This is a genomic window from Prochlorococcus marinus XMU1408 (assembly GCF_003208055.1).
In the GTDB taxonomy this organism is placed as follows: Bacteria; Cyanobacteriota; Cyanobacteriia; order PCC-6307; family Cyanobiaceae; genus Prochlorococcus_B; species Prochlorococcus_B marinus_A.
On sequence record NZ_QJUE01000005.1, the window covers coordinates 1 to 115,343 of the forward strand.

Genomic DNA, 115,343 nt, shown 5'->3' on the forward strand with positions numbered 1-115,343 from the left:
TTTTATGGATTACCTTTAAACATAGAGAGAATAACTTTGGACCTTCTGTAATATTCTTGGCTTGGTCTGAAGTTAAAGGATTCTGATCAATACCTGATGCCTTAATTAATGAATGTAATTTGATTTGTGGACAAAAAGAAATGTCTATACCTTGATTTCGGAGATAAGGAATATATCTCATATATTGAAGAGTATCGCCTAATCCTTGTTCACTAATAACTAAAAGTTTAACTCCCTCTATAAATTCTCTAACATTTAGTTTTTCTAGTTTTGGAGTGAAGTAAAGCAATGGTGGATTCTTTTTTTTATGTCTAAATTCATAGTGTTCCAAACCTATTTGATAATCTCCTCTTGTTAGTTCCATTAATGAAAGATTGAACAAAGCCTCTGCAAAATTAGGCCTCAGATCTAAGGCCTTTAGTGTCGATATTTCCGCTTCCTCCCATTGTCCGAGATCTCTTAAAATATTCCCTAAATTGGAATAAGCCTCTGCAAAATCAGGTTTAAGTTCAATTGACTTTCTAAAAGATATTTCGGCTTCTTTTAACTTACCTAGATCTTTTAATATACTTCCTAAATTTAAATGAACTTCAGAAATACCAGGTTTAAGTTCAATAGCTTTTCGCTGGGACATTTCTGCGTCTTTTAATTGACCAAGATCTTTTAAAGTATTTCCTAAGTTTGAATGAGCTATTGCAGAGTCTGGCTTAAGTTCAATAGCTTTACGATGATATACTTCGGCTCTTTTTAGTTGTCCTATATTTTGTAAGATGACTCCATAATTAGTAAATACTCTTGGATCAGTAAAGCCCTGATCAATTACATATTTATAATGTTTAATTGCTTCTGGTATGTTTCCTTGTGAATGAAACTTAAATGCTTGATTAATTAATTCTTCTTTAGAGTTTAAAGAAGAATTATTTGTAGATATAGAAATATTTTCTTTAGGGTATGGGACTGGATATGTCTTGACCTTAGTTAGTTGCTTCTTGATATTCTCTTTTTTATCAGCTTCCTTCATCTTTTTCATTACTACTTTTTACTAAAATTTATTTTACTATTAACTGAATTAATAGTAAAATAAATTAATTATTTACAAATATAATCTTCATTTTTTGCTTAGACCCTAATAAATAGTCTTTAAAAAACCAAATACGGCTGATTCAGGATTCAAATAAATATTTATCTAATAAAATATTAAGGCATTTAGGAGAAAGGTGAATTTCATCACACATATATAAACTATTATTCTCGCCACTTCTATTAACAGTTAATCCATAAACATCTATAAAAGAAGATCCTCGAGATAGAACTTCCTTTTTAAGAATAGAATTATATATTTTTACCAACTCTATTCTTTTCATATCTAAATCATCATTAATATTGTTTTTTAAACTTGGAGCAGGTACACCAAAATAATATCTTTTCGAGCAGATTGGAGCAAGGGAGTTTTCCATATAATTCAAATATCCATTAATAGTTGTCTTACATACTTCTAACATATCTTTATTATATTTAATAGAAAAAGGAAGAATGCCTTCTTCTTTTCTACAATCAATCTCACCAAAAGAAATTAGTAATTCATTACTATACATGTGATTCTTAATTTGTTCAGTAAAAGAAGCCTTCCAAATATTATTATCTTTATTACAAAAATGCCAAGCCTTTGCACCTCTTATATATATAGGTATTAATCTTCTTTTTTCTGATTTTAGTTTCCCAACCTGATGAGAAAAAGACATACAATGACTATCTCCTATATGCGCTAAAGTCGAATAATTAGATGATTCAAAATTTTCTTTCAGCTCTAACCCTAATTTAATAATAAAATTATCTTTATTAAAAGGATTATCCTTATTATATATTGCCTTAGTAGAATTAATAATTTGATCAAATAGGTCAAAACTTCCAGCTATAATTGAATTAATATATAATTGTCCTAAAACGATTAGCTTATCATCTGTATTAGTATTTTTAAGCTTTAAAATATATTTTAATCTATTAGATGAATTTTGATAATCTCCTTTCTCTTGAAATAAATAAGCCAAGTGTAAATGAGCTTCTACGAAATCAGGCTTAAGTTCAATTGCTTTTCTGATGGATTCTTCTGCTTCTTGTAATTTACCAAGAGCTCTCAATATATTTCCTAGATTATAATGAGCACCAACAAAATCAGGTCTAAGTTCAATTGCATTACGCGTTGTGATTTCTGCTTCTTTGAATTTTCCAAGACTTTTCAAGATATCTCCATAATTAGAAAATACTCTTGGATCTTTATATCCTTGACTTATAAAATTTTTATAAGATTTTATAGCTTCAGAAATGTTTCCTTGCGAGTGAAATATAAATGCCTGATTAAGGATTTTTTCTTTATAAGATTTAGAGGAAATGTTGTTAGTTATAACTTCTTTAATTTCTCCTGAAGCTAATGGAACTGTAAATATTTTTAGCTCACTAATATTAATTTCAAGGTACTCACTATTTTCAGATTCCTGCATCTCTCTCTTATCCGAAGTATAAAAAATTTATTTTATCCCTTTAACTACGAAAAATTCTTTCTTCAATTACTATTTTATTAGCACGAAACAGTTTTACATTTTTAGGATCTTATCAATTGAGACTATGAGAAAAGTTACAAAATAAAAGCTCAGAGAGTGAATTCAGAACAAGGAGCTTATATGAATGTTAAAAAGCCTAGCTATAACCTTTTATAGACTTAAATAAAACTCATTAACATGAGTATTAAAAATCGATAAAAAGTGAGAGTCACAGCTTGATCTCTAATAGAGCACAAGAATAAAGTTCGAAGCTGGAAAAAGTCTAAATTAAGTAAAGATAGATGAAAGCTTATAACTTTCTATCTAAGCTAGATTAGATATTTGATTGTATAACCTTGTGAAGAGTTCAATCGATCTAACACGATTATAAAAAGTCGTTAGAGAAATAGTAGAACATTTCTCTTTTATTTTTTTATTTATTTTTATCACTGTACTTGATCCCTATGAAAAGCATTTTAGGCTTTAAAATTTTAGACTCATGGCAATCCATTTTTTCAACTTATTTATTTATTGTCTTACAACATATATTATCTTCTAAGTTTGGGATAACTAATAAAGAATTAATTGCAGGTGGCTTATTTAATATTATTATTAATTTATCCATATTAATTTTGATTTTCAATTCTTTCTACCAAAAAGAAAAGCGTTTTATATATCTATGGCTAACAGCTATGATACCATTATTAATTATTCTACCTATCTCTATACATATAATATTTTCCGAAATAAAGCACGTGATTTCATTGATTATTTAAAGAAAAGCTATTTAAATTCAATATAAAAGTCAACTAAACAAGATATCGGAAAATATTACATGGATTAAAAATTGATATAAGATTCTGACTCTAACGGATTAGACTATAATTATCGATTAAAATTTTTTCACAAATTAATTTTATGGGATATGAAACTTACTTTTATTTACTTTTGACATCTATCCTAGGGTTATCTATAGGTAGTTTTTTAAATGTAGTAATTAGTAGAATCCCAAATAAAAAATCTATAGCTTTTCCAAGAAGTCATTGTCCTTCTTGCAAGAAAAATTTGATGGTTTTTGATTTAATTCCTGTTATAAGTTGGCTTATATTAAAAGGAAAATGTAGATATTGTGGGCAGCCCATAAGCTATAGATACTCGATTGTTGAAACCTTAACTTCAATCTTTTTCTTGATTATTGCAGTAGATTCTAATTACATAAATAATAATAATAATTCAATATTAATTACAATAATCTCAGGCTGGGTTTTAATTTCTTATCTTTTATCTCTTACCTTTATCGATATTGAGCATATGATACTTCCCAACGTTTTAACAATTACTGGTTCTTTTTTAGGAATTATTTTTACCTCCGCTATTCATAAAAATTCATTATTAATTATTGAGAATATAAAAGCTTATTTAGTTGGTCTAATTTGTTTCTCTTTGTTAGCATATTTCATCAAAATCATTATTGGAAAGCCTGCGCTAGGAATGGGGGATGTGAAATTATTCGCAATGAGTGGAGCATGGCTAGGCTTTTCTGGATTAGAGATTAGTATCGTATTGTCCTTCCTTTTGGCAGGAACATTTTCATTAATTGGCCTAATTTTTAAATCAATAAAAAGAGGTCAATATATTCCTTTTGGCCCTTTTATATGTCTCTCAATCTTTTTAGTATGGCTATTGGGGGATCCATTCTGGTACCACTATCTAAATAATATTTTCTGGTGGAGAATAATATGATTTTCTAATATTATCTTTGTCTGTTGTTAATAGACTTTTAGTTGTGTTAAATTAGTAAGGTAAAAAAGATTAATCTTTCATAAATTGTTCCATAACAAAAATTACAAAGGATTTTGTTTGAGTTTGAGTCTTATTGCAATCACTGGATGCAGCATTAAGTCAAATAAAACTTCAGAGATAATTAAAGCTCCAACTTTTCCAAAAGACTTTTCGGATATTCCTTCAATGATTGAAGAGTCAGGTCTAAAAGAGCTTAAAAGCTCTAATACGTTTATAAAATCTATTCCTACTGGAAGGAACGATCCATTTCTTCCTCCTAGTCGCCAGTCTGTAAAACCTAGAATTCCAAAATCATTTAAGTTTCTTGGCTTCATCTCTACAGGAAAAAGTATAAGTGCTTTTGTATCATTTAATAATGAATCGGGAACAATTAAAAAAGGAGATATTGGAGGAAAAACAACTAAATTGCTACCTAATGGCTGGTTAGTTAGTGACTTAAATAAGAGTAGTCAATTATTAAAGCTTAGTTTTAAAAACTCAGAATCAATATTAAAACTAATGCCAGAAAGGAACTACGATATAAAAATCATAAGATAATAAATTTTTACTTGTCTAAATCTATAGAAATAGTTAATGTAGTTTTTATATCCTTATAGAAAGATTTAATTCATGCTTACTTTTCAATCATTTCTTTCAAGCCCAAAAATAAGAAAGACTCTTAGCCTTAAGCCTGGAGACGAAGGTTTTTCATTGATTGAGCTTGTTGTTGTTGTTGCCGTTTTGGCGGTTTTATCAGCTATTGCAATACCAAGCTTTACTTCAATGACTACTAAAGCTCGTAATGCGGCAGCAAAATCTACAATTGCAACAATAGCCAAAGAATGTGCGGTGAGATATGCGAATGCCGAGGAAGACCCTACATTTGCAGCAGTTACATTAAATGGTTACGACAGCGTCTTGTGGGGTACTTCAGATACTGATTGTTCAGAGGAAGAGGACCTTGTGGCGGAATCGTCAGACGAGTCAAAATATGCAACTTATACTTGGACCCCTGGGGTTGACGGTGGAAAGACTTGCGACATGACGGACGGGCTCGATGATGAAGTTTATGAATTAGCTGGTTGCATTGACGGTGTTTGGTAAATAAAAGCTAGCACTAAAATTTTCTTTAAGATTTTGAAAAACCATCGTAAGGAAAGCCTCGTTCTCATGAATTATGAGGGAGGCTATACTTTGGTTGAACTCTCAGTAGTTGTAGCAGTTTTAGGAATCCTGGGTGGTTTAACAATATCAAATGTTAATAAGTGGATGAAACATTCTCATATCGATGAAGCGATAACAGTATTAAACAATTCACTAGTTGATTGTCTCCAAGAATCTAGAACTGGGAAAGACCCTAATACTATTAGTCCATCTGATAACGTTATAGACAATCAACGTTTAGAGCCTATTAATTATGAAATAAAAGAGTCTAATAATACCTGCGCAAATTTTTTAATAACACCAAAGAATAGTGAAGATAAAGTTAGATTTGAAATGGGATATCAAATAACTATAGATGGAAATGCAACTAAAATCGCAACCTTACCAGATACACAATCAGCTCAATCAAGATGTTATCGATGGGGAGGTAAAAACTGCGGTGCAACTGAAGAACAATTACAAGCACTTGCTGATGCTGCTCAATTAGCAGAGGACAGAAAAAATTGCAAAGATGAATTTAATACCTGGCTTAGGGATACACCTCCAAATGGAGGAAGTGGTTTAAGTCCTTTTAATCGTTGGGACATAAATACAGATCCACCAAGTTGCTCAAAAGAAACATATGCTTTTGAAGGTGAAATTGTTTCTAATCAGAAAGCCGTAGATGAAGCTCAAGAAAGAAAGCTTGGGAAAATATGTAACAATAAAATAATGAGTCAAAAGGAATTAAAAACTACTGGGATCAAAAATTTTGAGGAATGTGGAACTCAAACTTTCTATTTTTGTGAGGGTTCACAAAAGCAATCTGAAGAAGGAATGAATGTATGTCTTGCTGAAAAAGATCTTCTTGCCAAAAGAAACGAAGAACTAGTTTGTGAAAAAAATCGAGAAGAGGCAAGATTAGGAGGTTATATTGGTTACTACCCTCCCGTTGAGGGACCAGACAGTTGTGGTAATGAATATTGGATGTGCGACACAATTCAATTTTCTGAGGAAAGTGCCTTTAACAAATCGCCTTGTGCTGATGTAAAAGAGTCGACATGTGGGAAAACAAAAACCCCTGAAGAGTGTTTAAGCGAGTGTAATCCAGGTCACAAAAGTTTTATTAAAATGTTTTGTGGATATGGCTTCGAAGGCATGAAACCAATGCACAAAGTTTGTAGGGATTTTAATTCATGCATGTGCAGGGAAGACTAATGAAAAATACTTATAATAAAACTCAAATAAGATCACTAATTGATGATTTTTTTTCTCTTCAATGGTGCAGAGAAAATGTAGTAATACCATTAAAAACTGAGCCTAGTTTACCCCCTGAAAATAAAAAAATAACCATTGCAGTAGCAAATTTTTCTTATTTAGGTACCATTGGCAATTGGATTAAAGAAAGAGTTAAAGGAAGAGGATATAGTTGCATTTTTATTGAACTATCTCAGGCTGAAATTGAAAAGCTTTTAGATGAAGCATCTGCAGAAAGAAAAGTTAATATTGAAGGTATTGAGGATTATGAATTCTCTGATGATGAAATAATTTCATCACTACTTGATGCATCTGAGGAGCAGGCAGGAAGTAATTTAGTTGGTTTTGATTTTGATGATAGTGAAGAAGAAAGCTTTATTGAAGAAGAATTAGACTTATCTATTGAAATGCTTGGAAATAAAATTCAAAAAGCAGCTGCGACCTTATTAATAACCTCTTGTCAAAGGAATGCATCTGATATTCATATTGAACCACATGACAAACAAATAAAAATTCGATTAAGGAGAGATGGAGTTTTGGAAAATTTTGTAATTATGCCCAAAAATGCAGGACGTAAATTAACAGCTTGCCTAAAAAATATGGCAAAGATGGATATTGCAGAAAAAAGAGCTTCTCAGGATGGAAAAATAAGAAGAACTTTCGAAGGGAGCTCTTTAGAATTTAGATGTTCGACAGCCCCAGGGAAATTTGGAGAAAAAATGGTTTTGAGATATCTAAATACTGATAATGGAATCCTAGATTTAGACGCCTTAATGCAGAATCAAGAAGTTAGAAATAAATTTAGAAATATCATTAATCAAGCGAATGGTATTGTTATAGTTTCTGGTCCAACTGGTTCTGGTAAATCAACAACTTTAGCTGCTGCTTTAAGAGAAAAAGATAATGGAGAATTAAATATAGTTACTGCTGAAGACCCAATTGAATATGACCTTGGAGGAGATATTCAACAATTCCCTGTCATGAGGGCTAAAGGTCAAACTTTCGCAAATCTTTTGAGGACATTTCTTCGTCAAGACCCAGATGTCATATTAATCGGAGAGACAAGAGATCCTGAAACAGCAGTATCTTCTATGGATGCAGCTGAAACGGGTCACTTAGTTTTCACAACATTACATGCTAATAGTGCGTCAACTTCTCTTACGAGGTTATTAGATATGGATGTTCCCCCATATAAACTTACAGCGTCTTTAAGAGGAATTCTTGCTCAAAGACTTTTAAGAAAAGTTTGCCCTGGGTGTAGTGTTGAGAGGCCGCTTAATGAAGTTGAAGCACAATTTACAGGCTTACCAAAAGGATTAGCTATTAGAGAAGCTACAGCTTTAACAGGAGAGCAGAAAGAGAAGAGGAAAAGAGAGGGCATCCTCTGCTCAAGATGCAATGGAACTGGATATAAAGGGAGAATTGGCACTTATGAATTATTAAAAATCACAAGGCCCATTAGTAATGCTATTAAAAAACAACTTTCAACTCAAGAAATAGAGGAAATAGCAATTTCTGAAGGAATGTTATCTTTAAAACAATATGCCGCTAACTTAATTAAGCAGCAACTTACTACTGTTTCTGAATTAAAAAAGATTTGCAATGAAGATTCTCTTTAATTAATTTACACTATTTTTTATAATGTCTATCTCAACTAAAATTGTAGAATATGCAATCAAATTTAATTCCTCAGATATACATTTAGAGGAAGGATCTAAAATCGCATTAAGAGTTAATTCTGATATTAAATTAATTGATAAAGTTCTTCAAAAAGAGGATATGGATCAATTATTAAATGAATTATTAGGAGAGGTAAAACTAAAAGAATACTACAAATCAGGAGACCTAGATACATCTATTGGTTTAAATGGACTATCAAGAATTAGGATAAATGCTTATATGGCTAGAGAAAAAAGGTGCCTAACTTTAAGAATACTTCCAGATAATCTTCCAGATTGGAAAGACTTAGGTTTACCAAGTGAGTTTATTAAGCTAACAAAAAAGGACAGAGGATTAGTACTTTGTACAGGTCCTACTGGATCTGGCAAATCAACAACATTAGCTGCCTTTATTAATTGTATATTAGAAACACAAAATAAACATATTTTGACTATTGAAGACCCAATCGAATTTGAGTTTAACAGTACAAAAAATTCAATTATTCATCAAAGAGAAGTAAAAAGGGATACTCATAGCTTCAGTAGCGCATTGAAAGGTGCCTTGAGAGAAGATCCTGATATTATTTATATAGGAGAGATGAGAGATTTAGAAACAATCCAATTAGCTATAACAGCTGCCGAAACAGGACATTTAGTATTAGGTACATTACACACATCTTCAGCATCTAAAACAGTAGAGAGGATAGTAGACGTTTTCCCTGCAGATCAACAAGAACAAGCAAGATTACAAGTATCAACTTCATTAGTTGGAATTATGTCTCAAACACTATGTAAAAATATCAAAGGGACAAGATCTTTAGCATATGAATTGCTAATAAATACTTCTGCTATATCAAACCTTATAAGAGAGAGAAAAGTAAGTCAAATATATTCTCAGTTACAAACTGGTAGTAATGATGGAATGAATACCCTTGAACAATGTTTGCAGGAATTAATTAATAATCAGGAGATTACTTTTGAGGAAGGATTAAGTAAATCATCAAATCCTAAAGCTTTATCTGAAAATAATTAATTATGCCTTCTTATGGAAATAGCAGTTCTAGTTCAAAGCAACTGTCAAAATATCCACAAAAGAATAATACTAGAAGTATTTTAAATTCCTCTTCAAGAAATCTGAAAGTTCCGCAGAAAGATTTACTTATATTTTTCAGACAATTAGCTGTTATTTTACAAAGTGGTGTTCCTCTTGCGCAGGGAATTATTCTACTATCAGAAAACACCAAAAATAAAAACTTTGCAACTATTCAATCCAAAATTGCATCAAGATTAAGCTCTGGTGAGGAACTTTCAATTTGTTTAAGTAAATATCCAAAAATATTCCCTGATATAACTATAGGTCTTATTGAGGCTGGAGAGGCGGGAGGTATTCTTGACAAAGTTCTAGATAGAATAGCTACATTAATTGAAGAGCGAGCGAAAATAAAAAGTCAAATACAGGGAGCGTTAATTTATCCAGTAATAATATTAACTTTAGCAATAACAGTTAGTTTAGCATTATTAATATTTATTGTGCCTAAATTCGAACAAATGTTTAACAGTATGGATGCTGAATTGCCTAGTTTAACAAAGTTCATGTTAAATTTATCTGAATTAGTTACATCATCTTCTTTTTTAATCTTATCACCAATAATCATAGGAGTCTTTTTATTTTTATTTTCTAATTACTACAAAACAAAATCAGGTAAATTTAATCTTGACAGTTTGATCTTAAAAATTCCATTATTTGGATCATTAATACTGCGTTCAGAAGTCGCCTCAATGTGCGATACGATGACAACACTTTTGGATTCAGGAATACCTTTAGTTGAAGTTTTAGAAAAATGTATCGCAGCAAGTTCTAATGATAGAATCAAAAAATCTCTTTTAATTGCGATTAAAAGTGTCAGAGAAGGTCAAGAATTAGCGATTTCACTTAATACATATCAGGTTTTTCCAAAACTAGTAATTTCTATGATAAAAATTGGGGAAGAAACAGGTAGATTAAGCTTTATGTCTCAAAATCTTGCAACATTTTATAAAAGAGAAGTTGAAACATCTGTATCTTCATTAACAAAAGCGATGGAGCCATTAATTATTATAGTTGTTGCAGGAATAGTAGGAACGATTGTTATTGCCTTATACTTACCTATGTTCAAGGTTATTCAAGTAATGCAATAATATAATTAAATATTTGGCATTTCAAAATCAACCTCGTTTTTATTCTCATTATTATTAGTTTGTAAATCATCTACTGTATTGACTTTTTTTATTAATTGATCTTCATTATCTTCAAAATAATTTAAATCTGAAACCTCGTTCTCAACTACAATTTTGTCTTCTTTATTAGTTTTGATATTTTCTTCTATTAGTTCATTTCTTTTAATATTATCTATTGACTTTACTTCATTTTCTTCTTCTAAATTAAAATTTAGTTCTTTAGTTTCATCTTCCACTTTATCTTCTTTATTAGTTTTGATATTTTCTTCTATTAATTGATTTCTTTTAATATTATCTATTGGCTTTACTTCATTTTCTTCTTCTAAATTAAAATTTAGTTCTTTAGTTTCATCTTCCACTTTATCTTCTTTATTAGTTTTGATATTTTCTTCTATTAATTCATTTCTTTTAATATTATCTATTGGCTTTACTTCATTTTCTTCTTCTAAATTAAGATTTACTTCCTTAGTTAAATCATTAATTTTGTCTAATTTATTTCTACTAGAAATCGGCTCTTCAATAATTAAATTTTTATTGTCTTTAATTAAAGAATCTGAATCTATTATTTCTATTTCTGGCTGACTAGATTGAAATTCAAGATATGCTTTATTATTTTTGATAAATTCCGAATCAAGTGATTCTTTTTTATTATTTTTTTCTTTATTAGTTTGTGGTTGATCTGAGATTAATGGATTCAATCCAATTCCTATGATTCTACCTAAATCCTGAGAAATGATTGGTTTAGATGTCTCAATTTCTTCGACTAGTTCATTATTAATTGGTCTTAAAATAGAAGTCTTAATTTCTAAAGTTGATTGAAATAGCTTTGCGATATTTGGATAACTACTATTTCTACCAGAGAGTAGAACTTCTAAAATCTTAAAGTTGGGATTAGTCATATTAAGTTTAGATAAAATGTGTTTAATCTCTTTAATTAAGGTTTTTATATCAAGTTCACTTATCGGTAAATATTCATCACTATTAATTATATTCTGTTCAATAGAAATTCCACTATCTATATTATTTTCTTGAGGATTGGGGAAAGCTCTTATTGCTGCTACTGTGTTAACTTGGACAAGTCCGAATTTATTGTAAAGATAAAAATGACTACACTCGTTACATAATTCTATTATTAAGATCATTTGATTAGATTGCAATTTATTAATTGATGAACATGCCAAATTCTCTAAAGCTGAGAAGCTAAGGCCTAAAAAACTTAATTCTAAATCTGCTTTATTTAGGGTTTCTATTATATTATCTATTAATTTTTGAGGGATACTACTTAAAAAATATGATTGAACATTAGCTTTATTAGTTGAATTAAAATCATTAATTGGAATTAAATCATAATCTGTCTGATTTAAAGGTATTGGAAACTGAAATCCAGATTTTGAATTAACAACAAAATCTCTTGCTTGATCTGAATTCAAATTAGAAGGTAGATGTATTACCTTACAAAATGCAGCCTGAGGGGGAAGAACAATTCCTATTCTATGAGCCCATATATTCTCCTCATCTATTATTTCCTTAATAAAGGAGGACATCAAATCAGTATCTACAGGTGTACCACGTTCTATAGCATCAACACCAATATTAATGGAATTTAATTTGTTCACATAAATTTGATCATTTTTAATTCTTAACTCTCCGTATATCAATGAATCTTCATTAAACTCAAGTAAAAGATATCTTTTGGAAATATTTCTTCTAACATCCGTTAAATATTTTTTAATATTAGATATATCTAATCCTAGTATTTTATTGTTTGAAGAAGGTGTTTGTACCATGAAAAACTAACAGAATGGATTAGGCCGACAAAATAATCTTCTAACTGGTAAATGGTTAATAGAGATATCAGTTGGTAATGCTAGTAAGAAGTATAGACCTGGTTGAGCATTTAGAGAACTACCATTTGATTGCCGAACCAAATCAGATAAAGAACTTTCATTAAGAGATGTTCCTTTAAGACAAATTGCATATCCAGCATTCGAAGGCTGCCAATCATCTCCTTTTATTATGTTACTTGGAACAGGTAAGCTCCATTCAATATTTGGAGAATAACTACACCCTTTTGGTAAGTTACTAGATTTAAAGTTAAGAATATCGTTGATATCATCAAGACTAATTCCTGGTTGAGAGAGAAACTCTGTATATTTATCTAATGTTAAATATAATTTATGGTGATCTATTATTACATCTCTAGAGTTATTATTACTATCTGAAATGTTCGTGGAACTAGTAAACCGAGCAGCTATTTCAACAAATCCACTAAATATAGTAAAAAGGAAGGATAACAACAAAGTTGTAATTAATACTTCTACTAAAGAAACACCTTGATTAGAACTAATCTCCTTGAATAAAATAGAATATAATCTATTCATAATTTATTGTTCAATTTTTTGAGGAAGATTATCAATATCGTTTTTTATAAGACTCAAGTTTTCTGCATTATTTAATCCTGCGCCATTAATTATTTCCATCTCACTATTAGTTAGTGGATATTTTACTGCTTTCCTAAATGACTTCTCTATCGCCTCAATAGAGAAAAGGAAAGATGAGACTGTTATAACCATGATCATGGTACCAATAATAGCTTCGACCATAAATGTTAATCAACTAATTCAAATCTACAAATTGGATCCATATCAATTATACAGGAATAATAAGAATATTCATCAATATTAGAATTATCATAAGAAATTATTACTCTATGAAAGTTATTTACAAGACTGCAACTATTAATGAACTTTGAGTGTGTACTATAAGATTTAATACCAGGATTATAGCTGCTAATATCAGTGTAGTCGGGGCTATTTAGAATAGATGAGTATTTACCATTCTCATTTAACATACTATAACTAATATCCAAACATATATCATCTTGCAGATTAATTTCTAGATCATCTAAATCTGAACTTGAATTAAAATCTTTTAATGATTCAATTAGACTTAAAAAAACTTTATCATTATTTTTTTTTGTATTGATATCCTGTGGATTTAAAATATTAGTATTACTCATAAATCTTTGCTTAGAAATCGCTAAAGACATTTCAAATATACCTAATGTGGCTGTATACATTGCAAATCCTAATCCTACATAAAAAAATAACATCTCTATACGAAATTATAAGTTATAAAATAAATATACTCCATATTATTTTTGTGCATAAGTTGATAGATCGAATGATAATTTAAGTAATTCATTTTCATTAGATAAATTATTATTTTTTTGTGAACCTATAGATTTAATATTGATATTCTCAGTTAAAACTATAGGTTGCAAAAACTCTACTTCCTTTAAAAAAACTAAAATATTATTATATTTACCAGTTAAAGATATCTTAAAAGTATGCTTTTCTAATGAAGGCAATAAAAGTACATCTTTATTTTTACTAAGATTTGAATTTGTTTTCTTTTTAACTTTTTTCTTCTTTGATTTTTTTGACTTAGTTGATTTAGTATTTATTTTATTTTGAGTATACCTTACAATTGGGATCGGTTCAATCTCTTCTATGCTAAGATTGTTAACTAAAGATAGTTTATTTATTTCAGAGAGTACTGTTTTCAGGTGATTAGGATCAGAGATTATATTAATTAATCGATCTTGTTGTTTCTTAGCCATATTTCTAATATCTAATATTTTATTAATATATTTTTTATAAATTGGAATATATGAAATTTTTTCTTCTAGTATCTTAATTTCTAAATTAGTATCTTTTAATCGATACATTAACGGAGTAAAAATTGAGAGGATTAAAATAATACTTGTAAAAATACCTGTGAAAATAGGAATAATGAAAACAGAATTTTCTGGTGTTAAGTATTTATTTTTTGTACGATTAGAAGATAAATTAGTCATTTTATAAGGCCCTCATCCTTAAGTAATTGAGTTCTTCTTACCAAACCAAATGAACCCAGCCTATTAAATTTCTCTAAGATAATCTTTGATGAGGGATAGTTGAACTTAGCAACCATATTAAAATTTAAGATATCTTCTAATTGATTTGTTTTATTATCTTTTTGTTTCCCACCCCATGCTTTTGTAAGAAAAACTGAATTACTATTAAAAAGTAATGAATTAGATAATTTAATTTGAAGTGCATTTATAGAATCCAGGGCATTTGGTTGTGTAGATATTCCAGTTAATTCAAATTTATCTTTAGTTGAATTAATATATTTTAACTGTATAGTTTTAGGTAAGATATTCTTGATTTCAGTCATTAATATTGATCCTGACTTCATTCCTATTATTCCTTGAGAGATATTTTTGTTAGTATTATAAATTGTTTTTGTTTGCTGCAAAATATCGCTATAAGTTTTTTTTAAATCATTATATTCTTTAACATCAACTAAAAGCACTTTCTTATATGCATGTCTCTTAAATGTATGTATTGAGAACAAACCACAAGAAATAAAACTTAGTCCTGCAATTACTAAGCCTAAAAAATATCCTTTCCTACGATTATTTTTAATAGACTTATATGTAAATTTTTTGACATTATTTACCTTCCTTCGCTCCTTAAGAATATCCAATTTTTGATGAGAATAATTAATCAAAACTTATTTTCCCTCTATTAATTCTTTTGTTTCTCTTACTTTTGGCAAATATCCCACACCTGAAGTATTAATTTGTGAATCATTAACAATTTGCGGCGTAACCATAATCACAAGTTCGCTTTTTCTTGAGCTATTACTCTTTGATCTAAAAGCCCTGCCAATTATTGGAATATCTCCTAACAATGGAATCTTCGAAGTAACCTCTCCTTCAATATCAGACAAAACACCTGTTAGTATTAATGTCTGAGAGTCACGTACTCTCAACATACCAGTGTCTAATCTCCTGACACTAAGAACATTTACAGGTCCACAGTTAGGAATATTAATTATCTCCGAAATTGCAGTTAATTTTGGACTTAGAGAAAATGTTACATAACCATTATCGTCAATTTTGTTAACTCTTGCACCAAAAGTAATACCTGATGTTGAAAAATTTGCTTGACAGGTAACAGCACCATTATCTGATTGATTAACCTGGAAACCAGTAATAACATCAGTACCTAATGTGACGAATGACTCATTAGCGTAGGGCCTTCCAATGCTTGCTTGGCCTCCTCCTCCTGATTGGGCAACAACTGCTTGTCCACCAACAATTTTTTCAGGATTTTCACTAAGTATTAATGTTGGATTAGCTAAAACTTTAGTAGAAGAATCTTGAATTTTTGCCATTAAAAAACTATATAATTCATTCGGTTTATAAGAATTACCTGGATTTGGAGTTTTCGATGTTGTAAGCGAATTTTCTGTAGATGAATTGGTAGTTGTTGTATCACTTGATGTATCTGAATCTGTCTTATTGGAAGAGACTCCATTAGTAACTGTTTTAACAATAGATGGTAATGTCCCACTTATTGCTGGAGGTATAAAATTTCCAAAGGCACTAAATAACTTACCTTGCTCGTTAACTATAAATGTACTTCCGGTTCTAAATGCAAAGTCATTATTTAATGCCTCGTTCTTAGATAATTCAACATCAAGTATTTTGACAGAAAGTGCTACCTGCCTTTGCCGTAAATCAAGTTGTTTTAGATATTTTTCAGCAATTAGTATCAATTCCGGAGAACCTACTAATGTCAATGTCTGAAGTCTTGAATCTGTTGTTCCAGTTAAACCTTTTAAAGGTCCAGTTGTTGCGGAATAGCTGTCAATAAGAGTAGTAGTATTAGGGCTATTTGATGTAGTACCACTATTAGTAACGGAATCAGAGGATGTCGCTGAAGCAATAATAACTTTACTTATTTTGGCTCCTAAACTTGCCAAAAAATCTGCAGCTGATGATGCAGAGGCTTGATTCATTCTATAAACCTTTGATAACTGTGGACCAAAGGTTTTACCCAAAACATTTTCACCTACAATTATCAAATCATCCGTTAATTTAGCCTGCAAGCCTGAAGCTAATAGAATACTGTTAAAAGCGATAGAATAATTCTCGTCAACAAAAGATAAAGTAACTTTTGGCCCTTGATCAAGGTTATTTATAGATTTAGAATTAAAGGAATTTTTACCACTCTCATTTTGGCTGTTATCATTAGCTAATATAAAACCATAACCTGCCATTTTCGCTAACTTTAAAAGTGCATCTTTAGCCGGCATATTATTAAGTGTTAAAGATATATTAGGTCCATTTAAATTTATAAAACCTCTGTTTTGCAAAACGACACTTCCTGTAGCAATATTACCGAGAGGAGGCGCTATGGCTTTCTTTACTGAATTATTTCCTGATTTAGTATTAGATACATATGACAGTGGTGAGTCAACCAAAAGTTTACTTTCTTTCCTTAACTTAGTAGCCTTAATTTCAATTTTAGGATCTTTCTTATCTCCAATAGTTGGCTTACTAAGTTTATATCTTCTATTCTTATAAATTTTAAATGTATATGACTTATTATTAATTTTTTCAACTTCAAGTTTAGATATATATTTTCTAGGCTTATTTAAATTAGATAAATTAATTAGATAGTTATCATTAAAAGAAATAAATATTTTCCATCCGTTTTTGAATTTACTAATTTTATAATTACTAATTTTTCCTTTATCTAAAAAATCAATATTAAAGCTTGATCCTACTTCTTCTATAGCAATTTCAAACATACCTTCTTTCTTTAACTCTTTAAGAGGTGATATATTATTATTAAGATCAGGACTAATGAGATTTAATCTTTTATTTTCTTTGAGGTATTCATTGGCATTTTTAGTGCTAATTGCACCTTGATCATGTAATTCTTTAATTAATTTTTCTTCAGAAATCAAAGTAGTAGCTGATTTCTGATTCTGATTGGATATTTTGGCCTCAAACAATGAATGTTTATTCATATTTGCTAGCCCTGCCATGGGAGTTGCAAATAATAGGGTTAGCAAAATTAATTTAATTTCAGCTCTTTTGTTCATATAATATCTAGATTGACTATACTTTAACCACTTTCTGCTTCAATGCAATTATGAGGTAAAAGGGCTGATCCAATCCGAGCTAAAACAGCAAAATAGTATTTCAATAATTTTGTTTCTGGTTAGACAGTAACCATTAAGCAGATAACTAAAGACATATCCCGATAAAAAGTCGCTGAATTATCCAAAAGAGCTATAAATATTCAAGAAGAGCTAGTTGAAAAAGGAAATGCACACATCTATGAAAAATATGCAGGTCATTCTAAGTGGATCGAGAAATGAGATATGAAATTACATAATTCTGTTATTGACCTGGGAGTAGGTGCTGCGACTGCTAATTGTTTATCTCTTTTAAAAGTGAATAAGGAGCTTATTTTTGGATCTACTACTTTAGTTGCAGTTTTCATCCAAAAGAACTCTTATTATTTCTCTATTAATAGTGATAAAAAAATCTTCTTCTAGGCTAGGTAGTCAAGATTAACACAAAACAGTAGTTATATATAAACCATGGAATAATCAACTCCTCGCTATCATTAAATCATTGGCTAGAATTTGAAAAGTAAAAAGTTTAAATGATTATAAGACGTACTCATACAAGATTTTTAGGCTCAACTGCATTAAGAAAGGCTTCGTTCAATGGTTCTAAAGAGCTTTGGGTCCAATCAGAGAGAGCGCTTCTCATTCCACAGGATCCATTTCTATAGGCATCTGTCATTTCCTTACCTGATAATTCATGATCACCCGAAAGTAAGTTAAATACTAATTCGGGTTGACTATCATAATTCTCAAGACATCTAGACAATTCTGCAAAGGCAGCTTTCAAAGTTAGCTTCTTCTCTTTCCGGTAAAACTCAAACAATTCTTTAGCAACCTCACCATAGATCTTAGCTCCACTATCAGAGAAAATAGTTTTAGGAGTATTGTCCTGTACTGCCCTCTCTAAAGAGATATTCTTTATTAACTTAATCTCTTTTTCTACTCTCAAAAGTCTTTGTTCAAGAATTTCTTCCGACCCTTTATTAGGTGATTGCTCCAGCAGCTCAGTTACAAAACCTGATAGTGTTTTACCATTCTTGATAGCCTCAGTCTTCAACTCAATCAAAAGCTCTGGGTCGATCTGAATGTTTAACTGAGACCTTTTTTTATCCATTAATATTTTTTTATCTATTATATCTATTTTTCTATAAAAATAAAGATCCTTGAAAAGGACTGGCTCGTTTTTTCATTCAGTTAGATCCAAGGGAAGAAAATCTAATTCACAACAAAATTTCTTAGAATTGGTTACACTTTAATTTCTGTTGCAATACAAATGTATGCAACTGGTTATCAAGGGGGAAACTTTTTCAAACAATCTCATTTAACTGATAACCAAATTTAATATATTCCATTAAAATAGTAAATGATACATATATTAGGTATAGAATAACACAATAAAATTATATAACCTTTTTTATAATATGAAAGGCCTTAAATTTATAAAATATATAAAAATAAATAAGTATTTTTTTATTCTAATAAGCTTATATCTAATTTTCTCAGTTAGCACATATTCAATCTGGCAGTCTAAAAACTATAATAATGTGACAGGGGATGAGCCGCATTATTTAGTAATAGCCAATGGGATTTCTAAGTATCATTCTTTTGAACAAACTAAACCATATCAAGAAGAATTTATTACCCGAGAAATATATGCACCTGGTTTGAATTCTGCTAATAAAAACTCAATTCCACAACCAGATAATACACATGCAGTAATGGGGCCTAATGGTTTATTTAATGTACACAATATTGGTCTCCCATTGCTATTAGCAATTCCTTTTAAAATTTCTGGAGTTCAAGGCTGCAAGGCTTTTATGATATTGAATGGTGGATTTATTATTTTTTCTATTTGGAATATTCTATCTTTACTTTGTCCTAATGAAAATATTAGATTTTTAGCAACAATACCTTTAGCGATTTCAAACCCATTAATTTTCGCCTCAAATCAAATTTATCCTGAATTACCAGCAGCCTCTATTTCATTAATTGGTATATATTGGATTGTTTTAGAAAGAAAGAAAGATCTATCAAAAATAAATATTGATTGGTTTACTTTTATTAGTATTTCCTTTTTACCTTGGCTTCATATTAAGTATTTGACGACATTAATAATACTTTTAACTTTTATGGTATTTATTCTTATCAGATACAATAAAAATAAAAAAAGATTATTATATTTATCTATTCCTACAATTCTTTCCTTTCTACTTTTATTTTGGTATAATCATTATGCATTTGGCAATATCACAGGTCCATACAATCAATGGACTAAGTATGGTAATAATATTGAGTTCTCATGGAAGGCTATAACTGTTTTCTTTGGATTATTATTTGATCAAGAACAAGGTATTTTCTTACAAAATCCGATAAATCTTTTAGGTTTGATTTCTATTGGATTATTATATAAAAAAAATAAGATAATTTGTTTAACAATTGCATTAGTTTCCTTATCATCGATCTTTATAAATAGTATTCATCCGGCTTGGTATGGAGGATATTCTCTTATTGGAAGATTTGGGTGGACTGGAGGAATTATTTTTATGCTTTATGCTGGATATTTTCTAATATGGATTGGCCTAATAAATAAGAAATTACTAATACTTATAAGTAGTATATCTATAGCTATAGCAATACATATTTATAAGCTATTTACAATTGACTCTTTACATCTTTATAATTTAGAAAACAATCCTAATTCAAGTCGTTTATATAGCTATCTTGGTAATCAGCTTCCTTCTTGGATGGAAGCTGATAAAGTGATTTTTCATACGCCAAACTTAATTTTTTTACTCCTCTCTATTTTACTTTTATATAGTGGCTTTATTATTAATAATATCATTGATAAAGAATTAGAATCTGAAAAGATCTCTATTAATAAAAGATAAATAAATAAATAAATTAGAGCTCAGAACATAGTACCAGAATTTTCTTCGTGAAGTTGAACCCTTGAAATCAAAAGCTCTTTTCCATGCCTCGGTAAAAGAAGTTAGCAGTATCAATTCAAGCTAATGTTATTAAAACGTGCTTAAGCAAATTTCTCAACATATGTCTTTCCAGATTTTAACTATCTAGTTCTATGGATAAAACATTAAAAATTAAAGATGAATTTATATAAAGCTATCTCCTCAGGATTATCAAATAATTCTGTTTCTATTATCTAAACCTATATGGAGATGGTTTTTCTCTAGAGATACAACCACTAACACAATTGATGTTTATTGGAGCATGAAAACGTGAGTCATCACCTTCTATTTCTACTGAACCACTAATTTTTATTGTTTGATCATATGCACTTACTGTCATTGGTAGTGTTCCAATGCTTAAAGCAAGAGCAAAAATTGATGCTGGGGTAGCAAGTCTTAGAAGGGTTTCCCTATCCATTAAAAAAGAAGAACTATTATTTTTATAATAGTTAGAAATAAAAATCATTAACAAAACAATTGGAATGATGCAACTCTTGCTCAAACGACTGGATCAGGAGCAGGACTTGCGGAAATTCCTATCCCTTCATGTAATTAATATAGTTTTTAAAGCACCAATCAATACTTTAAAGAATCCAACTGTTCGATCAATTTTATTGAAATATAAACAAAGCTTGACCAAGCTCTCTGTTTAAGAAGTTTAAATATGGGTTCTAAAAACACTTCTCAAGAGTAATCATTTTTTAGAAATTGTGTTGTGGGAATTAGAGATGGTGTTTTGGCAATGGAAATCAATATATCAACATGTCTCAAGATGTTGTGAGAAGTATTTTTAGTCAAAGATTTAGATATTTACTAAATAAATTTAATTTCTAAATTTTGTCAAATAAGTTTTTTTAAAATTACATTTATTAATTTTTCAGAAGAAGATCTCCAAGAAAAGTTATTATGAATTATTTCAGCATTTAGCAAAGCTTGCTCCTTAACAAGCTTCCAATTATCAACAATTAGTATCATTTTACTTGCTAAATCCTTGATATCCGGTTTTGCCCATTTAACAATAATATCTTCTTTGTATTTATTGTACTTAAGGAACAATTTATCCTCTATTAATTCTTTTTTAAATTTAAGGTCAGAGTATAATTGATTGCAGTACTTTAAGTATTCTGTTTGTCCACTATAGTTAGTAGCGATATAAGGGATGCCACAAGAAATTGCCTCAATAAGTGGAAGTCCCCAACCTTCGCCCTTACTTGGAAATAAAAAACAATTAGCAGATCTATAAAATTGTGCCATCAATTCAACTTTAAGATAACTCCCGGCGGGTTCACTCTTTACTATTTCTATTTGGTGTCTGCGATCAGATTTTATCAACTCAGAAGCTTGTTCAAGTGCATTAGATAAAAACAGGTTATCTAGCTTTAATAGCAATCTATAATTTGAATCTTTTGAAAAACTTAATTCAAATGCTTCGATAATTTCCTTATAACTTTTTCGAGCTTCATATTTTCCAACTGCCACAAAAATAAATGGATCTCCTTCTTTCATTGGTAATTTTGAGTTCCATGAATGAAATATTATTGGGTCTACACCGAGGGGGACAACTTCTACTTTTTCTTGTGCTATTTCCGAACATAAAATTTCAGCGCCCCATTTTGAAGGAGTAAGAACTAAGTCATATTCATTTAAAATCTCTTTAACTCCTAAAGGTAAAACTTCTGTCTCAAACATAGTATATATAACTTTATAGCCAGGGAGCTCAATTTCTAATAATTGTCTATCTAAACCATGTGTTAGATGTATATTGATAAAATTAAATTTATTTCTATTTAAATTAAGCTGCTCACATGTTTTGCTAAATTTAACATTATCCCTGGGATCAGAAACAATGACTTGAAAAAGATTATTAGGTAATATTAATTCTAATTCCTTTTTGAAGTTTAATGCACAGACCCCATAACCAATTCTTGGATCAGGGCTGCAAATAAAATGAATAATTAATTTCATATTTCAATTAGATATTGAAAATCTTAAGCTCAGAAATATTGGCTAAATCTTACCTTATTGACTAGAAAAATTAACTAACAAATCGAAGCGAAGCATTTCTCAGTCTCATCTGCCTCAAAAACAGGGCTAGACTTAGCTATAAATGTCTAAAAATTCATTCAAATGTCAGAAAAAGTTAAAACAGTCCCAATGAGACATGGAGGAAATAAGTACTTTTTTAGGTACATAATGAGTTTATGAATAAGCAAACCAAATACCCAAGTTTATTTGACCAGGCTTTAGCCATAGCGATCGACGAAGGTAAGATTGAATCCTCAAAAGAGGCTGCTCCTTTTCAAAGTGGAATTGTGGGAGAGAATTATCTTCTGTTTTCTAAACAACGAAAACTTATAAAAAGTATCCCACTAGAAAAACTCAAAAGGAATACTCGTATCGTCCGTAATACGAATAAGGCTCAGGGGTGTTTTGCAAATTCTTTAGTTGTAACAGCTATCCTTGCTTTCCTCTCAATGCTTGCCCTTCCTAAATTCGAAGGCATATCTGAAAAAGCAAAATCGGCAGCCGCTAGGAATACAATTGCAACCATGGCAAAATCATGTGCTGTAAAGATAGCTGATGCGGGAACAGGCACTATCATTGTTCCTGAAATTCAAGGCTATAAATCAAAGAAAAAGAATATTGCCGGCTTCTATTTAGGAAATAATAGAAAAATATCAGGTACAAGTATTGTCTGTCCGACGACAGGAGAAATAAAACTTATATCCGAGAACGAGTGGAAGCATCCCTCATACTCTTATAACTTTGAAACAGGTAAAAAAACATGTATTGCTGACTCTGGATCATATGCTGAGCAGTGGGGTTGCTTGAATGGCGAATGGTGATAGATATAAACCCACGATACTTATTTTTCGCGCCAATCCTTATTGAATACAGTCTCACTCGTCTCAAAATCATAGTCAATATATCCCAAGAACACCTAAATATTAGAATAAAAGTTAGAATTTGTTCTAACATGATATTTGAGAACCATTGGTATAACAAGCCTACTATACGTTGAATAAAAACTCCATCACGTCCAGTTATACCAGTTGATTACAAGCAAAAATCAGAGTTAGACATAAACACGAAAAAGTTAGACAAAGTTAGACAGCCAGACGAGCCATCTTGATATTCCAATAAGTCTTTGAACTGAACTATCATTAAAATTCTTTCGGAAAGAATGGTTACGCGAACCCTCGCCCTCTGGATTTAGTGACATCACCCACCGTTAAGAAGTGAGTTTTATCACTGCCAACGTCATAAAGAGTGTAATTAGCTCCTGCTCCAATTCCTATCACTGCACGTTTAGGAAGAGTATGTTCCTGGTTTCGTTTTCCATTTAAATCTTTTACTTTTGAGTCAACTACAGCATCAGTCAACTCAAGATGAAATTGCTGTTTACTTCTAGCTGTGAATAATCTATTCACATTAAGGCGGGTAATTCGATCAAGAAGAGTAAGTGGAGGTGTTTGCATTGTCAGAATGTCTCCTACATCTTTTGAGCTTCCGTGAATCAAACCACAATCAAGTTCTACAAATCCAAATTGTAGTGATGATATCCATCCCAAATAATATGGATCTACAGCATTCATAAGAGCATTGACAGCATCGTCTCCTTTATTGAGTCGTAACGCATCTGCCTTTCTCTCCCCACGGTAACCTGATTCTGCCAATAATTGTTCCTCCCACCAGCCATAGATACAGTGAGGTTTCAAATCACCACGATGAGGATTTACTAATCTATTTAAAAGTGCATCACAATTCTTATCTGGTCCTACAACGTCTCCCAAAACAAAAAGAGTTATATCTCCGCGAGTATTTTTTAAATCTTTTTGAATCAATTCATAAGTCTCAAGATCACCCATAAGACCACTTAAAAGTGCCCAACGTTCAATCATCGTTCGCACACATGGCTAGCATCTTCAGCCAGTTCAGCAAATTCAAAACCGTTGCTCAAACGCCATGCAAACACATGGGGTAGACCAGCCTCAATAATTGCCTCACATGTTCGATCAATGTCGTAAGCAACTTCTCTAATCTCAATATCATTCTTTATATCGTCATGAATAACATAGGTAGCATTTACTCCTCCATGACGAGGTTCTCCGACAGATCCAGCATTTACAATTCTTCTAAAAGGTAAAGTCATTTTTGTATCTTCTCTTTCACGATCGGAAGCATTTTTAATATTTACGCGAATTGATCCATTCCCTAATTCACGTACATATGGGAGATGAGTATGACCGCAAAACAAAGTATCGGCTCCACTCATCTCAACTCGTTCTAATGCTGCGAATGCATCCATATCTGGAAGCAGATACTCATGCTGACTGTTGGGACTTCCATGTACGAATAACGATCTACCTCTTCTAATCGAGGTTGGGAGACTAGCTAGAAATTCTTTGTTTTCATCAGTCAACTTCTCCGTTGTCCATTGATGAGCCATATGTCCTCGCCTTTCTGCAAGCTGAGATGGATAGCTGCAATCACAAGCATCAAGACCATCAATTATGTCTTCATCCCAGCAACCCTGACAGGTTTCTATCTTCCTATCTCTAATAAGCTCAACAACTTCATTTGGCTGAGGACCATAGCCAACAAGATCGCCAAGACATGTAATGGTCTCAATTCCTTGCCGATCAATATCAGCTAGCACAGCTTCCACTGCTGAAAGATTGGCATGTAAACAAGAAATTACTGCGTGATTCATATCGTCAAGTTGAATAACTTGGCTGCATTTGTGTATCTCTAAGAGGGGCTTGATGAAGCTCCAAAACTGAATCATTCAAGAGACAAAGCTGAATAGTTGATTCAATTCCTACGGGGTCAAGATTTTTCCCTTGAACAACAAGTTCAGATATTGTTGTAGGTCTACCACTAGGAGGTGAGACAGTATTAAGAGGTAAAAATTGCGAACCTTTTTGGCTAACAATCCAGTTAAAGAACATAGATCTACCATCGGGGATATTCATCAAGGCTTTAGCTCTATAAACATCTCCATAAGCACCATTTACCAGCTCGAACCAAAAGGTATTAAGACTAGGTGGATCCCAAACATTCCGATGAAGCTTGAACCTGCATGATTCAATTTGATTGAAATTTAATGTGTCATTAATGGGTAATTCCCTATCACGTCCAAAATGAAGGTATTTATCTGGTTCGAGGTTTAAAGTTGCAAGTTGTTTGATTACGCGCGGATCAATTCCAGCCAAACCAAGCTCTTTAGGAATTCGAAACTGAGGAAGCTCAATCAATATAAAAGAATCATCTTGATGCGAAATAGAGTCTGCACTGGACCTTGATAAATCTATTAATTGAGGAATTTGATCTTTAAGAAAGGCATAGTCAATATCTGTAGAAGCTACTTGCTGTAGATCAATATCTCCGTAACCAGATAGACGCAAAAAGCCACAACGACCTTTGCGTGACTTGAGATTATTAAGAATCCAATTCGTTTTACCACAGCCTGGCGATCCTGAAATCAGCCACGTATTGCTGCCCATACAGCACACAAATCAATGTATAGAAATATACACTGGACATGAAAACGATAATCATTATTGTTTTGCTACCTAGATATTTAATTATTGAGACTCCCTGTCTCAAAAAAAAACTTTCCCGTCTCAAAAAGTTATAAAAAAAAAGGTTAGACAAGCGTTTTGTCTAATCCTTGAGAATCCTTGGTATAACTAAACTTCTAGACGTTGGATAAAAACCCCATAACGTCCAGTCATACCAATTGATTACAAGCTTTCATTTGCCGATGACATAGCTGTGGAGATATTCATGAAGACCAAGTAGACTGGTTGCGCTTAGACCTACACGATCTATATTATATATATAATTTATTAAAAATAGACTATATATATAGGCATGGAAGAAGTTTCGCCTAAAGGTAATCAAATAGATATTCCTTGCACTGAGACAATCACTATTCCAATACCGATTGCTCAGAAAGAAATAAAAACGTATCTGTCTACCAAAACAGCCAAAAAACTGTCTAAAGAGCAATTAATCACCCAAACTTATAAAGACCTTTTAGAAGGAAATATTACTGTTACTGATGCAGAAAAGTATTATCAAGATTTGATTAGTGAAGGTTTAAATGATCATAGGATTTTTTTTTATTATGGAAGCGTTTTACAGATACTTGGCAAATTAAAAGAAGCAGAAATTTCATACCTCAAAGCAATTGAACTAAATCCTACTTTCGCTAATACTCATGCAAATCTGGGAGTAATATTTAAAACACAAGGCAAATTAGAACAAGCAGAAATTTCATGCCTCAAAGCAATTGAACTGAATCCTACTTTCGCCAATGCTTATGTAAATCTAGGAAATATATTTAGAGAAGTTAAAAAGCATGAAGAAGCAATAAAATCATACCTCAAAGCAATTGAACTGAATCCTACTTTTGCAGAAGCACATTCCAATCTAGGAGTATTATTAATTGATCTAGATAAATTAGAAAAAGCAGAATTATCTTTTAGAAAAGCGATAGAACACAAACCTGATTTAGCAGATGCGCATTATAATCTGGGAGTCATATTGAGGAAACTTGAAAAATCAAAAGAAGCAAAATTATCTTTTCAAAAGACCATAGATTTAAAGCCTAATTTCTCTGCTGCACATTACAATCTAGGGATTTTATATAATTTAGAAGGTAAATATAAAGATGCCTCATATAGTTTTCGTTTAGCTTTAGCTGATGACTTTATGCCGAATCACATTCGTTATCATTTGGCAAATGCTTTAGAAAATGAAGCAAAATATTTATCTTCTCAAGCCTTTGAAAAAAGTGATATTAGAGCCATACATGAATTAGAAAATCAAAAACTTTCCAAGTATAAAAAGAAAAATATTATAATAAATGAGGGTTTAATTCTGAAACTAAATAAAATCTCAAAATCTATTAATTGTCTTTATGGATTTAATGGATTTGGCTCGCATGCTATTAATTCAGGACCTTGTGGTATATTTGCTTGTTTATTTTTTTTACAATGGAATTCAAGATTTATTAATGAAGTAAAGATCGGATTTAAGATATTAAAAACTTCAAATCAATGTGATCATATTTTTATTTTACTACCAAATAATCAGTTATTCGATGGTGGATTAGGAGTACATAGATCTAATATTTATAAAGTAAAAGATACTAAATTAATTATTATGAAAAAATATAATCTAAACCTTTTAGATAAATATTCATATGGACTAATTAGGGAGTATGGGCACTCATGTCCTAACTTTTCAATCAGCAAAACAACTGAGACAATAGCTAAACACCTAGATGAAGTTTATTATGGATAATTATATATTTAATAGATCTAATGGCATTGCTTGAAAATGGCTGATCTAAAAATATCAAAAAAATTCAATTTCATAGACCCCGTATATGAAATCTCTGGTTTAACAGATAGTTATTTAAATAACGAAATGATCAATTTAATTAGTAAATTTAAAATAGAAAGCTATATTAATGACGAGTTTGGAAAGTCGTTTAGTCTTGCTTTGCCAGTGAGTTAAAAAGTTAATTCTTGATAGCCATCAGCCTTAGATAGGATTTCCATAGCAGGTTGGAGCATCTCTTTATAGTTTTTCCATCCACCTATAGATTTTGAATTAATAGGTGATCGTGCTTGAACACTACTTGCCGTGGAAATTGAGCGTTGATTGAGATGAGGTGATAGATATGACTCGTTCCATTCCCAACCCAACCAAGAGATCAAAGATTTAATTTCTTTATGAGGATTAGTGACTAATAAATCATAATTCAAATCATATATTTTCGAACGAAATCTATTCTTATATTCTATCATTACTTCCTCTTGATCTAAATAAACTTTTGCACAATCAACCAATGAAGAAGAATATTCATTACCTGCAAAATGTGCACGGTAAATAGAGAGAATATTATCTAGAGGATTACGAAAACAGTGAATTATTTTAGGATTAATTATCCCCTTGCTAATAATCCCAGCATATTGATAGTTGTATAACCATTTATTGGTTGTGATATTACATTTAGCATTATATTTATTTGTTTTAGTTCTATATAATTCATAGAAATTTAATCCTTGATCAATTCTTTTACTCTCTTCAAATGATTCTTCAAGGATGTTAATTTCGCCCAAATCTTTAACATTATTGTTCATACTAAGAATTGATTCAAGAAGTGTTGATCCACTTCTTGGCATCCCTACAATAAAAATACTTATGCAAGAGTTTAAATTATCATTTTGATTTATTTCAATCTTTTCACTTTCAATGAGTAATTCCTTGGATTTATTTATTAAAATCTTAGAGTTAGATGGCTCAATATTTAATTTTAAATTATTAGCTAATATAAGATTCTTGGAGCTTAATTTGTAATTTATTTCCATATGATGAATATTTGATCTTGCAAAGTAGATATCAATTTTATTTCTTTCTGATTGATTATTTAATATATTTTTAGAGAAAAGGTTATGTTGCCATTTTTTATCATTTTTAGAAGATCTAAGTAGTGAATGAATATAGTAAGCTTTTGCGTAATTAGGATTTATGTCAATAGCTTTTCGAATATATAATTCTGCCTCCTTTAAGTTACCAATATCTCTCATGATAGTTGCCATATTTGAGTAAGCCGGAGCGAAATCAGGATTTAATTCAATTGCCTTACGACTAGATAATTCTGCCTCTTTTAAATTACCTAGCTCTATCAATATTGTCGCCAGATTAGAATGAGCCTCTGCAAGTTTTGGATTAAGATTGATTGCAATTTTAATATATTTTTCTGCATCTTTTAATTCACTATTTTCTTGTAAAATTTTACTCAAATTCAAATATAATGTTGGTTCTTTAGGCTCAAATTCAATAGCTTTTTTAATTGATACTTTTGCATCTTTTATATTACCAATTTCCAGATAAGTTGCAGAAAGATTTGAAAGAGCTTCTGTAAAGTCTGGTTTAAGTTTAATTGAATTTTGAAAAGATGATATTGCTTCTTTTCCTTTACTATTATTTCTTAATGTTATTCCTAAATTATAATGCATTTTATAGTCATCAGGTTTAATATTGATAACTTCTTTAATAAATACTTCTGCTTCTTTAAATCTTTGAATATCTATTAATAAATTAGAAAGATTATAATATGGTGTTGGATTTTCTGGATACAATTCAATTGATTTTTTCCATAGTTTTATCGCTTCTTCAAATCTACCAGCTTCTTTGCATATCAAACCATAATTAGATAGGACTCTAGGATCATTAGACTCTTGTTTTAAGCATAATTTATATTGTCTTTCGGCATTTAAAAAGTCGCCTTCAGAATGATATTTTAGTGCTTTTTTAATTAACTGCTCATTAGAAGATTTAGTAATCTTATTAATTTCTTTTTGAAGACTCGAACTATTTCCTTTCTTTCTATTAGTTTGTTTATTCCCAAAACCTTTCATGTCTTGTGATTTTAATAAAATTAAAGTTGTAATTTACCAGAAAAATAGAGACTTCTTAATTATCTACAAATAGTTCTAAAGGTTTGCATGAGGTCCTTTGAATTAACGCTTTACCCCGTCAATTCAGTTCTACACCGTCCTAAAACACTTTTTAAAGGTTATGTTCCTTCTTTTCTCTTATTAAATTCGGTCTCGTTCGATATCCAAAAGTTAGATCAAAGTTAGAATAGGAGCCTATCGAGAACGCTGAGAACCCTTGGTATGACTGACCTGCTATACGTTGAATAAAAACTCCATCACGTCCAGTTATACCAGTTGATTACAAGCAAAAATCAGAGTTAGACATAAACACGAAAAAGTTAGACAAAGTTAGACAGACAGACGAGCCTATAAAACTCATACATAAAACTAGATAATCTAGTGTTATCTAGAAATATTCAATCAGACTAGTAATAGGAAAATAGCTTGATTAAAAAATAGAATGTATGCCAAACAGGAAATCAGATCATTAATTGATAATCATCTCTCTCTTCAATGGTGCAGAGAAAATGTTGTTATACCTCTTAGGATTGAAAATAAAAATCCTCCTGAAGAATCAATTTTGATCATTGCCGTTGGGAATATTTCTTATTTAGGAACCATTGGAAAATTCATACAAGAACGAGTAAAGACAACAGGATTAAATTGTTATTTCACTGAAATGCTGCCAGAGAAGATTGAAGAAATCCTTGAATCCTTGGAAGTTAAAGAGGTTGAAAATGAATAAGAAAAAAAATTCTATCTTTTCTAAATTCAAATTCAAATGGTGGAGCTGGGAACTTGACTCAGTAAAAATTATTCCAACATTATTGATTATTTTTGCATTTCTTCCCGTGCTTCCTTACGAGAAGAAGGACGGAAAATTAATTTCTGTGTTTGGCGTTGAAGCTTCAGTGAATAATTTCTATGAGATTGGTTGGAGAAAAGTATCTGCCATTGAAGCAGAGGGAGGATTTGAAGGTTTAAAAGGCGAAGCGTTTTATGGACTGGCTAAGCATTTAGAAACACCAATCCCAAATACAATCAAACACAAAGAGTATTTAATAAAAAAAGGAATTCCTATTGAGAAAGCTAATTGCATAATCATCAGGGATTTCCTTCTTTATAATTACTATTGGGATAATGAAATGAGAATTCTTCTAAATACATATCCACCTTCACCTGTTCCAATTATTTGGTTAACAAGAATACCTGTTAAGTATTTGCTTGAATTAATATCAACAACTTCAACTAGATTTGAGGACTTTAATAACTTAATTAAAAAATGCTCTAAGTTTAAAAATATTGCCCCACCCGTTGGATACTTAGAGGGCGATTTTAGCTATAAAAGGAAATAGATCGTCTCAGATCGCTATCCATACAAAGAAAATCCATACCATCAAGCTAAAGATAAACTAAAAGTTAGAACAAAGTTAGAATAGAGGTAGTTCTAACCTTTGAGAGCCCCTGCTATGACTGGACTGCTATACGTTGAATAAAAACTCCATAACATCTCCCTCATTCACTACATACTCTTTCCCCTCACTTCGTAGCCAACCTTTATTTCGGGCCTCAGATAAAGATCCAGCCTCTAAAAGCTTTTTATATGAAATCGTTTGAGCTCGAATAAATCCCTTCTCAAAATCCGTATGGATCACCCCAGCCGCCTGAGGAGCTGTCATCCCATCACAAATAGTCCAAGCTTTCGTTTCTTTTTCTCCTGTCGTGAAATATGTGCTTAACCCAAGTAATCTATATGTAGCTTTAATAAGACTAATTAGACCCCCCTCTTCAACACCTAGTCCTTTTAGATAATCATCTCTTTCTTCCTCACCTAACTCAATTAACTCTGCTTCAACTTGGGCTGAAATTTTTACACATTCAGAACTTTCTTTAGATGCAAGGTTATTTACCTCTTCTGAGAAATTGTTACCCTTAGACAGTTCATCTTCTCCTAAATTAGTTGCATAAATAATTGGTTTTTCAGTTAATAATCCTAATGGTTTAATTAATTTTTTTTCTTCATCAGTTAATGACAAACTCCTAACAGCATTTTCATTTTCCAAGGCTAAACTTATCTTTTCTAATACATCATTCTCTAACTTTGCTTCTTTATTAGTGCTTAATTGTTTCTTTAATCTTGTTCTTCGCTTTTCTATCTGATTCAAGTCAGACAAAGCTAATTCTAAATTTATTATCTCTATATCTCTTGAAGGATCAACTGATCCCGATACATGTACGACATCATCATCTTTGAAACATCTAATCACATGAACTATTGCATCTACCTCTCTTATATTTGCTAAGAATTTGTTTCCAAGTCCCTCTCCCTTACTTGCTCCTTTTACAAGACCAGCAATATCAACAAACTCAATTCTAGTTGGAATAATTTGCTTGCTATTACTAAGTTCACCAAGTAAATTCAACCGTTGGTCAGGAACTGAAACAGAGCCTACATTGGGTTCAATCGTGCAAAAAGGAAAGTTCGCTGCTTGAGCCTGTGCATTTGCAACAAGAGCATTGAACAAAGTCGATTTGCCCACATTAGGTAGTCCGACAATTCCGGCTTTTAACATTTAAATGGATCTTGCAAGGACCCCAGTTGATGAATTTGACCAAATTAGACCCAATAGTGCCCATTAACAGCGAAAATATAGTTATAAATCTCCAAAGGAAAGTTTTTTGACCTTTAAAAAAAAATTAAACCTTTAAAAAAACACCTAAGAAATTGATTTTCGCAAAATGATTTGGAAAAATTTAAAAAAGAAAAAAGTTTTAGGCTTCGTCGCTCTTTCAGTTTTAACTATTGGTGGGATCTCTTTTAAACTTTCAAAAGAGGATGATTCAAACAAAGACTTAACTGCATTTACAGTTTCGGCTGAGAATGGAAGCTTGCCCGGTTTAATCACAGCAAGCGGTGAATTAAAAGCAAATAAAAGTGTAAATGTAAGCCCAAAAAGACAAGGAATACTTGATGAGATTTTTGTAGAGGAAGGAGACCAAGTTATGAAAGGAGATTTAATTGCAAAAATGGATTTTGGAGACTTGGAATTTAGAATTGACGAACTTAGAGCTAATTATGAGACTCAGAAAGCTAGCTACCTAAGAAGAAAGATACTTTTTAATGAAGGAGCTATCAGTGCAGAAGAATATGAAGAATATAAAAATAGGTTTTTAAGAAGTGAAGCTAAATTTAAACAAATAGAAATCGAAGAGAATGAAACCAACATAAGGGCACCATTCAGAGGAGTGGTAACAAGCAGATACGCCGTTCCTGGTGCATTTGTAACTCCAACCACTTCAGCCTCTTCATCTCGAGAAGGAGGAGCAACAAGCTCGTCAATAGTTAAGCTTTCTCAAGGTCTAGAAATAGTGGCGAAAGTTCCTGAAAGTGATATTGGAAGAATAAAAACTGGTCAAGAAGCAACAATTAGAGTAGATGCTTTTCCTGATAAACGTTTTGAAGCATTTGTTTCCAAAGTCTCTCCAAGTGCAATCAAAAACAACAACGTAACTTCATTTGAAGTTACGTTGTTGTTAAGCAATAGGCCTGAAGATTTACGCTTAGGAATGACTTCTGATATCAACTTTGAAACAGGAGCAACCAAAATTAGTACGCTTATTCCAACAGTAGCAATTGTCACGGAAGGCGGAGAAGCTGGGGTGCTGATAGTTGGAAAAAACAATCAACCAACATTTAAAAAAGTTGAGTTAGGAACAAGTAGTGGTAGCAAAACTGCCATAATATCAGGATTAAAACCAGGAGAAAAAGTTTTTATTGATCTTCCTCCTTGGGCTAAAAAAACAAAAAGTTAATAAATGAGACTCACTATGAATATTTCATGAAAGAAATAAAAAAACCAACTTTATTATTAATAGATGGCCACTCATTAGCTTTTAGAAGTTTTTATGCTTTTAGCAAAGGGGGGGAAGGAGGCCTTACCACAAAAGATGGTTTTCCTACGAGTGTTACCTATGGTTTTCTAAAAAGCCTTCTAGATAATTGCAAATCTCTCAAACCAAAAGGGATAACAATTGCTTTTGATACCGCTGAGCCAACATTTCGCCACAAAGAAGATCCAAACTACAAAGCGAATCGAGATGTCGCACCAGATATATTTTTTCAAGATTTAGACAAGCTTGAAGAGATTCTCAAAGAAAACCTTAATCTCTCAATCTGCAAAGCTCCAGGCTATGAGGCGGATGATGTCTTAGGAACACTCGCCAACAATGCCGCTGAAAAAGGATGGAGTGTCAGAATTCTTTCTGGAGATAGAGACTTATTCCAATTAGTGGATGATGCAAGAGACATAGCAGTCTTGTACATGGGAGGTGGTCCCTACGCAAAAAGCGGAAATCCTAAACTTATTAAGGAAGAAGGCGTAAGGGAGAAACTTGGAGTCAATCCAAACAAGGTTATTGACCTGAAAGCTTTAACTGGTGATAGCTCAGATAATATTCCAGGAGTAAAAGGAGTTGGTCCAAAAACGGCTATAAATCTTTTAAACGAAAACAATGATCTTGATGGAGTCTATAAATCACTCCAAGAGCTAGAGAAAGAAGGAGAAAAAGCTAAACGAGGCGCCATAAAAGGAGCCGTAAGATTAAAGCTAAAAGCAGACAAAGATAATGCATATCTCTCAAGAAAACTTGCAGAAATATTAATTAAAATTCCTATAAGTCCAAAAATAGAACATAAATTAGAAGGTATTAACGAATCAAAACTAACTGAAAGCCTTGAAAAACTTGAGTTATATAGTTTATTAAAACAAGTTTCAACTTTTAAAGCTCTATTTTCTAAAGAAGGATTATCAGAGCAAGGCCATAATCACTCATTAAAAGAAAGTAAGATCGTTAATAATAAGAGTAAGAATATTGAACTAAATAGGCTTAATGAAACAAAAGAGATTCCTCTCATAGAGCCCAAGATTATAGACAATCTGGAAGAACTTAATAATTTTGTTGCACAAATAATGAAACATACTGATACGACAAAGCCAATAGCCATTGATACCGAAACAACCAATTTGAATCCTTTTAAAGCTGAACTTGTTGGCTTAGGATTTTGTTTTGGTGAATCATTAAAAGATATAGTTTATATACCAATAGGACATCAAAACAAAGAAGATAATTTAATAGAAATTAATCAAGTAAATCAATTAAAGATTGAAGACGTTATCTATGCACTTAAGGATTGGTTCTCTAGCAATGAAAATCCTAAAACCCTACAGAATGCTAAATACGACAGACTAATTTTGCTAAGACATGGAATTATATTAAATGGCGTCGTAATTGATACTTTGCTTGCAGATTATATATGTGATGCAACTCTTAAACATAGTTTAGATGAAATTGCTTATAGAGAATTTGGATTTAAGCCCAAAAGTTTTTCTGATGTTGTCAAAAAAGGTGAAGACTTCTCTTATGTGGACATTAAGTCTGCAAGCATGTACTGCGGGATGGACGTTTATTTAACAAGAAAATTAGCAATTATTTATATTAATAGATTAAAAGAAACAAGTACAAAATTAATAAACTTACTCAAAGAAGTTGAACAACCACTTGAGCAGGTTTTAGCGGAAATTGAATCCACAGGCATCATTATTGATACACCTTATTTAAAAGATTTATCTTTAGAATTAACAAAAACATTAAATACTATCGAGCAAGAAGTTTATAAGGTTGCAGGAAGTGAGTTTAACCTTTCATCACCTAAACAATTAGGTGAATTACTTTTTGAGAAACTTGATTTAGATAGGAAAAAATCAAGAAAAACAAAAACAGGATGGAGTACAGATGCAGGTGTATTGGAAAAGCTGGAATCAGACCATACGATAGTAAAAATGATCATTGAACATCGCACTATAAGCAAGTTACTTAATACTTATGTAGATGCTTTGCCTCAGCTTATTGAAAAAGAAACGGGAAGAGTACATACAGATTTCAATCAAGCCGTAACAGCTACTGGAAGATTAAGTAGTAGCAATCCAAATCTCCAAAACATCCCTGTCAGAACTGAATTTAGTAGACGAATAAGAAAAGCTTTTCTTCCGCAAAAAGATTGGAAACTTTTAAGCGCAGACTATTCACAAATTGAACTTCGTATACTTACACATCTTTCAGGTGAAGAAGTACTAAAAAATGCTTATTTAAAAAATGAAGATGTCCACTCTTTAACAGCAAAACTTTTATTTGAAAAAGATGCCATTGACGCCGATGAAAGAAGAATAGGAAAAACAATAAATTTTGGGGTTATTTATGGTATGGGGGCTCAAAGGTTTGCAAGATCAACGGGCGTTTCATTAATAGAAGCAAAATATTTTTTAAGTAAATTCAAAGAACGTTATCCAGCCGTTTTTAAATTTTTAGAATATCAAGAAAGACTTGCCCTAAGCCAAGGGTTTGTTGAAACATTGCTAGGGAGAAGACGATATTTTCATTTCAATAAAAATGGGCTTGGAAGACTTCTGGGAACTCCACCAAATGAAATTGATTTAACTACGGCCAGAAGAGCAGGTATGGAAGCACAACAATTAAGAGCCGCAGCAAACGCACCTATTCAAGGCACAAGTGCAGACATCATTAAGCTAGCAATGATTCAATTACATTCAGCTTTAAGAAAGACTGGGTTGGCAGCGAAAATTCTACTTCAAGTGCATGATGAACTCGTGCTAGAAGTTGATCCTAAAGATTTGGAGGAAACAAAACTTCTTGTCCAAAACACTATGGAAAATGCTATAAAACTTAGTGTTCCTCTTATCGTTGAAACTGGCGTTGGAGTAAATTGGATGGAGGCAAAATAGTTGCTGATAAATTCAATAATTTCTCACATTTTTATCTAAGAAATTGTCCCTAAAATTCACAAACACCTTATCCAAAAAGAAAGAGGATTTTATTTCTATAAATCCTAATCAAGTTAAAATATATTGTTGTGGTGTAACTGTTTATGATCTTTGTCATCTTGGTCATGCAAGAAGTTATCTTAATTGGGATGTATTAAGACGGTTTTTAATTTGGAAAGGATTTGAAGTTAAATTTGTACAAAACTTCACTGATATTGATGACAAAATTATTAATCGGGCAAATAAAGAAGGATGTTCTACTGATGAATTAAGTGAAAGAAATATTGATGAATTTCACAAAGATATGGATACTCTTTGCATTCTTAGACCAAGTAGTATGCCAAGAGCAACAAAATGCCTCCATCAAATTATTAATTTCATACAAGAATTAGAACAAAAAAAAGTAGCTTACTCATCAAATGGTGATGTTTATTTTTCAGTAGATAAACATAAAAATTATGGGAAACTTAGTGGAAGAGAAGTTGAGAATCAAATAGATAATGCAGCAGGGAGATTAAAAACAAATCAAAAAGAAAGTAAAAAGAACTCGCTTGATTTTGCTCTCTGGAAAAAGTCCAAATCAGGTGAGGTTAGCTACTCTTCGCCTTGGGGCAATGGCAGACCAGGTTGGCATATTGAGTGTTCAGCAATGGTTAAACAAGAATTAGGAGAAAGTATTGATATTCACCTTGGTGGATCAGACTTGATATTTCCTCATCATGAGAATGAAATAGCTCAATCTGAAACCTGTAATGGGAAAGAGTTAGCAAAATACTGGCTTCACAATGGAATGGTTAATGTGAGGGGTGAAAAAATGAGTAAATCGCTAGGGAATTTTACAACCATTAGGTCTTTATTAGATGAAGGTATTTCACCTATGACTTTGAGATTTTTTGTCTTACAAACTAATTACCGGAAGCCCCTAGATTTTACTGAAGAAGCGCTAAAAGCTTCTTCAAAAGGCTGGGAAAGATTAAATAATTGCCTGTCTTTTGGTTATATTTATAAAATTAAAGATCAAGCTAAAAACGAAATCAACCTAGGTAAACCGATAAAAAGATCTGCCAACAGTAAACTTGATAAATACTCATGTAAATTATTATCAGACTTTGAAAACTATATGGATGACGATCTAAATACATCTGGAGCTTTATCTATACTTTTTGAATTGTCTCAACCTATTAAAAAGTGCCTAATTTTATTAAGAGGGAAAGATATCAATGAAGTTGACGAAGATATTTTAAATCAAGTTTTTAATAAATGGGAACTACTCACTGAGTTAGCAGGAGTTCTGGGCTTAAAAGTAAATTTAAATCAAGAAAAACCAAAAAACAATACTGAACCTGACACTAATAAAATTGAAGAGCTTATCAAGAATAGATCTATAGCAAAAGCTAATAAAGACTTTTTACTCGCTGATAAAATAAGAGCTGATTTAAAAAATATTGGAATTGATTTAATTGATAAACCTAAAGGGGTTACAGAATGGAAACAACATTCAGATTAAGCAAATGTTTCTAATGTAGATAAGACTGTTAAATAAAGTCCGATAGCAATAACTGGTGGAGACACCCAGCGCAGCATAAACTTTAGATACCTTCTAACTCTTAAATTAGCATTAGAATTTGCAAGATCCTCATCATAACGATTTGGAACAATCCAACCCAAAAGAATTGAAATCAGAAGACCACCTAATATCAAGAGTGTATTACAGATAGCATCGGACTTGCCTAAAAAGTCTGTAGAAATAGCAGACGGTATTCCAATCAAGAAGATCAATAATGTTGAAGTCCAAACGGCCTTCTTCCTACTCCAATTCAGCCTGTCCATTAAAGAAGATACTGGTACCTCCATTAATGAAATAGACGAAGTAATAGCAGCTATAAAAGCCAATCCGAAGAAAACAGCAGCAATCAACCTCCCAAACACTCCAAGATTTGCAAATCCAGTTGGAAGAGCAATAAATAAAGTCCCAACAGTTGATTCACTGATAACATCTTTCAAACCAAAACTCATAACGACTGGGAATGTAATCAGCCCGGCAAGTAAACCAACAGCAGTATCCAAAGTTGCAACTCTCAAAGCTTCTTTAGGAAGATGATTTTTACGGTTTAGATATGAAGAATAGGCAACCATAATTCCAATACCCAAACTTAAAGAAAAGAAAGCTTGTTTAAATGCATTACTTATTGTGTTTTTATCAAAAAGTTGAGAAGAATCCCATTTAAGTAAAAATGATGTATATCCTTCCCATGCCCCAGATAAAGTTGCAGCCCAAATAGCTAATAACAAAAGGAGTCCAAATAAAAATGGCATTGCCCATTTTGTTAGTTTTTCAATACCTCCACGAACGCCTGCAACAACAACAAAAGCAGTTAACAATAAGCTGATTATTTGACCTATAAATACACTATTACCACTACTAATTTTACCAAAAAATTCCCCCGCCTCAGTCATATCTGAGGGTAGGCCTATAAATAAGGAATGGAAGAAAGTATCAATTGTCCATCCCATTATCACTGCGTAATAAGAAAGAATTCCACAAGAAGCTATTGCAAATAACCAACCTAGAGGCTTCCAATTCTCTCCAGCAGCTTTGATTGGAGCAAGAAAAGGACTACTTGCAGTGCTTCTCCCCAAGACCATCTCTGCAACCAAGACAGGCAGGCAAACAACTAAAACAACCAATACATAAAGGATAAGAAAAGCAAGTCCCCCGCCTTGAGATGACCTATAAGCAAAGCCCCAAAGATTTCCAAGACCTACAGCACTACCAGCTGCGGCGAGCGCGAATCCCAGCCCTGATCTCCATTGTTCCCTTTCTTGCATAATAAATCTCTATTAAAATCCAGAAGAAACTGGTAAATATATAACTGGGTTATACCTTTAAATGGGAGACTGGTCATACTTGACTTCACAATGTGAAAGCCATAAGCGTTTTAGGCTCAACAGGATCTATTGGAACTCAAACCCTTCAAATTGCAGAAGAGTTTCCTGATCAATTCAAAATTGTTGCACTAACAGCAGGAAAGAATCTTGATTTAGTAATCAAACAAATTGAAACTCATCAACCTGAAGTCGTTTCTCTAGCCGATGAGTCTCTTTTGCCAGAACTGTCTAGGCGAATAAATATTCTCAATGAAGAGTCAAAAATATTCAAGAAGCCCTTATTGATGGCGGGAGCTGAAGGACTTAATACTGCAGCAGCTTGGGGAAGTGCAGATCTTGTTGTAACTGGAATAGTTGGCTGTGCTGGCCTACTACCAACACTTGCGGCCATTGAAGCGGGGAAGGATCTAGCTCTAGCAAATAAAGAAACTTTGATTGCAGCAGGACCAGTTGTCATTCCTGCTTTAAAAAAAAGTGGAAGTAGGCTCTTGCCTGCGGATTCTGAACACTCAGCGATATTTCAATGCCTCCAAGGAACGCCATGGGCTGAAAATGCAAGACTCTCAACTGGAGTGCCTACTCCAGGATTTAAATCCATACAATTAACTGCATCAGGAGGAGCATTTAGAGATTGGAAAGCAGAAGATTTAGTGAAAGCAACTGTCGCTGATGCGACTAGCCATCCTAATTGGAGCATGGGAAAGAAAATAACTGTAGATTCTGCAACCCTTATGAATAAGGGACTCGAAGTCATTGAAGCTCATTATCTTTTTGGTCTTTCATATGACCAAATCGAAATCATTATCCATCCACAAAGCATCATTCACTCGATGGTTGAATTGGATGATTCATCAGTTTTAGCTCAATTGGGATGGCCAGACATGAAGCTCCCTATTTTGTATTGTTTAAGTTGGCCTGGTCGGCTTAAAACACCATGGCCAAGATTAAAGCTTACTGAAATAGGCAATTTAACTTTTAAAGAACCAGATACTAAAAAATATCCATGTATGGAACTTGCTTACAGCGCAGGAAAATTAGGGGGAACAATGCCAGCAGTGCTTAATGCCGCTAATGAAAAAGCAGTAGAACTATTTCTAGAAGAAAGGTTTAAATTTATCGATATTCCAAAAGTAATAGAGGCGATTTGCGACAAACATAAATGCGACCTCAATCTAAATCCAAGCCTCAGTGAAATTCTTGAAATTGACAGCTGGGCCAGAGAAGAAGTCTTAGATTATTCAGAAAAAAATATTACAAAAATACAGTTTTAGATTAGATAGTCTTCAAAGATAACAACCATTTAGAAACAACTTGATCCCCCCAACAACCCTTAACCCCATGAAATCCATTGTGTCCTCCTTTCTCAGTAAAAATAAATTGATTAGCCATTTGATTATTAGAAAATTTCATTTTTTCCATTAGTTTTTCAGCAGCTAAAAAAGGGACCCAAGGATCATCTTTGGATTGAATAAATAATGTTTTAGGAAGAGATTTTTTATTTTCTATAAGAGAAAAGAAAGGAGATGCTTTTGCATAATATTCTCCAACATCTTTATATCCCCACCTTGGAGCAGTTATAAAATTATCAAAAGATCTAATATCATTTATTTTTCTTTCTTTATCCTTTCTATTTATTAACAATGCATTCTTTTCTCTTTCTTCTACCCCAAAAGGATCTTCTAAAGTTTGCCTAATTAAACGATTTAACAACCATTTTTGATAAATAAAATTTCTTGGTCTTTCAATAGAAGAACTACATTCATTCAAATCCAAAGGACTACTTATACATACCAATCCATCTAATAAAGACTCATCACACATGCAAGCATTTAAAAGAATAGTTCCACCCAAAGAGATCCCAGCTCCAAAGACAGGAATATTTTTTGAAGATTGATAGTCTTCAGTTAATTGATATGAAATCTCTCTGGCACGCCTTAATACAGGAATCAAATCACTATTACATTCAGCAGCATAGGTACCATCAACAAAATCCCTACAAGGATCTGAGCCTCTCAGATTAAGCTTCAAAACAGCGAAATTTGATTGCACCAAAGCACTTGCCATTCTGGTCAGACCTCTTCTACGAGTAGAACCACCAAGGCCATGAAGAAGTAGAACTAAACCATTAATGCTCGATACACTTGATGGCTTATCCAAGTAGGCAACCAAGAAACCTCCTCCTGCCTTTCTAGTTTTGAGAGGTGGGACCTTTATACGAATTTCAGATGAATAGGCATCAGGCAATTCATCTGAGGCAAAGGTATCTCTTAGTGTCTGTAGGTCAGGACCAATCCATGGAAGACGCTCTTTAAAAGGGCTTATTCCTAAATCTGAAAGTAAATCTTCTTTTTTTAAATTACCCTTTACTCCCAACTCCAAGCTCCTTTAATTCCAGTAAAAGATCTCCAAGAACCTTTTTTGCATCTCCAAAGACCATGGAGGTATTTTGCAAATCAAAAAGGTCATTTTTTATTCCTGAATATCCAGCACTCATTCCTCTCTTAACAACAAATACAGTTCTAGCTTCTTGAACATCTAAAACTGGCATCCCATACAAAGGTGAAGTCTGATCATTCTTGGCCTGTGGGTTAACCACATCATTCGCTCCTAAAACTAATACAACATCGGTCGCGGGAAATTCAGGATTGATTACATCCATTTCTTTTAATTGCTCATAAGGAACGTCTGCTTCGGCTAAAAGAACGTTCATATGGCCAGGCATTCTTCCTGCAACAGGATGAATAGCATATGTGACTTCAATGTCGGCGTTTTCTAAAACTCTTGTGACCTCTCTTAGTGTGTGCTGAGCCTGGGCTACAGCAAGACCATAACCAGGAACAATTACGACTCTCTCTGCCGCCTCAAGAGTAAGTGCACATTCTTCTGGGCTACAACTAGTTATATTTGTATATTCTCCCCCTCCACTTCCTGAAGAAACAGAACTAGCTCCAAGTGCACCCCCAAATAATACAGAAACTAAAGATCTGTTCATGCCATCGCACATCACTTGAGTAAGTATTAATCCAGCAGCTCCAACCATTGCACCCGCGACAATCAAAAGTTGACTACCAACAACAAATCCTGCCGCTGCTGCTGCAACTCCTGAGTAGCTATTTAGCAAGGATATAACAACAGGCATGTCGGCCCCTCCAATAGGAAGAGTCACTCCAATACCCAGCAAAGATGAAGCAATTACGATAAGAAAAAGACCATTTTGTCCATCGATTGAAAGATAGATTCCACCTATCAAAGCAATAACAGCACAAAGAATATTGAAGAAATGCCTAGCTTTGCTTTGGGTCCAAGAAGGTGTAGACAGCCAACCTTGAAGCTTGGCCATTGCAATAATTGATCCAGAGAATGTAATTGCTCCAACAAAGAGTGAAACGACTATTGAGAAATTTCTAATAAGTTCACCTACTACACCATCTGAGCCATCTGTAGATGGGAACAAAGCCACACCAAGTGCCACCAATAGCGATGACATCCCTCCACAACCGTTAAACAAAGCTACTATCTCAGGCATCGCAGTCATTGGAACCCTTTTAGCAGTTATGGCACCTAAAAGGCCTCCGATTAAAGTTCCACAAACTATCCAAATCCAAGAGTTAATAGAAATGCCTATGGTTCCTTGAGAGTTAAGCAATACTCCAAAAGCAGCCAATATCATTGCAATGGCGGCAAGCCTATTCGCCTCTCTTGCTGATCTAACTTTTGAAAGGCCTTTGATACCTAAAGCAAGCAATAAAACTGCCAGGAGATCAATAGCAAATTTAACGGGAGCAATAAAAGTCATAAGAGATAATCCTATTTACGAGTTTTTTTACGACTAAACATTGCAAGCATCCTGTCTGTAACAAGGAAGCCACCAATCACATTAAACAAAGCAAATCCAAGAGATATTGATCCAATTATTAGTAAAGGTAAATTGTCTCCGGATTTTATTATTAAAGTTAAAGCTGCAAGCATCGTGATGCCTGAAATTGCATTAGCCCCACTCATTAGTGGAGTGTGCAAAGTTGGAGGGACTTTTCCTATAAGCTCTAATCCCAAAAGGCTTCCGAGGAGAAGCACCCAAAGAGCTTCACTAAAAAAACTCATGACCTAATTCCTCCATTCTCAATAATCTCTGATTTGAGTATTACTCCATCCTTACTAATCAAAGAACCAGCAATAAGCTCATCATCGTTATCAATTAAAAACTTACCCTCTTTAAACATTGGCTGAAGAAGAGACAATAAATTTCTCGAATATAAAGAACTTGCATGATTAGGTATTGAGCAAGGGAGATTAGAAGCACCCACAATCTTAACCCCTTTTCTAACAATAGTTTCTCCTGGTTTTGAACATGCACAATTACCACCACTAAGTACAGCAAGATCAACTACTACCGAACCAGGACGCATATCATCCAACATATTTTCATCAATAAGTTTGGGGGCTTTTTTACCAGGCACCTGAGCTGTACAAATTGCCACGTCAGCTTCAGATAATTGAATTGCCAATTCTTTTCTTTGAGCACTAAGAAATTCATCAGAAACTTGTTTTGCATATCCGCCTGACTCTGATGGAGTTTCATCAATCATTGGAAGCTCAATAAATCTTGCTCCCAATGATTCAACTTGCTCCTTTACTGCCTCTCGAATATCACTCACATAAACCACAGCACCTAGTCTTTTTGCAGTTGCAATAGCTTGAAGTCCTGCCACCCCAGCACCTAAAACAACAACTTTTGAAGGCTGAATAGTACCAGCAGCAGTCATTAACATTGGGAAATATCGATCAAGAGCACTAGCAGCTAAAAGTACAGATTTATATCCAGCTATATTTGCTTGCGAAGATAATGCATCTGATGATTGAGCTCTGCTAATTCTCGGAAGCAACTCCAAAGATATTGCAGAAATTTTTTTGGATTTTAATGTTTCGGCTAATTTTTTATTCCCATAAGGGTCCAATAAGCCCACAAGGAAAGAGCCAGATTTTAGATGTGAAAGGAATTTTTCTTCAGGAGGTTGAACGCAGAGAACAATATCAACTAATTTTTTTACCTCATTATTTTCCTTTTCAACCAATTCAGCGCCAGCCTCTAGATACGAATTATCTAAAAACCCTGCAGCCTCTCCTGCACCTTTTTCAAAAAATACTTTACAACCTAAGTCCAAAAACTTTTTAACGGTCTCTGGAGTAGCTGAAACGCGTGTTTCTCCTAAAGCTGATTCGAAGGGAATTAAGAAACTAAGCAAAGTAAAAAAATTTATCCTCCTTAAGATTAGAAGAGGAAACGTTTGAATACCACCATTTTTAGTTAAGAAAGGTTTTCCTAATAGTTTTTCTTGGCTATGAAATAAATGAGAAAATGTTATCGATCAAGAAAAAATGAGCCTTACTGCGATCGAATGTCCCGACGGCGTATGCCATAGTCATCACGGCGGGCACGCTGTTCCAAGAACAGCCATGCAAAAAAATCTTCAAAGCCATGGTAAAGAGTGGTGCGAACGTCTAGCAGAACGAATCTATGAAATGTCTGTAGACACCTTTTCACAGACAGTTATGCCGAGTTTGCATTCGTCTGGATGGCAAAGAAAGCATCTTGACTGGGAATTCAAACTCGCAAATAAACAGTCAGAGCCTGATGAAGCGCTAGTAGAGGGAATTATCAATGCTACTGAAAGCTTTTTGAGAAGCAGTGAAGTTCATCGCCTATTCATACAAGAACTTGTGCAAGGAACATTTGCTGAAGCGAAAGATGACAAACTGCCATCAAAAGCTGTCAGAAAAGTAATAGAGAATGAAATAATAGTAATGATAGAAAGCAAAAAAGAGGAGTTAACAAACAAGATTGCAAAAGCGTTAGAAGATGAGGCTAATGGTGATTTCGAATTAGCCAAAAATGCAGCAGTAGAAGGTATAAATGATGTTGAAAAACTATTAATAAACCATACAGAAGCAGTGTAATAAAACTAAGTGAGTAAATATTTAATTTCTACCTCTAATTAGCACTAAATATCAGTCAATCGCTTGTAGAGCAAATCAAAATCATAATTGTTCCTAAATATTAAGGAAAGCTAAAATCTTAAGCGATAATTTCGTTTTCCAGACAAAACGCTAATTTGTACCAAAAAACACAAGTTAATAGCCCATTGGCATGTCATGGTGTGCTCGTTGGGGATTAATTATGAATGCTTCTTTCAACAAGAGAATCAGTATCGCAAGCTGTTGGGCTGCAAGCAGAATAGCTTTACTTGATAACGTAGAAAGATATGAAGATAGTTATGCTATTAGTCAGGAATTCTGCGAGTGGATTACTTGTATAAATACTTACCCAGAGGGTATTAAAGCCTCAACTCTTAAAGTTCCAGATTTTCAGAAACAAATATTTGATGCTGATGAACTTTTAGAACTTTGATTTTAAATTTTGATTTTAAATAAATTTGAGATTTAAAAATAATCCAATTTCTTTTGGTTTAGATACAATTTCAAGTTTTTTTCTTATATGGTATAAGTCTGTTTAATATTGCATTGTATGGAAGCCGAGAAACAAGAATTAAAAGTTGAAAATCTAGTAATTATAGGTTCAGGACCTGCTGGATATACTGCCGCTATTTATGCGGCAAGGGCTAATCTAGAACCATTGCTTATAACTGGTTTTGAAAAAGGAGGCATACCTGGCGGTCAATTAATGACAACTACATTTGTTGAGAATTTCCCAGGTTTCCCAAATGGAGTTCAGGGACCAGATCTGATGGATTTAATAAAAGCTCAAGCTGTCAGATGGGGCACAAAGCTTGTTGAAGAAGATGCCATATCAATTGATCTTAAAAAAAGACCATTTACCATAAATACAAAAACTCAAGAAATTAAATCAAATTCTGTCATTATTTCAACTGGAGCAAGTGCCAATCGACTAGGGCTTGAAAACGAGAAATTTTTCTGGAGCAAAGGTATTAGTGCCTGTGCAATTTGTGATGGAGCAACCCCTCAATTCAGAGATGAAGAACTTGCCGTGGTTGGAGGAGGAGACTCTGCTTGCGAAGAGGCTGAATATCTAACTAAATACGGGAGTCATGTTCATTTGTTAGTAAGATCAAACAAATTAAAGGCATCTGCCGCTATGGCAGATCGAGTAAAAGCAAACTCAAACATTACTATTCATTGGGGGACAGAAATCTTAGATGTTCTAGGGAATGAATGGCTTGAAAAATTAAAGGTTAAAAGAATAAAAACTAATCAGGAAGATCTGATTGTTGCTAAAGGTCTTTTTTATGCAATTGGACATACACCAAACACATCATTGTTCATTAATCAGTTAGAAACAGACTCAAAAGGTTACTTACTAACACAACCAGGTAGACCTGAAACTTCTATAGAAGGTGTTTACGCGGCAGGAGACGTAGCCGATTCAGAGTGGCGCCAAGGTGTTACAGCGGCTGGGAGCGGCTGCAAAGCTGCTCTAGCTGCAGAGAGATGGCTAGCACTTAACAATTTAGCAACCCTTATAAAAAGAGATAAGATAGAACCATCAAAAACTGAAACATCAAATACTTTAGAAATTAGTAACGAAGAAAATTTTGACTCTGAAAAGATCTGGCAAAAAGGAAGTTATGCATTAAGGAAGTTATACCATGAAACAGAAAAACCTCTTTTCGTAATATATACGTCCAGCAGCTGTGGCCCTTGTCACTTACTTAAGCCTCAACTTCATAGAGTTCTTAACGAATCAAAAGGTAAAGCTGTAGGAGTTGAAATTGATATTGAAGATGAGCAAGACATTGCCAAGCAAGCAGAAATCAGTGGTACACCAACAGTCCACCTTTTTAAAAATAAAGAATTAAAAAACAAATGGAGAGGAGTTAAGGCAAGAAGCGAATATAAATCTGCATTAGATGAATTAATTAGTTGTTAATTATTTATTTCATCGTTTTCTTGGACCTCCTGGCCTATTACCACCTTGTCTTCCTCCTCCAGGACCTACGTTTCTTTCTCTATATGTAATGCGACCACGTGTTAGATCATAAGGACTGATTTCAACAAGAACTTTGTCTCCTGCAAGTAATTTTATTCGAAACTTTGTTAATTTTCCTGCTGCCCTACATAAGCATTGATGTCCGGCTGGCTGTTCTAGAGTTACAAGATAGAATCCATTTCCTTGTTCTTTCTCAATAACGCCGGATGTTTCAATCATGTGTTTTTTAGTACCACTAATTAACTAAAGCAATTGTATTCTAAAAAGTCTTAAATTATCCAATAAATGTATATTTAACTAAAAATGTCTTGTAACTCTCTAGCAGTTTGAAATTGTCCATAATAATAATTTGCAGAAGCTCTTAAATCTGAATCAGCTAAACCATCAAAAGCTTCAAATCCAATACTTTTCCATAGTTCATTACCACATAATTTATCCAGTTCAGAAGTTGCTTCTTTAGATAGATTTTCTAATCTTCTATTAAGGTTCTTAATTTGACTAATAGACATCGCAAAAAAGTAGTCTCCCTTAATAGTACATATTAACTATTGTTTTGCAAAGGGTCAGATTGGGAATTTCTTTTTCTCTTCAATATCTAGATCAACTCCTATGTCTTTAAGTCTTTTCAAAATAACTCCGTAATATTCTTTTATGTAACCTTCCATTGTTGTTGAATCAGTTTGACTTAAGCCAAAAGCACTATAAGTATCTTCCATAGGTGCATCCAATTTCCCTCCACTTCCACTTACTTCAGAAAAAGCAAGCCTCTCGGCAACATTAAGTGTTGGCTCGAAAAATGATACAACTGATTGAGCAATAGAGATTACTGTGGGGGAAACTTTTAACACCCTCGCTCTTTTCTCGCTGAACTGTTCACATAGATTGACCAATTCTTTGGCACTCCATGCTTTAGGACCAACTATTGGAAATCTTCCTTTTATAGTTTGAGGCCTATCTAAAGCTGCAACAGCGAATCGAGCAATATCCTGTGTATTCATATAAGCAATATCAGTAGGATTTCCACTTATCCAAACTGGTTCGTTATTTAGGATTGGAATTGCAAATTGCCCAATTACACCTTGCATAAAAGCAACACCTTGTAAAATGGTGTAGTCCAAAGAGGAATTAACCAATAACTCTTCGGTGCAATATTTAATGTCCATTAAAGGAATATCCCTATATTTTTCAGCTCCTAACAAGGATAAAAAAACTACCCTTTTAACATTCTTTTCTTGACAAGCATTATATAAATTTAATTTTCCATCCCAATCTATTTCATAAACACTACGTGGATCATCAGGTCGACTTGTGGCTGCATCAATAACAGCATCCACTCCATCAAGTGCATATTCAATATCTTCTTTATTAATTAAATTGCCACGAGTTAGTTCACATCCCCACTCTTGAAGGAATGAAGCAGATTTTGGTTTCCTAACCATGCAGCGGACTTTATGCCCAGCATCAATGGCATTTTTGGCTATTTGGCGACCTAGCGTTCCTGTGCCACCAATCACCAGAACTTGCATAATTGAATTCATTACAAGAGTCGAGCCTAAATGGGCAAACTATGGATTGTGGAAATTAATCACCTTGAAGTTTCAAAAGAAGAACTCCTCCTAAGAGTCCAACGGGGATCAAAACCCAAAAGACTGCAGCGATTCCAAAAATTTCTGATGCCATTCAGACAATTTAACTCATCTTCTATTAAAACCTAAAGCCCTGACATTCAGATAACAATCAAAACTGATAAGTGGATTTGTAAAATAAACTTAAAATTAATACAAATAAAGTTCAAAATCTAAATCGGAAATTGTTTTGGATGAAATTCAATCAGATATTAAGACTGAAAGCCATTTCAAAGGAACTCCTGATTGGGGTGAATCTAAGAATTGGTTATACAAAGAGCTTAGAGTTCACTTCAAAGTAATAGGCAATCCATCTGACCCTCCTATTGTTCTAATACATGGTTTTGGAGTTAGCAGCGAACATTGGAGAAATAATGCAGAAGTATTCGCCAATAAAGGTTTTAGGGTTTATGGAATAGATTTAATAGGTTTTGGTAGATCAGAGCAAAATCTTCAAGGAGCAATCAACTCTTTAGATAATCAATTTTGGGCCAATCAAGTAACATCTTTTCTTGATGAAATAGTAGACATTAAAAAAAACGGTAAAGTTATTTTGATTGGAAATTCTTTGGGAGCTTTAACAGCAATAACAATTCTTTCGCAAAGACCAGAATTAATAAAAACAGTAATTGCAGCACCTCTCCCAGAACCGGTTTTTATTAATCCAATTAAACCGTCATTTCCAATATGGCTGAAAAAAATTAAAAATTTTATAATCAAACTTTTTTTTCATTTGTTTCCACTAAAGCCCTTAATAAATTTAATATCAAGGACGAAATTGATTACATTCGCTCTACAAAGCGCCTACTGTCGCTCAATTACTAATGATAATGAATTGAAAAGAATAGTTACTGTTCCTGCAAGAAGAACAAATGCGTCCAAAGCTCTTAGATCGATGTGTATTGGAATGAGTAATAGGACATACTCTGCATTAGGACCATCGATTATTGCTAAGATTCAAAATCTACAAAATCGTCCACCAATTTTATTGATTTGGGGCAAAAAAGATAAATTGATACCTATATTTTTGGCAAAAAAACTAATAAAGCTCCATCCTTGGCTTAAATTAACTGTCATTAATGATGCAGGTCATTGTCTCCACGATGAAGTACCAAGGCATTTCAATCAAATTGTTCTGAAATGGCTGGAGAACTTAAAATTTTCTAAGCAACCAATATGAAGCACACACTTTCAGTCTTAGTTGAAGATGAATCTGGAGCATTAAGCAGAATTGCAGGACTTTTTGCAAGAAGAGGATTCAATATTGATAGTTTGGCGGTAGGGCCAGCAGAAGCTAAAGGGATTTCCAGATTAACAATGGTTGTTCAGGGTGACCAATCAACACTTCAACAAATGACTAAACAACTGAATAAATTAATAAATGTTTTAGAGGTTCTTGATTTAACAACTTTACCCGCTGTAGAAAGAGAATTAATGCTCTTAAAAGTCTCAGCATCTTCTGAAAGCAGAGGGAAAATATTAGACCTTGTTCAAGTTTTTAGAGCAAAAGTTGTAGACGTTTCGGATAACGCACTGACACTTGAAGTTGTTGGAGATCCTGGAAAATTGGTTGCTCTAGAAAACCTATTAAAACCTTACGGTATTTTAGAAATTGCTAGAACTGGTAAAGTTGCTCTTAAAAGAGCCTCAGGGGTTAATACTGAAATGCTAAAAGCAAAAAAATAATGCTTTTTTAATTATAGTTTTTTTGCTTCGACTATAAAATCTTCTTCTTGTAATAAATCAAGAACACTCATACCACTAATAACTTTTCCAAATACAGCAAATCTTCCATCAAGTTCTGGTAAAGACTTTAGTGATATGTAAAACTGTGAACTAGCAGAATTCACATTTTCAGATCTCGCCATTGATAGATAATATCTTTTGTGCTTTAGTTCTATGTTATTTTTTTGACTAGAAACTTCTATTTCTTTTCCATAGGTTGGCAAATTATTTGATTTTAATTTTATTTCCAAAGGAATATATCTTATTTTCCCTGTATTACTATCTATAAACTTATTTTCACCTGTTACTAAACTATTATCCCCACCTCTAATTATAAAAGGGAAGGGTTTTCTAATAACTCTGTTAAATATTGTTTTATTATATGCACCTTTCTCAACAAAATCAATGAAGTTGCCAACAGTTATTGGGGCTAATTTCCCATAAAGTTCTAGTTTGATATTCCCTTTATTTGTAATCAGCAAAACATATTCAGTAGAAGATAAACAAGGCTTATTTGTGGAAGAGCAAATATTTATGTCTACATTTTTCTTCAAAGAAGAACAGCCAAATATAAGTATTGAATTAACACATAAGAATATATTAAATGATTGAAATAATTTATTCCTTAAAGTTGAATTATTTAATATCTTTTTAATTATTTTTTTCTCTTTAAGCTCCTTCAAGGTTAACCTCTAAAAATCTAGCAATTTCAGCACCCTCATTTTCTAACTCCAATAAGGGTTTAGGAGATCCAACTCTAGAAATAGGCAAGTCCTTCCTACCCTTAATTCGCAAAGAAACCCTTCTTCTTGGATTAAAACCTTCTCTTACTTCTAATTTCACAGCTTTAATTTCATTAATAGGAATCTCAATTTCTATATTTTTCAATAATCCTCTTCTTGATAAAGATAAAACCCCTTTATTTTTGTCGAATCGGTTTACGCCAGAACCATAATCAATACTTATTAATCTCCAAAAGTAAATGGCTAATAAGAATGCTGCTACACCATATAGACCCATAACCAAGCCTTGAGGGACAAAAATTAAAGTTGATGGATTACCCAGCGGTAAAAAATCTGTACCGAAATAACTTGAAAAAGAAGCCAACAAAAATCCAACCCCCCCAATACTCAGCATAGAAGCAACTAAATAGTTCGAAATCTTACGCGAACCTTTAATTTCCTGTTCTAGAACCAGATCAGATAACTGTTTTTCTGATTGACTTAAATTTGATTCAGTTGACATAAGCTCGTAAAATCGGGAACCACATACCTTTCAAAACATTATAGAGACTAAGTTTTTTACATTTACTATCTAGCAATAAAAAAAATTTATTTTATCTCATTTCAATACAAGGGATTTCATCAAGTTAAAGATTTACCCACAAACCCCGTCATCGTTGTTAAAGTCTCCGACGTATACAAAAGCTCAGCAACGCTCCTCCCATGACGATCGCTGTTGGAAGCGCAACAGAACGAGGATGGTTTGACGCCCTCGATGACTGGTTAAAGCGCGACCGATTCGTATTTGTTGGTTGGTCTGGTTTACTTCTCTTCCCTACTGCTTTCCTAGCTATAGGTGGATGGTTCACAGGTACAACCTTCGTTTCTTCCTGGTACACCCATGGTGTAGCCAGTTCTTACCTTGAGGGATGTAATTTCCTCACTGCTGCTGTTAGCACTCCTGGCGATGCCATGGGTCACAGTCTTCTTTTCCTTTGGGGACCAGAAGCTCAGGGCGATTTAACACGTTGGTTCCAACTTGGTGGCCTATGGAATTTCGTTGCTCTTCACGGTGCATTCAGTCTTATCGGCTTTATGCTTCGTCAGTTCGAAATTGCAAGACTAGTTGGTATCCGTCCTTATAACGCACTAGCTTTCTCAGCAGTTATTGCAGTATTTACTGCTTGCTTCCTTATTTATCCCTTAGGTCAGCACAGTTGGTTCTTCGCTCCTTCTTTTGGAGTTGCAGCAATATTCCGTTTCATTCTCTTTATTCAAGGATTCCACAACATTACTCTTAATCCATTTCATATGATGGGAGTAGCTGGGATTCTAGGGGGAGCTCTACTTTGTGCTATTCATGGCGCAACAGTTCAGAACACTCTTTACGAAGACTCAAGTGTTTACTCCGACGGTAAAAATCAGAGTACAACTTTTAGAGGTTTCGACCCTGTTCAAGAAGAAGAGACTTACTCATTCATTACTGCAAACCGTTTCTGGAGTCAGATATTCGGTATTGCATTCTCTAATAAGCGTTTCCTTCACTTTTTGATGCTCTTCGTACCAGTAACAGGTATGTGGGCTGCATCAATAGGAATTGTTGGATTAGCTCTAAACCTTCGTGCTTACGACTTCGTTAGCCAAGAAATCAGAGCTGCTGAAGATCCTGAATTCGAAACTTTCTACACCAAAAACATCCTTCTTAATGAAGGTATGCGTGCATGGATGTCTTCTGTAGACCAACCACACGAAAACTTTGTATTCCCTGAGGAGGTACTCCCACGTGGAAACGCCCTTTAATAGCTTACTTAAAGCCCCTAATCAAAGTCTTGAAGAGACTGGTTACGCCTGGTATGTAGGAAATGCAAGGCTAATCAATCTTTCAGGAAGATTATTAGGTGCTCACATTGCACACGCAGGACTAATGGTGTTCTGGGCAGGCGCAATGATGCTTTTCGAAGTAAGTCACTTCACCATGGATAAACCCATGTGGGAGCAAGGCTTAATTTGTATGCCTCATGTAGCCATGTTTGGATACGGCATTGGTCCAGGCGGAGAAGTTACAGATGTTTGGCCATTCTTCATCGCAGGTGTTATTCACCTTGTTGCATCTGGAATCCTAGGCTTTGGAGGGGTTTTCCACTCTTTAGCTGGCCCAGAGAAACTTGAAGAAGCTTTCCCATTTTTCTCTACTGACTGGAGAGACAAAAATCAAATGACCAATATTCTTGGTTTCCATTTGATTGTATTGGGTATTGGATCTCTTCTATTTTCACTTAACTGGATGTACTTAGGTGGTGCATACGACACTTGGGCTCCTGGCGGAGGAGAAGTTAGGCTGATCAACCCAACTCTCGATCCAAGAGTTATTTTTGGATATCTAGTTTCAACCCCTTGGGGTGGTCAGGGTTGGATCGTTGGTGTCAACTCAATGGAAGATATTGTCGGAGGACATGTTTACCTAGCTGTTATAGAAATAATTGGTGGTATATTCCATGTCCTTACTGGACCTTATGGATGGGCAAGAAGAGCCTTTATCTGGAATGGTGAAGGTCTTCTTAGTTATGCACTTGGTGGAATCTGTGTAGCAAGTTTCATTGCTTCTTGTTTCATCTGGTTCAATAACACTGCATATCCATCTGAGTTTTATGGTCCAACAAACGCTGAAGCCTCTCAGGCTCAGAGTTTCACATTCCTAGTTCGTGACCAACGAATTGGTGCAAATGTAGGATCAACTATGGGACCAACTGGATTAGGTAAGTACTTGATGCGCTCTCCAACAGGTGAAATCATCTTTGGTGGAGAAACCATGCGTTTTTGGGATTTCCGAGGTCCATGGTTAGAACCTCTTAGAGGTCCTAATGGATTAAGTCTCGACAAAATTCAAAATGATATTCAGCCTTGGCAAGTTCGTCGTGCTGCTGAATACATGACTCATGCTCCTAACGCTTCTATCAACTCAGTTGGTGGAATCATTACTGAGCCAAATGCTGTTAACTTTGTTAACTTGCGTCAGTGGCTTGCTGGTGCTCAGTTCTTCCTTGGTTGGTTTACTTTTGTAGGTCATCTTTGGCATGCTGGTCGCGCTAGAGCCGCTGCAGCTGGATTTGAAAAAGGTATCAGTCGTTCACAAGAGCCTGCTCTTTCAATGCCTGATCTAGATTAGATCCGTCTTATATAAAAAGAGCCCTCTACTATGAGGGCTTTTTTTTATGCCATTAAATATATATTCTTTTTTAAATAGTTAATTAGTTATCTATAAGTAAATCAGATAAACCCAATTTTTCAGAATTAATTTTCAACCAAGGCAAACTCAGCCCAATAACATTACTAAAACATCCATCTATTTTTTTTATAAATTTTCCACCAATACCTTCGATAGCAAAGCCTCCAGCACAATTGTATGGTTCAGGAATTGAAGCATACTTTGTTATCTCAGTATTCGATAAAGACATAAATTCAATTTTTGTGGTTACAACCCCATCAAAGGATTTATTTAGTGAGCTGCTTCTAATATCAATTTCTAAATTATCTATTGATATTAAATAATGACCTGTATGCAAAAATCCGAAATTACCAGACATTCTTTGCCATCTTGATATCAATTGCTCTTTATTTTTTGGCTTACCGAAAATTTCCCCCTCAAACTCAAACAAAGAATCACAAGCTATTAAAGCTTGGAAAGCATTTAGGGGTTGATTTCCTTTTTTCAACTTTTTCAAGGCACTATCACCTTTACCCTTAGCTATTAATTTGACCTTTATGCATGGATCTGATTCCTGAACCTTTGTCTCATCAAAATCACTTACAATGACTTTATGCGTCAAAGCTATTTGATTAAGTAGCTTTTGACGTCCTTTGGATGCAGAGGCAAGCACAAACATACAAAACTAAATTTTTTTAATATTTAAGATCAATATTGATTCTAAGTATTAAAAATAAATCTATTTAATTCAATGTTGCTGATTGACCAAAAAATCTTTAGAAGAGCAAAGCAAGGGATAAGAAATTGTTCCTTCAACTTATTCTTTTTCCAAACTCTTTTAGAGGATAGCCTCAGTGCTGAGAATGTTTTTCAGAAGAAGTCTAAATATCTGAATGAAGAATTTATGTTTATAAGTAGTTCCTTATTTATAGAAAATGAATTTCTTAAATTAATCAAAATAGGCGTTTTGCGAAGAGAAGTTGACGGTCAAGGACTTACTGCAAAAGTTCGTATTACACCAATAGGAAGACAAGTTCTAGAGAGTAGTTCAGATTTATTCAAACAAAAAACAACATTTATAAAGAAATTAATTACATGCATAAAATTCAAACTATTACCAAGATGAACTTAGATTTCAAACATACTCCCTTAATGATTTTAGGAACCTCAAGTGGGGCAGGCAAAACACTTATAGCTACTGCTATTTGTAGATATTTAAAAAGAAAAGGAGAAAAGCCAATACCCTTTAAAGGACAAAATATGAGCAACAATGCATGGGTTGATTCACAGGGAAGAGAGATGGCATATTCTCAAGCTCTTCAAGCTTGGTCTGCAGGACTAGAGCCTAGTGCAGAAATGAATCCTGTACTTCTTAAACCAAAGGGAGATTGTACAAGTGAAGTAATTCATCTTGGTAAAAGTGTAGGGACTACTCAAGCTATAAATTATTACGAAGATTGGTTTAATTCAGGATGGGAAGCCATTAAAAAAGGCTTGACAGAATTATTAAATAATAAAGATGGAAGGCTTATTCTTGAAGGAGCTGGAAGTCCAGTGGAGGTAAATTTACAACATAAAGATTTAACAAATTTAAAGTTAGCAAAATTCTTAAGAGCAAACTGTATTTTAGTAGCTGATATTGAAAGAGGCGGAGTTTTTGCTCAAATAATTGGCACTATTGCATTAATGAAACCTGAAGAGAAAAGTTTGATTAAAGGAATAATTATTAATCGGTTCAGAGGCGATAAAGCATTATTTGAAACAGGCGTTACATGGATAGAAAAGGAAACAGGTATTCCTGTTTTAGGCATATTACCTTGGCTAAAAGAGATCTTTCCACCAGAAGATTCGCTAGATCTACTGGAAAGACAACAAATCAATCAAAGTGCAGAAATAGAAATAGCAATAATAAAACTACCTAGAATTAGTAATTTCTCTGATCTAGATCCTTTATTTAGCGAGTCAACTATTCAAATGAGATGGGTAGAGCCCGGTCAAAATCTAGGAACACCAGATGTATTAATAATTCCAGGAAGCAAGCAAACGATAAAAGATTTAGAGAGTCTGAAAAAAACTGGTCTTAGCAATCAAATAAAAGATTATGCCAACAACGGAGGAAATATTTTTGGGATTTGCGGAGGTTTACAAATGCTAGGGAAATCATTGGAGGATCCAAATAGGCAAGAAAGTAATAATAATTTGAATTCATTTTCGTATATCGGCATGAATCTTCTTTCAATAAAAACAACTTTTGGAAATATTAAGCACACAGCCCAAAGGGAAGAGATAGCTTCATGGCCAAAGACAAAAAGTATTGAGGGGTTTGAGATGCATTATGGGGAAAGTCATTTAATAGATAGTAAAAATCCCAAAATTATTTCTATATTTAAAAACAATTCATTAGGATGGGTTCTTGAAAAAAAAGATAAAAGTTTTATAGGAGGAACGTATTTACATGGAATTTTTGAGAATGAGGAATGGAGGCGAGAATGGATAAATAAAGTAAGAGAAAAAAAAGGATTAGAAAAATTGAATCTTAAGGGAGTAAATAATAACGATAAGAGAGAAAAATTATTAGATTTACTATCAGATTCTTTCGAAGAAAATATAAATATAGATGCATTAATTAAAATATGAAAAAAGTAAATATACACTGGCCAAACAAGAAATCAAGCAACTGTTTCCCTGGAGTCGAATGGTTAAAAGCTGCATATGATGCCCATATCGAAATACCTACTGGATGCCTAGGAGGGAGCTGCGGAGCATGTGAAATAGAAGTAAATGGAGAAGTAATACGAGCATGTATCTCTACTGTTCCAGATAAAAAAGAACTTACAGTTGAATTCTTTAGCGATCCATATTGGTAAAAATAATTAGGAGATTTATCTAATTGATTTCATAATCAATAATATTTCTCTGCCCTTCTTATAGCTCTAATAGCTGCTTTAAAGTCTCCAGCTTTATACTTTAATTCACTCAATGATTCTAATTTCTTTATAACCTCTTCTTTCTTTTTATCACTAATTACTTTTTTATAATCAGAAATTAAATCATATTTATTTTTTTCAATTCTAGAAACTTTAATCAATATCCTATATTTAAGCTCTAGGTCTTTCTCAAGAAAAGTACCTAACAAAATATTTTTATAATCTATTTTGTTACTATTTAGTTCTTTGTGTTTATATATTTCAAATAATCTAATTTTTTTTGCTTTCCTTTTATCTTCAATCGCTCCTTCAAAATCTCCATTTTTATATCTCGAATTACTTCTACCACTTAATGATACATCTTTAGATCTAAAATCAATGACCTCTATGCCATCTTCAAGAGAAATTGTTTTTGAAAAATCAGCTATAGCTGAAATATTATCTCCTAATTTATCATTCAAAAAACCACAACTTAGATAGGCCAAAGCAATATCAGCAGGATTTACCAAGATATTAATATTCTTTTTAATAAAATTAATAGCACCATCGTAATCATCTAAATTAATTAAGTTAATTGCTTCATTATAAAAAAATGAAGACTCATCAAAGCTTTTCATATTATTTTTCCTCCTCTTCATTGTAAGCATGATGAATGAATTGATTTAAAGGCATTCAAAAAAATATTTAACAGGACTTAACAACTAAGAGAGAAAGAATAGAGAATGGAAAACTCAATGAAGATGTAAAAGCTAATAATAACTAAGTTTTTGATGTATAGCTTTTACCACTTAAATACCCCTCGAAACAAATATATGATTATTTTTCATATGGAGAAAAGCTAAATTTTTGGCCACCGATGCTTGCCTCATACATTAAACCTCCTTTTGAAAGTGTAAACACTACAACACCATCGCTGTAAGCGGCTTCAGCAGAAGCCCCCTCATTAAGAAGAGCAGCGCTAGCTGCTGCACCAAATTCAAAATTGCCCTGAGTAAACCTATCTGTATCTTTTTGATTTTGAAAAAAAATAATTTGACTAAAAGCTTGTCCACCAAGTTGAAAACCCACTGAAAGTTGTGTCATTGTTGTTGATCCTATAGCTTTACAATTTTGAAAAACTTCGCCTCCACCCCGTGCACCTCCCACTCCCATACCGCCCTTTACAACATCTGGGAAGACTGCATATGCATTTGAGTTGTTAAAAAAGTTTTTAAGATATTCCTTCTCTTTAAATATTTCTAGTGAAATCTTAGATTTTCTACTTGCACCTACTTCAGAAATACATTCACTAATTTTTGAATTATCTACTTTTATATTTGTATTTCTTATTTTATCTAGTGTTTCATTTTCTCTAATTTCTTTTGCGGATCGTCTCTGACCTAAGCCTAGACCTGAAACAGTCTCAATATTTCTTATGAATTTCTTTGCAGGTTTATCATTAATGAACTGAATATTAAGTGATTTTTTTTTACCATCTTGATCATAACCATTTAGATTAAAAGTATATTTATCTTTCTCACCTAAGAAGCCAAGCATTCTAGGTTGAGTTTCAACAACCAATGGCCAACTAGTCATTCTTGAAGACTTTATTGAGCCATAAGGAGTACTAATTAAACCCTCCTTTACCTTCACAATGCATTCTCTTGAATTACAAATAGCTTCATATTCATCAGCTTTAGCTGGAATGTCAACAAAACCATTAACAATAGAAATTATTAAAGCTAATAAGAACTTCAAATTAATTAACTTTTCTCTTTCTAACATGATCTATTGGAATAGATTAAATAAATAAAATTCAATCAAAATCTATCTTAATTCTGTTACTTCAGACAAAGCTGCTTTAATTGGTAAAACATATTGTTTTTGATCAAAGTCAAGTATTGCAACTTTTCTATCACCAAATTCATCATTATAAATAATAGTAAAAACATGTTGATGTTCAACCTTTTTAAATAATAAGCCAATAATGCCTATCCTTGATGCTAGATCAACATCCATTTTTCTCAAGCTTGAATCTGAATAATTCCAATGTTTAATATCTCTAAAACGAATCTTATTAGATCTTCCAGTTCGAGGGAAGTTTAACTTCATAAATTTCCTATAAAAACTTACATTGCAAGGATATTTTGTATTTATATCTGACAAGCATTGAAGATCTAAGAACTCTTCTGCTGATTTAGCTTGTGGAATCAATATACCTAGAGATGCAATTAGACTAATAAAAAGAATTCTTAGATTCATGGTATTAATTAAGTAATTTTGAAAGATTTGAATAAAATGCAAATTAAATCATTTTATCTTCTAAAAATTCAACAATTTTATCGATAGTATCGTAAAAGGCAATTTTAGTTTGATTAGTGTTAGAGCCACCTCCAAAGGCTGCTCCTCCAGTAATTCCATCTAATACATTTGCACGCTCTTTACTTACTTGAACGCTTCTTCCAGAGAATGTTTTTATAGCAATTATTGGATTATCTAATTCTTCTCTTGTACTAATTATTGATATTTTTATGTCAACTTCTGCATTACTATTTGTAGTAGTATTCATTCTTGAAACGCCAAGAGCCACCCCTAGGGCATTACCACTACTTTTAGAATCTTTTGTATTAGAAGCTTTCAAAATCACTGGCCTTACAACATAACAGGCGCCTAAATTCCTTGCAGTATCAATCAACTCATTTAAATTGTTGTCATTAACTAAAGACTGACCTCCTCCTCCTTGCATCATCTGCATTTGTTGCATTTGCTGGGCATAAGGTGAAGAGTTATCTGCTCCCTGTCCTAAAACCCTTTTCAATTCTTTAGAGACCTTGAACCAAGCAACAGTTTTGATACCTTCATTAAGAAAAGCCTGATTCATTATTTCAGTTGCGAATGGTGCTAAAGCTGCCCCACCGCCGCCGCCCATCATCATGGGGTTAGAGAATCCACCACCACCGCCACCAGCTGCTGAAACTGGCATCAAGACAACCTTTCTTTTTGTATGGGTCCTAATACCTCTCAAGGTTTCATTTTCTTCATTTTGATATTCCTCTACTTTTCCTATTTGCTCAGAAGCGTCATCTCTACATGGATCCGTGACCTTTTTACTAGTATCACCTCCTCCACCTGAACAAGCAGTACTTATAAGAATAAATCCAGCAATTGCTAATTTTGATAGCACTTTTTTCATCTAATTTTTTCTTAATTAATGGTTTGAGACATTAGCATATCTATATATCTTATAGATTAACTAGAAATATTTCTTGCTCAAATTTTAAACTCAAATCAATAAAGGTTGTCTGGATTGCGTAATTCTTCTCCAGCGATATTTCTTAAAAGCTCAGGCAATTCTTTGGCCATTTCACCAGCTGCTTTCATGTTCTTAAATCTAATAAATGCAGTTTTCTTTCTTCCTCTATCATTTTCAAATGAAACTCCATAATCCACAGTCCCCGATTTCTTTTTAACTAGAAAGCCCAATAATCCAATAGGTCCAAGAAGTAATGTTGTTACAGTCCCAACAACTAAATTAGAAGACTTCGATAAATCCTCATAAACATTAAGATCTAAAAAATTGCTTTCATCCACATAAAGATAGTCAGTAGGGAGGTTCCCCTCTATATGAGTATTAGAAATTGTTATCCTGCAAGGTTGATAGTTTGTATAAAAAGAACATACTGCGGCATGAGTACCTGCATAACTAGAATGAAGTAAGCTAGTAACACCAATTCCTGATGATAAAAAAAGAGATGCTATCTTATTAATTTTCATCTTCATTTAATAAATGTATACTAAAGCTATTTAGTATAGCATCTTAATTGAAATCGTTATTAATCCCCCTAAGAATCAAATACTAAATATTAAATAGGATTATTCATTTTCTTTAATATCCTTTATATATTTTTTTACTAATTCATCGGATAATCTTAGATTATATGTCTTGCCTATACATTCTGCCTTGGAATAAATATCTCTATATTCAGAAAGTTCAGAATATGTTCTTTTTGCCCATTTCTTTTTATGTGTAGGGAGAAATTCTATCATTTCCTTCCAGTCTTTATTACTAATAATAGATCCTCCTTCAGCTTTTATTTGATTTAAATCTTCTTGGGAAATTGAAATTTCCCAGCATTTTTCAAGCAAAGGATTTCGATATACATCCAATCTTGTATCTACATTACCAATTCCACGAAATTCAGTTGTTACATTTAACTTATGTGTGGTGCTTGCGTGACATCCACCAAGTATTGGAATGACACCAAATATAATAATCGTTGATTTAAGTAAAAAATAACCTCCAAGCCTAGATATAGAAGAAAACAAGTAATTCATATTAAACAATAATTTATCAATATTGATTTATTTTATTATAAAAAAATCAATACTTTTTTTTATTCTCACAATTAGCAATAATGATAATAAGTTATCGTACTTCTTAGTACTAAAAGAATACCAAGAGGGTATCCGCAGACTTAATACTTAAAGGATAGTCCTAAACACCTATGAATAGGACTTTACGGATATATCGCGAAAAATCACAAAAACATTTAATTCTTTTTACTTACTAACCCTTGAAAACATCATGAATAGAACCAGTCCAACCATTAATGCGACATTACTTTTGGTATATAATATTATGCATCAAAAGAAGTTTAATACAACAAAATAGACCTTCGGTAAAAGAAAGGAATCAACTTTTATTTGTAATTAATTGATCATGAAAACACCTTTATCTAAAGGTGTCATGGATAGGTATTTTTTGACTATTCAACAGGTCTCGACCTCGATCGGATTATCACGTTCAACAATTAATAGAGAAAAACCAAAAGGTGCCTTTCCACCAAGATAAAAAATCTCACAACGCAGAGTTGGATACTAGAAAGATTAAGTTGTTATGTGGATGGAAGGTAATTGGTCTAAGGGAGTTAAATTGTCATGACTCTCTCCAACGCAAAGATCAAAACAAGAAAACCATCAGAGAAAAGGCAACTAATTCCGATGGATGGAAAAGATCTTTATTTAATAGTCGAAAAATATCCTCTTAATTCAAAAAGATTTGAGGGGAGAATGAACTTCCCTAGAACAAGTTATTGGAAAACAAAAGACTGAAAGTATTAGTCATACAAAAAAGTAACCAAACAATTAGTTGGGATGAGGTTACTAAATTAATGAAATCCATGATGGATATGAACCTTTTATTTCTAATAAAATTACAAATGCAAGTTACTCCTTAAGAGATATTCATTCCAATTGCGAAGGGTATCAACTTTATGCAAATTGGTTGGTTGATTTAAAATAAATAGTAAGTATAATTTAATACCTAAAATTATTGAAATAGAGCAAGTAAACAAAACTCATAAATTGTTTAATCATATTGAAAACTATTCTTCTAATACTACAAAATACTTTTCAGCGGATGAAGTTGTGGATGGGAGAAGAGACTTACTGCACATAGTTGGAAAAAAGTTCCATCAAATTGCACTTTCATCGCAATTTATGAGTGAAGTCACTTTTGATTTCGAAAGTACAGATATTTCTTCTTCAAGCGAAACTGAGAACCATGTTTTTATTCAGGTCTGGCTCGTTAAAAATAAGGAGAGGGTGGATGTCCATTTAGCAGGACATGTCAGGATATGGAACTACAAATGAGATCGTTTTTGCATTTTTCCATGGGACACTTTCACTTTTTTAATTAAGAGCATTTTTAAACCGCTCTATCTAAAAAGCATCGGTCACTCAAACAAAAACAGGTCTAAAGTTCATAATCTATTTATTAACTGCTTTAGATATATCTTCAGCGACCCGAAAGATAAGAGAAGTGCCTTCTATTAAAACTCTTGTTATCACAATGAGAAGTAAACAACTAAAGAAGTAACCAATATTTGAAGCAATTACATCAGCACCACGAAATAAACTACCTAATGCAAACGAAATAAACCCTAAACTAGCGCCTGAAAATATACCTTGAAAGATTGCATAAAGTAGAGACAATATTGATAAAGAGGCATACGAAGATAAATTATAATCATTAAAAATAATACTCCTCAAGGATTTATCATTGATTTCCTTTCTAGATTTGCTTCTTCTTATCCATGCTGTAACTAAACCAATCAATGAAAATATAGAGATATAATAGGGATTTGTATTAAGAGTAAAATCATATCCCTCTCTTAAAACAAACTGAAATAGAAAAAGTAATAAGATAATACCTAGATAAATTTTTTCTCTAGAAGTTAATTTCTCAAGTCTATTCTTTGCAATAGTCTTTACTCGCGTAAGATTTGACATGATAAAATTTTAAACATAGTAAATATAGTTTGCATAGTCTAAGTTTTGGTAAAACTTAATAAAATATTATTTATCCAGGTAAACTGCATCTTAAAATCTTGCCAAATCAAGCAATAAACTAGGGAAGAAATGAAAGAAGTGTTATTGCTAAAAGAAAACTTCTATTATTCTCATCTAATAAAATCTGTTGGATTTAAATATATTTTATTCCTAGAAACTAATTCTAGTGCATGAAATTTCATCGAGTTTTGTGGCATCATCTTTTAACTAGTTAGTTAGTTAATTTTTCGTTAAAGTCGCTAGAAAGTTTCACTTTATGGCACTTACTGTCAACTCATGGCAACCCATTTCGTCATAGAAAGCGGAGAGGGTGGGATTCGAACCCACGGATAGTTTTACCTATCAAACGATTTCGAGTCGTTCGCTTTCGACCACTCAGCCACCTCTCCTTTCTAAAAAATTTTAAAGCAATATTCTATAAACCCTAGTAATTAACAGAATTAAAAAATTAGTTTTTAATTTTTTAATTCCATCCAGCTTTTCTCATAAGCCTGATTGCTTTTTTATTATTTGCGCCTAATTGATCAATGGTCACATTGTCTGGAGAGAATTCGCCAAATTGTTTAACTTCTTGCATTGTGTTGAAACCGACTAAAGGATGTTCATATGTTGGACCCGCTAACCCCATACTCCCAGTAGGAGAAGCTAAATACTCCAGCAGCTGAATAGCCTCTTCTTTATTTTCGGAATATTTAGCAATTCCACCTGCGCTTACATTCACATGTGCAGGATTAGGAGTAAGAACTTTTACTTTTTTAGCCAAATTTTTATCTTTTTTACCATTAACTCCAGCAAGCATTCTTGAAACATAATAATGATTGACAATACCAACCCCACATTTACCCTGAGCAACAGCTCTAATGACCCCTATATCTCCAGGGAAAAAAGGTTGCGAAACATTTGAAATCAACCCCTTTAGCCATTCTTTAGTTTTTGCTTCTCCTCTATTAACTATTTGATTAGCTACTAAAGATTGATTATATGGACTGCTTCTTTTTCTCACGCAAACAAGTCCCTGTAATGAAGGATTAGCAAGATCTGAATAATCTTTAATTGAATTTATATCGACTTTTTTAGGATTAGCGACCATAACTCTTACTCTTCTAGTCAGGGCATACCATCTTGCCTGGGGATCTCTATATTCCACTGGAACATTTGCATCTAATTTAGAAGATCTATATGGCTGTAAAAGTCCACTTTTTGCTGCATTGCTAATTCTTGCAGCATCAACAAGAAGAATTACATCTGCTTTAGATTTTGCCCCTTCTCTCTTCAATCTTTCAACTAAAGAAATACCTGTAGCCTCAATTAATCGAATTTTTATGCCAGTTTCTTCATTGAATTTCTTGTATATCTGCTTATCAGTGTTGTAATGCCTACCTGAATAGATCCTTACTTCTCTTTCAGATGCTTTTACATTATTAAAACCAGAAGAAACTAAAAGTGAACTCGCTATTACAGAAGTAAAAATACTCTTAATTAAATTCATTAATCTATATGAGTAAAGGATTAATATCTTTATAGACTAGACAAGAAGGAAGAGCTAAATTTGGCTTCGCAACTTTTATACGTATTTAAGTATAAATTGATATCATATTTATACTTTATTATAAACATATAATCTAAATACTAATATGGAATATTTAACTCATTCTTTAATTGATAAATCAGAGGCACAACAAATAGTCAAAAAATTAAAGGCCGAGAAAAATTCTTGGCAAGATGGCAAAAAAACTGCAGGAAGCTATGCAGCTAAAATTAAAAATAATTTTCAATTAGATAGAAATTCGGAGCTTTCTATTGAACTGAGAGATATTATTTCTAATAAAATCATATCAAATCCTCTTCTTAAAAGTTTTACATTACCTAGTCTTATCCATGGCCTCATGCTTACTAAGTCCCTTGCTGGACATGGCTATGGTATTCACATTGATAATCCTTATATGCCATCTGGAAGAAGCGATTTATCTTTTACATTATTTTTAAACGACGCAAAAGATTATAAAGGTGGTGAATTATGCATTCAGAAATTTAATAAAACAGAAAACATAAAACTATCTGCTGGTGAAATAATAATTTACCCGAGCACACAACTCCATTCTGTTGCTGAAATCAAAGAAGGAGAACGTTATGTATGTGTAGGTTGGATTCAAAGCTATGTTCAAAGCAATGAAGATAGAAACTTTTTATTTGGACTTGATGCTGGAGCGAAACGATTGTTATCCAAGCATGGTAGATCAGATGAATTAGATTTAATTTTTCAGGCTTATAGCAATTTGCTAAGAAGATTAGGTGACTAAATTGATCACTTTATACAGTGAAAAGTAAAAAAAGAACTTTCATTAGCAAGTGCGGCGTATCAAAATATGGACAAAAGAGACCTTGCATGCCTAGTAAAACTCCTATTGGAATATTTCTTGCAGCAGCAGCAGCTTTAGCAACGAATGCAATTATTCCAGACAATTCAATCGCTGGGGAAAGACACGGAGATATGGGGGGGCTAAAGGAATGGACTACGGATCAAGAGGCAGACGAAGATGGGAAGCTAGATGCAGCTGCTCAGAAAGCTGCCGAAAAAGCCAAAAAAGCTGATGTATGCATTCCTATAGGTGAGGGAGAAAACTGCTGGTAAATTTTAATTAAAAAAAGCCCCTTCTAGGGGCTTTTTTTAATTGTCCTAATTATATAAATTAGAATCTGAATTCAGTTAGAAGAACTGCACCAGTGACATCTTTGCCTTCTGCTTCAACATCTGTACTACCAAAGATAGCTGGTGTAACTGTTACTCCATCATTAACCTTGAAGGAATAATAAGCTTCCCAAACAGAATTGTCCTCTGATGGATCAGAACCACCGCCAACAATATTAGTAGCTGCAACTCTTGAACCAACAGCAAGTCCTGCTCTGTTTCCATCGATGAATAGATCTTTCCAGTTAAGGCCAACCATCCAACCTGATGCCTCATCAGCATTGCCAGTTCCAGCATCGTCGATACTAGAAACATCGTAACCAAGCTGGACTGAAGGAAGTGCTCCTGAATTATCAGGTTTCCAATATGCTCTTAAACCGATTGCAGTTTCAGAACTTCCTGAATCTCTTGACTTACCTTTAGCTGTGGTGAAATAGCTATCAGACCAGCCATTATCTTTAAAAGCAACAGCTCCAGATACCTGCCATTGTGGAGTGCCGTATTCGAGCTTAGTTAATAAAGCTGACTTGGCATCTTCTCCAAATAGACCTTGATCTTTTGAAGACTTAGCCCCACCTTGACTTGTATAAGCTGCACTTAATGCCCATCTACCATCTGAAGGATCATCAGTTTGCTGAGTCCATGCGGCACCAAAACCAGCTTTAGTACTAGAACCATAAACTGTTCCATTTCCACCAAGACTGAATTGCTTAGTTATTGGCTTGTAAATAGAAGGAGAACTTGCAAGCATGTAGTAGTTCTCAATTTTTGGTCCAACCCAAACAGTTAAGCTTTCGCCGACAGGGAACTGATACCAAATCTTGTCAACTTTTAAAGCGTCTGATGTGTTTTTTCCAGCTGATAAATAAGTACCTTGACCTTTGTCTACAAAGTGATCTGATACATTACCAGCTTTAATTCTTGTATATAGAAGGTCTTCACCAGTGAAACTGGTATTCATGTTCAACTGATACATGTATTCCATAGTGATACTGTCAGTATCTGACTCGGAATCATCATCAACATAACCAGTGATGAAAGCAGCTTTCCCACTCATCTTTGTAGAAGAAGAGAACTGACCAGCCTGGATTTCGCCTAGCTGAGCCTCTACTCCATCAACACGTGCTTGAATAACTTCAGAACTTAGATCTGAGTCGTTGGATACCGCAGTAACGTCGGCATTTGCAGCTAAAGGTGCCATCAGGCCCAAAGCAGCAGGAGCTACCAGCAAACGCTGAAAAAGCTTCATTGTGTCCTCACACAAAATATGTCTTTAATATAATAATGTATTCATTAAGACATTCCAGAGCACTAACTCTTGCAAGTATCTTTTTATACATAGGAGTATATTATTGGAACTAATTGTTATTAGAAAAACTTGATTTATTAAGGTAGGTTAACAATTAATTAGAACAAAGAGGGAACCCAAGGACTTCTCTTTCCTGTACCCAAGCTTCAGCGACCTTACGAGCCAAAGATCGGATTCTTGCAATAATCTTAGTTCTCTCCGTAACAGATATGACCCCTCTAGCTTCTAATAAATTAAATGTATGACTACATTTCAATACATAATCAAGAGAGGGAGAAGGAAGTTTTTTAGTTATCAATTGATGAGCTTCTTCTTCATAAATTTCAAAAAGCTTCCTTAAATTATCCGAATTAGATTCTTCAAAATTATATTTACATTGACCTTTTTCAAAAGGGAGCCAGATCTGACCATATTTAGTCATTTTGTTCCATGAAAGATCCCAAATACTTTCAACATTTTGCAAATACATCGCCAATCTTTCTAGGCCATAAGTGATCTCAATCGAGACAGGCTTGCAATCAAGTCCACCACATTGTTGAAAATAAGTAAATTGTGTAACTTCCATGCCATCAAGCCAAACCTCCCATCCCACGCCCCAGGCACCTAAAGTAGGAGATTCCCAATTGTCCTCAACGAATCTAATATCGTGATCCTTAGCTGAAATCCCTAATACATCAAGAGAAGACAGATAAATTTCTTGGATGCCATCCAAAGAAGGTTTAATAAGAACTTGATATTGAAAATAATGCTGAGCTCTATTTGGATTGTCTCCATACCTGCCATCTGTCGGTCTCCTGCAAGGCTCTGGATAAGCTACAGCCCAAGGTTCAGGACCAATCGCTCTCAAAAAAGAATGAGGACTCATTGTCCCCGCACCCTTCTCTAAGTCGTAAGGTTGTAGCAGCAAGCAACCTTTATCACTCCAGAATTTATTGAGACTTGAAATTATGTCTTGGAAATACATATATAGTGAATTATCTAGTTAATTTAAGTTTTAGAATTAATAAATTCATCTATTAAATATACACTTAAATAACAAGTTTATAAGAAAAAACAGAATATGGAAATATTTAAATGATTTTAATATTTTAAATATATCAATTAGGCAAATAAGACAGATTTCCTGCTATTGAAATTCTTGGTTCATCTGTTTTGTAAAAAGGATAAACACAATGTCTTAATTTAGCAGGAAAGAAAACCATATAACCTTCAAATTTTGAAGACAATGTATATCTGTAATTCGCTATTGATCCTAAAGTATCATCATATTCAAATTCAAAACAACCTGCCTTTATACTTTTATCTTTAATCTCACTATATTGGGGCAATTTCTTTTGATCCTCCCAGTCATATGGAATCTTCAACCAAATGGCGAACGAATATACACCAGAATGATTATGATAGGGATTAAATTCTGTTTTATATTGATAATTAGCCCAAAACTTATCTAAGACCAATTTACTTCCAGGTCCCAGCAATGCATTTTTAGAGACAGGGTCACCTAAATTATGGTTTTTTTCACGATACAATTTTACTAATGGGGCACAGACTGATTTATAAAAAAATTGATCTATATCATCAAGCAAAAAACTTTGCGAAATATTACCTTCTAATTTGTTTTTAAAATCTATATTTTTAATTTTGCCAATATCAATAATCTTCCATAAATAATCAACAACTTCTTGATCCAATTTAACTTGCAAAAAAGGAGTAACTGGAGGATATATTGGTGTAACTTCCATTGCTAATTAAAATCAACAAAAATAATATCAAAATAAAATACAACTAATTGCCTAAACATTGCATAAACATCTTATATAGCTGTAACACAAACGGTCAGAACGATTGCTAAGACTGACTTCTTAAAGATATAAATAGACCTATGCATTTATGTCCTGAAAATACATTAGTGCCGATATATAAAAATGAAAGGGTAGAGCTGACCTTGATTCAACTAGGCAAAAAAAAGGAATTCCATCCACCTTAAAGCAATCAATAACATACTAAGACCATCACCTATCAATCCTAATCAACAAATGAGAACTTAAAGATGAGTACTTGGCCAAGAACGAGCCACATACTTATCGCTAAGTATAAATACTCATAAAATAAATATAATCTAATAGCAATATTTAATAAAGTTCTTTTTAATTTTCTCTATAAAAAACCAATAACAGTATAAAGCAGAAAGGCAAACAGCCTTCAAAGTTAAGAAAAAACAAAAACATGCAAATTTTCATATATTATTTTTTTTATAATACACTTCTATATTGTTAAACAGAAAAAACTAATAGACCAATAGGAGATAAATCTACCCAAAAAAATTAATAAACTCTAGTTTTCTTTTGTTTTGCCATGTCCGAAGCAAGACTGGTACACTAGTACCTGTTGTTCCGAATCGACACAAGAAGTATATTTAGAGCGTACACGGTTAGACCAATGGACTTAACACCGACAGAGGTGGTTGAACTGGCGAACATCAGCCTTAACAACGAAGTCACCAAAGGCCTGGTCCCGGCTCAGGTTGAGTATGTTAAAGAGTCAGTAGTAGAAATAAATGAAGAGCTAAGCTGTGTAGGCCAATCACTTAGAGCTGTCGCAGCCAATCTCTCAGACATCAAAGACAACATTAAGCCTGGTAACTGGAGGGCTTTCCTGAAATCAGGAGCGATAAATTGCTCAGAGAGATTTGCGGTTGATCTTGTCAGCGCATACACAAACTGGCTAGGAGGGGCAGATATTGACGATAACCTTCTCGCATCTCTGACACCTAGATCTCTAGCCCTAATGGGAAGCAAAGGAGTAACCGATAAAGAGAGACAAAGGGTTTTTCAGGCGGTTGAAAGTGGCGAAAGAATGACTGAAGCTACAGTCAGAGAAATTGTCAAAGGTACCAAGAAAAAAGCAAGAGTCTACTCTCAAAAAACTGAAAGCGAAAAGGTCAAGTTACTTAAAGAAAAAATTGAAATTTATAAAAAATTAATAAATAACCTTCAAGACGAAAACACAAAGCTAACCAAGCTATTATCGAATAGAGAAAAATTTATAACCTAACTTAACTTTACTAAAAACATTATCCATCAATAGTCATCAAAATGCAAAAAAATGATTCTTTCAAGATTTCAAATGAGAGCAGGGAAGATATAATAGATGATCATAAATATAGTATTATAAAAAAACTATTAGATAAATATAAGCCGCACAAGAATAATCATTCATTAGGTAAGGCAAGTACAAAACCAAACCTAAACCTGAAAATAATAGCTTAGAAAATAATGAATAAAAATCTAAATTCAAGAAATGGATTTATCCATTTATATAATCCTAAAAAAGAAGGCTTAGGCTCCTATGACGTTCACTATATTAATGCCTATAAAAATATTAATAATAAGAACAAGAATCAAATAGAGGGAAAAGACACAGAGAGGTATGCAGCATGATTCCATTTATTAGAAGTCTTACTGAATTGACGGCAATCACCAAATCAAGAGATAATATACATAAAATAGCAATAAGAGAAGAATTAAATACTTTAGCTGAAGATAGTGGGCAAAGGAAAAGGTATATTAGGTCAGAAAATGAAGAAAAAATAATTCTTCCCGATTTACCCAAGACATCTCGGCATAAATGGATGAACACTAAAAAGTCTGTATCAAAATTCTTTAATGACTTAGATTATAATAATCAAATACAATCATCATATAATCTAACCTTATTAGAAAGACAGCAAAATTATGACAATAAGGATGTTGCTTAATTATGGAACAAAAAAATAATCTTTCTCTGTTTGAATACATGTCATTAGCTCTAGTATTATCTTTTTTCGTTAATCATAATATATACTTGGTATTGATTGGTATCATTTTCTCTCTATACTCGCTTAATAAAAAACATATAAATAAATATATTAATATTAATATTAATAAGTATCATGAATCAAAGATAATAGATAGCGAAGTAGATGGCTTAAGCCAATCAAATTATGATAACAAAAAAATTATAAAACAAAATTCAGATATAAGCTTAGTTGAAAAAATTGAAGAATTAGGTTATATACCAAAAAGTGATAGCATAAATGATACCAATGCTGCATAATTAATCAAATTATATAATAATTTGATTATGTTATAGAGTATTATGGTATAATCTTAATAATAGAATTTACTTTTTATTTTATTTAAATAAATAACTTAGTACTGTACAAACTAGAATATAAAAGTTAGTTTAGAATACATGCATTTAATTAATGAGTAAAGAGCAAAAACAAATAGAAGATATATTAGTCAAAGGACTATCTCATATATTGAGAAGAACTGTAGAAGTAAATTCTGGCGATCAGTTGGCAATAGCCCAAGAATATAAAGAATGGATTAACTGTATTTCAGCTAGTGATTTCTCTCACCAAGAGATACTAGTTATAGATAAATATACATTTGATTAAATATAACTATTTTTTTAATTTTTCATAACTATAATATTTATTTACATGAAATATTATACTAAATAGTAATACTTACTTAATAAATATCACTAAAAGCCAAAATCTATCAATTTCGATACTTATGAATAATCCAAGAAGAGTTGACTTATTCATAGTATATATGTACTATGAATAAGTCTCTTGATTGGAATGAGCTATCTCTATTGAATTAACCGTTTCTCCAGCATCATTTATTTAATGAGCATGATTTTTGAGCTTTTCAAAAAAGCTTGGGATTCTTTTTGAGTTTATCCAACCAAAGAACGAGGGTATGTAATGAAATCGTCAAGCACTTCCAAGTGGCAATCAACTGTAAGACCAAAACTTTCAGAAAGAAGAGGAATAGGAAGAGAAGCTCTTCTTACAAGCTCTACAAGAGAATTGGTTGAGTTCTACTGGACAAATCGAAAACGTTTTTCAGAAGGATATAGAGGTTTTCCAGTTGAAATAAGCTAAAAACCAGTCTTAAAAGTATTAGCTGAAAATTCTTATTCATCAAGATTATTTTTCTCTGATACTCCCTGATATAAATTTGGAGCAAGAATTAAAAATAATATCCACCAGATAATAATAATAACGCTAAATATTAAAGTAATTATGATATTTTTTAAGAAAGTCCAACTAAAAGTTAGTAATAGTATTCCAAAACTGATAATTGACCAAGGTTGACACCAATATGGTTTTAAATCCCAATAACTTTTATTTGAATTTGATTCCATTACAGCAATAATCAAACCTAAAGAATATTATTTTCTTCAATAGGTTTATCTTCCTCTATTGGTTGATCTTCCTCTGTTGGTTGATCTTCCTCTGTTGGTTGATCTTCCTCTATTGGTTGATCTTCCTCTGTTGGTTGATCTTCCTCTGTTGGTTGATCTTCCTCTATTGGTTGATCTTCCTCTGTTGGTTGATCTTCCTCTGTTGGTTGATCTTCCTCTGTTGGTTGATCTTCCTCTATTGGTTGATCTTCCTCTGTTGGTTGATCTTCCTCTGTTGGTTGATCTTCCTCTATTGGTTTAATTTCTACAATATTCTCTATCGAAGCACTGGTGTTTTTATTTGTGAGAATCTGAGAAATTTTTTGTTCAGATTCAGTCTCAGATCCTTTAAGCAAAAACTTTAAAACATACCTCAGAGAGACAAACAAAGCTATTGGGAGGACAAATCCTAACAAAATTTTGTAGAGAATTATTCCTATGCTTAGGACTACGATAGAGATAAGGATGTTTTTGCTGTTCATTATGATCTATAAATATCTACTAAATCTAAGCTATTTTTTAGCTGTCTACATCAGATGTCATTAACACGATGTCTATTTAAATAATTTAGATTAACTCAAGAACAAAAAGTACAATGGTGATCAAAGAGAAAGAATTAAAAAAATTCTTTAATTTATCCTACGGAGACAAAGCTCCTACTAGAGAGGACTGGGAATCTCTATACAATAAAAATGTTAAATTTATAGACCCCACTCAAGAAAAAAATGGTATTGATGCATATATAAAAGCTCAAGATGGATTAATAAACAGATGTGATGACGTTTATCTAGAGTCCCATAATATTGCCATAAATAACAACATTGCTTTTATTGAATGGACAATGGGATTAAAAATAAAAGGCATAGAATTTTTATATTATGGAACAACAAGGTTAATATTTGACCAAGAAGGAAAAGTTCAAGAACATAGAGATTATTTCGATTTTTGCTCAGGCACATTTGGTAATATTCCAGTCATAGGAGTTTTTATTAGATGGCTATACTCTCGCTTTGTTGACTAAAGTCGTATATCGTAAGAACCATCATATATCAACAAATAATTATTAGGTAAAAAGAAAAATTTTCATCATATTAATTAAACCTTTGAACGGAACTATTTAATAGAATTTATATTTAGGTATAAAGCTCGTAGATATATGGATAAAGAATCCAGCAAAATCGTTTTTTAAGTAAATTTTGTCATTTTATTTTATTGGTTACGTAATTCAATTTTTTATTAGCTATAACTATATAGGTGATGAAGAAATCAATGGAAAAATTAGTTGAAATAATCAAGAAAACCTATGACCACAAAGCATGCCTAGAGATTGCCAATACTGGTTGTTCTAACGGCGCATGTAATAGACATAACTATCAAGCTGACACTCTTTTACTCTATATGAGTTACTCAGATGAAATTATCAAATACACATCAGAAAGACTTGGATATTCCTTTCTTTCTAACCTTGCTAGAGATTTTGGTTCACCACTAAAAGACCATAAAGACCAATTCTCATGGCAAGATGTAGTCTCAGCATGTCCGAACAAAGATGACTTTAAACATGCTCTTGTATGGAAATTTATTGAATTAGTTGCGAAAGAAAAAAGTTTAGAAATCACTTAAATAACTTGAAAAGTTATCCCCAATAATTAATGCTTCAATAATGATTAACAAAACCCATAACTAAAAATTTATCATTAGAAAAATTCGACGAAAGCATTCATCCAATTAGGTTGAAACAATAAATACACTAAAAGAAAGAACAAGAAAGCACCAATTATTCCGTAAAATTGAATCTCAATTTCTTCCCAAATTTCTTTTAACCAAATCTTAATTGGTTTATCATCACTTTGTCTAATCATTTATAAATAAATAATAAAATAACGATATATTAATAAAAAATTTTAACAAATGCTATAAAAAAAATATATATATTTTTTTTATAGCTTGATAAATTTAATCTAAAGTTTTTAGTAAAAAATCTCAGTAAATAAAATTCGTCACTAAATTATCTAAATATGATTTAAAAGTTTGCAAAACAACCCATCTGTTGAAGAAATTATTTCAGTAACTCTTAATTGTATCCTAATTAGGATGACTGAAATCGATAGAATAGACAGATCTGTTCTCTATCAAGAATTTAAAGAATGGATAGTTAATTCTAATGAAAAGGATCAGAGTCAAGAAATTTTGTGCTTAAAGTATTTAAAAAATGATAGAAAAATTAATTAGTTTATCTTATACCTAGTATAAGAATTAAATTGGATATTACTTAAACTCTCATTCATAAAAAAAAAGCTTTAATATTTAATAAACTTAAGAGAATGATTTTCTCCTTTTTTTCATTTATTTTCTCAACTCTACTCTGGGTCCAAGTACCACAGTGGAGTGATAATTGGTCAAAATGTGCTGTAGATGTACCCGATACAGCTTGTCATTGGTACATTGTTTCTCCAGACAACACATTTGGAAAGGGTTTTGATTGGGCAACAGCTCCATGGTTTGATGCAAATGGATTAAATGATGTAGCCAAAATCTCCTCAAAAACAGTCCTAGAGAAATTACAATTAAGAAATGAAATTATTAAATCAAATTCTTAGTAATTAAATAAAAATTATTTTTTTATAACCTTAATTTCTTATTTCACCTAATACTCTAAGTGCCTCATTTACATGAGCAGGACCATTCAAAAGATCGTTGAATATATGTCTGATAAAACCCTTAGAATCAACTATATAAGTCACACGACCATCAAGTAATCCAAGTACCTTAGGAACTCCAAAAGCTTTTCTTAAAGTATTCTCAGTATCACATAATAATGGAAATGGAAGTTTATTTTTATCTGCAAATGATCTATGGCTTGCCTCATCATCTCCACTTACTCCCCAAACCTCTGCACCAAACAGCTTGAAGAGATCATATTTATCTCTAAAACCACAGTTTTCTGCAGTACAACCTGGAGTATCATCTTTTGGATAAAAAAATAGAACTAGCGGTCTACCCTTTGCTTGTTTATTTGTCCTAGAAACACCTAGTTGATCAGATAGAGAAAAATCAGGTATTTGATCACCTAGCTTTAGTGGCATTTTATAGTTAAATAGTATAAGGATATTATATAAAAAATTTGAGCTTATTGTAGCAAAATCTTTTTAGGAGCTTTTTTCTAAAATGTCACAAGGATTAATACAATTACTTTGTGTAAAAAGATTGTATATTTATTAAGGTAAATTAACTACAAAATTGAGTTTAGTATAATAAAAAAAATTAATTAGAGTTCTTTGGGTGGTTTCGGAAAAAAGAAACAAGAGAATAAAGGCTCTTCTAAAAAACTCCTAAAGCTTCCAGAAAAGGAGCTGAGAGCAAGATCTATCAATAATCATTTAAAAGGTAAATTGGTTGAGGCAGAAAAAGGATATTTAGCTTATATAAAAAATGGATTTTATGATGCGGATATATTTTCAAATTATGCGCTAATTTGTGAAGAGAAGGGAGAATTAGATAAAGCCATTAAACTATATGAAAAATGCACATTAAATTCTCCAAACCATATTTTCTCAAAGTTTAACTTATCTTTTTTATACTATAAATTAAATAATCTAGTAAAAGCAGAAATACTAATTGAAAATGCTATAGAATTAAACCCAAATTTGCCAAATGGATATTGTATTAAAGGATTAATTTTAAAGAAATTAAATAAATATAATGATTCAAAAAAATCGCTTAATAAAGCTATTGAAATAGACCCTAATTACTTTGATGCATATATCAATCTAGGATTATTAAGTAAAGATTATAATAAATATAATGATGCAGAAAAATATTATTTAAAAGCAATTAAAATAAATAGTAATTCTGCCATAGCTCATTTAAATTTAGGAGCATGCTATAAAGAAAAACTAGAAATAGATAAAGCAATATTATATACAGAAATAGCTATAAAATTAGATAGCAAATTAGAAAATTCATATTTGAATCTTGCAACAATCTATAATGAGAAGGGTGACTATAATAAATCAATTGAACTTGCAAAAAAAGAACTTACAATCAATCAAAAAAGTGACTTGGTTTTCCAACTTATAAGTGAGATATTAAAAACAAATCAACCGCTAAATATATCAGAAAAAGATAACAGAGAGTACCTTAAAAATATATTAAATAGAAAAGATATTTCACATCGAGAACTTTTTGGAAGTATCGATAATCTTATTTCAAATCAAATATTAGAAAAATTATCGATTTTAAAGTCTGAACCATATGATAATAAAGAGTTTAATATTCTTATAAGAGATAAAGAATTAATAAAAGCTCTTTCTTTATTAATTTTTTGCTCCCCTTTATGGGAAAAAGTTTTACGAAATTTGCGTAAGAATCTGCTTATTAAGTTTTCAGAAGGTATACAAGTCAACAACAATATTTTAAACTTCACAATTGCACTAGGTTCACAATGCTTCATAAATGAGTATGTCTATTATATATCTGAAGAAGAAAAATATATACTTGATAAAATTAAGAATTCAATTAATAAGAATACTAATCAAGATTATAAATTAGCTCTAATCTCTTGTTATCAATCTTTATATTCAATTAATTCTGAATTTATTAATTTGGATAGTTATATATCTAATAATAAAGAATTTAATAAATTACTTGATTTACAATTTAATGAGGTATCAAATGAAAAAAACATTTCAAGTGAAATCCTAAAAGTAGGTAATATTGATGATTTAATTTCTAAAGAAGTGAAAAGCCAGTACGAATTAAACCCATATCCTAGGTGGATATATAATTCATATGCAAAAGAAAAAAAAGTAAACTTTTTATCAATTATCAATTCTGAAATTTATCCTAATTCTATTGATGAAAATCTAATCAAATTAACCGACAAAAAATTAAATATACTCATAGCAGGATGTGGAACTGGCATTCAAGTACTAGAAGCATCTAGATATAACAACTGTGAGATAACAGCAATTGATTTAAGCAATGCAAGCATCTCATATGCAAAAAGAAAAGTCGATGAATATGGAATGACAAATATAAAATTTATAGAAATGGATCTTCTTGAACTAAAACAGCTAGACAAAAAATTTGATCTGATTGAATGTTCAGGTGTTCTTCATCATATGAAAGACCCTGCTAGGGGTTTATCAAATTTAGTTGATTCTTTAGAACCAAGAGGTTTTTTAAAACTAGGTTTATACAGCAAGTATGCACGACAAGAAATACTAAGAGCAAGAGAAATAATCAAAGAGAAAAAAATAAATCCAAGTCTTGATAAAATAAGAAGCTTTCGCAATGATGTTCTTAATGGAGATCTAAAACAATTAAACGAAATAACAGATTGGTCTGATTTCTACTCAACATCAATGTGTAGAGATCTCTGCTTTCATAGTCAAGAAAAATGTTACTCTCTCATTGAAATCAAAAAGATAATAGAAATATCTAATCTAGAATTCCTAGGATTTACTCTTTCAAAAGACGTAAAAAACAATTTCCAAAGTAAATATAAAAATATAAATTCTTTAAAAGATTTAAAGGTATGGGATAAATTTGAAAAAATCTATCCTAATTCTTTTAGAGAGATGTATCAATTTTGGACAAGAAAATCAATTAAATAGTTGATCTTCCAATCCTGGTATAAACATTTTAGATAAGGAGAAAATAAACAATATTGCAAGAATATTTCCTAACATAGCCAAAGCAAAACGAATTCTTAAATCCTTAGCAAATGGAAGTAAGTTTTCCCAAAGTTGAAGTAATGGTCCGCCTGCCATTGGCTATTAATATTTAATTACTAACAGCTTACAGTGCTAATAGCTTATTGGCTATAGAAGAAACAAGTTTAAATGGTTAAACAATTATATTTGTCTTTTTTACTTAAAATTTGCTCTCATACCAAATAAAATTATCAATCCTATAGATATTAGGGCCAAAGGGTAAAGCGAGACTAGTAAAATATCTGTTAACTTTTCAGGTCTATTCACAATAAATAAGCCAACTATAAATATTATTATTGGGAAAAGTATAAGAGATTTTATCCATAGTCCTTCACTCCATTTTTTTGTCTTATTATCTTCATCTAATAAATTTTTAATTTTCTCTTTTAAAACTTCATCAACATAATCAGTTTGATCTATCATAAAATTTTAATAATAAAGCTACTAATGTAAGATAAAACTACACGATAATTTATTCATTATCAAATATTTGTTCATCAACCTTTCCAATAAGAAAATATGAGTGAATTAAACTATATAGATCTCTTTGGTTTTTTGGCTGCATTACTCACAACTATAGCTTTCTTACCTCAACTCTATAAAACCTGGCGAACCAAGTCAGCGGATGATGTTTCATTAATTATGTTAATTCTATTTATAATAGGTCTATTTTGTTGGATTATTTACGGTTTTAAAATCAAATCCGTTCCCATTTTAGTTGCTAACATAATTACCTTTATATTTAATTTTTCAATCTTAGTTTTAAAAATTACTTATAGCGAAACAGACGGATAAAGGGATTCTTTTATATATATTAAATTATTTTTTTTGAGCTCCTTTAGAAGCTATAGTTTAAGAAGAATTATTTAATTAAATGTCAGGAGAAGAACTACAACTTATTGGCAGATCTTTAGCTCTGCATCCTCCTGTAATGATAATTACACTAGGTTTATTCATGTATATCAGAGGGAAAGCTATTGCAAGTAGTAACCCAACAAAGAAAGTTACTCCGTTTTTTCCTTTTAGAAACGTTTAAATATTAAATTTGCTATAAACTCTTATCCAAATAAAACAAATTATTTAGCTAACTTTTAACCAAAAGGATTTGTTCCTTTAAGTGGCCCTACAAATAGAAATTCCATAACAGCTCCTGTTATTGCGACAGGAAAAACCCAAATAGACATAAATCTAATTCCCATAAATTTCATTCCTCCTTCTCCAGCAAATGCATCTTTAGTCATTGTGTAGACGGTTTCAGTGTCTCTTACTGAGTATCTGTTTTCTCCAGGGCTAGAATAAGGTTGAGCAAAATTCAAATTATTAATTAAATTTCTTACTTTGTTATGCAACACTATAGGCCAAACCCATAAGAAAAATATACGACTAGCGAATGCAAAAGTATCTGATTGAGGTATTCCTAATTGCTTATTTGCCTTATCTTTTGGGAAAGCGTCCTCAATAATAGATGAAATTAGATTTTGATCTGTTGGAAATACCTCTTTTTTATTAGCTTCTTTTGATTGATTACTTGGTGAAACAAGTTCGGTTTCAGTATTTTCTAAAACAGCCGTAGAGCTATTGTTTTCTTTCAGATTTGATTCTTGACTTTCCATGACAAACTTTTTTCTAAGTGAATTATAAGATGCCTTGGTGATTTTTGATTAAAGAAATATATAATTTAAAAATATTCAATAGAAGATTCAATAGAAAATTCAATAGAAATTTTAATTGTCTCTTTTTATTCAATAAAAAAAGGCCACCTAACGATAAGCCTTTTTTTATTTTTATTTTTATTTTTATTTTTTAAATTATGCGTTTATTACACCACGGCGAATAAATTGCATTGCAAAAATCGCACCAAGGAAAAACACTGTTGGAATACCTAATGCATTTACTGCCAAAGTTCTTACCGTAAATACAGGGTATCCATCTTGAGGTCTTCCTTTATCTGCAACGATTGCTGTATCTTCCCAAACCTGCTGGTTTTGAATAGTAGGACCATTATCCCAGACAAATACTCCCCATCTTCTCAACCAATAATCAGTAAAAGCAACTGAAAAAATGACTGGGGTAAGTACCAGGAGTAATTTGAAGTTGATCATCCATCTATATATTTATCCAATAAATACTCGCATACGAGAGCCAAAAAGGCTGATTGATTGATTGACCTTATGGATTCTGTAACAAATTGGGGGGAAATTTAGAAGCTTTAATAACTCTCTCAGTTGACTTGCAATACTTCTGATATGGTGTCTAAGTTGCCTCTACAAAGGCCTAAATTAATTGGTTTAGTTTATGGAATTTGGTTTTAAAGAAATCCTTTTTGGACTTGCTGGAGTAAGCATGATTGCTTGGGCTGGAGTAATTGGTCTCTGGCATACATACATGTTCCCAAGATTTTTCAAAGAAGATACCAATAGAATTAACAGAGCTTCTCCATTGAGTTCTGACCAGTCAGCTCCACAAACAAGTAGCTCAAATAAACCTTGGTTTATTGACGATGAAGGTGGCCGCCTTACACCTGATACAGCTCTGGGAGCAATAGGTCTTAGCGATAGAGGAAAATACAGCAAAAAATCTTTTGTAGTTGCTGATTTTAATCCTGTTGAATCTGATTATGGTGTAAATAGGCTTTACACCTCGATTTTAATTGGATTAGCTATCAGCTCATTTGTCATGATTTCCTTTGGACTTCAAAGTGGATTTGGCATGATGGGACCAACCTTATAAATTGGTTCGAGTTAAATCTCAAAAAAATAGGGCTAGAAAAATAATTTAATTTGTAGCTATTTAATAGCCCTTAAAAAGTCAGGCTCAATATTTTAGAGCTTGACTTTTTTATTGAGTAGGAATTCAACTGAAGAAATGTTTTCAGATAAAGATCTAAAAAAATAAAGACTGTGGAAAATTTTTAAATATTTTGTATTTATTTGATTAAAAAAATAATAGCATTTAATTTTTCCTCCAAAAGCTCCAAATCATTTTCTCTTCAAACCCTTTGATAGCTTTGGTTTCAGAACAGCGATGAGGAAGTAATGAAAACCAAAGGATTACTCCCCCAACAACAAAAGTGACAGATATTGACTTTTTTATGTATCAAAAATCAATATTCAATAGACAAGAAAATTTAAAAAAAACCAAATTCACTCTAAATGTGCAAAGCTGCTTTAAAATATCGTTGATTTTAAATTGCTCCATGACTGTAGGAATCTACTTCGCTACAACAACAGGTAAAACCGAAGATATAGCTGAACGGCTTCACGGCTTACTTGACTCTGCTGAAGGTCCAAAGGATATTTCAGATGTCGATGACCTTAGTGAATTAGCTGGACATGATGGGGTTATTTGTGGCATCCCAACATGGAACACTGGGGCTGATTCAGAAAGATCAGGCACTGCTTGGGACTCAATCCTTGAAGACATTGGTGAGCTAAATCTCAGTGGTAAGAAAGTTGCAATCTTCGGCTTAGGAGATTCTTCTACTTATACTGAAAACTATTGCGATGCAATGGAAGAACTCCATAGATACTTCCAGCAAGCAGGCGCTTCAATGGTGGGGTATGTTTCAAAGTCTGATTACACATTTGACGAGTCAAAAAGTGTGGTTGGTGAAGAATTTTGCGGATTACCACTAGATGAAGACAGCGAATCAGATATGACTGATGAAAGACTTTCAGGATGGGCTGAAAAACTTAAAGGGGAAATGTTCTAATTATCAGAAACCAAAATCTTTTATCTTCCTAAGTAATTACTTAGGAAGATTTTTTTTGTAAATTTTCAAATGAGATGAAAACACTGGAATGACGAAGGAAAGAATATCTCCAAAAAAAATTCATTTCTTAAAGCTATTCAAAAAAAACCCCCAAAAAGACCGAAGATATCTTAATGTTTTCTTTATGAACTCAAATAGCTGTCCAGGCCAAAACATTTCTATTAGCGTAAATCTTTCCCTGAAAGATGAGACTTTGCGTATGTTGATAGAGATGGCTGATGATATGGGAGCTAGTCTTGAAGATGTTTTAAGCTCCATAGCTGAGGACTCGGTCATCGATTTAAAAAGGCTACAGGATGACTTAGGTATTGTTATTATTCCTGAAAAATGCAGTAAACAAGATTTAATCAACTCAATTCAATAGTTTATAGAGAAGTATCAAAATCTTTCAGGTCTAGGATTTTTCCAAGTAGTAATAACACCTTCTTTTTTTAAATCTTTAGCTCTTCTTTCAAGCTTTCCTCTATTAATTCTCCAAACGCTATATACACCAAATTCTCCTAATATTTCAGGGTTTAAGCCTTGCCAATAGGTTTTCACAACTGATCTTTTATCGATAATCAAAAGAGCCGTTTCTGTTCCGTTTTTTCCATATATTGGTCTTCCTTCCCAACCTCTTCTCTTCTCATTGGCAAGTCGATCTGAAACATTTACCAAGGCATTTTTAGATCGACCTTCAAAAATTATTACTTGATTAGTATAAAAATGAATGGAGGGTTTCATAGCCCCAACCATTACAAAAGTCTCGTTGTTAATCTTAGATTTTAGAAGTAGATCAGATGCTTGTCTTAGAGGCAGTTGTCTTAATCTATCTGCTAAATTAAAAGTTGGTAGCACAATAAAAAAATGTGTTAAAAGCAATGGAATCTGAAGAATTAGTAACTTTCCATATAATTTTCTAGAAGAAAATATAATCCCTAGAAAAGCAATTAAAAGAAAGATAAATCCTGCTTTATAAAGTAAAAAACTATTGATTAATTCTTCCTGAAAACCAGGAATTTCAGGATCATTAAGAAGACCAATCCATAGTTTAGAAGAGAAGAAAATTATGGAAAAGAGTATAGATAAAAATATTGTAAAATTCCATGCTATAGATTTTAATGATTCCTTTTTTACATGATTTGTTAAAGAAAAAGATATTAAAATTGATGCTGCAGGAGTAGCAGGAAGCCAATAGCTAGGCAGCTTAGTTGCCGAAATTGTAAAGAAGATAAATACAGATATTAACCAAAAAAATGAAAACTCAAATAAAGACTTGTCTGGACTTTTAATTACTCTTCTAGTCCATTTAAATATATTGCAAAAATTATTCCAAATACTTATTAATAAAAATGATGTAAAGGGTAAAGAAGCTATACACAATACTATTAAAAAAAACCACCACGGTTCGCCATGTGAATTTACTACTGAAGTAAATCTTTGAAGATTATGATAACCAAAAAAACTTTCTAAAAAAGGTTTGCCCTCTATTAGTAATTCAATCAAATACCAAGGAAAACTAATAATAAAAACAATAAATAGACCTGGTATTACCTTTAATAATTTTAAAATTCTAGAAAAATCGTTTTGAAATAAACCAAAAAAGAAAATTGTTATCCCGGATAAAATCAACGCAACAGGACCTTTAGTTAAAACTGCCAATGACAAAAAAATCCATGACAACCACCAGACTTCACCTTCTGGATTCGCGTATCTTCTCCATTTCAAAAGCAAGCAAATCCCAAGAGTGCTACAAAGCAATGCATCACTTACAGCAATTCTTCCCCAAATAACTACTAAAGGCGAAAAGGCGAATGTCATTGCAGCAACAATTGCTGTTCTTCTGCTGCAATAATTTTCTTCTTGTGGATATCTCATTATTGTGTCCCCTAAAACAAGCATCAAGAAAATTGTTGATACTGCAGAAGGAAGTCTGGAAGCCCAGGTTCCCAGAGGATCCCAAAAACTATTCCATGGGATTGAAAAACCAATGCCCATTAACCAATAAACCAAAGGAGGTTTATCAAAACGAGGTAATCCATTAACTTGAGGTGTTAGCCAATTCCCCGTTTCTGCCATTGCCCTACTAGCTGCAGCAAACAAAGGTGGAGTCTCATCAACTAAACCGGTTGAACCTAATTGCCATATAAAAGTTATGAAGCCAATAAACAAAATAAAAAGAAGACCTCTTCTTCTTTGTCGAAAAGATGGTATTTGTGAATTCGTTAAGCTTTTCAATTATCTAGGTAAATCTGTAAGCAAATTTTTGTTTAAACCTTTATTAATCCAACTCTCAACTCGTTTAGCAAAAACCTCGTTAGAAGCTTTTGACTCAAACCAATCTCTGCAATTTCTCCTTTTAATTTTTGAGACTGATTGTATTGCTTTTATCATTCCTTCAATATCATTAGGCTGAACTAAAAAGCCATTATATCCATCTTCGATCAATTCTCCAGGGCCTCCAAGATCGTATGCAATTACGGGCACACCACAAGCCATAGCCTCAACAATGACATTACCGTAAGCCTCATTCCATTTTGGGGTGTTTATAAAAGCTCTACATTTTCCCAGTTGTTTTTGAAATTCATTCGTCGGTAAAAACCCTTTCCAATCAACAATTCCTTTCCCAAACTTATTTTCTATTTCTGTTGCATATTCATTGTCTTCCATAAGTCCCCAAACCAATAATTTTTCATCTAAATAATTGGCAACCTTTACTGCATCTTCTAATCCTTTTTCTGGAGCTATTCTTCCAGCCCAGCCTAATGGTCCATTCTGATTTTGATTGAAAACATAATTTTCCATATCAAAACCATTTCCAACAATAATTGGATCTATATTTAATAAATAGTCTTTTGATTGTCTTTTAGTATGAAAAGCTAACTGAAAAGGGAATAATTGACTTATTTCAGTAATAATTTCTTTCATTACTAAAGATTCATTACCCATACTAATTAAATGAAATATTTTAATTCTCTGTGTTTTTGTTAGCCATAAAGGAAGCCAATCATATGCAAAGTTAATAACAGCGTCATATTGACTTGCTAAGTTAATAACAATCTCCCATAATTTCGGTAAAACACTATTAGAAGGAATCAAAACGGGATCAGTTTTTTTTTGATGCTGCCAACTTGGCTGATCAATTCCATCTATTAATCTTATTTCAAGATTTTCACTTTCGAATGGTACTTTTGATCCTTTTGGAGCGACTAAAATAATTTTATGACCTAAAGATATTAATCCTTTCATCAAAGAAATAATAGTCAATTCAACTCCTCCACCTTTTCCACTTCCTAAAAAACCAATAGGCGTACTTACAAGAATAAGTTTTAGTTGCTTATTTGTTCCTTTCATTTAAGCTTCCTCTATTAATTTGTTATTACTTTTACCTCCCCAAAATCTTCCCCTTTGACTTACGAATAATACAGAAATCAAAACCAAAACTACTCCAATCCATTGGAGAAAAAATAGTCTCTCCCCCAACCATATTCCACCAGTAATCAAAGCAAAAACTGGTGTTAAGAAAGCAAGGGTACTAAAACTTGTTAATTCTTTGCGGCTTGCAAACCAAAAAAACAATCCATAAGCAAGTGCGCTCCCAAATAAGCTTGAATAAGACATTAAAGTCCATTCAAAAGCCGACCAATCTGGTACTAAAGGCCAGTTCTTGTCAAAAGCATGCCAAACGAGTAGAGGAATACTCCCTAAAACCATATGCCAACCTGTTACTGCTACGGGATCACTATTTTTGCAAGCAAATCGAATAAGGACTGTTCCCAAGGCCATAGAAGTTGCTGCGCATATCATCCAAATTTCACCATGGCTTAAAAAATTACTTCCCGATTCAAATTTGCCAAGCAAAAACCAATTTCCAAGAAGTTCAGTAGGAACGCCTAGACAGATAATTCCCACCAAGCCAAGAACCAAGCCAAGCCATCCAATTGGATTTATTGCATCTCCAAACAAAACTCTTGCTAATAGAGCAACCATCAAAGGTTGAGAATCAATAAGAACAGACCCTAATCCTGCTCCTGTTTCCATTAAGCCTTTTGCTAGAAAAATCTGAAATAATGTTGCGTCAATAAGAGTAAATACAAAAAACCACACCAAATCATCTTTTGAAATATTCCAACTCCTCTTCAAAAAAGGAACCGAAGCTAAAACAATAAGGCCTGCAGGCAAAAGCCTTAGTGAGGCAACAATCTCAGGTCCCGCCGCATTAACTAAAGGTGCCATTGCCGCCATTGAGGTACCCCAAAGAGCGAATGGCAAAATCATCAAAAACCAATTCCAAATGACAAACATGAGGTCAGAAAGCAATCTCCTTTTTAAGATCAATAAAGTTATGCATAATTTGAATGATTTGGCCCTTGAGCCGCAAATCCAAAAAAAGGATGGCACGAATCTGTATTGAAGGTCCTATCAATGCAGAAACTCGAAAAAATGTTCTCAAAGCATTAAAGCAAATTGAGGAAAGAGAATTCCCTGCTCTATTACTTCGCATTGATAGCCCAGGAGGAACAGTAGGTGATAGCCAGGAAATTCATGGTGCTCTCTTGAGGCTAAGAGAAAAAGGTTGTCACGTCGTAGCTAGTTTTGGCAATATCTCAGCCTCTGGAGGTGTCTATATAGGAGTTGGAGCTGAAAGAATTGTTGCCAATGCAGGAACAATAACAGGATCAATAGGAGTGATTTTAAGGGGAAACAATTTATCAAAGCTATTAGAAAAAGTCGGCATAAAATTTGAGACTGTAAAAAGTGGGATTTACAAAGATATACTTTCCCCTGATCGTCCTTTATCAACTGAGGAGAGGGCACTTCTTCAATCTTTGATTGATAGCAGTTATGAACAATTTGTTTCAGCAGTTGCAAAAGGAAGAAATTTATCAACTGATACAGTCAAAAGCTTTGCCGATGGAAGAGTTTTCACTGGAGAGCAAGCTAAAGAATTTGGCCTAGTAGATGAGATTGGAGATGAAAATGATGCAAAATTACTTGCTATAAAAATTGCAAATCTAGATGAAAAAACGAAGCCAATTACCTTTGGCAAAACTAAGAAAAAGTTATTAGGTCTCATACCAGGAGGTAAAATAATTCACGATTTTTTAATTGCATTAAATTTAGAGTTGGGGGGAAATGGACAAATTCTTTGGCTCTATAAGCCATGAGATTTCAAAATGAATTCAATTATCTATGTGCATTGAGAGGTGCTACTACTTGTGAAAACAATTCCGTTGAGTCAATTACTACGGCGGTGGAAGAATTGCTAACACAACTAGTATCCAGAAATAATTTGATCCCAGATCAAATTATTTCTGTTACTTTCTCTGTCACCACAGACTTAGATGCTTGTTTCCCTGCTTCAGTCGCTAGAAAAAAAACTGGCTGGGAAAAAATAGCACTTTTAGACTGCCAACAAATGTCGGTCAAAGGGGATTTATCTAAATGTATTCGGCTACTTGCTTACGTTTGGTTACCTAAGGAACAAACTCCCCAAAATCCTTATATCGCCAGGGCAAAGAAACTTCGTCCAGATCGATAATTCCAGAGATTTTTGCCAACAAACGATTATATTTAGTTAACTTCACGCAAATGCACTTGAAAATATTCAAGTGATCAATATTTTCAAGCAACTTAAATCATGTTCAAAAAGCAATCATTTCCATTTATCAAGAAAGTTTTTTTTATTGGATTGTCAGCTTTTTTATTTGGAACAGGAGCTATTAGCTTAGCTCCAAAGTCTTCAGCATCTCCTGGTTTTTTTGAATATCAATGGGATCCAGAGCCAGGGTACAAACAACTAAAATACTATCAATCCTCAAATGAAAGAAATGATAGAGCAACTTATTACTTTTTCCTTAGAGGTAAAGAAAGGAAAGAAGATATTATTAAATTAACTCTTGCTATTCCTGATTATTTTGATGCAAAAATAAAGACAAAAAAGCTAAGTTTATGTAAAGTAAAGATAGGTGGATATACTGAAAGGACTCGTTGTCTTCAAAATATTCCATCTTTAATTAATGTAAATGCAAAACAAACTTCTATTGAGATAGTTCCCGAAAAACCAATTCCTTTAAATAAAGATAACTACGCAGTTGTAATGAAAATTTTTAATCCTAGAAAAAGAGGCATGTTTCAATTCAGAGCCCTTTCTCAACAAGCAGATGACATTACTGTCTCAACATATTTAGGTACCTGGAACATAGACATACAGTGAACTGATAAATTAACCTTTGTATCTAATCTAATAAGGGCATAAATAGAAATGACAAAAAGGACCTTTGGAGGAACCAGCAGAAAAAGAAAAAGAGTTTCTGGTTTCAGAGTGAGGATGAGATCTCACACTGGCAGGAGAGTAATCAGAACTCGTAGAAAAAGAGGCAGAGCTCGTTTAACAGTCTAAAAACAGCCTCATCAAGATAATTAAAAAAAGTTTCTCATAATGGTTTTGCCAAAACGAATGAGACTAAAAGGTCATAGATCTTTTGACTTCATCTATAAGGAAGGCTCAAGATTCCACAGCTCGTCAATGGTCCTGAGAGTTACACAAGCGAATAAAAAACTCATAGCAAAAGACATAAGCTCAAAGAATAAGCCATCCATAAAATGTGCCATATCAATAAGCAACAAAGTAAGCAAAAAATCGGTTATTAGAAATAAGCTTCGTCGGGTATTCCACCAACATTTGTCATACAGACTTTCTAAGATGACTTTGGATAATGAAGTATGGGCTTTTATTTCTTTGAAACCTTCATGCTTGAAAAATCACACTAGCACTCTACTTAAAGAATGTGACAAACTACTCATCAAAGCTGGATTAACTCAATGACTATTAGTCCTAATGAAGATATTTTTTACGAAGGTGGTCCTGCAGGTGGAGATTTAGTAATAAATTTGTTAGCTGGAATAACATTAATTGGTCTCCCTTTCACTTTTGGAGCATTAGTCAGAGCCCTTTGGGTTCGATACAAAATAACTACACGTAGGATCTCAGTCACTGGTGGCTGGCTTGGTCGTGATAGAACTCAGGTTGTTTATAGCCAAATAGCTGAAATCAGAGCAATTCCAAGAGGTTTAGGATCATATGGTGATATGGTTTTAGTCTTAAAAGATGGAGCTCGTCTTGAGATGAGATCAATTCCAAATTTTCGTGAAACAGAAAATTATATCCTAGATAAAATAGAAAATTCTTCGACCAATAAGGTCAATAAAGATGTTCAAGGTTTTTCAAACTAATGAGCCCTTACAAATATGTGAGACAAGAGCACATCTTCTAAGGCAAACTGTCCTAACAACCTCAATCTTTCAACACTAAAAACCGTGATCGGGTACATCTCAGACAATCTACTTATCCCGATCCTAGATTTTTTCTACGGATTAGTTCCAAGTTACGGACTAGCGATTGTCGCATTAACCATAGTTATTCGCTTAGCACTTTTCCCTCTTAGCGCTGGTTCTATTAGAAGCGCAAGAAGGATGAAAATAGCTCAGCCTGTCATGCAAAAAAGACAAGCTGAGATCAAAAGTCGCTATGCAAGCAATCCTCAAAAGCAGCAAGAAGAATTAGGGAAATTAATGGGTGAATTTGGAAGTCCATTAGCTGGATGCCTTCCCTTACTTGTTCAGATGCCTATTTTGTTTGCATTATTTGCAACTTTGAGGGGTTCACCTTTTGCTGATGTACCTTATTTAGTCAATCTTAAAGTTTTACCCTCAGACCAAATAGCAGCTGTAGAACCAAAACCTTTTAAAACAGCAAAGCATTCAATTTTTATAACCGAAAAGAATCATTTCCCTGTTATTGCAGCTCTTCCGGGTGGCACAAAAATTGGTTCAGGGGATTCAGTCAAAATTAACTTGCAAACCTTGAATGGAGATTCCTATGTAAATGAATTAAAGAAATATGAAGATGGCCCAAAATTTTCTCCTTCGTGGAAAGTAACTAAAGGAGAAGACATTGTAAAAGTATCTTCTGATGGGACAGTAAATGCACTTACTCCTGGAGATGCAACAGTAGAAGCAAAGATTCCTGGGTTAGCAGCTAAAAGCGGATTCTTGTTTATAAAGGCTTTGGGGAATGTTGGCTTTTATGTCGATGGGGCCATACATTGGGATATTGCAATTCTAGTCGCAAGTTTTGGGTTGACTCTTGTCATTTCTCAAGTTCTCTCTGGAAGAGGAATGCCAGTGAACAAACAACAATCAACTGCTAATAAAATCACACCGGTAATGATAACTGGAATGTTTTTATTCTTCCCCTTGCCTGCTGGTGTTCTTCTTTACATGGTTATTGCCAATATCTTTCAAGGTTTACAAACCTTTCTTCTAAGCAGAGAAGCTCTACCAGAAAATTTACAAAAAATTCTTGATGACCAATTAAAACAAAAAGATAAACCCTCTGTTTCTATTGCTTCTGAAATAATTTCTGATTCAGATAGATTACCTTTTGAACCAAAAAGCAATAAATAAATATAGCGAAAGCTTATTATGAAAATTGAGCTAAATATAGAATTAAATTAATAACTGATGTCTAATTGGGATGAACAACTTGATCTACTAATTAGAGCCAGAACACCTATTATCTGGATAAGGAGTAATGAAGAAGAAAGAGTTGAAACACTTTTAAAGAATTCCACTAAAAGGCTCTCCCCCAGAAGACTTGCAACTTGGGATTATATTGATGGAATTAGTAATATTCTTAATTGCAATAATCTAGGATCAAGACAGCCAATGGCCGTCCTTGAATGGCTGAAAAAACTGGATGAAAGTTCTCCTACGATTCTTTTGTTAAAAGATTTTCACCATTTTTGTGATGATCCAGGCATTCTTAGAATGCTTAAAAATTTAACTATTAATCTTCGTTCAAAACCTCATTCAATAATTATCAGTTCTGGGTTATGGAGCCCTTCCAATGATTTAGAAGAAGACCTAACAATTCTTGACCTTCCTCTACCTAAGGGAAATGAAATTAAGACACTTTTATCCAATATTGCTGAGGCTAGTAAATCTCAATTAGATGAAAGCGTTCTAAAGGAACTTACAAATGCATGTAGTGGTCTAAGTGAATCCAGAATTCGTAAAGTAGCAGCAAGAGCTCTTGCTCAAAGAGGTCAAATAGGTAAAGAAGATTTAGTAGAAGTATTAGAAGAAAAACGACAATCTATTGCTCGAAGCGAGGTACTGGAATATTGCAAAACAAATAAATCACCAAAAGATGTTGGTGGTTTACAAATACTGAAAGATTGGTTAAAGCAAAGAAAACAAGCTTTCTCAGAAGAAGCAAAAGATTTTGGATTGCCTCTTCCAAAAGGCGTTTTGCTAGTTGGTCCTCAAGGTACAGGCAAATCTCTAGTATCAAAAGCGATAGCCAATAGTTGGTCTATGCCATTGTTAAGACTAGATGTAGGAAGATTATTTGCTGGTTTAGTGGGAGCCAGTGAAGCTCGTACAAGAGAAACTATTCAACGTGCTGAAGCAATGGCGCCTTGCATTTTATGGATTGACGAAATTGACAAAGCTTTTGGGGGCGATGGAAGAAGTGACGGAGGAACAAGTCAGAGGGTTCTTGCAAACATTCTCACCTGGATGTCAGAGAAAACTTCTTCTGTTTTTCTAGTAGCAACTGCAAATGGAATAGATAAACTTCCTGCAGAGCTACTAAGAAAAGGAAGGTTTGATGAAATTTTCATGTTGGAATTACCTACTAAAAACGAGAGACATAGTATTCTTGAACTTCATCTTCAACAAAGAAGACCTAATTTAAAAATTGATTTAAGAGCTACTGTTGATAGAACTGAGGGATTTTCTGGTGCAGAATTAGAACAATCAGTAATTGAGGCAATGTATTTTGCATTTGCTGAAAAGCGAGAGCTTCTTGAAAGTGATCTAATTCTTGCCACCAGTCAACTAGTTCCTCTCTCTAGAACCGCAAGAGAGCAACTTGAGTCTTTAAAAGATTGGGCTTCGAGTGGAAGAGCAAGAGCTTCATCTCCAAAACTTTTTTAAATTTTCTATTAATTTGAGTTTTTAAGACAAAAAAATAGTTCTTAATTTAAAAGCGCTTATAAAGTTTAATTATTTATAGGAACAGTTAACGATTAGGCTAAAAGGAGTTCTTCAATCAGATAGTGATAGATCAGCGACTACTAAGAGAAAATCCTAAACTAATTGAAGAAGGGCTTAAATCAAGAGGAATAGATATTGATTTAGGTTCTCTTCAGAAATTCAGCAAAGATCTTAAAAAGCTAGAAGAAAAGAAAAATACACTACAAGCCGAAGGAAATGCAATTGGTAAAGAAGTTGGACAAAACATAAAAAGAGGCCTCTCTCAAAGTTCTGAAGAAATTTCAAACCTTCGTAGCAAGGGAAATCAAATTAAAAAACAAGTTGCGCTAATTGAAGAGGAAGAAAAATCAATATCACAAAAATTAAATGAAAAAATACTTTGCTTGCCTAATCTTCCAGAAAAAGATTGTATTAAGGGAAAAAGCGAGAAAGATAACAAGCAAATCAGAATCTGGGGGCAACCTTTTTCAGGCAATAATCTTAAGGAGCATTGGGAAATTGCTAATAAGTTAAAACTCTGGGATAGTGAGAGATCTTCATTAATAGCCAAAAGTCGATTTGTAACCCTATTTAACCAAGCTGCAAAACTTGAAAGATCACTTATAAATTTCATGCTTGATTTGCATGTTAAGAAAGGATATTTAGAAGTTCTTCCTCCAGCACTTGTAAACACAGCCAGTCTTACAGGATCGGGACAGCTTCCAAAATTTGCGGAAGAGAGTTTTCGATGCGCAGATGATGATTTATGGCTTACACCTACCGCTGAAGTTCCCTTAACATCTCTTCATCGAGGTGAGATTATTCCTAAAGACTTACTCCCTTTAAAATATGTAGCTTATAGTCCTTGCTTTAGAAGAGAAGCTGGAAGTTACGGAAGGGATACTAGAGGCCTTATAAGACTTCATCAATTCAATAAAGTTGAACTTTATTGGTTTTCGACCCCAGAAAACTCTGAAGAAGCTTTAGAAACAATTACTTCTGATGCAGAATCTGTTCTTAGAGAACTCGAACTGCCTTATAGAGTAATTCAGCTTTGTACAGGAGATTTAGGTTTCTCTGCAAAAAAAACTTATGATTTGGAGGTTTGGTTGCCAGGTGCTAATGCCTATAGAGAAATATCTAGTTGCAGCAATTGTGGAGACTTCCAAGCGAGAAGATCATCAATACGAACAAAAGATAAAAATAAAAAGAATATACTTTTGCACACTTTAAATGGAAGTGGATTGGCTATAGGCCGTACTATGGCAGCGATTTTAGAAAATGGTCAACAATCTGATGGAAGTATCAATTTACCAAAAGCCTTAATACCTTACTTCGGTTCGAACAAATTAAAGCCAGAATAACCCAATCAAAACCTAATTAATGAACGTTCTTTTATCAATAGCCGTACTTGGCCTACTAATTTTTTTTCATGAGGCTGGTCATTTTTTAGCAGCCGTACTCCAAAAAATTAAAGTAAGTGGTTTTTCAATTGGTTTTGGACCAGCTCTTTTTAAAAAGGAAATAAATGGAATTACTTATTCAATTAGATCTCTTCCTTTAGGTGGATTCGTCTCCTTTCCCGATGAAGAGACTGATTCAGTTGTTAAACCCAATGACCCTGATCTTTTAAAAAATAGACCTATCCATCAAAGAGCAATTGTTATTTCAGCAGGTGTACTAGCAAATTTATTACTAGCTTGGATAGTACTTATAGGACAAGCAAGCTTTGTAGGTATTCCTAATCAACCTGAGCCAGGGGTAATCATCATGGGTATTCAACCAGATGAACCTGCTTTCAAATCAGGCTTAGAGGCAGGTGATCGAATTATGAGTGTAAACGGACAAGCATTAGGAAGCGGTAAAGAGGGGATTATGAACTTAGTCAATATTATTCAGAAATCATCAGGAAAAGAATTAATTTTCGAGAGAGTTAATGACAATGAAAGTAATAATGTTTCAATAACCCCCTCTGAAAATGAAGGGAATGGAAGGATAGGAGCCCAATTACAACCAAATCTTCCAAATGAAGTATCTAAAGCAAAAAATATTAATGAAATAATTAACAGCTCAAATTCACAATTTTATGAATTACTAAGCAGAACAGTTATTGGATATAAGAGTTTAATTACTAATTTCTCTTCAACTGCTCAACAATTAAGTGGACCAGTCAAGATTGTTGAAATTGGTGCTCAGCTTTCAGAGCAAGGTGGATCGGGACTTGTACTCTTCTCTGCATTAGTTTCAATTAATCTTGCTGTTCTAAACTCATTACCCTTACCACTTTTAGATGGAGGGCAATTAGTTCTTCTCATTTTAGAAAGTATCCGCGGTAAGCCCGTTCCTGAAAAAATTCAATTAGCTTTTATGCAATCAGGATTTGTGTTACTTGTTGGCCTAAGTGTAGTTTTGATTATTCGTGATACGACTCAACTTTCTCTTGTGCAGCAATTGGTACACAGATAATTAAACTTACGCTCTATTAATTTGTTGAAATCACAGAAATTATTTTGAAAATAAATTGCCGCTAATGGCTTAAAACATTCATCCTAGGAGTTAAAATGATATTTAATTAAGTCCAAAACGCCCCTGAATGGCCAAAAAGTCAATGATAGCGCGTGATGTAAAGCGCAAAAAACTAGTCGAAAGATACGCCGAAAAGCGTAAAACTCTTATTAATGCTTTTAAATCAGCTAAAGACCCTATGGAGAGATTAGAAATCCATAGGAAGATTCAGGCTTTACCAAGAAATTGTGCGCCAAATAGAATTAGAAATCGTTGTTGGGCAACTGGCAAACCTAGAGGAGTTTATAGAGATTTTGGACTTTGCAGAAATCAACTTAGAGCCAGAGCTCATAATGGAGAATTACCTGGAGTTGTAAAATCAAGCTGGTAAAAACTAACAGAAAATTTAAAAACACTTAAGAAGTGGGAAACTTTATATATCCCACTTCTTTTTTAGTTATATCGATTTAGTAATTGTGGTAAATGTTTCCTCTAACAAACAAATCTAGCTAGATTTTTACTCAGTTAGTCCCATTAAGTGTAAGAATGCTTAAAGACAAAAAGCTATAAAGTCACGTGCAAGGTCAGACAAAATCCGTTTCCTTCGATGGTAGAGAGATAAAGCTCACTACAGGGAGATTTGCTCCACAAGCTGGTGGTTCAGTATTGATTGAATGCGGGGACACCTCCGTTCTAGTAACAGCAACAAAATCGACAGGTCGAGAGGGGGTTGATTTCCTACCTTTAATGTGTGAATACGAGGAAAGGCTTTACGCAGCAGGAAGGATTCCAGGTAGTTTTATGCGTCGCGAAGGACGTCCTCCAGAGAGAGCTACGTTGATTTCAAGACTAATTGATCGTCCAATGAGACCTCTTTTCCCTGGATGGATGAGAGACGATATACAAATAGTTGCAACATGTCTTTCTTTAGACGAAAGAGTTCCTGCTGATGTCCTAGCTGTAACAGGAGCTTCAATGGCAACATTGATAGCAGGTATTCCTTTCCAAGGTCCTATGGCTGCTGTTCGGGTTGGGTTATTGGGGGATGACTTTGTTCTCAATCCAAGTTACCGAGAAATTGAAAGAGGTGATCTTGACTTAGTTGTTGCAGGGACTCCAGACGGTGTTGTAATGGTTGAAGCTGGAGCTAATCAGCTATCAGAACAAGACGTTATTGAAGCTATTGATTTTGGCTACGAAGCCATTACTGAATTAATTAATGCACAGAAAGAAGTTTTAAAAGAATCAGGAATCAAACAAGTTACCCCCGAAACTCCTGAAATAGACGACACAATTCCTAATTATTTAGATAAAAATTGTACAAAGTCAATTAGTGAAGTTCTCAAAAACTTCGAGCAATCGAAAGAAGAAAGAGATAATAAAATTGAAGAAATAAAGATAAGTATTACTTCAAAAATAGATGGACTAAAAGATGATAATGCTGTTAAAAAATCACTAGCTTCAAATAGCAAGCTACTAGAAAATAGCTATAAAGCTTTAACAAAAAAATTAATGAGAGAACAGATAATTAAAGAAGGAAAGAGGGTTGACGGAAGAGCATTAAATGAAGTTAGAGAAATCGATGCTGCTGCTGCTGTTTTGCCTAACAGAGTACATGGATCAGCTTTGTTTCAAAGGGGTTTAACTCAAGTCCTTTCCACTGCAACATTAGGCACTCCAAGCGATGCGCAAGAAATGGATGATCTAAACCCAAATACTGATAAGACCTATATACACCACTACAATTTTCCGCCTTACTCAGTAGGGGAAACTCGACCAATGAGAACTCCTGGAAGAAGAGAAATTGGTCATGGGGCTTTAGCAGAAAGAGCACTAATTCCTGTATTACCCGCAAAGGATACTTTCCCTTATGTTTTAAGAGTTGTTAGTGAAGTTTTAAGTTCAAATGGCTCAACTTCCATGGCTTCTGTATGTGGAAGTACTTTAGCGCTCATGGATGCAGGAGTCCCTTTGAAGGCCCCTGTAGGTGGAGCAGCAATGGGATTAATTAAAGAAGGAAAAGATATCAAAATATTGACTGATATTCAAGGAATTGAAGACTTTCTTGGAGATATGGATTTCAAGGTTGCAGGAACAGAAAAAGGTATTACTGCATTGCAAATGGATATGAAAATAACTGGGCTTTCAATTGAGACAATTGGAGAAGCTATCAATCAAGCACTTCCTGCTAGAACTCACATTTTAGGGAAAATGTTGGAGGCAATTGAGACTCCTAAAGATAATCTTTCTCCTCATGCCCCTCGTCTATTAAGTTTTAGAATAGATCCAGAACTTATTGGAACTGTAATTGGACCTGGCGGAAGAACAATAAAAGGAATTACAGAAAGAACAAACACAAAAATAGATATAGAAGATGGAGGGATAGTAACTATTGCATCTCATGATGGAGCAGCTGCAGAAGAAGCTCAGAGAATTATTGAAGGCCTAACAAGAAAAGTACATGAAGGAGAAATTTTCTCTGGGTCAATTACCCGTATTATTCCAATTGGAGCATTTGTTGAAATTCTTCCTGGCAAAGAGGGTATGATTCATATTTCTCAGTTATCCGAAGCAAGAGTAGAAAAAGTTGAAGATGTAGTAAAAGTTGGAGACCAAGTTACTGTAAGAGTAAGAGAAATTGATAATCGAGGACGCATTAATTTAACTTTAAGAGGAGTACCCCAAAATGGTGGGATGAACAATTATCCTGAGCCAACCCCTACCCCTGTAGCGCCTCTTACTTAATATTAGACTTTGAATTTCGGTTCTTCTTTAGAGAAAAACTTCATAGCTTTTTTACAAATGTTTAGGTGAGATTTTCCATGGCTAGCTATTAAACAACCGGACTGAGAATAGTCGGATTTTTGGTAAATCAAATTAGCTCCATCAGCATGAGAGAACATTCCACCTGCCGCCTCAATAAGGGCATGAGGCGCAGCCATATCCCAATCCTTTGGAGCAGTCTTTCCTGATAGAGAGATATATACATCTGATTCTCCTCTCAAAATTGATGCAACTTTGCAACCGACACTCCCTATTCTCTTTGTTTTAGAAAAGGACAAAGTTGATAGAAGATTTAAAAGTGTTGATTGTTGATGATTTTTGCTTGAAACGAGTACAAGTTCAGAGATATCTAGCCTTTCACTAAAAGAAATATCCTTTTTAAAACCATTGCGATTTTCACACCAAGCACCACTTCCAATAATTCCAACCCAAAGCTCATTTCTCTCAGGGATAAGAACTAATCCAATTTTTGGTTTTTTTTTATGCGCCAAAGCAATATGAACTGCATAGTTTTCAGATCCTTGAAGAAAATCTTTTGTTCCATCAAGTGGATCAAGAATCCAACACCAATCTTTTTTATAATTAGTTCGATGAAAAGTTTTTTCCTTAGTAGTTTCTTCACTTAAAATATCCCAATCTTGAAAAGTGAAATTATCCTTCAATCCAGAGATCAATAATTCATTAACTGCCATGTCAGCTGCAGATACAGGTCCATCTCCACCCTCCTCAATCGTTAAAGATTTTGGGAAACCATAAGGTGGTTCTTGACCTCGGGCATAGGCCATCAAAACATCAGCAGCAGCCCAGCTAAGCTTTCTAAGTTCATCCAATAAAGTCGTTAATTCGACATTTTCTGGCACAACAAGATCAATTGACATAATGGATTTAATTGATGATTACCAGCCTCAACAAGATAGAACAGAACCTTGCCCAGGGACTCTTTATATAGTGGGAACACCAATTGGGAACTTAGGTGATTTATCTCCAAGAGCAAAGTCCATTCTCAAGAGGGTTTCACTAATAGCTTGCGAAGACACTAGAAGAAGTGGTCAACTGATGAAAATAATAGAATCCAAAGTCCCCCTTCTTAGCTATCACAAACACAATTTCAAAAGTCGACAAAAACAATTACTAGAATTGTTGAAAAACAATCAAAGTATTGCTCTCATTAGCGATGCTGGCTTGCCTGGGATAAATGACCCTGGAGAAGAGTTAGTTAAAGCTGTAAGAACAATCAAACATGAAGTCATTTGCATACCTGGCCCATGCGCAGCTACAACAGCATTAGTTGTCAGCGGATTAGCATGTCAAAGGTTTTGCTTTGAAGGATTTCTTCCAAAAAAACATGGGGACAGAAAACATCGGCTAAAAATAATTTCTGAAGAGCCGAGAACTACAATCGTCTATGAATCTCCACATCATTTACTTAAACTATTAAAAGATTTATCTACTTTTTGCGGGGAAGAGCGCCCAATACAGATTGCGAGAGAACTCACAAAAAGATATGAAGAATCTATAGGTAGTACAATAGGAGATGTTATTAAACATTTTGAGATTAATAAGCCAAAAGGTGAGTTCACATTAGTTATTGAAGGAAAAAAAGAAAAGAATCAAGAATATAAAATAAGTGAATCAGAAGCATTAAATAAACTCAAAAAATTAATCAATCAAGGTGAGAAATCTAATATTGCAGCTCGGAAAGTTGCAGAAGAAACAGGCTATGAAAAGAAATGGCTTTATTCAAAATTACATAAGAAACTTGACAAATAAGCTGTTTCACTTAATGCTAATTAAAAGGTTGATTTTAATGAATTTTTTATATGTTTTTTAGATTAAAACTTTTCACTCTAAATATTGCCACGGCAATATTACTAATTTTCTTCCTTTGCTTAGGATCCCAAAATCTAGGTAAGAGATATAGTTTAAATTTAATATTCAATAAGACTGTTCCTCTGCCAATTGGTTTTTTAATTGGTACTTCTTTTACTGTAGGGTTAATCTCAGGCGGCCTAACTTCAATTCTAATTATTAAAGATGAGAATTAAATTATAGATTTACTAATTATCTAAAGCAATTAGTGAATCTTCAAGAATTAGTCTAGTAACTCCTTTTGAAATTAGATATGATTTAGATAACCCGAAAATACTTGTATTTGGAATTTTTATAACCCTTTGATTTCTTGAACAACTTCTATTAGCGGAACGTTTGTTAGAAAATAGTAAAATTGCATTCCTTTTTAATTCATTCTCTGGCAAAAAGCTCCATTCTGGTAAGTCTGAAATCAGTTGTAAATCTAGTTCAACTTTTTTATCAACAATCATATAAACGATCTCAGGAAGGGATTTATAATTAAGTATCTGAAAATCTGATTTTTGCTTGACTTGATCAAAGTCAAAATCAGAAATCAATGGTGCTATCTCTTCAAAACCTTGATCAAAGTTCTGATTTTTTTTATTGCTATCATAATCTTTATTGTTTTGACTTTCGGATGATTTTTCTGCTCTGAAATCTTCTTCCTCATCAAGAGTTAAAATAGTTATCTGATCTAATTCCGCACTATAAAAACCTTCATTTATTTGCACGCATTTATCTTCTTCTATAACGTCTTCTTTTAATGAAATTAAAGGGTTTATCTGTTCTGAATCCTTTGTTTCTTCCTTAACAAGTTCATTATTTATCAATTCTCGTTTTTTATTATTCTTTGATCTTCTTTCTTTTAAAGATGTATATTCTCTATCTGATAATAAAGTTTTAACTGTTCTATTTATAGTATTAGGTGTGCAACCATATTTTTCCGCTAGGGCATTAGTATTATCTCCTGCTCGATAAGCTTCTACTATTTCAGCTTTTTGAATCTTCGTTAACCTTCTTGAAATCATTTCTTTCAGTTCTGTATATCCAAGATAAGACCAAATCATCGGAAGTAGTAAAAATGATTTTTAACCCATAAAAAACTCTTATATAAGTTCAGAAATCACACATCCTTAAATATCGCTGCTAAAAAATTGAAAAACTTAATTTTTTTAGGATGTACTTTTTATTCAAGATCCTATGGAACAAATCAAAATCTATTGTTGGTCTGCTTAATTCTGCTTGTGATGAGCTACGTCAGTATGTAATCTTAAATAGTTGACGTTGATTTTAGGTTAAGTTTCTCTAAACACTTTACCTAAGATTCATCAAGCTCCCTTAGCTCAGCTGGATAGAGCAACTGCCTTCTAAGCAGTGGGCCGCTGGTTCGAATCCAGCAGGGAGCGTACTCAAGCAACTTTGATAATTAGATATGTCAGTCATTCCTCGAAGAGCTACTTGATTGACTGGCTATAAAAATAAATCTCTAAATTTTGATATTTTGCGCAATCATAGGAGCGCCTAAACCATTCCGGTAAAAAAATTAAAGCTAATAAGGTGTATAAAAATCTTTAGTACGAACGAAGCAGGGGCATTGCGATTTAACTAAAATGCAATTGAATCTCCTTAGTAGTCTCTAATCTAACGAAGCGAAGAAAGTAAATTCATTGATATAAAAAGCGTTGAAAAAGTTCTCGATACTTTTCCGAAGGAAAAAATTTTTACACGAGGTAAAAGCGGTGGAAAATTATCAAATGCCATTATTTCCAAAGGGTCTAGCTGAATTACTTTTCCAACAAATGGATTAATTATGTTTATTTGCAACCGATTTATCTTTTCAGAAAGCTAGAATCATTGATCAGTAATAGAATAAATTAAATTATTAAAGTTATAAACTATAATTAGATGTGACCGAAAGAGAAATAGATCCAAAGCAAACAAAGGCTGAAATAAATACATTCCCAGTTCCATTTGCCTTAAGAGAAAATCAAGGAAATCTTACTATTAAAACAAATACTGCTAAGCAAACGTCTAAAGAACAAATAATCAATCAAGCATTTAAGTTTCATTCACAAGGAAACATTTCAGAAGCAGCAAAACTTTATCAATATCTAATTAACCAAGGTTTTAAAGATCAAGGAGTTTTCTCTAATTATGGAGTCCTCTTAAAAGATCTTGGCAAATCACAAGAAGCAGAATTATCTACCCGCAAAGCAATTGAACTGAATCCTAATTTCGCTCAAGCTCATTACAATCTGGGAAACATTTTGAGAGACCTTGGTAAATCACAAGAAGCAGAATTGTCATACCGCAAAGCAATTGAAATCAAACCTGATTACGCAAATGCTCATTCAAACCTAGGGCTCATATTGAAAGATCTTGGAAGATTAGAAAAAGCAGAAGCATCACAACGCAAAGCCATTGAACTGAATCCTGATTTCGCTGAAGCTCATGGCAATCTAGGAATCATGCTCCTCGAAAAAGGGGAGTATGACTTATCCCTAAAATATTTTTCTGAATGTGCTCAGTTACTCCGATTACAGAAAAATCAAGAATCAAATCTCGCAAAATTCAAAACTATCAGTAAGGCAAAAATAGATCATGATATTGAACAATTTGAATATTTAGCTTCGAAAGGTTATGAGACTAAAAAATTTTTTGATCTTGCCACTCTTTATAAAAAAGTTGCCGCTGAAATCAATTGGCCCTCTGAAACCCAATTGATTACTCTAAAGAATAAACATCAAAGACTGCTTAAAGATAGCTATAATCGTCTAATTCATCGAATAAAAGCTCCTAGATTAGAAAAAGAAGTAATCAATAATTCCTTGAATATTGAGGAAATCACAAATAACTATTTCGATCACGAGTTCGGATTAACTTACATTGATAATTTATTAAGTACTACAGCTCTTGAATCTCTTAGAAAATTTCTACTAGGAACAACAATTTGGTTTGATATCAAAAGTGGTGGCTATCTCGGAGCATATTTAAAGGAGGGTTTAGCTAATCCACTAATTATTCAAATAGGAGAAGAATTAAGAAAAAAATTACCAAAAATCTTCAAAAATCATCCAATTAAGCAGATATGGGCTTACAAGTATGATAGTCGCACAAAAAATGAAAATTCATTACTCCGAGGAATAAAAGTTCACGCAGATCAGGCAGCAATAAATGTAAATTTTTGGATTACTCCTAAAGAAGCCAACTTAAATTCTGATTCTGGTGGTTTAATTGTCTACGACGTAGAAGCTCCACATGATTGGGATTTTAAATTTTACAATACTTCTTATGACAAAACAAAAATACGAGAAGAACTAAAAAAAAGTAAAGGCAATACACAAGTTATTCCATATAACGAAAATCGTGCTGTTATCTTCAATTCAAATTTATTTCATGAAACTGATAATTATGAGTTCAAAGAAGGATATGAAAATCGTAGAATTAATGTCACGATATTATTTGGTGATAGAAGGAATAAGTAGCTAGTTTCACTTTGATATAGAACATATTCTCATCTAATATTTCTGATCTCTTTGTTGAAGATTTTGGAGAGGTCAAGTCAATGGAGGTAGCTTATAATCAACATATACGAAGACGAATCAAGTACTGTCGAGAGGTCTACAGAAGCTGAGTGAGCCGTGGAAATTTCTCAGATGACACTTCGATCTCATCAGCTAAACGAGCCAATGGATCGCCTTTGCGAACTTGAACAAACCTATGTTTTATCCTTACTTTTGCTTTATCCATATAGTTAGGGAGAACCTTTAAAAAATCGTGTATTAAAGCTATTGGTTGGTTCCAATCTTGGAAGAAAGATTTGAAGACTTCTGCGTCATAGCTATGTATGAATGTGGGAGCAATTGTTTCTTCTATTGCTTTGTCATCAATTCTCTGTCCTTCGCCCATGGCCAATTCTTACTCTCCATAAGTGTGTTCTTTCTATATGTATGACATCAACTTTCATTTTATATAAGTGAATGTTGCCATGGTTTGGTGTTGTACAAATCACTGTAGTTGATCCATCTTTTCGAGCTTGTTACCATAGCTTCTTAAACCAAATCAATACTAACTTTCACTATTAACCATATGAATGTAATATAAAAAATATCCAAATTATTTACTATCGTATTTAAATAAATTACATTCACTGAATGATCTTTTAATTAAATACAAATTCACCATACAAAAGATTCTAGGGACATGGATAAAAAATATAATGTATTAAAACCTGTTTATGATATTGATAATATAACCAATAGCATAAAAACTACACTTAAATCTGGCTGGACAGGTGATGGTGGGCTTACAAAAGTATTTGAGAAAAAATGGTCACAATATACAGGTTATAACAATAGTATTTATGTAAATTCATGCACAGCAGCATTACATCTATCATTACTAGTTTTAAAAGATAAATATCCTAGAAAAAGAAAAGTAATCGTTCCAGATATTACATTTATATCTTCAGCTGCTGTAGTTCTTCAGTCTTCTCTAGAATTAATTCTTTGTGATGTAGATGAATCTCTATGCCTAGATCCAAAGGCACTCAAGAAACTTGTTAGCGATGAAATATTGGCCGTTGTTTTTGTGGGAATAGGTGGAAATAGCCAGAATCTAATACAAGTAAGTGAAATTTGTAAATCTAGCAATATTTCACTCATCTTAGATGCAGCGCACATGTCAGGTAGCAAAATTTCACCTGAACATTCACCTCATCTAGGAGAATATTCTGATTACGTTTGTTATAGCTTTCAAGCAGTTAAAAATCTTGGAATTGCAGATTCAGGAATGTTATGCACACAAAGCCAAGATTCCCTAGAAGAAATTTCAAAATATCGCTGGATGGGAATAGATAAGACCACTTATCAAAGAACCGAATCATTAGAGAAAAACATCTATAAATGGGAATATGAAATCGATAGGTTGGGATACAAATATAATGGTAATGCTTTGGTAGCTTCATGTTGCCTGGCAATATTGCCAGATCTCGATAAAAACAACAAATATAGGAGATCATTGAGAAATAAATATATTAAAAGCTTTAGCTCATTGGATGAAATAAAAGTCATTCCTCACTTAAATGAAAATTCAACATCGGCTCATCTTGCTCAAATTCTTCTAAAAGAGAGTAAGTCTTCAAATGAACGAAATGAATTTATTTCAAAATTAAATAGGCATAATATTTTCCCTGGCGTACATTATAGATCAATTTCCAAATTCAAATACTATAAAAAATTCGGTCAAAACATAATTAATAGTAATAATATTTCTGATAAAATAATTTCATTACCATGTCACCTTGACATAAGCATAAATGACATTGATTTCATTTTAGATAAAATAAAATCTGTCTTAGCATGAGATATATTAGTGAGCTAGGATGTAATAATATTACACTGGAATCAATTTACAGGATATACGGTTGGAGATTCAAGACTTATAATGATAAATTCTTGATTTCAAAAATAGCAAACATAGAAGAACATCTATTATTCATAAATTCAGAATTAAATAACTCAAATTCGACTTGGTTTGCATATTTTGAAAAAATCGATTCAATTCAATTACCTCGAATTATTGGTTGTTCAAGTTTATATAACTATTCGGCAAATTCATCATCTGTAAGTTTAGGAAGATTAATGGTAGACCCATCTTTCACATCTTTAGGAATAGCATCAAAACTAATCAAATATTCAGTTGACTATGCAAAAAATAAATTAAACTGTAAAACAATAAACTTGATAGTAAAAAATTCTAATCATAGAGCAATTAAGATATACGAAAGATTTGGGTTTGAGTTGTTAGAAAGTGATGAATCAAGAAAATATATTTTAAAAATATGATTTTTCATTATTAATAGGTTAATTATCATAATTATATAGATATTAAATCTTGATATTTCTCCTCTAAATCTCTTGTGAAAGTTTCTGAATTAAAATAAGTTGAATCAAGTTGTCTCTGTTTAAGTATATGCTTTATAGATAAATGCTTTTCCGATGTGGTCGCAATTTCAAAGGCGATTCTTTCGTATTCATCTTTATCCTTTGCAATTAAATCATTCATATTAATTGCAGAAAGAATACTTGTAGATATCCTTGCAGAAAAGCTATTTCCAGAACATGTCAAAACAGGTAATCCTGATCTAAGTGCCAAAAAAGTCATCAGACCAGAATTATAATTAAAAGTATCTAAAAATAAATCAGCACATTTTTGTCTACTCATATGTAAATCTATAGGCATTTTACTTGAAAAGATAATTCTTGACTCATCTACCCCCCTTTTCCTTGCTTCATTAATTAAATTATTTTTTGATAATGAATTAGATTCAAGAAGCCACAAAATACTATTTTCAACTTTAATTAATAATTTCATCCAAATATTAAATTCAATTTCACTAATCTTGTAATTATTAGCAAAATTACAGAAGACAAAAGAATCTTCTTTTAATCCAATCTCTTTTCTCGTGAATGTTTTTTTAGAACTTCTAAGTGTATCATCAATACATTGAAGAGAGTTTGGCATATAAATGATTTTCTCACTATAAAATTTCTTATTAGCTTCGGGAATAATATTTTTATCCGCTATTAAATAATCAATGCAATCTGCTCCTGTTGAACCAGGATAATCTAAATAAGAGATCTGAGTAGGTGCAATTCTATTAGCAAAAATAGTCATCCTAGATATCCTCGTATGTCCCATTAGATCTATCGCAATATCTAATTTATCATTCTTAATTATTTGAATAGCCTCTTTATCACTTAATTCCCCCAGTTCTCTATAGAAATTAAAAGTTTTTCTGACTCTCTTGGTATAAGAGTCCTCCATCCTGTTTCTTAAAGAATATGCAAAGACTTCAAAGTTTGATTTATCATGAAGCTCAAATACTCTAGCCATTAATATCATCACAGGGTGTTTACAGAAATTTGCAGAAAAATATCCTATTCTTATTTTTCTGTTTATATTTCTTTCTTTTTGTATAAATAAATTCCTTTCACTAATATCTAGATGAATATTTTGTTTATAAAATCTTCTTGCACGAATTAAATGTTTCATAGGTTTATCTTCTAATGACATAAAAATCATCGGGGACACAGCTAAACCAGTTATTCCTAGATTCTCTAACCAATTTAAATTCCTTCTTCTTAAACTCCAATCACAGATAAAAGCCTGGATTTCAATTATTCCAGCCTTTGCTAGAGAAGAAGTCGGATCTATTTCTATTGCTTTCTCATATGCCTTTAAAGCCTCTATGAGATTTAACTCATTATGATTTAACTTGAATATTTGATTTAATATTGTTCCTAAGTTTTCATATCCATTGACAAAATTAGGATTAATTGTTATAGATTTTCTTGTATGACTTTCTGCTTCTTCTAGTCTATTTAATTTAATTAATATAACACCTAAGTTATAATGGGCCTGATAATAATCTGGTTTAATAGAAATTGCTTTCTCTATATAAAACTTAGCTTCTTTTAATCTCTCAAGATTTATAAGTATGGTGCATAGATTAGAATAAGCATCTGGGCTATTAGGAAATAAGCTTATTGATTTTTCAAAAAGCTCTATTGCCTTATATATTTTATGCTCATGTTTATTTATTAAACCATAATTCGATAATACTAATGGATTATTAAAACCTTGATCAAGGAAATATTGATAATATTTAGAAGCTTCTATGATATTACCTTCAGAATGAAACTTAAATGCTTTAGCTATAATTTTATTTTTAAGATCATTAATCGACTGATTCTTAGAATTAGTAATATTAATTTCTTCTAAAGGAACTTGAACAGAGAATGTAGGTATCTTATTTTTCTGATCCATAGATTCATTTTCTTTATCAATCATTTCATTATGGTTTTATAGTAATTTGAAAAGAATCAAATTAAATAAATAATAATAGCACAAATATTTTTCAAAAAAATTGATATTCTTTATATTTCCACCTCAAAAAACACTAAATTTAAAGCAACACCTGAATACCTAAAATAAATAATACTTCTAATACTTTTAGCAATCTGATCAACATTGATTCAAATAAAGCTCATCATACTTGAGAGTTTTAGCTTTACTTCTTGTTGAATTTAAGGGTTTTTGCGCTTAGCTGGTCTTTGCTGGCAAGTTTGGCAAATAGATGGAAGGGGATATTCCCCAAGCATACTGGCACGCAATTTTTGAGCTGCATCACTTTGGATCACAGTTTCTATAGAAGAGTCACGAACATTACCTACTTTTAATTTGCCATCGTGATCAAGGCAACATAGTGTTACGTCACCATTCCATAGGACACCAACGTGAGAGAAAGGATGATGACAATATGACGATTGTCTTGTCGTTTCTAAGTCGAATTCATTACTTACCCTAGTGTTCGCGAATGTAAACGCTCTCCAAAATGTCAAAGTTATCCCATGCTGTAATGAGTAAGTGGTAGACGTACAATTATTATCCCGAACTAGATCAGCGGCATTGTGATCTTTGCGCTCATAGGGAGTCATTCCTAACTGATGCTCAGCTTCAGCGACAAAATCGTTCCACTCTTTCAGGATCGCACCAGCCTCTTTTGCACTCTCAATGATACTGACATTTGATGCAGTATCCTGAGTAACCATAACCCTTATATCGATATTATTTTTAGTCGCATTTCCTTCAGCTAAACGTTTCATATATTCAGTAACTAACAAGCGAAGATTCGAGATATATCGATCCCATGAAATGCCAACTGCACCTCTAATATGATATGTCTCTTCAGTAGGAGTCATATGGCTGGCAGTTACTGTGCCATATAAGGTGTCTAATATCTTTGAAACATTTTTTTTCCCAAGTGTACTGATATTAGTTGTTAAATTAGTCTCTACATTTTTTAATGATCCAAATTTTAAAATCTCAATCAAATCAGGATGCAAGGTTGGCTCACCCATTAAATGAAGTTGGACTATCTTAGAAATTTTTTTATCAGCATTCTCTTCGTAGAGTTTTTTAATAAGTTCTAAATCCATCGAACCCAGCAGACGTTCTTGTGAGTCCGATGGACAAAATGAACAATGGAAATTACATTTGTTAGTCAATTCGAAAAAAATATCAGTAACGGCTGGCGCCAGCGCATAGTCTCCCACTGGGCTGATACCTGTACGGTTAACAAAAGCTTGTTGATTAATAGCAACAGACTCTTCAAATCTACCCAATTCTTGAAGCGTGACACCCAAGTTACTTTGGGCTTCTGCAAAGTCAGGCTTTATCGCTATTGCTTGTTTATAACTTGCTTCAGCTTCGTCAAACCGGCCCAGTTCTTGAAGCGTGACACCCAAGTTACTTTGGGCTTCTGCAAAGTCAGGCTTTATCGCTATTGCTTGTTTATAACTTGCTTCAGCTTCGTCCAACCGGCCCAGTTCTTTTAGCGTGTTACCTAAATTATTATGGGCTTCTGGGTAGTTAGGCTTTATCGCTATTGCTTGTTTATAACTTGCTTCAGCTTCGTCCAACCGGCCCAGTTCTTTTAGCGTGTTACCTAAATTATTATGGGCTTCTGCATAGTTAGGCTTTATCGCTATTGCTTGTTTATAACTTGCTTCAGCTTCTTCCAATCGGCCCAGTTCTTTTAGCGTGATACCCAAATTGAAATGGGCCGCTGGATCTTTGGGAGATAAATGTACAGATTTTTGCGCAGGAATTAATGACTCATTAATCCTGCCAGTCTGTTGAAATACCGCGCCAAGTACTTTCCAGGAGAATGGATGATTTGGAAACCTTTCAGAAAGTAATACTGCAAACTTCTCTGCTTCAACAAATTCCCTGTTTTGATACATCCGTAATAATTGATTTAGTTCTGAACCTATTGGTTTCTGCTTAATTACTAACTCATTGAGTTTCTTGTCATTTCCACCTTTCTGCTTTGCTTTTTCAATAATTTTTTCTTTAGAGGCATTCTTAGCTTTATTGCTGTTGATAATGATATTTTCATTATTTTTTTCTAAGGCAAATGGAACTGGGAATGTTTTCGGTTCAGATCCTTCTTTCTTTTTGCCTGCGTTTATCTCAGTCACATCAATTTGATTTTTTTTTAAAGATTTATTAGTAAGGATTATATCTTGCACTAGTTTTTAACTTTCTAATAGCAAATATTTTCAATCTTAATTTTTTGTTTCTAAGAATTCTTGTATGTTTCTTAAATTCTTTTAATTAAAACCATTAATCCTTTATTAAAATGAATGTAAACGATTTTTCTAGAAAAGCTTAATGGAGCCAAGCGGACTCGAACCGCTGACCCCCTGCATGCCATGCAGGTGCTCTACCAGCTGAGCTATGGCCCCAAATCGTTGACATGACAGTGATTGCAATCAATCTCAAGCAACATAACCATTATACTTCACCACTCAAATATACCCAAATACACACTGCCATAAAAGGCGAAGACATAATTATTACAATCAGAACAAGGAACAGATAAATAAAGGCAAACAGAAAAGGAATATGGAATTAGAATCGACTATTGCTTACATTGCAGAGGATCAATTTATTTTTAAAGTTTAATTTTTAGTGCAATGTATAATGCTCATTCATAGATTCTTTGCAAAACAAATAATTTGACCAAGGGGAAAAGGAATCAAAAGAAAGCAGGATTGGGATTTAAAACATTCCCAGTTCCATTTTCATTAGGAGAAAGCAAAGAGAATATTACTATTTCTACTAATACTTCTTATAAACCTTCTAAAGAACAAATAATCGATAAAGCATGTAAGCTTCATTCACAAGGAAACATTTCAGAAGCAGCAAAACTTTATCAATACTGTATTAATAAGGGTTTTGATTATCCAACAATTTATTTGAATTATGGAGTCATATTGCGAGATCTTGGCAAATTAAAAGAAGCAGAAACCTGTTATCGCAAAGCTATTGAACTTAATCCCAAGTACACAGAAGCTCATTCCAATCTCGGAAATGTATTGAGAGATCTTGGCAAATTAAAAGAAGCAGAAACCTTTTATCGCAAAGCTATTGAACTTAATCCCAAGTACACAAAAGCTCATTCCAATCTCGGAAATGTATTGAGAGATCTTGGCAAATTAAAAGAAGCAGAAACCTTTTATCGCAAAGCTATTGAACTTAATCCCAAGTACACAGAAGCTCATTCCAATCTCGGAAATGTATTGATAGATCTTGGCAAATTAAAAGAAGCAGAAACCTTTTATCGCAAAGCTATTGATTTAAATCCTAACTATGCAATAGCACACTCAAATCTAGCAAAAATTTTACAAGAGCTAGGCAACATAAAAGAAGCTGAATTACATGTACGCAAAGCGATTAAATTGAAACCGGATTTTGCAAACGCATATTATAATTTAGGAAACATATCAAAAGATCTAGGTAACATAAAAGAAGCTGAATCATCACAACGCAAGGCAATTAAAATTAAACCTAATTTCGCAGAAGCACATTCTAATCTAGGTCTTATATTACAAGATCTAGGCAAGTTAAAAGAAGCTGAATTACATGTACGCAAAGCAATAGAGATCAATCCTAACTATTCAAATGCATATTCAAATCTAGGAAATATATTAGAAAATAATGGAAAATTAAAAGAAGCTGAGTTATATACACGTCAAGCAATAACTCTAGACCCAAGTCATCCAGATGCTCATTTTAACTTGGCACATATTCTTCTTAAAAGAAAAGAATTTATTGAGGGATGGCAAGAACATGAATCGAGATGGAACATGACAAATATAATGATAAGTTGCGGAAATCACCTGAAAACAAACAAGCCTGAATGGGAACCTGAGCGTAGAGGTCGTCTTTTGTTATGGCCTGAACAAGGTCTCGGTGATGAAATTATGTTTTTATCACTTGTTCCAGATTTAATTGATCATGTCGATCAATTAATCATTCAAACGGATCCAAGATTGATCCCTCTCTTACAGAGATCACTTAATCAAGCAAAAATTGAATATATACCCAAACAGGAACTTATCGATGAAAACAAATATGATTTTCATATCGCGATGGGATCACTTCCAAAGTTCCTAAGAAATTCTTTGAATGATTTCAAAGACTCCAAACAATTCATACTAAACGTTGATCAAGCCAGATCTAATCAATTAAGAGAACAATTAACTGATAATCGGTTCCAGAAAATTGTTGGTATTTCTTGGAAATCAATATCTCTTAGTAAAAAAAATAAATCATTATCCCTTGAACAATTTATACTTGGTATTTATTCACCAAATATTAGATTTGTTTGCCTTCAATATGGTGATGTAACAGAAGAAATTGAGAATATAAAACAGAAACATAATATCGACATTTGTGAAGTTAAAGAAGTTGATAAGTTTAACGATATTGATGCTCTTTCTGCATTAATCAAAGCTTGTGATGAAGTTGTCTCTATTCACAATGTCACTGTGCCATTAGCAGGAGCCCTTGCTGTTAAAACCAAAGTACTTACGGTCAGAAACAATGCATGGTGGTGGGGAATCGATGATGATGAAAGTTACTGGTATCCCTCAATCAAACTTTATAGACAAAGTCAAGATGATCAATGGGAAAAGGCCTTGCAACAAATAAAAACTGAACTTCAAGTACATCAGTCTTATGCAAATAAGACTAATCAATCAAAGATTAACTCTAATTTAAATGATGAGGAATTATCTTATTAAAAAGTTTAAATGTGATCCTCAAAAGAAGACTATTGTTTGGCTAACTACATGGGGTGATATATCATAAGTAGAAAAATATCTAAAGACAATTTCATCACTAAGTAACAATCATAATGTCGTTGTAAGACCTCATCCACAGCGGTAAATTGTGCGGCAATTATCTATTACTTAACGAGAAAACCTAGTGATTGCAATAACTTTTAAGGGTTTGATTTTCTGCATGCCATGCAGTTGCTCTACCAACTGAGCTATGGCCCCAAATCGTTTTGAACTCTGTTCTATCAAGACTTTATAAAGAATTTAGTGTTTATGCCAAATTAAGATGAAAGTACTTGAAAAAGCAATTTTGCTGAAAAAATCCGCAAAGGATTGCTAAATTCAGAATAATTTATAGTTTAGTCCCTGTAGCGGAATATTGCTAATATGATAATAAAATCTACAACAATAGCATTACTTGGAGTTACCAGATTTTTTAAATAATTGTTTAATATGAAATTAATCTTACATGCAGGCACGCACAAGACAGCCTCAACTTCTTTCCAAAACAATTGTTTTTTAAATTCTAAATATCTCAATAATTTAGGCATTCATTATCCTAAACTGCATTTCCTCCCCAAAGATAATTTATTAAAACAAGAGATTTTACTTCAAAAAAAAAGTCCTCTTGATCTACAACAGCATAGTTTTATACCAAGATTTATAAATAAAGGTTTCATAAATGACTTGAAAAGATTTTTTCTAGAGACCTATCAAGCAGCTAAAGATATCAATGCAAATTATGTTTTGTGCAGTGGCGAAGATATGGAAAATTGTCTGGTAGATTTATTGCTAGGTAGAGAAATTGTTAATCAAGCTAAAATAATAGGTTTTAAAAGTGTGGAATGGATATTTATAAAAAGGAAATCAGTAGAATACTATTTTTCTCTATATTCTCAATTGGCAAAGCAGAGAATTACTTGTGATCCAATTACAATGATTGAATCAATAGAAAATAATGGTTATTTAACGGCGCAAAATATGCACGGCACTTTTTATTATGTATTTGATTTAATAAACAGAACAAAAAGATTAGAAGATTTCACTGATACAACTATTTCTGTGATCAATTTTCATGATTTTATAAATATTTCTCCTGGATATAATCTTATAAAAACCTATTCACCTATGAAAAGTGACCTATCATTTTTTAAAGAAAATATTAAAATAAATACAACAAAAAAAGATGAAGGAATTGAAATAAAACATCTTTTTAATTTCCTTAGCTTAGATCATTCAAATCAAAATTATTACAAGCGTCAAAATATTTATGACGAAGTTATTAGAAGAAGGAAATATGTAATTGAATCTGGTATAAAGCCAACTATTGAATCAAGGCTATCTAAATTTGATTAATTTTGGACTTCGAATTTAGTCTTATTAGTAAATATTTTGTTTTAATTAATATTTAATCTGCATAAATATTCTACTTATTTACGTACTCTTAAAAATCCCACTGATTGTTACTCTTATATGCACAAAAATTTGGAAGTTTTTTCCAAGAAGAGTCAAAAAAAGAAGAAATATCAGAAGTTTTTACTAAAACACTAGTACACGCAACCCAATCCTCTATAGGCCTAATGCCAAAAAAAGGTATTTCAACATATCCTAATGACTTGATTATATTTATACTATTTCGATACCACTCAGAATTATCAAAAAAGATTAATCCGTTAAATTTCTTCTCTACAATATATCTAGAAACATTTGATCTGCTTTGAGCAGAATCAATTAGTAAAACATCATATGAATGAATATTGTCTGCTTTAAGTGCTGATATTATCGAATCACATTTAACTAAATTCACTGAGTTTGGTATCTCTGAGAGAAGATTTTGATACCATTTTTCATTAGTCTCATATGAGGTTATAGATTTGAAGAAATTAGCGAAATACAATGTAGAGCTTCCGCTTCCTAATTCTAAAAAATTATAATTGGACCATGCTTGAGTCTCAAACCAATTAATAAAGCTATTTGTAAGAAGAGGTATAGCTGAGCCATTAACTTTCATTATTTCATTAGAGTTTTCGCACTGAAAAATATCTACATCATCTAAATATTTATAGAAAAAGTTTAATTTAGTATGAGGATTAAGTTTTGCATTTAATGAAATTATTTCATCTAAATTATTATCAAAATTATTCTTAACCTCATCAAAATAATCTCTAGCCTCATTAATACGACCCAAGTGTATTAAGTTATTAATCAATGATTGCAGATATTTAATTTCATTTGGTTTTTCTTTAGCGCTAAAATATAAGAAGGAAGTGAGTCTTTATAATTTCCAAGTTTAAAAAGAATCTTCGCAAGTAAATGATTAAATTTCGGATTTTGAGCTTCTTTTTTTAGAAGGTCCTTAATTATCCTTAAACTCTTTTCCAATTGATCTTCTATGTAATACCTTGATGCCAATTCATAAGCCTGATCAATTCCTACATTCTCTTCAAGCATTTAAATTTTTAATCTAACGCCACTATAATATGAAATAAAATAAAAGGCTCTAATTGAAATGAGTAATAAAACTATAGATGCTAAAGGC

The 115,343-nt window shown here is 32.8% G+C and carries 124 protein-coding genes and 3 tRNA genes (1 of these 127 running past the window's edge); 67 read left to right on the top strand and 60 right to left on the bottom strand.

Annotation, left to right across the window (positions count from 1 at the left end; translation table 11 throughout):
* A partial coding sequence (locus DNJ73_RS06410) for a tetratricopeptide repeat protein (RefSeq protein WP_158466894.1) occupies positions 1-1,021 on the bottom strand: 1,021 nt, incomplete at its 3' end.
* Positions 1,022-1,163: 142 nt separating this feature from the next.
* On the bottom strand, positions 1,164-2,498 hold the full coding sequence (locus tag DNJ73_RS06415) for a tetratricopeptide repeat protein (RefSeq protein ID WP_158466895.1): 1,335 nt from the start codon (positions 2,496-2,498) through the stop codon (positions 1,164-1,166).
* 957 nt (positions 2,499-3,455) lie between these two features.
* Here DNJ73_RS06415 and DNJ73_RS06420 point away from each other — a divergent pair.
* The 7 genes from DNJ73_RS06420 (at position 3,456) to DNJ73_RS06450 (ending at position 10,555) form a co-directional block, all read left to right on the top strand.
* Positions 3,456-4,280 (top strand): prepilin peptidase, encoded by an 825-nt coding sequence (locus DNJ73_RS06420; protein ID WP_158466896.1) that lies wholly within the window; start codon positions 3,456-3,458, stop codon positions 4,278-4,280.
* A 117-nt stretch (positions 4,281-4,397) separates the two neighbouring features.
* On the top strand, positions 4,398-4,877 hold the full coding sequence (locus DNJ73_RS06425) for a hypothetical protein (RefSeq protein WP_187152611.1): 480 nt from the start codon (positions 4,398-4,400) through the stop codon (positions 4,875-4,877).
* Positions 4,878-4,949: 72 nt separating this feature from the next.
* Positions 4,950-5,423, top strand: coding sequence for a prepilin-type N-terminal cleavage/methylation domain-containing protein (locus DNJ73_RS06430; RefSeq protein WP_158466898.1), 474 nt, complete (start codon positions 4,950-4,952; stop codon positions 5,421-5,423).
* A 66-nt stretch (positions 5,424-5,489) separates the two neighbouring features.
* A complete protein-coding gene (locus DNJ73_RS06435; protein ID WP_158466899.1) occupies positions 5,490-6,680 on the top strand; it encodes a Tfp pilus assembly protein FimT/FimU in 1,191 nt (396 codons plus the stop codon).
* Positions 6,680-8,338, top strand: coding sequence for a GspE/PulE family protein (locus DNJ73_RS06440; RefSeq protein WP_158466900.1), 1,659 nt, complete (start codon positions 6,680-6,682; stop codon positions 8,336-8,338). Before DNJ73_RS06435 ends, DNJ73_RS06440 begins: the two co-directional genes overlap by 1 nt.
* A gap of 22 nt (positions 8,339-8,360) precedes the next feature.
* Positions 8,361-9,410, top strand: a complete 1,050-nt coding sequence (locus tag DNJ73_RS06445) for a type IV pilus twitching motility protein PilT (RefSeq protein ID WP_158466901.1) — start codon at positions 8,361-8,363, stop codon at positions 9,408-9,410.
* A 2-nt stretch (positions 9,411-9,412) separates the two neighbouring features.
* Positions 9,413-10,555 (top strand): type II secretion system F family protein, encoded by a 1,143-nt coding sequence (locus DNJ73_RS06450; protein WP_158466902.1) that lies wholly within the window; start codon positions 9,413-9,415, stop codon positions 10,553-10,555.
* A gap of 5 nt (positions 10,556-10,560) precedes the next feature.
* On the opposite strand, the gene pilM is transcribed toward DNJ73_RS06450, so the two are convergent.
* The 9 genes from pilM to DNJ73_RS06490 form a co-directional block, all read right to left on the bottom strand.
* Entirely contained in the window at positions 10,561-12,381 is a 1,821-nt protein-coding gene (pilM, locus tag DNJ73_RS06455) for a type IV pilus biogenesis protein PilM (protein WP_158466903.1), read from the bottom strand.
* Positions 12,382-12,387: 6 nt separating this feature from the next.
* A complete protein-coding gene (locus DNJ73_RS06460) occupies positions 12,388-12,975 on the bottom strand; it encodes a hypothetical protein (protein ID WP_158466904.1) in 588 nt (195 codons plus the stop codon).
* A gap of 3 nt (positions 12,976-12,978) precedes the next feature.
* Positions 12,979-13,197, bottom strand: a complete 219-nt coding sequence (locus DNJ73_RS06465; RefSeq protein WP_158466905.1) for a hypothetical protein — start codon at positions 13,195-13,197, stop codon at positions 12,979-12,981.
* A gap of 5 nt (positions 13,198-13,202) precedes the next feature.
* Positions 13,203-13,706 (bottom strand): hypothetical protein, encoded by a 504-nt coding sequence (locus DNJ73_RS06470; protein WP_158466906.1) that lies wholly within the window; start codon positions 13,704-13,706, stop codon positions 13,203-13,205.
* 42 nt (positions 13,707-13,748) lie between these two features.
* Positions 13,749-14,453 (bottom strand): type 4a pilus biogenesis protein PilO, encoded by a 705-nt coding sequence (gene pilO / locus DNJ73_RS06475; protein WP_158466907.1) that lies wholly within the window; start codon positions 14,451-14,453, stop codon positions 13,749-13,751.
* A complete protein-coding gene (locus DNJ73_RS06480; RefSeq protein WP_158466908.1) occupies positions 14,450-15,127 on the bottom strand; it encodes a hypothetical protein in 678 nt (225 codons plus the stop codon). The genes pilO and DNJ73_RS06480 overlap by 4 nt, the downstream gene beginning before the upstream one ends.
* Before the next feature lie 27 nt (positions 15,128-15,154).
* The gene (locus DNJ73_RS06485) at positions 15,155-17,539 is read right to left on the bottom strand and encodes a type II secretion system protein GspD (RefSeq protein WP_158466909.1); all 2,385 of its coding nucleotides are present in this window, start codon (positions 17,537-17,539) and stop codon (positions 15,155-15,157) included.
* A gap of 254 nt (positions 17,540-17,793) precedes the next feature.
* Positions 17,794-17,943: a hypothetical protein gene (locus tag DNJ73_RS10010; RefSeq protein WP_187152612.1), complete on the bottom strand. Its 150-nt coding sequence runs from the start codon at positions 17,941-17,943 to the stop codon at positions 17,794-17,796.
* Between the two features lie 182 nt (positions 17,944-18,125).
* Positions 18,126-18,686, bottom strand: a complete 561-nt coding sequence (locus tag DNJ73_RS06490; RefSeq protein ID WP_158466910.1) for a hypothetical protein — start codon at positions 18,684-18,686, stop codon at positions 18,126-18,128.
* Positions 18,687-19,116: 430 nt separating this feature from the next.
* Here DNJ73_RS06490 and DNJ73_RS06495 point away from each other — a divergent pair, with 430 nt between their 5' ends.
* Positions 19,117-20,460 carry a hypothetical protein gene (locus DNJ73_RS06495; protein ID WP_158466911.1) on the top strand — a complete coding sequence of 448 codons (1,344 nt, stop codon included), beginning with the start codon at positions 19,117-19,119 and terminating at the stop codon, positions 20,458-20,460.
* A 268-nt stretch (positions 20,461-20,728) separates the two neighbouring features.
* Here DNJ73_RS06495 and DNJ73_RS06500 read toward each other — a convergent pair whose 3' ends face one another.
* On the bottom strand, positions 20,729-20,956 hold the full coding sequence (locus DNJ73_RS06500) for a hypothetical protein (RefSeq protein WP_158466912.1): 228 nt from the start codon (positions 20,954-20,956) through the stop codon (positions 20,729-20,731).
* Positions 20,957-21,378: 422 nt separating this feature from the next.
* Entirely contained in the window at positions 21,379-22,503 is a 1,125-nt protein-coding gene (locus DNJ73_RS06505; RefSeq protein WP_158466913.1) for a glycosyltransferase family 4 protein, read from the bottom strand.
* 236 nt (positions 22,504-22,739) lie between these two features.
* Here DNJ73_RS06505 and DNJ73_RS06510 point away from each other — a divergent pair, with 236 nt between their 5' ends.
* On the top strand, positions 22,740-23,384 hold the full coding sequence (locus DNJ73_RS06510) for a type II secretion system protein (RefSeq protein ID WP_158466914.1): 645 nt from the start codon (positions 22,740-22,742) through the stop codon (positions 23,382-23,384).
* Between the two features lie 342 nt (positions 23,385-23,726).
* Here DNJ73_RS06510 and DNJ73_RS06515 read toward each other — a convergent pair whose 3' ends face one another.
* Genes DNJ73_RS06515 through DNJ73_RS06525 form a run of 3 tightly spaced genes read right to left on the bottom strand, consistent with a single transcriptional unit; the run spans position 23,727 to position 26,045 of the window.
* Positions 23,727-24,440: a phosphoesterase gene (locus DNJ73_RS06515; RefSeq protein ID WP_158466915.1), complete on the bottom strand. Its 714-nt coding sequence runs from the start codon at positions 24,438-24,440 to the stop codon at positions 23,727-23,729.
* The gene (locus DNJ73_RS06520; RefSeq protein WP_158466916.1) at positions 24,437-25,252 is read right to left on the bottom strand and encodes a metallophosphoesterase family protein; all 816 of its coding nucleotides are present in this window, start codon (positions 25,250-25,252) and stop codon (positions 24,437-24,439) included. The genes DNJ73_RS06515 and DNJ73_RS06520 overlap by 4 nt, the downstream gene beginning before the upstream one ends.
* Positions 25,253-25,256: 4 nt before the next feature.
* Positions 25,257-26,045, bottom strand: a complete 789-nt coding sequence (locus tag DNJ73_RS06525; RefSeq protein WP_158466917.1) for a GTP-binding protein — start codon at positions 26,043-26,045, stop codon at positions 25,257-25,259.
* A 370-nt stretch (positions 26,046-26,415) separates the two neighbouring features.
* Here DNJ73_RS06525 and DNJ73_RS06530 point away from each other — a divergent pair, with 370 nt between their 5' ends.
* On the top strand, positions 26,416-27,852 hold the full coding sequence (locus tag DNJ73_RS06530; protein ID WP_158466918.1) for a tetratricopeptide repeat protein: 1,437 nt from the start codon (positions 26,416-26,418) through the stop codon (positions 27,850-27,852).
* 212 nt (positions 27,853-28,064) lie between these two features.
* On the opposite strand, the gene DNJ73_RS06535 is transcribed toward DNJ73_RS06530, so the two are convergent.
* Positions 28,065-29,978: a tetratricopeptide repeat-containing sulfotransferase family protein gene (locus DNJ73_RS06535; RefSeq protein WP_158466919.1), complete on the bottom strand. Its 1,914-nt coding sequence runs from the start codon at positions 29,976-29,978 to the stop codon at positions 28,065-28,067.
* 481 nt (positions 29,979-30,459) lie between these two features.
* On the opposite strand from DNJ73_RS06535, the gene DNJ73_RS06540 reads away from it, so the two are divergent.
* Entirely contained in the window at positions 30,460-30,744 is a 285-nt protein-coding gene (locus DNJ73_RS06540) for a hypothetical protein (RefSeq protein WP_158466920.1), read from the top strand.
* Positions 30,737-31,354 carry a hypothetical protein gene (locus DNJ73_RS06545; RefSeq protein WP_158466921.1) on the top strand — a complete coding sequence of 206 codons (618 nt, stop codon included), beginning with the start codon at positions 30,737-30,739 and terminating at the stop codon, positions 31,352-31,354. Before DNJ73_RS06540 ends, DNJ73_RS06545 begins: the two co-directional genes overlap by 8 nt.
* Before the next feature lie 126 nt (positions 31,355-31,480).
* On the opposite strand, the gene ychF is transcribed toward DNJ73_RS06545, so the two are convergent.
* Entirely contained in the window at positions 31,481-32,572 is a 1,092-nt protein-coding gene (gene ychF, locus DNJ73_RS06550; RefSeq protein ID WP_158466922.1) for a redox-regulated ATPase YchF, read from the bottom strand.
* A gap of 166 nt (positions 32,573-32,738) precedes the next feature.
* Between ychF and DNJ73_RS06555 the strand changes: the two genes are divergently transcribed.
* Genes DNJ73_RS06555 through cysS form a run of 3 tightly spaced genes read left to right on the top strand, consistent with a single transcriptional unit; the run spans position 32,739 to position 38,345 of the window.
* Positions 32,739-33,812 carry an efflux RND transporter periplasmic adaptor subunit gene (locus DNJ73_RS06555; RefSeq protein ID WP_158466923.1) on the top strand — a complete coding sequence of 358 codons (1,074 nt, stop codon included), beginning with the start codon at positions 32,739-32,741 and terminating at the stop codon, positions 33,810-33,812.
* A 26-nt stretch (positions 33,813-33,838) separates the two neighbouring features.
* Complete coding sequence (polA, locus tag DNJ73_RS06560; protein WP_158466924.1) at positions 33,839-36,799, top strand: DNA polymerase I; 2,961 nt, start codon at positions 33,839-33,841, stop codon at positions 36,797-36,799.
* 43 nt (positions 36,800-36,842) lie between these two features.
* A complete protein-coding gene (cysS, locus tag DNJ73_RS06565; protein ID WP_158466925.1) occupies positions 36,843-38,345 on the top strand; it encodes a cysteine--tRNA ligase in 1,503 nt (500 codons plus the stop codon).
* Here cysS and DNJ73_RS06570 read toward each other — a convergent pair.
* Entirely contained in the window at positions 38,342-39,667 is a 1,326-nt protein-coding gene (locus DNJ73_RS06570) for a sodium-dependent transporter (RefSeq protein WP_158466926.1), read from the bottom strand. The two genes, cysS and DNJ73_RS06570, sit on opposite strands and share 4 nt — an antisense overlap.
* A gap of 92 nt (positions 39,668-39,759) precedes the next feature.
* On the opposite strand from DNJ73_RS06570, the gene DNJ73_RS06575 reads away from it, so the two are divergent.
* Positions 39,760-40,998, top strand: coding sequence for a 1-deoxy-D-xylulose-5-phosphate reductoisomerase (locus DNJ73_RS06575; protein WP_158466927.1), 1,239 nt, complete (start codon positions 39,760-39,762; stop codon positions 40,996-40,998).
* A 1-nt stretch (position 40,999) separates the two neighbouring features.
* Here the strand turns inward: DNJ73_RS06575 and DNJ73_RS06580 are convergent, their stop codons facing one another.
* From DNJ73_RS06580 to DNJ73_RS06595, 4 genes are read right to left on the bottom strand one after another with little or no spacing between them, the layout of a single operon-like run.
* A complete protein-coding gene (locus tag DNJ73_RS06580) occupies positions 41,000-42,100 on the bottom strand; it encodes an alpha/beta fold hydrolase (RefSeq protein WP_158467258.1) in 1,101 nt (366 codons plus the stop codon).
* Positions 42,084-43,523 (bottom strand): NAD(P)(+) transhydrogenase (Re/Si-specific) subunit beta, encoded by a 1,440-nt coding sequence (locus tag DNJ73_RS06585; RefSeq protein WP_158466928.1) that lies wholly within the window; start codon positions 43,521-43,523, stop codon positions 42,084-42,086. Before DNJ73_RS06585 ends, DNJ73_RS06580 begins: the two co-directional genes overlap by 17 nt.
* 11 nt (positions 43,524-43,534) lie before the next feature.
* A complete protein-coding gene (locus tag DNJ73_RS06590) occupies positions 43,535-43,828 on the bottom strand; it encodes an NAD(P) transhydrogenase subunit alpha (protein WP_011294842.1) in 294 nt (97 codons plus the stop codon).
* Entirely contained in the window at positions 43,825-44,970 is a 1,146-nt protein-coding gene (locus DNJ73_RS06595; RefSeq protein WP_158466929.1) for a Re/Si-specific NAD(P)(+) transhydrogenase subunit alpha, read from the bottom strand. The genes DNJ73_RS06590 and DNJ73_RS06595 overlap by 4 nt, the downstream gene beginning before the upstream one ends.
* A 133-nt stretch (positions 44,971-45,103) precedes the next feature.
* Here DNJ73_RS06595 and DNJ73_RS06600 point away from each other — a divergent pair, with 133 nt between their 5' ends.
* The 3 genes from DNJ73_RS06600 (at position 45,104) to trxB (ending at position 47,630) form a co-directional block, all read left to right on the top strand.
* The gene (locus DNJ73_RS06600) at positions 45,104-45,682 is read left to right on the top strand and encodes an EF-1 guanine nucleotide exchange domain-containing protein (protein ID WP_158466930.1); all 579 of its coding nucleotides are present in this window, start codon (positions 45,104-45,106) and stop codon (positions 45,680-45,682) included.
* A 220-nt stretch (positions 45,683-45,902) separates the two neighbouring features.
* Positions 45,903-46,133, top strand: coding sequence for a hypothetical protein (locus DNJ73_RS06605; RefSeq protein WP_158467259.1), 231 nt, complete (start codon positions 45,903-45,905; stop codon positions 46,131-46,133).
* A 117-nt stretch (positions 46,134-46,250) separates the two neighbouring features.
* Positions 46,251-47,630 carry a thioredoxin-disulfide reductase gene (trxB, locus tag DNJ73_RS06610; protein WP_158466931.1) on the top strand — a complete coding sequence of 460 codons (1,380 nt, stop codon included), beginning with the start codon at positions 46,251-46,253 and terminating at the stop codon, positions 47,628-47,630.
* Between the two features lie 9 nt (positions 47,631-47,639).
* Here the strand turns inward: trxB and infA are convergent, their stop codons facing one another.
* The 4 genes from infA to petM form a co-directional block, all read right to left on the bottom strand.
* The gene (gene infA, locus DNJ73_RS06615) at positions 47,640-47,909 is read right to left on the bottom strand and encodes a translation initiation factor IF-1 (protein WP_011294847.1); all 270 of its coding nucleotides are present in this window, start codon (positions 47,907-47,909) and stop codon (positions 47,640-47,642) included.
* A gap of 74 nt (positions 47,910-47,983) precedes the next feature.
* Positions 47,984-48,199 carry a hypothetical protein gene (locus DNJ73_RS06620; protein ID WP_158466932.1) on the bottom strand — a complete coding sequence of 72 codons (216 nt, stop codon included), beginning with the start codon at positions 48,197-48,199 and terminating at the stop codon, positions 47,984-47,986.
* 54 nt (positions 48,200-48,253) lie between these two features.
* Complete coding sequence (locus DNJ73_RS06625) at positions 48,254-49,216, bottom strand: NAD(P)H-binding protein (protein WP_187152634.1); 963 nt, start codon at positions 49,214-49,216, stop codon at positions 48,254-48,256.
* 55 nt (positions 49,217-49,271) lie between these two features.
* Positions 49,272-49,370 (bottom strand): cytochrome b6-f complex subunit PetM, encoded by a 99-nt coding sequence (gene petM, locus DNJ73_RS06630; protein WP_011294850.1) that lies wholly within the window; start codon positions 49,368-49,370, stop codon positions 49,272-49,274.
* Positions 49,371-49,505: 135 nt separating this feature from the next.
* On the opposite strand from petM, the gene DNJ73_RS06635 reads away from it, so the two are divergent.
* Complete coding sequence (locus DNJ73_RS06635) at positions 49,506-50,495, top strand: alpha/beta fold hydrolase (protein WP_257473396.1); 990 nt, start codon at positions 49,506-49,508, stop codon at positions 50,493-50,495.
* Complete coding sequence (gene ilvN, locus DNJ73_RS06640; RefSeq protein WP_158466934.1) at positions 50,492-51,001, top strand: acetolactate synthase small subunit; 510 nt, start codon at positions 50,492-50,494, stop codon at positions 50,999-51,001. Before DNJ73_RS06635 ends, ilvN begins: the two co-directional genes overlap by 4 nt.
* Before the next feature lie 11 nt (positions 51,002-51,012).
* On the opposite strand, the gene DNJ73_RS06645 is transcribed toward ilvN, so the two are convergent.
* Positions 51,013-51,723 (bottom strand): peptidylprolyl isomerase, encoded by a 711-nt coding sequence (locus tag DNJ73_RS06645; protein ID WP_257473397.1) that lies wholly within the window; start codon positions 51,721-51,723, stop codon positions 51,013-51,015.
* The gene (locus DNJ73_RS06650) at positions 51,710-52,285 is read right to left on the bottom strand and encodes a photosystem I assembly protein Ycf4 (RefSeq protein ID WP_158466935.1); all 576 of its coding nucleotides are present in this window, start codon (positions 52,283-52,285) and stop codon (positions 51,710-51,712) included. The genes DNJ73_RS06645 and DNJ73_RS06650 overlap by 14 nt, the downstream gene beginning before the upstream one ends.
* A gap of 200 nt (positions 52,286-52,485) precedes the next feature.
* On the opposite strand from DNJ73_RS06650, the gene psbD reads away from it, so the two are divergent.
* Together psbD and psbC are read left to right on the top strand one after the other, a co-directional pair.
* Positions 52,486-53,562, top strand: coding sequence for a photosystem II D2 protein (photosystem q(a) protein) (gene psbD, locus DNJ73_RS06655; RefSeq protein WP_158466936.1), 1,077 nt, complete (start codon positions 52,486-52,488; stop codon positions 53,560-53,562).
* Positions 53,546-54,928 carry a photosystem II reaction center protein CP43 gene (gene psbC, locus DNJ73_RS06660; protein WP_158466937.1) on the top strand — a complete coding sequence of 461 codons (1,383 nt, stop codon included), beginning with the start codon at positions 53,546-53,548 and terminating at the stop codon, positions 54,926-54,928. The genes psbD and psbC overlap by 17 nt, the downstream gene beginning before the upstream one ends.
* A gap of 82 nt (positions 54,929-55,010) precedes the next feature.
* Here psbC and DNJ73_RS06665 read toward each other — a convergent pair whose 3' ends face one another.
* Positions 55,011-55,646, bottom strand: coding sequence for a nucleoside triphosphate pyrophosphatase (locus DNJ73_RS06665; protein ID WP_158466938.1), 636 nt, complete (start codon positions 55,644-55,646; stop codon positions 55,011-55,013).
* 72 nt (positions 55,647-55,718) lie between these two features.
* Here DNJ73_RS06665 and DNJ73_RS06670 point away from each other — a divergent pair, with 72 nt between their 5' ends.
* From DNJ73_RS06670 to DNJ73_RS06680, 3 genes are read left to right on the top strand one after another with little or no spacing between them, the layout of a single operon-like run.
* Complete coding sequence (locus tag DNJ73_RS06670) at positions 55,719-56,093, top strand: Npun_F0494 family protein (protein WP_158466939.1); 375 nt, start codon at positions 55,719-55,721, stop codon at positions 56,091-56,093.
* Entirely contained in the window at positions 56,090-57,604 is a 1,515-nt protein-coding gene (locus tag DNJ73_RS06675; protein ID WP_158466940.1) for a cobyric acid synthase, read from the top strand. Before DNJ73_RS06670 ends, DNJ73_RS06675 begins: the two co-directional genes overlap by 4 nt.
* Positions 57,601-57,834, top strand: coding sequence for a 2Fe-2S iron-sulfur cluster-binding protein (locus DNJ73_RS06680; RefSeq protein WP_158466941.1), 234 nt, complete (start codon positions 57,601-57,603; stop codon positions 57,832-57,834). Before DNJ73_RS06675 ends, DNJ73_RS06680 begins: the two co-directional genes overlap by 4 nt.
* A gap of 35 nt (positions 57,835-57,869) precedes the next feature.
* Here the strand turns inward: DNJ73_RS06680 and DNJ73_RS06685 are convergent, their stop codons facing one another.
* The 6 genes from DNJ73_RS06685 to DNJ73_RS06710 form a co-directional block, all read right to left on the bottom strand.
* Positions 57,870-58,511, bottom strand: coding sequence for a hypothetical protein (locus DNJ73_RS06685; protein ID WP_158466942.1), 642 nt, complete (start codon positions 58,509-58,511; stop codon positions 57,870-57,872).
* A 199-nt stretch (positions 58,512-58,710) separates the two neighbouring features.
* Entirely contained in the window at positions 58,711-59,658 is a 948-nt protein-coding gene (locus DNJ73_RS06690; protein WP_257473398.1) for a lipid-binding SYLF domain-containing protein, read from the bottom strand.
* 42 nt (positions 59,659-59,700) lie between these two features.
* Positions 59,701-60,135, bottom strand: coding sequence for a hypothetical protein (locus tag DNJ73_RS06695; RefSeq protein WP_158466943.1), 435 nt, complete (start codon positions 60,133-60,135; stop codon positions 59,701-59,703).
* A 43-nt stretch (positions 60,136-60,178) separates the two neighbouring features.
* Positions 60,179-61,066, bottom strand: a complete 888-nt coding sequence (locus DNJ73_RS06700) for a hypothetical protein (protein ID WP_158466944.1) — start codon at positions 61,064-61,066, stop codon at positions 60,179-60,181.
* A 95-nt stretch (positions 61,067-61,161) separates the two neighbouring features.
* Entirely contained in the window at positions 61,162-61,647 is a 486-nt protein-coding gene (locus DNJ73_RS06705; RefSeq protein ID WP_158466945.1) for a hypothetical protein, read from the bottom strand.
* Between the two features lie 99 nt (positions 61,648-61,746).
* The gene (locus tag DNJ73_RS06710) at positions 61,747-62,208 is read right to left on the bottom strand and encodes a hypothetical protein (RefSeq protein WP_158466946.1); all 462 of its coding nucleotides are present in this window, start codon (positions 62,206-62,208) and stop codon (positions 61,747-61,749) included.
* A gap of 385 nt (positions 62,209-62,593) precedes the next feature.
* Between DNJ73_RS06710 and DNJ73_RS10220 the strand changes: the two genes are divergently transcribed.
* From DNJ73_RS10220 to DNJ73_RS06720, 3 genes are all read left to right on the top strand, one after another.
* Positions 62,594-62,725, top strand: a complete 132-nt coding sequence (locus DNJ73_RS10220) for a hypothetical protein (RefSeq protein WP_257473399.1) — start codon at positions 62,594-62,596, stop codon at positions 62,723-62,725.
* Positions 62,726-62,811: 86 nt separating this feature from the next.
* The gene (locus DNJ73_RS10015) at positions 62,812-62,985 is read left to right on the top strand and encodes a hypothetical protein (protein ID WP_187152613.1); all 174 of its coding nucleotides are present in this window, start codon (positions 62,812-62,814) and stop codon (positions 62,983-62,985) included.
* 252 nt (positions 62,986-63,237) lie between these two features.
* Positions 63,238-63,525 carry a hypothetical protein gene (locus DNJ73_RS06720; protein ID WP_158466948.1) on the top strand — a complete coding sequence of 96 codons (288 nt, stop codon included), beginning with the start codon at positions 63,238-63,240 and terminating at the stop codon, positions 63,523-63,525.
* 117 nt (positions 63,526-63,642) lie between these two features.
* Here DNJ73_RS06720 and DNJ73_RS06725 read toward each other — a convergent pair whose 3' ends face one another.
* The 3 genes from DNJ73_RS06725 to DNJ73_RS06735 all read right to left on the bottom strand — a co-directional run bounded on the left by DNJ73_RS06725 (position 63,643) and on the right by DNJ73_RS06735 (position 65,713).
* On the bottom strand, positions 63,643-64,164 hold the full coding sequence (locus DNJ73_RS06725) for a hypothetical protein (RefSeq protein WP_158466949.1): 522 nt from the start codon (positions 64,162-64,164) through the stop codon (positions 63,643-63,645).
* 362 nt (positions 64,165-64,526) lie between these two features.
* A tRNA-Ser gene (locus tag DNJ73_RS06730) sits at positions 64,527-64,613 on the bottom strand.
* Between the two features lie 74 nt (positions 64,614-64,687).
* The gene (locus DNJ73_RS06735) at positions 64,688-65,713 is read right to left on the bottom strand and encodes an extracellular solute-binding protein (protein WP_158466950.1); all 1,026 of its coding nucleotides are present in this window, start codon (positions 65,711-65,713) and stop codon (positions 64,688-64,690) included.
* Positions 65,714-65,858: 145 nt separating this feature from the next.
* Between DNJ73_RS06735 and DNJ73_RS06740 the strand changes: the two genes are divergently transcribed.
* Both DNJ73_RS06740 and DNJ73_RS06745 read left to right on the top strand, forming a co-directional pair.
* Positions 65,859-66,524: a Fe2+-dependent dioxygenase gene (locus tag DNJ73_RS06740; protein WP_158466951.1), complete on the top strand. Its 666-nt coding sequence runs from the start codon at positions 65,859-65,861 to the stop codon at positions 66,522-66,524.
* A gap of 86 nt (positions 66,525-66,610) precedes the next feature.
* Complete coding sequence (locus DNJ73_RS06745) at positions 66,611-66,856, top strand: hypothetical protein (protein WP_158466952.1); 246 nt, start codon at positions 66,611-66,613, stop codon at positions 66,854-66,856.
* A gap of 58 nt (positions 66,857-66,914) precedes the next feature.
* Here DNJ73_RS06745 and DNJ73_RS06750 read toward each other — a convergent pair whose 3' ends face one another.
* The 3 genes from DNJ73_RS06750 to DNJ73_RS06760 form a co-directional block, all read right to left on the bottom strand.
* Positions 66,915-68,162: an iron uptake porin gene (locus tag DNJ73_RS06750; RefSeq protein WP_158466953.1), complete on the bottom strand. Its 1,248-nt coding sequence runs from the start codon at positions 68,160-68,162 to the stop codon at positions 66,915-66,917.
* 154 nt (positions 68,163-68,316) lie between these two features.
* Positions 68,317-69,186: a glycine--tRNA ligase subunit alpha gene (gene glyQ / locus DNJ73_RS06755; RefSeq protein WP_158466954.1), complete on the bottom strand. Its 870-nt coding sequence runs from the start codon at positions 69,184-69,186 to the stop codon at positions 68,317-68,319.
* 133 nt (positions 69,187-69,319) lie between these two features.
* Positions 69,320-69,964, bottom strand: a complete 645-nt coding sequence (locus DNJ73_RS06760) for a putative 2OG-Fe(II) oxygenase (protein WP_158466955.1) — start codon at positions 69,962-69,964, stop codon at positions 69,320-69,322.
* Positions 69,965-70,661: 697 nt separating this feature from the next.
* Here DNJ73_RS06760 and DNJ73_RS06765 point away from each other — a divergent pair.
* From DNJ73_RS06765 to DNJ73_RS06785, 6 genes are all read left to right on the top strand, one after another.
* Positions 70,662-71,276 carry a hypothetical protein gene (locus DNJ73_RS06765; protein ID WP_158466956.1) on the top strand — a complete coding sequence of 205 codons (615 nt, stop codon included), beginning with the start codon at positions 70,662-70,664 and terminating at the stop codon, positions 71,274-71,276.
* Positions 71,277-71,497: 221 nt separating this feature from the next.
* Entirely contained in the window at positions 71,498-71,662 is a 165-nt protein-coding gene (locus DNJ73_RS10020) for a hypothetical protein (protein ID WP_187152614.1), read from the top strand.
* Entirely contained in the window at positions 71,659-71,979 is a 321-nt protein-coding gene (locus tag DNJ73_RS06770) for a hypothetical protein (RefSeq protein WP_158466957.1), read from the top strand. Before DNJ73_RS10020 ends, DNJ73_RS06770 begins: the two co-directional genes overlap by 4 nt.
* A 2-nt stretch (positions 71,980-71,981) precedes the next feature.
* Positions 71,982-72,317 carry a hypothetical protein gene (locus DNJ73_RS06775; RefSeq protein WP_158466958.1) on the top strand — a complete coding sequence of 112 codons (336 nt, stop codon included), beginning with the start codon at positions 71,982-71,984 and terminating at the stop codon, positions 72,315-72,317.
* 151 nt (positions 72,318-72,468) lie between these two features.
* Positions 72,469-72,663: a hypothetical protein gene (locus DNJ73_RS06780; protein WP_158466959.1), complete on the top strand. Its 195-nt coding sequence runs from the start codon at positions 72,469-72,471 to the stop codon at positions 72,661-72,663.
* A 315-nt stretch (positions 72,664-72,978) separates the two neighbouring features.
* Positions 72,979-73,158 carry a hypothetical protein gene (locus DNJ73_RS06785; protein WP_158466960.1) on the top strand — a complete coding sequence of 60 codons (180 nt, stop codon included), beginning with the start codon at positions 72,979-72,981 and terminating at the stop codon, positions 73,156-73,158.
* 32 nt (positions 73,159-73,190) lie between these two features.
* On the opposite strand, the gene DNJ73_RS06790 is transcribed toward DNJ73_RS06785, so the two are convergent.
* Entirely contained in the window at positions 73,191-73,421 is a 231-nt protein-coding gene (locus DNJ73_RS06790) for a DUF6737 family protein (protein ID WP_158466961.1), read from the bottom strand.
* A gap of 17 nt (positions 73,422-73,438) precedes the next feature.
* Entirely contained in the window at positions 73,439-73,942 is a 504-nt protein-coding gene (locus DNJ73_RS06795) for a hypothetical protein (protein WP_158466962.1), read from the bottom strand.
* A 113-nt stretch (positions 73,943-74,055) separates the two neighbouring features.
* Here DNJ73_RS06795 and DNJ73_RS06800 point away from each other — a divergent pair, with 113 nt between their 5' ends.
* The 4 genes from DNJ73_RS06800 to DNJ73_RS06815 all read left to right on the top strand — a co-directional run bounded on the left by DNJ73_RS06800 (position 74,056) and on the right by DNJ73_RS06815 (position 76,060).
* Complete coding sequence (locus DNJ73_RS06800) at positions 74,056-74,481, top strand: DUF2358 domain-containing protein (RefSeq protein WP_158466963.1); 426 nt, start codon at positions 74,056-74,058, stop codon at positions 74,479-74,481.
* A 236-nt stretch (positions 74,482-74,717) separates the two neighbouring features.
* Entirely contained in the window at positions 74,718-75,083 is a 366-nt protein-coding gene (locus DNJ73_RS06805; protein ID WP_257473402.1) for a hypothetical protein, read from the top strand.
* A gap of 408 nt (positions 75,084-75,491) precedes the next feature.
* On the top strand, positions 75,492-75,692 hold the full coding sequence (locus DNJ73_RS06810; protein ID WP_158466964.1) for a hypothetical protein: 201 nt from the start codon (positions 75,492-75,494) through the stop codon (positions 75,690-75,692).
* A 92-nt stretch (positions 75,693-75,784) separates the two neighbouring features.
* Positions 75,785-76,060 (top strand): hypothetical protein, encoded by a 276-nt coding sequence (locus DNJ73_RS06815; protein WP_158466965.1) that lies wholly within the window; start codon positions 75,785-75,787, stop codon positions 76,058-76,060.
* A 30-nt stretch (positions 76,061-76,090) separates the two neighbouring features.
* Here the strand turns inward: DNJ73_RS06815 and DNJ73_RS06820 are convergent, their stop codons facing one another.
* On the bottom strand, positions 76,091-76,546 hold the full coding sequence (locus tag DNJ73_RS06820; RefSeq protein WP_158466966.1) for a peroxiredoxin: 456 nt from the start codon (positions 76,544-76,546) through the stop codon (positions 76,091-76,093).
* A gap of 192 nt (positions 76,547-76,738) precedes the next feature.
* Between DNJ73_RS06820 and DNJ73_RS06825 the strand changes: the two genes are divergently transcribed.
* A complete protein-coding gene (locus tag DNJ73_RS06825; protein ID WP_158466967.1) occupies positions 76,739-79,078 on the top strand; it encodes a tetratricopeptide repeat protein in 2,340 nt (779 codons plus the stop codon).
* Here the strand turns inward: DNJ73_RS06825 and DNJ73_RS10025 are convergent.
* Positions 79,067-79,234 carry a hypothetical protein gene (locus tag DNJ73_RS10025; protein ID WP_187152615.1) on the bottom strand — a complete coding sequence of 56 codons (168 nt, stop codon included), beginning with the start codon at positions 79,232-79,234 and terminating at the stop codon, positions 79,067-79,069. The two genes, DNJ73_RS06825 and DNJ73_RS10025, sit on opposite strands and share 12 nt — an antisense overlap.
* A 99-nt stretch (positions 79,235-79,333) precedes the next feature.
* Entirely contained in the window at positions 79,334-79,600 is a 267-nt protein-coding gene (locus DNJ73_RS06830) for a hypothetical protein (protein WP_158466968.1), read from the bottom strand.
* Positions 79,601-79,696: 96 nt separating this feature from the next.
* Between DNJ73_RS06830 and DNJ73_RS06835 the strand changes: the two genes are divergently transcribed.
* Entirely contained in the window at positions 79,697-79,972 is a 276-nt protein-coding gene (locus DNJ73_RS06835; protein WP_158466969.1) for a SemiSWEET transporter, read from the top strand.
* Between the two features lie 79 nt (positions 79,973-80,051).
* Complete coding sequence (locus DNJ73_RS10030) at positions 80,052-80,213, top strand: hypothetical protein (RefSeq protein WP_011294990.1); 162 nt, start codon at positions 80,052-80,054, stop codon at positions 80,211-80,213.
* Between the two features lie 55 nt (positions 80,214-80,268).
* Here DNJ73_RS10030 and DNJ73_RS06840 read toward each other — a convergent pair whose 3' ends face one another.
* Both DNJ73_RS06840 and psbF read right to left on the bottom strand, forming a co-directional pair.
* On the bottom strand, positions 80,269-80,790 hold the full coding sequence (locus DNJ73_RS06840; protein WP_257473404.1) for a hypothetical protein: 522 nt from the start codon (positions 80,788-80,790) through the stop codon (positions 80,269-80,271).
* A 195-nt stretch (positions 80,791-80,985) separates the two neighbouring features.
* Positions 80,986-81,279: a cytochrome b559 subunit beta, long form gene (gene psbF, locus DNJ73_RS06845; protein WP_158466970.1), complete on the bottom strand. Its 294-nt coding sequence runs from the start codon at positions 81,277-81,279 to the stop codon at positions 80,986-80,988.
* Between the two features lie 193 nt (positions 81,280-81,472).
* On the opposite strand from psbF, the gene DNJ73_RS06850 reads away from it, so the two are divergent.
* From DNJ73_RS06850 to DNJ73_RS06860, 3 genes are all read left to right on the top strand, one after another.
* Positions 81,473-81,907 (top strand): hypothetical protein, encoded by a 435-nt coding sequence (locus tag DNJ73_RS06850; RefSeq protein WP_158466971.1) that lies wholly within the window; start codon positions 81,473-81,475, stop codon positions 81,905-81,907.
* Between the two features lie 466 nt (positions 81,908-82,373).
* Entirely contained in the window at positions 82,374-82,889 is a 516-nt protein-coding gene (gene fldA / locus DNJ73_RS06855; RefSeq protein ID WP_158466972.1) for a flavodoxin FldA, read from the top strand.
* A gap of 184 nt (positions 82,890-83,073) precedes the next feature.
* Positions 83,074-83,313, top strand: coding sequence for a CopG family transcriptional regulator (locus tag DNJ73_RS06860; protein ID WP_257473405.1), 240 nt, complete (start codon positions 83,074-83,076; stop codon positions 83,311-83,313).
* A gap of 14 nt (positions 83,314-83,327) precedes the next feature.
* Here the strand turns inward: DNJ73_RS06860 and DNJ73_RS06865 are convergent, their stop codons facing one another.
* From DNJ73_RS06865 to DNJ73_RS06875, 3 genes are read right to left on the bottom strand one after another with little or no spacing between them, the layout of a single operon-like run.
* A complete protein-coding gene (locus DNJ73_RS06865; RefSeq protein ID WP_158466974.1) occupies positions 83,328-85,166 on the bottom strand; it encodes an ArnT family glycosyltransferase in 1,839 nt (612 codons plus the stop codon).
* Positions 85,167-86,282, bottom strand: coding sequence for a glycosyltransferase (locus DNJ73_RS06870; protein ID WP_158466975.1), 1,116 nt, complete (start codon positions 86,280-86,282; stop codon positions 85,167-85,169).
* Positions 86,283-87,233, bottom strand: coding sequence for a DMT family transporter (locus tag DNJ73_RS06875; protein ID WP_158467265.1), 951 nt, complete (start codon positions 87,231-87,233; stop codon positions 86,283-86,285). It lies immediately after the preceding gene.
* Positions 87,234-87,286: 53 nt separating this feature from the next.
* On the opposite strand from DNJ73_RS06875, the gene sppA reads away from it, so the two are divergent.
* From sppA to DNJ73_RS06935, 12 genes are all read left to right on the top strand, one after another.
* Positions 87,287-88,096: a signal peptide peptidase SppA gene (gene sppA, locus DNJ73_RS06880; protein ID WP_158466976.1), complete on the top strand. Its 810-nt coding sequence runs from the start codon at positions 87,287-87,289 to the stop codon at positions 88,094-88,096.
* The gene (gene aroH / locus DNJ73_RS06885; protein WP_158466977.1) at positions 88,093-88,470 is read left to right on the top strand and encodes a chorismate mutase; all 378 of its coding nucleotides are present in this window, start codon (positions 88,093-88,095) and stop codon (positions 88,468-88,470) included. The genes sppA and aroH overlap by 4 nt, the downstream gene beginning before the upstream one ends.
* 99 nt (positions 88,471-88,569) lie before the next feature.
* On the top strand, positions 88,570-89,145 hold the full coding sequence (locus DNJ73_RS06890) for a DUF2808 domain-containing protein (RefSeq protein ID WP_158466978.1): 576 nt from the start codon (positions 88,570-88,572) through the stop codon (positions 89,143-89,145).
* A gap of 48 nt (positions 89,146-89,193) precedes the next feature.
* The gene (gene rpmH / locus DNJ73_RS06895; protein WP_158466979.1) at positions 89,194-89,331 is read left to right on the top strand and encodes a 50S ribosomal protein L34; all 138 of its coding nucleotides are present in this window, start codon (positions 89,194-89,196) and stop codon (positions 89,329-89,331) included.
* A gap of 39 nt (positions 89,332-89,370) precedes the next feature.
* Positions 89,371-89,757 carry a ribonuclease P protein component gene (gene rnpA / locus DNJ73_RS06900; RefSeq protein ID WP_158466980.1) on the top strand — a complete coding sequence of 129 codons (387 nt, stop codon included), beginning with the start codon at positions 89,371-89,373 and terminating at the stop codon, positions 89,755-89,757.
* Positions 89,754-90,164 (top strand): PH domain-containing protein, encoded by a 411-nt coding sequence (locus tag DNJ73_RS06905; RefSeq protein WP_158466981.1) that lies wholly within the window; start codon positions 89,754-89,756, stop codon positions 90,162-90,164. Before rnpA ends, DNJ73_RS06905 begins: the two co-directional genes overlap by 4 nt.
* Positions 90,165-90,248: 84 nt before the next feature.
* Complete coding sequence (gene yidC, locus DNJ73_RS06910; protein WP_158466982.1) at positions 90,249-91,397, top strand: membrane protein insertase YidC; 1,149 nt, start codon at positions 90,249-90,251, stop codon at positions 91,395-91,397.
* Positions 91,398-91,454: 57 nt separating this feature from the next.
* A complete protein-coding gene (locus tag DNJ73_RS06915; protein ID WP_158466983.1) occupies positions 91,455-92,933 on the top strand; it encodes an AAA family ATPase in 1,479 nt (492 codons plus the stop codon).
* Positions 92,934-93,055: 122 nt separating this feature from the next.
* Entirely contained in the window at positions 93,056-94,336 is a 1,281-nt protein-coding gene (gene serS, locus DNJ73_RS06920) for a serine--tRNA ligase (protein ID WP_158466984.1), read from the top strand.
* Between the two features lie 19 nt (positions 94,337-94,355).
* Entirely contained in the window at positions 94,356-95,438 is a 1,083-nt protein-coding gene (rseP, locus tag DNJ73_RS06925) for an RIP metalloprotease RseP (protein ID WP_158466985.1), read from the top strand.
* Between the two features lie 127 nt (positions 95,439-95,565).
* Complete coding sequence (gene rpsN / locus DNJ73_RS06930; RefSeq protein ID WP_158466986.1) at positions 95,566-95,868, top strand: 30S ribosomal protein S14; 303 nt, start codon at positions 95,566-95,568, stop codon at positions 95,866-95,868.
* Positions 95,869-96,053: 185 nt separating this feature from the next.
* Entirely contained in the window at positions 96,054-98,222 is a 2,169-nt protein-coding gene (locus DNJ73_RS06935) for a polyribonucleotide nucleotidyltransferase (RefSeq protein ID WP_158466987.1), read from the top strand.
* A gap of 2 nt (positions 98,223-98,224) precedes the next feature.
* Here DNJ73_RS06935 and DNJ73_RS06940 read toward each other — a convergent pair whose 3' ends face one another.
* Positions 98,225-99,139 carry a 3'(2'),5'-bisphosphate nucleotidase CysQ gene (locus tag DNJ73_RS06940; RefSeq protein ID WP_158466988.1) on the bottom strand — a complete coding sequence of 305 codons (915 nt, stop codon included), beginning with the start codon at positions 99,137-99,139 and terminating at the stop codon, positions 98,225-98,227.
* Position 99,140: 1 nt separating this feature from the next.
* On the opposite strand from DNJ73_RS06940, the gene rsmI reads away from it, so the two are divergent.
* Positions 99,141-100,031 carry a 16S rRNA (cytidine(1402)-2'-O)-methyltransferase gene (rsmI, locus tag DNJ73_RS06945; RefSeq protein ID WP_158466989.1) on the top strand — a complete coding sequence of 297 codons (891 nt, stop codon included), beginning with the start codon at positions 99,141-99,143 and terminating at the stop codon, positions 100,029-100,031.
* A gap of 287 nt (positions 100,032-100,318) precedes the next feature.
* Here the strand turns inward: rsmI and DNJ73_RS06955 are convergent, their stop codons facing one another.
* Complete coding sequence (locus DNJ73_RS06955) at positions 100,319-101,179, bottom strand: helix-turn-helix domain-containing protein (protein WP_158466991.1); 861 nt, start codon at positions 101,177-101,179, stop codon at positions 100,319-100,321.
* Positions 101,180-101,444: 265 nt separating this feature from the next.
* On the opposite strand from DNJ73_RS06955, the gene DNJ73_RS06960 reads away from it, so the two are divergent.
* Both DNJ73_RS06960 and DNJ73_RS06965 read left to right on the top strand, forming a co-directional pair.
* Positions 101,445-101,518: transfer RNA gene (locus DNJ73_RS06960), tRNA-Arg, on the top strand.
* A 501-nt stretch (positions 101,519-102,019) separates the two neighbouring features.
* Positions 102,020-103,597, top strand: a complete 1,578-nt coding sequence (locus DNJ73_RS06965; protein WP_158466992.1) for a tetratricopeptide repeat protein — start codon at positions 102,020-102,022, stop codon at positions 103,595-103,597.
* A gap of 136 nt (positions 103,598-103,733) precedes the next feature.
* On the opposite strand, the gene DNJ73_RS06970 is transcribed toward DNJ73_RS06965, so the two are convergent.
* A complete protein-coding gene (locus DNJ73_RS06970) occupies positions 103,734-104,021 on the bottom strand; it encodes a DNA-directed RNA polymerase (protein ID WP_158466993.1) in 288 nt (95 codons plus the stop codon).
* Positions 104,022-104,315: 294 nt separating this feature from the next.
* Here DNJ73_RS06970 and DNJ73_RS06975 point away from each other — a divergent pair, with 294 nt between their 5' ends.
* Together DNJ73_RS06975 and DNJ73_RS06980 are read left to right on the top strand one after the other, a co-directional pair.
* Positions 104,316-105,476, top strand: coding sequence for a DegT/DnrJ/EryC1/StrS family aminotransferase (locus tag DNJ73_RS06975; RefSeq protein ID WP_158466994.1), 1,161 nt, complete (start codon positions 104,316-104,318; stop codon positions 105,474-105,476).
* Positions 105,477-105,568: 92 nt separating this feature from the next.
* Entirely contained in the window at positions 105,569-105,958 is a 390-nt protein-coding gene (locus tag DNJ73_RS06980; protein WP_187152616.1) for a GNAT family N-acetyltransferase, read from the top strand.
* A 31-nt stretch (positions 105,959-105,989) separates the two neighbouring features.
* On the opposite strand, the gene DNJ73_RS06985 is transcribed toward DNJ73_RS06980, so the two are convergent.
* The 3 genes from DNJ73_RS06985 to DNJ73_RS06995 all read right to left on the bottom strand — a co-directional run bounded on the left by DNJ73_RS06985 (position 105,990) and on the right by DNJ73_RS06995 (position 110,425).
* The gene (locus DNJ73_RS06985) at positions 105,990-107,966 is read right to left on the bottom strand and encodes a tetratricopeptide repeat protein (RefSeq protein ID WP_158466996.1); all 1,977 of its coding nucleotides are present in this window, start codon (positions 107,964-107,966) and stop codon (positions 105,990-105,992) included.
* 236 nt (positions 107,967-108,202) lie between these two features.
* On the bottom strand, positions 108,203-110,209 hold the full coding sequence (locus DNJ73_RS06990; RefSeq protein ID WP_158466997.1) for a tetratricopeptide repeat protein: 2,007 nt from the start codon (positions 110,207-110,209) through the stop codon (positions 108,203-108,205).
* Between the two features lie 143 nt (positions 110,210-110,352).
* A tRNA-Ala gene (locus tag DNJ73_RS06995) sits at positions 110,353-110,425 on the bottom strand.
* Positions 110,426-110,698: 273 nt separating this feature from the next.
* Between DNJ73_RS06995 and DNJ73_RS07000 the strand changes: the two genes are divergently transcribed.
* Both DNJ73_RS07000 and DNJ73_RS07005 read left to right on the top strand, forming a co-directional pair.
* Positions 110,699-112,768: a tetratricopeptide repeat protein gene (locus tag DNJ73_RS07000; protein WP_158466998.1), complete on the top strand. Its 2,070-nt coding sequence runs from the start codon at positions 110,699-110,701 to the stop codon at positions 112,766-112,768.
* 489 nt (positions 112,769-113,257) lie between these two features.
* Complete coding sequence (locus DNJ73_RS07005) at positions 113,258-114,160, top strand: hypothetical protein (protein ID WP_158466999.1); 903 nt, start codon at positions 113,258-113,260, stop codon at positions 114,158-114,160.
* Between the two features lie 88 nt (positions 114,161-114,248).
* Here DNJ73_RS07005 and DNJ73_RS07010 read toward each other — a convergent pair whose 3' ends face one another.
* Positions 114,249-114,992 (bottom strand): hypothetical protein, encoded by a 744-nt coding sequence (locus DNJ73_RS07010; RefSeq protein ID WP_158467000.1) that lies wholly within the window; start codon positions 114,990-114,992, stop codon positions 114,249-114,251.
* Between the two features lie 17 nt (positions 114,993-115,009).
* Positions 115,010-115,255 carry a tetratricopeptide repeat protein gene (locus DNJ73_RS07015; RefSeq protein ID WP_158467001.1) on the bottom strand — a complete coding sequence of 82 codons (246 nt, stop codon included), beginning with the start codon at positions 115,253-115,255 and terminating at the stop codon, positions 115,010-115,012.
* A 58-nt stretch (positions 115,256-115,313) separates the two neighbouring features.
* Between DNJ73_RS07015 and DNJ73_RS07020 the strand changes: the two genes are divergently transcribed.
* Positions 115,314-115,343 carry the start of a tetratricopeptide repeat protein gene (locus DNJ73_RS07020; protein WP_158467002.1) on the top strand. 1,188 nt of this gene lie beyond the right edge of the window, so only the first 30 of its 1,218 coding nucleotides appear in the window; its start codon is at positions 115,314-115,316; its stop codon lies off the right edge, out of view.

Bases quoted from the DNA above. Each gene is read 5' to 3' on its own strand.
- DNJ73_RS06415 (WP_158466895.1), bottom strand. From the start codon at position 2,498: ATGCAGGAATCTGAAAATAGTGAGTACCTTGAAATTAATATTAGTGAG.
- DNJ73_RS06420 (WP_158466896.1), top strand. From the start codon at position 3,456: ATGGGATATGAAACTTACTTTTATTTACTTTTGACATCTATCCTAGGG.
- DNJ73_RS06430 (WP_158466898.1), top strand. From the start codon at position 4,950: ATGCTTACTTTTCAATCATTTCTTTCAAGCCCAAAAATAAGAAAGACT.
- DNJ73_RS06435 (WP_158466899.1), top strand. From the start codon at position 5,490: ATGAATTATGAGGGAGGCTATACTTTGGTTGAACTCTCAGTAGTTGTA.
- DNJ73_RS06440 (WP_158466900.1), top strand. From the start codon at position 6,680: ATGAAAAATACTTATAATAAAACTCAAATAAGATCACTAATTGATGAT.
- DNJ73_RS06445 (WP_158466901.1), top strand. From the start codon at position 8,361: ATGTCTATCTCAACTAAAATTGTAGAATATGCAATCAAATTTAATTCC.
- DNJ73_RS06450 (WP_158466902.1), top strand. From the start codon at position 9,413: ATGCCTTCTTATGGAAATAGCAGTTCTAGTTCAAAGCAACTGTCAAAA.
- pilM (WP_158466903.1), bottom strand. From the start codon at position 12,381: ATGGTACAAACACCTTCTTCAAACAATAAAATACTAGGATTAGATATA.
- DNJ73_RS06460 (WP_158466904.1), bottom strand. From the start codon at position 12,975: ATGAATAGATTATATTCTATTTTATTCAAGGAGATTAGTTCTAATCAA.
- DNJ73_RS06465 (WP_158466905.1), bottom strand. From the start codon at position 13,197: ATGGTCGAAGCTATTATTGGTACCATGATCATGGTTATAACAGTCTCA.
- DNJ73_RS06470 (WP_158466906.1), bottom strand. From the start codon at position 13,706: ATGTTATTTTTTTATGTAGGATTAGGATTTGCAATGTATACAGCCACA.
- pilO (WP_158466907.1), bottom strand. From the start codon at position 14,453: ATGACTAATTTATCTTCTAATCGTACAAAAAATAAATACTTAACACCA.
- DNJ73_RS06485 (WP_158466909.1), bottom strand. From the start codon at position 17,539: ATGAACAAAAGAGCTGAAATTAAATTAATTTTGCTAACCCTATTATTT.
- DNJ73_RS10010 (WP_187152612.1), bottom strand. From the start codon at position 17,943: ATGAAAACTGCAACTAAAGTAGTAGATCCAAAAATAAGCTCCTTATTC.
- DNJ73_RS06490 (WP_158466910.1), bottom strand. From the start codon at position 18,686: ATGGATAAAAAAAGGTCTCAGTTAAACATTCAGATCGACCCAGAGCTT.
- DNJ73_RS06500 (WP_158466912.1), bottom strand. From the start codon at position 20,956: ATGGATAGGGAAACCCTTCTAAGACTTGCTACCCCAGCATCAATTTTT.
- DNJ73_RS06505 (WP_158466913.1), bottom strand. From the start codon at position 22,503: ATGAAATTAATTATTCATTTTATTTGCAGCCCTGATCCAAGAATTGGT.
- DNJ73_RS06510 (WP_158466914.1), top strand. From the start codon at position 22,740: ATGAATAAGCAAACCAAATACCCAAGTTTATTTGACCAGGCTTTAGCC.
- DNJ73_RS06515 (WP_158466915.1), bottom strand. From the start codon at position 24,440: ATGATTGAACGTTGGGCACTTTTAAGTGGTCTTATGGGTGATCTTGAG.
- DNJ73_RS06520 (WP_158466916.1), bottom strand. From the start codon at position 25,252: ATGAATCACGCAGTAATTTCTTGTTTACATGCCAATCTTTCAGCAGTG.
- DNJ73_RS06525 (WP_158466917.1), bottom strand. From the start codon at position 26,045: ATGGGCAGCAATACGTGGCTGATTTCAGGATCGCCAGGCTGTGGTAAA.
- DNJ73_RS06530 (WP_158466918.1), top strand. From the start codon at position 26,416: ATGGAAGAAGTTTCGCCTAAAGGTAATCAAATAGATATTCCTTGCACT.
- DNJ73_RS06535 (WP_158466919.1), bottom strand. From the start codon at position 29,978: ATGAAAGGTTTTGGGAATAAACAAACTAATAGAAAGAAAGGAAATAGT.
- DNJ73_RS06540 (WP_158466920.1), top strand. From the start codon at position 30,460: ATGTATGCCAAACAGGAAATCAGATCATTAATTGATAATCATCTCTCT.
- DNJ73_RS06545 (WP_158466921.1), top strand. From the start codon at position 30,737: ATGAATAAGAAAAAAAATTCTATCTTTTCTAAATTCAAATTCAAATGG.
- ychF (WP_158466922.1), bottom strand. From the start codon at position 32,572: ATGTTAAAAGCCGGAATTGTCGGACTACCTAATGTGGGCAAATCGACT.
- DNJ73_RS06555 (WP_158466923.1), top strand. From the start codon at position 32,739: ATGATTTGGAAAAATTTAAAAAAGAAAAAAGTTTTAGGCTTCGTCGCT.
- polA (WP_158466924.1), top strand. From the start codon at position 33,839: ATGAAAGAAATAAAAAAACCAACTTTATTATTAATAGATGGCCACTCA.
- DNJ73_RS06570 (WP_158466926.1), bottom strand. From the start codon at position 39,667: ATGCAAGAAAGGGAACAATGGAGATCAGGGCTGGGATTCGCGCTCGCC.
- DNJ73_RS06585 (WP_158466928.1), bottom strand. From the start codon at position 43,523: ATGACTTTTATTGCTCCCGTTAAATTTGCTATTGATCTCCTGGCAGTT.
- DNJ73_RS06590 (WP_011294842.1), bottom strand. From the start codon at position 43,828: ATGAGTTTTTTTAGTGAAGCTCTTTGGGTGCTTCTCCTCGGAAGCCTT.
- DNJ73_RS06600 (WP_158466930.1), top strand. From the start codon at position 45,104: ATGAGCCTTACTGCGATCGAATGTCCCGACGGCGTATGCCATAGTCAT.
- DNJ73_RS06605 (WP_158467259.1), top strand. From the start codon at position 45,903: ATGAATGCTTCTTTCAACAAGAGAATCAGTATCGCAAGCTGTTGGGCT.
- trxB (WP_158466931.1), top strand. From the start codon at position 46,251: ATGGAAGCCGAGAAACAAGAATTAAAAGTTGAAAATCTAGTAATTATA.
- infA (WP_011294847.1), bottom strand. From the start codon at position 47,909: ATGATTGAAACATCCGGCGTTATTGAGAAAGAACAAGGAAATGGATTC.
- DNJ73_RS06620 (WP_158466932.1), bottom strand. From the start codon at position 48,199: ATGTCTATTAGTCAAATTAAGAACCTTAATAGAAGATTAGAAAATCTA.
- DNJ73_RS06625 (WP_187152634.1), bottom strand. From the start codon at position 49,216: ATGCAAGTTCTGGTGATTGGTGGCACAGGAACGCTAGGTCGCCAAATA.
- petM (WP_011294850.1), bottom strand. From the start codon at position 49,370: ATGGCATCAGAAATTTTTGGAATCGCTGCAGTCTTTTGGGTTTTGATC.
- ilvN (WP_158466934.1), top strand. From the start codon at position 50,492: ATGAAGCACACACTTTCAGTCTTAGTTGAAGATGAATCTGGAGCATTA.
- DNJ73_RS06650 (WP_158466935.1), bottom strand. From the start codon at position 52,285: ATGTCAACTGAATCAAATTTAAGTCAATCAGAAAAACAGTTATCTGAT.
- psbD (WP_158466936.1), top strand. From the start codon at position 52,486: ATGACGATCGCTGTTGGAAGCGCAACAGAACGAGGATGGTTTGACGCC.
- DNJ73_RS06665 (WP_158466938.1), bottom strand. From the start codon at position 55,646: ATGTTTGTGCTTGCCTCTGCATCCAAAGGACGTCAAAAGCTACTTAAT.
- DNJ73_RS06670 (WP_158466939.1), top strand. From the start codon at position 55,719: ATGTTGCTGATTGACCAAAAAATCTTTAGAAGAGCAAAGCAAGGGATA.
- DNJ73_RS06675 (WP_158466940.1), top strand. From the start codon at position 56,090: ATGAACTTAGATTTCAAACATACTCCCTTAATGATTTTAGGAACCTCA.
- DNJ73_RS06680 (WP_158466941.1), top strand. From the start codon at position 57,601: ATGAAAAAAGTAAATATACACTGGCCAAACAAGAAATCAAGCAACTGT.
- DNJ73_RS06685 (WP_158466942.1), bottom strand. From the start codon at position 58,511: ATGAAAAGCTTTGATGAGTCTTCATTTTTTTATAATGAAGCAATTAAC.
- DNJ73_RS06690 (WP_257473398.1), bottom strand. From the start codon at position 59,658: ATGTTAGAAAGAGAAAAGTTAATTAATTTGAAGTTCTTATTAGCTTTA.
- DNJ73_RS06695 (WP_158466943.1), bottom strand. From the start codon at position 60,135: ATGAATCTAAGAATTCTTTTTATTAGTCTAATTGCATCTCTAGGTATA.
- DNJ73_RS06700 (WP_158466944.1), bottom strand. From the start codon at position 61,066: ATGAAAAAAGTGCTATCAAAATTAGCAATTGCTGGATTTATTCTTATA.
- DNJ73_RS06705 (WP_158466945.1), bottom strand. From the start codon at position 61,647: ATGAAAATTAATAAGATAGCATCTCTTTTTTTATCATCAGGAATTGGT.
- DNJ73_RS06710 (WP_158466946.1), bottom strand. From the start codon at position 62,208: ATGAATTACTTGTTTTCTTCTATATCTAGGCTTGGAGGTTATTTTTTA.
- DNJ73_RS10220 (WP_257473399.1), top strand. From the start codon at position 62,594: ATGAAAACACCTTTATCTAAAGGTGTCATGGATAGGTATTTTTTGACT.
- DNJ73_RS10015 (WP_187152613.1), top strand. From the start codon at position 62,812: ATGACTCTCTCCAACGCAAAGATCAAAACAAGAAAACCATCAGAGAAA.
- DNJ73_RS06725 (WP_158466949.1), bottom strand. From the start codon at position 64,164: ATGTCAAATCTTACGCGAGTAAAGACTATTGCAAAGAATAGACTTGAG.
- DNJ73_RS06735 (WP_158466950.1), bottom strand. From the start codon at position 65,713: ATGAATTTAATTAAGAGTATTTTTACTTCTGTAATAGCGAGTTCACTT.
- DNJ73_RS06740 (WP_158466951.1), top strand. From the start codon at position 65,859: ATGGAATATTTAACTCATTCTTTAATTGATAAATCAGAGGCACAACAA.
- DNJ73_RS06745 (WP_158466952.1), top strand. From the start codon at position 66,611: ATGCCTAGTAAAACTCCTATTGGAATATTTCTTGCAGCAGCAGCAGCT.
- DNJ73_RS06750 (WP_158466953.1), bottom strand. From the start codon at position 68,162: ATGAAGCTTTTTCAGCGTTTGCTGGTAGCTCCTGCTGCTTTGGGCCTG.
- glyQ (WP_158466954.1), bottom strand. From the start codon at position 69,186: ATGTATTTCCAAGACATAATTTCAAGTCTCAATAAATTCTGGAGTGAT.
- DNJ73_RS06760 (WP_158466955.1), bottom strand. From the start codon at position 69,964: ATGGAAGTTACACCAATATATCCTCCAGTTACTCCTTTTTTGCAAGTT.
- DNJ73_RS06765 (WP_158466956.1), top strand. From the start codon at position 70,662: ATGGACTTAACACCGACAGAGGTGGTTGAACTGGCGAACATCAGCCTT.
- DNJ73_RS10020 (WP_187152614.1), top strand. From the start codon at position 71,498: ATGAATAAAAATCTAAATTCAAGAAATGGATTTATCCATTTATATAAT.
- DNJ73_RS06770 (WP_158466957.1), top strand. From the start codon at position 71,659: ATGATTCCATTTATTAGAAGTCTTACTGAATTGACGGCAATCACCAAA.
- DNJ73_RS06775 (WP_158466958.1), top strand. From the start codon at position 71,982: ATGGAACAAAAAAATAATCTTTCTCTGTTTGAATACATGTCATTAGCT.
- DNJ73_RS06780 (WP_158466959.1), top strand. From the start codon at position 72,469: ATGAGTAAAGAGCAAAAACAAATAGAAGATATATTAGTCAAAGGACTA.
- DNJ73_RS06785 (WP_158466960.1), top strand. From the start codon at position 72,979: ATGAAATCGTCAAGCACTTCCAAGTGGCAATCAACTGTAAGACCAAAA.
- DNJ73_RS06790 (WP_158466961.1), bottom strand. From the start codon at position 73,421: ATGGAATCAAATTCAAATAAAAGTTATTGGGATTTAAAACCATATTGG.
- DNJ73_RS06795 (WP_158466962.1), bottom strand. From the start codon at position 73,942: ATGAACAGCAAAAACATCCTTATCTCTATCGTAGTCCTAAGCATAGGA.
- DNJ73_RS06800 (WP_158466963.1), top strand. From the start codon at position 74,056: ATGGTGATCAAAGAGAAAGAATTAAAAAAATTCTTTAATTTATCCTAC.
- DNJ73_RS06805 (WP_257473402.1), top strand. From the start codon at position 74,718: ATGAAGAAATCAATGGAAAAATTAGTTGAAATAATCAAGAAAACCTAT.
- DNJ73_RS06815 (WP_158466965.1), top strand. From the start codon at position 75,785: ATGATTTTCTCCTTTTTTTCATTTATTTTCTCAACTCTACTCTGGGTC.
- DNJ73_RS06820 (WP_158466966.1), bottom strand. From the start codon at position 76,546: ATGCCACTAAAGCTAGGTGATCAAATACCTGATTTTTCTCTATCTGAT.
- DNJ73_RS10025 (WP_187152615.1), bottom strand. From the start codon at position 79,234: ATGGCAGGCGGACCATTACTTCAACTTTGGGAAAACTTACTTCCATTT.
- DNJ73_RS06830 (WP_158466968.1), bottom strand. From the start codon at position 79,600: ATGATAGATCAAACTGATTATGTTGATGAAGTTTTAAAAGAGAAAATT.
- DNJ73_RS06835 (WP_158466969.1), top strand. From the start codon at position 79,697: ATGAGTGAATTAAACTATATAGATCTCTTTGGTTTTTTGGCTGCATTA.
- DNJ73_RS10030 (WP_011294990.1), top strand. From the start codon at position 80,052: ATGTCAGGAGAAGAACTACAACTTATTGGCAGATCTTTAGCTCTGCAT.
- DNJ73_RS06840 (WP_257473404.1), bottom strand. From the start codon at position 80,790: ATGGAAAGTCAAGAATCAAATCTGAAAGAAAACAATAGCTCTACGGCT.
- psbF (WP_158466970.1), bottom strand. From the start codon at position 81,279: ATGATCAACTTCAAATTACTCCTGGTACTTACCCCAGTCATTTTTTCA.
- DNJ73_RS06850 (WP_158466971.1), top strand. From the start codon at position 81,473: ATGGAATTTGGTTTTAAAGAAATCCTTTTTGGACTTGCTGGAGTAAGC.
- fldA (WP_158466972.1), top strand. From the start codon at position 82,374: ATGACTGTAGGAATCTACTTCGCTACAACAACAGGTAAAACCGAAGAT.
- DNJ73_RS06860 (WP_257473405.1), top strand. From the start codon at position 83,074: ATGAACTCAAATAGCTGTCCAGGCCAAAACATTTCTATTAGCGTAAAT.
- DNJ73_RS06870 (WP_158466975.1), bottom strand. From the start codon at position 86,282: ATGAAAGGAACAAATAAGCAACTAAAACTTATTCTTGTAAGTACGCCT.
- DNJ73_RS06875 (WP_158467265.1), bottom strand. From the start codon at position 87,233: ATGTTTGTCATTTGGAATTGGTTTTTGATGATTTTGCCATTCGCTCTT.
- sppA (WP_158466976.1), top strand. From the start codon at position 87,287: ATGATTTGGCCCTTGAGCCGCAAATCCAAAAAAAGGATGGCACGAATC.
- aroH (WP_158466977.1), top strand. From the start codon at position 88,093: ATGAGATTTCAAAATGAATTCAATTATCTATGTGCATTGAGAGGTGCT.
- DNJ73_RS06890 (WP_158466978.1), top strand. From the start codon at position 88,570: ATGTTCAAAAAGCAATCATTTCCATTTATCAAGAAAGTTTTTTTTATT.
- rpmH (WP_158466979.1), top strand. From the start codon at position 89,194: ATGACAAAAAGGACCTTTGGAGGAACCAGCAGAAAAAGAAAAAGAGTT.
- rnpA (WP_158466980.1), top strand. From the start codon at position 89,371: ATGGTTTTGCCAAAACGAATGAGACTAAAAGGTCATAGATCTTTTGAC.
- DNJ73_RS06905 (WP_158466981.1), top strand. From the start codon at position 89,754: ATGACTATTAGTCCTAATGAAGATATTTTTTACGAAGGTGGTCCTGCA.
- DNJ73_RS06915 (WP_158466983.1), top strand. From the start codon at position 91,455: ATGTCTAATTGGGATGAACAACTTGATCTACTAATTAGAGCCAGAACA.
- rseP (WP_158466985.1), top strand. From the start codon at position 94,356: ATGAACGTTCTTTTATCAATAGCCGTACTTGGCCTACTAATTTTTTTT.
- rpsN (WP_158466986.1), top strand. From the start codon at position 95,566: ATGGCCAAAAAGTCAATGATAGCGCGTGATGTAAAGCGCAAAAAACTA.
- DNJ73_RS06940 (WP_158466988.1), bottom strand. From the start codon at position 99,139: ATGTCAATTGATCTTGTTGTGCCAGAAAATGTCGAATTAACGACTTTA.
- rsmI (WP_158466989.1), top strand. From the start codon at position 99,141: ATGGATTTAATTGATGATTACCAGCCTCAACAAGATAGAACAGAACCT.
- DNJ73_RS06955 (WP_158466991.1), bottom strand. From the start codon at position 101,179: ATGATTTGGTCTTATCTTGGATATACAGAACTGAAAGAAATGATTTCA.
- DNJ73_RS06970 (WP_158466993.1), bottom strand. From the start codon at position 104,021: ATGGGCGAAGGACAGAGAATTGATGACAAAGCAATAGAAGAAACAATT.
- DNJ73_RS06975 (WP_158466994.1), top strand. From the start codon at position 104,316: ATGGATAAAAAATATAATGTATTAAAACCTGTTTATGATATTGATAAT.
- DNJ73_RS06985 (WP_158466996.1), bottom strand. From the start codon at position 107,966: ATGATTGATAAAGAAAATGAATCTATGGATCAGAAAAATAAGATACCT.
- DNJ73_RS07005 (WP_158466999.1), top strand. From the start codon at position 113,258: ATGAAATTAATCTTACATGCAGGCACGCACAAGACAGCCTCAACTTCT.
- DNJ73_RS07015 (WP_158467001.1), bottom strand. From the start codon at position 115,255: ATGCTTGAAGAGAATGTAGGAATTGATCAGGCTTATGAATTGGCATCA.